The organism is Mycobacterium sp. SMC-13 (genome assembly GCF_045311035.1).
In the GTDB taxonomy this organism is placed as follows: Bacteria; Actinomycetota; Actinomycetes; order Mycobacteriales; family Mycobacteriaceae; genus Mycobacterium.
Window position 1 is genome coordinate 228,235 of sequence record NZ_JBJIAI010000003.1, and the last position, 97,631, is coordinate 325,865.

The following is a 97,631-nucleotide window of genomic DNA, read 5'->3' on the forward strand; positions in this document are numbered from 1 at the left end:
TGCTGGGCAAGGCACTGGGCGGCGGCGTCGTGCCGCTGTCCGCAGTGGTGGCCGACCGGGACGTGCTCGGCGTGCTGCACCCCGGCGAGCACGGATCGACGTTCGGCGGCAATCCGCTGGCCGCGGCCATCGGCACCACGGTGGTCGGCATGCTGCAGCGTGGCGAATTCCAAGCCCGGGCAACCGAACTCGGCCGGCACCTGCACGCCCGCCTGACGGCGATGATCGGGCACGGCGTGACGGCCGTGCGCGGACTGGGCCTGTGGGCCGGCGTCGACCTCGATCCGGCCGTCGGCACCGGCCGGGAGGTCAGCCTGCGGCTGGCCCAGCGCGGTGTGCTGACCAAGGACACCCACGGCCCGACCCTGCGGTTCGCCCCGCCCCTGGTCATCACCCGCGCCGAAATCGATTGGGCGATGGACCGATTCGCCGAGGTGCTGGCCGGACCGACGGACGTGCGGTGGTAGACCGATAGGATGCGTTTCAATCCGCCACCCAACTGGCCGCCGTTTCCACCTGACTGGCAGCCAGGCCCGGACTGGCAGCCCGATCCTTCCTTGCCGCCACCACCGCCGGGCTGGCCGATGTGGGTGGACGACCAATACCGTTACGCCCCAACAGAGCCGGCGCAGCGGTCCGGAAAACGGAAATGGTGGATCATCGGCGGTGCGGTGCTCGCCGTCGTCGCCCTGGTGGCCGGCGGCACCGTCGTCGCCACCAAACTCTCGCGCGACAACGCCGCGGCACCGAGCGCGACGCCGACGCCGTTCAACGGCCTGACCATCGTGCCGACGCACCCACCGGAGCCGACGGACTTCGACACCTGGACCCGCGTCGGCGACGTCGAGGCCACGTTCACCAACGACGGCCGGGCGGTACGCCTCGAGTCGAACGCCAACCCGACGGCCGCCTGGGCGGGTCTGCTCCAGCCCGGCGACCCGGCGTGCTCACTGCGGTTCACCGGGCGCGTCCGCACCGCGTCGGGCGGTTACACCCTCGGGCTCACCACGGAGGCCGGTCCCGCCGAAACCGATTCCGGCCCGATCCCCACACCGCCCGGCAACGACTGGCACGCAATCGATGTGACGATCACGAGGGCCGGCGAGGTCGCGGTGGATCTCGACGGCAAGTCCGCGCTGCGCCGCACGACAACGCCCGGCTGCGGCCGTCCCGCGATCAGAATCTCGGCGGGCGCAACGGAATTCGCGGACGTGCTGGTCGGTCGGGTGTCCGCGTAGGTCAGTACTTCATGACGCCGCGGTCGACAGCGATCTGGGAACCGGAGATGGTCCCCGAGCCCGGGCCGGCCAGCCAGGTCACCACGTCGGTGACCTCTTCCGGCGTCATAAACTCCTGCAGACCCGCCTTGCCGTCGTGAGAGACGGGCTTGTACGGCATCGGCGCGAAGCTGTGCAGGTAGGTCGGGTACTTGGCGAAGATCGCACCCATGGCCTCGGGCTCGATCATCGGCGTCATGATCGAGTACGGATGGATCGAGTTGACCCGGATGCCGAACTCGCCCACCTCGAGGGCCAGGGCGTTGGTCAGACCCACGAGGCCGAACTTCGAGGCCGCGTAGTGGCCGTTGCCCGGCGTCGCCTTGAGGCCTGCCGAGGAGCTGACGATGATGATCGACCCGCCGTTGCCCGCCTCGATCATCGCCGGGACGACGGCCCGGATGGTGCGCCACGTGCCCGAGAGGTTGACGTTGACGACGCTGTCCCACTGGTCTTCGTCCATCTCGAACAGCCGCCCCCAGCTCAGGACACCCGCGTTCGCAACCAGGATGTCGAGGCGGCCGAACTGCTCGACGGCGTCGGCGACGACCTGCTTCTGCGCGGCCAGGTCGCGGATGTCGACCTCGCGGGCGAGGACCTTGCGGCCTTCGGCCTCGACCAGTCGCGCGGTCTCGGCGAGATCCTCCGACGTCGGCATCGGGTAGGTGATGGTGTCCGAGACGGGACCACAGATGTCGATGGCCACGACGTCGGCGCCTTCGCGCGCGAACCGGACTGCATGCGCGCGCCCCTGGCCCCGGGCAGCCCCGGTAACAAACGCCACTTTGCCTTCGAGTGCTCCGCCTGCCGCCATCGCCAGTCCTTCCATCACAGTTCGCGCGAGTTCTTAGCCAGGCTAGCAGCAAAACTGGAACGTGTTCTAACAATGCCCGGCCACCGGGATGGCTACAACTCGGCGATGATCTGGGCGCGCTTCGCGGTGTACTCGGCCTCGCTGATGGTGCCCATGGCGCGCAGCGTCTCGATCTCCTGCAGCCGCTGCGCTGTCGACGGCGCCGGTGGCGGCGGCACGACAGGCGGCGCCGCGGCGGCCGGCGCCGCCGCCGGCTCGCGCTCAGCGGCCGTGGCCCGCCGGACCACGTCCATCACCTGTTGCCGCACCGCCGGATTCGAGCGCAGGTCGGCGATCCCGCTGAGCGCCACCCCGTTTGCCTTGAGGATCTGCAGGATCGCCATGATCGGACCCGAGCGCCCCGTCAGGTCATACGTCCGGCCGTCCTGCTCCGACGTCAGCCGGACCGGCATCATGCCCGACACCAAAGCGCTTCGCTGCCAGTCGATGTGGAACTTGTTGGTCGCCGGATCGACCAGTACGACGAGCTTGCGGGCCGTGATCATCGGCAGCCGGCTCACCGAGGCCAGCACCTTGTCCTGCGCTTGGAAGGGCGCCAGGCCCGGCCCCGAGATCTGCAGATTGAGTTTCACCAGTGGCTGGTCGTTGACCCGGGTACCGGTCTCACCGATCCCGGTCACCTCCGCCAGCCCCAGTACCCCGCCGGCCTCGAGTTGCTCGAGCTCCGCCGACCGCATCTGACCGAAGCCCGCCAGCCCCAAGGCGACCAGCACATCGATGGCCGTCACCAGCAGGCCCGCCCAGAACATCCACTTCAGCAACTCGTCCTGGCCCGAGAAGAAGTACACCGCCAGGAAGATCGGGCCCACCAACCCGCCGCACAGCAGCACCATGGCCTGAGCCTTGAGATAACGCACCAACATGTCAGCCACGCTCCTTGATCAGCTGAACCGCTGCGAGAGACTCTAGTGCGGCTCAGTCGCCGAGGACGTCCAACAGGACGAACGAGAAATTGTCGGCGGCGCCGTTGGCCCGGGCGGTCCCGATGATGATGGCCGAACCGTCGCCACGGTCGTTGCAGGCGGTGGCCGCCTGCAGATCGTGGTGCTCCATCTGGCCGTGCACACCGTCCGAGCACATCAGGTAGCTGCCCGGCTGCAACGGTGTCGCGGTCAGGTGCGGCACGATGGGCACACCCTGGCCCAGCGACTGCGTGATGATGTTGGTGGGCCGGCCCGCGGCGTCGAGGACGGCGTCGTCGACCGACACCTGGGTCAGCGTCTCCCCCGCGACCGAGTACACCCGGCTGTCCCCGACGTTGAAGACGATGACCTCGTCGGCCGTCAGGCAGACCCCGGCGATGGTCGTACCCATCCCGGCCAGTTCGGTGTCGCGGCCCATGTCGTACAGCCAGTCGCTGACGTACGACAGCGACGACGTGATGTCGTCGCCACCGGTCCAGCCCGGCGACATCGTCGCAATCATGCTCAGCGCCGTCCGGCTCGCGACGTCGCCGCCGACGTGGCCGCCCATGCCGTCGCACACCGCGCAGACGAACGGGGAGCCCGGTTGCATCCGCATCTCCACCAGGACACCGTTGTGCGTCTGGCTGACCCAGCCGCCGACCATCACGGCATCTTCGTTGCGCTTGCGCCGTAATCCGGTGTCGGTGAATGCCCGCACGTTCACCCGCACGACAGGCCACCCCTCATCGCGTTCCCCTCCATCGCGAACGATCCTGCCATCTTGCCTGCAAGTACCACGCGTCGACACCTCTTTCTCATCGCAAAACAAAGCGCCGCCCACCCGAAGGTGAGCGGCGCTCCGTTTGGTGAAGCTAGATCACTTGATGATCTTGGTAACGCGACCCGCGCCGACGGTACGACCGCCCTCACGGATGGCGAAACGCAGACCCTCGTCCATGGCGACCGGCTGGATCAGCACGACGGAGATGTCGGTGTTGTCACCGGGCATGACCATCTCGGTGCCCTCGGGCAGGGTAACCACGCCGGTCACGTCCGTGGTACGGAAGTAGAACTGCGGGCGGTAGTTGTTGAAGAACGGCGTGTGGCGGCCGCCCTCGTCCTTGGACAGGATGTAGACGCTGCCCTCGAACTCGGTGTGCGGGGTGGTGGTGCCGGGCTTCACGACGACCTGGCCACGCTCGACCTCTTCGCGCTTGATACCACGAACCAGCAGACCGACGTTGTCGCCGGCCTGGCCCTGGTCGAGCAGCTTGCGGAACATCTCGACACCGGTGACGGTGGTCTTGGTCGTGGTCGGGCGGATGCCGACGATCTCGACCTCTTCGTTGACGTTGATCACGCCACGCTCGACACGACCGGTCACCACGGTGCCACGACCGGTGATGGTGAAGACGTCCTCAACGGGCATCAGGAACGGCTTGTCGGTCTCGCGAACCGGGTCCGGGATGGACTCGTCGACGGCCTCCATGAGCTCCTCGACCGACTTCACCCAGGTGGCGTCGCCCTCGAGCGCCTTCAGCGCCGAGACGCGGACCACGGGGGCGTCCTCGTCGAAGTCCTGAGCGGCCAGCAGTTCGCGGACCTCCATCTCGACGAGCTCCAGGAGCTCCTCGTCCTCAACCATGTCGGACTTGTTCAGCGCGACGAGGATGTAGGGCACGCCGACCTGGCGGGCGAGCAGCACGTGCTCACGGGTCTGCGGCATCGGGCCGTCGGTGGCGGCGACCACGAGGATTGCGCCGTCCATCTGGGCGGCACCGGTGATCATGTTCTTGATGTAGTCAGCGTGACCGGGGGCGTCCACGTGGGCGTAGTGGCGCTTGTCGGTCTGGTACTCAACATGCGAGATGTTGATGGTGATACCGCGCTGACGCTCCTCGGGCGCGTTGTCGATCTGGTCGAATGCGCGCGATTCGTTCAAATCGGGGTACTTGTCGTGCAGAACCTTGGTGATTGCTGCAGTCAGCGTGGTCTTGCCGTGGTCAACGTGACCGATGGTCCCGATGTTGACGTGCGGCTTCGTCCGCTCGAACTTCGCCTTCGCCACTTCTGTGTCCTCCTGGACTTGTTGGTGCTTTGGTTAAGCAGTTTTGATGTGTTCAGTTATGTGGTCTGCCGCAGCAGAACGGGACAGAGACTACTGGCCCGTCGCCTTGGCGATGATCTCCTTCGACACGTTCGCCGGAACTTCGGCGTACGAGTCGAACACCATGGAGTAGTTCGCCCGGCCCTGGGTCTTCGACCGGAGGTCGCCGACGTAGCCGAACATTTCGGACAGCGGAACCTGTGCCTTGACGACACGAGCACCACTGCGCTCCTCCATGGCCTGGATCTGGCCACGGCGGGAGTTCAGGTCGCCGATCACGTCGCCCATGTAATCCTCGGGCGTGGTGACCTCGACGGCCATGATCGGTTCCAGGATGACCGGCTGCGCCGCAGACGCAGCCTTCTTCAGTGCCTGCGAACCGGCGACCTTGAAGGCCATTTCCGACGAGTCGACGTCGTGGTAGGCGCCGTCGAGCAGCGTCACCTTCAGGTTGACCAGCGGGTAGCCGGCCAGGATGCCGTACTGCATCGCGTCCTGCGCACCGGCATCCACCGACGGGATGTACTCACGCGGGATACGGCCACCGGTGACCTTGTTCTCGAATTCGTAGGTCGCACCGTCTTCGCCGATGAAGGGCTCGACGTTGATGATGACCTTCGCGAACTGGCCCGAACCACCGGTCTGCTTCTTGTGGGTGTACTCCACGTTCTGCACGGCCTTGCGGATGGTCTCGCGGTACGCGACCTGCGGCTTACCGACGTTGGCCTCGACCTTGAACTCGCGACGCATGCGGTCCACCAGGATGTCCAGGTGGAGCTCGCCCATACCGCCGATGACGGTCTGGCCGGTCTCCTGGTCCAGGTGCACCTTGAAGGTCGGGTCCTCTTCGGCCAGCTTCTGGATCGCGGTGCCCAGCTTCTCCTGGTCGCTCTTGGTCTTGGGCTCGATGGCCACCTCGATAACCGGGTCCGGGAAGGTCATGGACTCCAGGACGATCTGGTTGCTCGGGTCGCACAGGGTGTCACCGGTGGTGGTGTCCTTGAGGCCGATGACCGCGTAGATGTGACCGGCGGCAGCCGACTCGACCGGGTTCTCCTTGTTGGAGTGCATCTGGAACAGCTTGCCCAGACGCTCCTTTTTGCCCTTGGTCGAGTTGATGACCTGGGCACCGGAGTCGACCTTGCCCGAGTAGACGCGGACGTAGGTCAGCTTGCCGAAGAACGGGTGCGTGGCGACCTTGAACGCCAGGCCCGAGAACGGCTCGTCGGCCGACGGCTTGCGCGAGATGATCTCGTCTTCCTTGCCCGGGACGTGGCCTTCGGCGGCCGGCACGTCCAGCGGGGTCGGGAGGTAGTCGATGACCGCGTCGAGCATGGGCTGCACACCCTTGTTCTTGAACGCGGAACCACACAGCACCGGGTAGGCGGCGCTGGTGACGGTCAGCTTGCGCAGACCGCCCTTGATCTCATCGATGGTCAGCTCTTCGCCGCCCAGGTACTTCTCCAGCAGCGCCTCGTCGGTCTCGGCGACCGCCTCGATCATCGCGGTGCGGTACTCCTCGGCCTTCTCCTGCAGGTCGGCCGGGATGTCGATGGTCTCGTACTTCTCACCGAGCTTGGTCTCGCCGCGCCAGACCTTGGCCTTCATCTCGACCAGGTCGACGATGCCCTCGAAGTCACCCTCGGAGCCGATGGGCAGCTGAATCGGGATGACGTTCGCGCCCAGTCGGTCCTTCATGGTCTGGACCGAGAAGTAGAAGTCGGCGCCCAGCTTGTCCATCTTGTTGACGAAGCAGATACGCGGCACGTCGTACTTGTCGGCCTGGCGCCACACCTGCTCGGACTGCGGCTCCACGCCTTCCTTGCCGTCGAACACGGCGACGGCACCGTCGAGCACGCGCAGCGAACGCTCCACCTCGACGGTGAAGTCGACGTGGCCCGGGGTGTCGATGATGTTGATCTGGTTGTCGTTCCAGAAACAGGTGGTGGCAGCGGAGGTGATGGTGATACCACGCTCCTGCTCCTGCTCCATCCAGTCCATGGTGGCCGCGCCGTCATGGACCTCACCGATCTTGTACGAGATACCGGTGTAGAAGAGGATGCGCTCGGTCGTCGTCGTCTTGCCGGCGTCGATGTGCGCCATGATGCCGATGTTGCGGACCTTGTTCAGGTCGGTCAGCACGTCCTGTGCCACGGCTAGATTCCCACTCTTTCAGTTGCTTTAAGTAAATCCGCGTCGCCCGGGAGGGCGGTCAGTTGTGAATCAGATGCGCCGGCCGCCGACATTGGCGGCCGGCGATTGAGTCACCAGCGGTAGTGCGCGAAGGCCCGGTTCGCCTCGGCCATCTTGTGGGTGTCCTCGCGTCGCTTGACGGCGGCACCCAGGCCGTTGCTGGCGTCCAGGATTTCGTTGGCCAGGCGCTCGACCATGGTCTTCTCGCGGCGAGCCTTCGAGAAGCTGACCAGCCAGCGCAGCGCCAGGGTGGTCGACCGGTCCGGACGAACCTCGACCGGCACCTGGTAGGTCGCGCCACCGACACGGCGGCTGCGGACCTCGAGGGACGGCTTGACGTTGTCCATGGCACGCTTCAGCGTCACGACGGGGTCGGTGCCGGTCTTCTCACGAGCCTGCTCAAGGGCGCCGTAGACGATGCGCTCGGCCAGCGACTTCTTGCCGTCCAGCAGCACCTTGTTGACGAGCTGGGTGACCAGCTGCGAACCGTAGACCGGGTCGTTGACCAGCGGCCGCTTCGGCGCGGGGCCCTTGCGTGGCATTAGCTCTTCTCCTTCTTGGCGCCGTAACGGCTGCGTGCCTGCTTGCGGTTCTTGACACCCTGGGTGTCCAGCGAGCCGCGGATGATCTTGTAACGCACACCGGGGAGGTCCTTCACACGACCGCCGCGCACGAGCACCATCGAGTGCTCCTGCAGGTTGTGGCCTTCACCCGGGATGTAGGCCGTGACCTCAACCTGGCTCGTCAGCTTCACACGGGCGACCTTGCGCAGCGCCGAGTTCGGCTTCTTGGGGGTGGTGGTGTACACGCGGGTGCACACACCACGACGCTGCGGGCTGCCCTTGAGCGCCGCGGTCTTGACCTTGGCGGTCTTGTCGTGGCGACCCTTGCGGACCAGCTGGTTGATGGTTGGCATCTATCGGCTTTCTGTGTTGCGTTCGTACTGCGGTTTTAAGTCTCTGTACTGCGGTTTTCGTCCGATCGCATACCCCGCGTCCGGGCGTGTCGCACGAGGCTGGGCACAGAACCTTTCAGTGCACCACGGACATGCGAATTGGCCCGGCGTGCAGGCATGCCTACAAACACAATGAATGCAAGCGCCCAGTCGGCCAGGCACGAACCACCACGATACCAGTACGGACCGCCACGATCCAAACCCGCACAGAGGACTCAAACCGCAGGTCAGAGCGGTGCGGCCAGCACCGTGATCAACACCTTATCGGTGGCGTGGTCCCCATCGGGTCATCAGAACCACTCCGAGGATGACCGCGAAGACCACCACTACACCGCCGCCGAGAACCGCGATGCGAGGGACGGTCCACAACGGCGCGGGAATCTCACTGATCTGTACCGAACCCACAGATACCGGCAGCGGAAGCGGCCCGCCGGCCGCGACCGCGGCGAACGCCCGCGCCGTATCGCCGGTGAAATCGGCGTGTATCTGGGTGCGGCCCGTCGTCATCGCCTCCCGCAGCTCGGGTGCGCTGACCACCTGGGTGTCGATGGTGAAAGCGGTTCGTGCGCCGATGTTGGCCGCGGTGAAGGTCGACCAGGTACCGGCGGCCTTGTCATCGAAGGTGATGAAGACGACGAAGCCGCCCGCCTTGTCGGACCAGCGGGCAGACGCGTCCTTGACCTCGTCGCCGCCGATGATCGACTTGTCCAGTAGGTACACCGACTTGCCGTCTGCCGAGCAGGTCACCAGCGGCAGGTTCGGGTCGTCGTTGTCGGCGAGCACGTCCCCCTGGCCGCAGCGGGTGGCCTGGAATTGCAGCGCCAGCAGCTGGATCTGGGGCTGCGCGCTCTGTCGCAGTGCCTTTTCGTCGGCGATGCGCTGCGCATCGGGCGCCCGCGTGGGGGCCTGAGTGCTGGGCGTCCCTTTGAACTGCGACGCAATGGCGTGAATGACCGGCCGGATCTGGAGTTGCCCGATGACGGTGACGCTGCGCAGCTGAGCTTCGGTCACATTGGTGGCGCTGACCTTCAGCACGTTCCCGTCGAGCCCGACGGTGACCTTGTGGCCGCCGATGTGGCGGAGCCGCTCCGCCAGGGCCTTGCGTGTCCGGTCAAGGGCGTCGGGGGTCGCCGTCGTGCCCGGCGGCTGCTCGACCGACAGCGAGGCCTGGACGGCGTGGCCCGGCTTACCTTTCTGCCAGATGTCTTTGGTGGCCAGGACGATCGCGCCGTAGCTCAGGATCAGCACCGCCAGCACCAGCGCGACCAGCCACCGGGGCACGCCGGACGGCGCGGTCACGGGCGGCGGCAGCCACACGGGTGGCGTACCCGGTGGCAGTCCCGGCGGAAGGAAACCCGGCGGTGACTGGGGCAGCTGCGGGGACTGGGGCGGCTGCCAGCCGCTGTGGTCGTCAGACATCACACTCCCCCGCTCACGCCGAGTCGCGCTCGTTCATCCCTCGCGCCAGCCGTACCACCATGTCGGTGAACACCGCGTCGGTGTCGACGCCGTCCATCACGCCCGTCATCTCGAGCAACACGAAACCGTGCAGCGCCGACCAGAACTCCAGTGCCGCGTAGAAGGCGTTCTCACCGTCGAGGCCATACGACGCCAGGACCGCGATCACCGGCCCGGCCGCCGCGTGCGTCGCCGCGGTGTACTCGGGGTCGTCGCCGCCCAACGGCATCCGGGTGAACGCCGAGTACCGGCCCGGATGGTGATGGGCGTAGCTGCGATAGGCACTGGCCATGGCCATCACGGCGTCGTCGCGGCTGCGGCCTTCGCCGACGGTGTTGAGCATGCCGATGATGTCGTCGATGACGCGCATCCGGACCGTGCGACGCAGGTCATCGAGGCTCTGCACGTGGTTGTACAGCGACGGGCCCTTGGTACCGAGCTGGTTGGCCAGCGCATTGATGGTCAGCGCGTCCCAGCCCTCGCGGTCGAGGAAGGTCAGTGCGGCGCTGACGATAGAGTCCCGGCTGAGCTTGGTGGCGCGTGCCGTCGCCCGCGACCGGACCGGCGCAGCCGGTCGGGCATCCCCAACGGCTTGCGACTCTGGCCGAGGTGCCATCTGCCCGATCCTCCGGTGTTCTATCTTTGGGTTTCAACCGGCCGCGGCGCAGCCAGTTAACTAATGACTCTAACCTCTGGACGCTGCAGATACGTGGCCATTTGGGCGAATCCTGTAACCGCGTCTCATGACAAGTCCCACAGAACGGACAAACCTCCTCCGCAGCACCTATCTCGCAACGTAGGCTCCCAGATACCGCACCCCGGTGCACGTCATGCCAGACCCACAACGAAGGGGACCATCGTGATTCGCAAAGCATGGGCAACCGCATCGGTTGCCGGCCTGCTGATGGTCCCGCTCGCCGTCGGCGCACCGCAGGCCGCCGCGGTCAACGACGACACCCACATCGTCGGCACGGGCGTCACGCAGACCATCGACTGCCACGGCGGCACCCTGTTCGTCAACGGCAGCGGCAACACCGTCACCGCGTTCGGCACCTGCTGGGCCGTCACCGTGCAGGGCTCGTCCAACACCGTCATCGCCGACACGATCGTCAATGACGTCACCGCCTACGGCTTCAACCAGACCGTCATATTCCACAATGGGGATCCGGCACTCATCGACGTCGGTCACCAACTGGGATTGGGCAACCGGCTCAACAAGATCCCCTGACCGGGTCCGCAGCGGGTGCCGGTAACGCCGACAGGGAGGGACACCGTATGAACCCCAACCGAATCGCGATGGCGGCGGGCGTCGTCGCCGCTGCCGCTCTGGTGCTGACCGGCTGCGGTTCGCAGGACAGCACGTCGGGCGGCAGCTCGACTGCGGCAGGCACCACCGGGACTTCCGCGGTGCCGACGACCGCGCAGGTCGAGGTGGGCAACACCATCAACTACAGCGCCGTCGGCACCACCCGGGAAATCGATTGCGGCACCGGCAAATCGCTGACCGTCGGCGGTGCCAACAACACGCTGACCGTCAAGGGCACCTGCTCCAAGGCGAACATCGGCGGCACCGACAACAAGGTGACATTCGACAAGGTCGACCAGGAGCTCGACGTCGTCGGCATGCACGCCACCGTCACCTACAAGGACGGGTCGCCGAAGGTCAACAACACCGGCACCGGCAATACCGTCACCAAGGGTTAGCCCTCACGCCTTCGCGCCGTGCCGGCCCGCTCCCCCGGCGAACCGCTGCGCCCCCGCGAGCGACTCCTCGGCCACCTGCGCCAGGCTGGCGAACTCGAATTCCATTGCGGATTCCTCCGATTCGCCCCACTGCCGCAGCGCCGACATCCGGTCGGCGCGCAGACACAACTGCGGCAACGCCGCGAGTTCGTGGGCCAGCTCTTCGGCCTTCTCACGGGCCTGCCCGTGCGGGACGACCCGGTTGGCCAGACCGATCTGCAGCGCCTCCGCGGCGTCGACGGCGCGGCCCGTCAGGATCAGGTCCATGGCCCGGCTGTGTCCGATCAGCCGCGGCAACCGGACCGTGCCACCGTCGATGAGGGGGACGCCCCAGCGCCGGCAGAACACGCCGAGCGTCGCGTCCTCCTCGACGACACGCAGGTCGCACCACACCGCCAGCTCCAGTCCGCCCGCGACGGCGTAGCCGCTGACCGCGGCGATCACCGGCTTGGAGAGCATCATCCGGCTCGGGCCCATCGGCCCCGGTCCCGTCCGGTGCGTCTGGTTCATCTCCGGGGTGCCGAACGCCTTGAGATCCGCTCCGGCACAGAACGTTCCGTGGTCGCCCCACAACACCGCCACGGCGGCGGAGTCGTCGCGGTCGAACTCGTCGAACGCCTGGTGGAGCGCGGCTGCCGTCGGCCCGTTGACGGCGTTGCGGGCACCGGGCCGGTCGATGATGACCGTCGTCACCGGCCCGTTCTTCTCGACGCGCACAGGTTCGGTCATGGTGCCTCCATCTCGTCGCGCCGGCCGATCAATTCGGCGGCGAAGTCTGCGTAGGCCTGCCGGAGCTGCTCGCCGGGCCAGTCACCGGGGAGCAGTTCGGCAGGGAGTACGGGGTCGGACAACAGGTGCCGGACGATGGCGGCCGCCGCCACGAACCGGCCGGGCACGTCACCGGCCGAGGCGATCTCATCGAGCAGTTGCCGCGCGGTACCGCTCCAGTCAGGCAGGTCCCACAGCACGCCGGCCAGGCCCGCCGGATCGTCGTCCCGGCTGGTCAGTATCCGGGCGTTGGCCGTGACCTCCGCCGGGAGCTCGCCGGCCAGATTGGCCGGCCGCAGCCACAGGCCCTCACGGAGCTCACCGAACCTGTTCTGCAGCAGGTCGTTTCGCAGGTCCGCCCGGGTGCGGGCATCGGCGCCGACGGTGGTGATGACAACCGTCGTCCACTCGCCGTGCCAGGGCCGGGTCTTCGGGTCGATGGCGGCGTCCTGCCGTCGTTGCCGCGCCAGCAGCCGGTCGGCGAGCCGATAGCCGTCGGCCGATCGCACCAAGTCGCCGGCGCTGACCATGCGCGTCAGCGCCACCCGCAGCGTCTGCTCCTTGATGTCGAAATCCGACGTGAGCCGGACCAACTCGGCCGCGGACGCCCACGCCGGGTGGGCACCCAGCAGCACGCTGAGCACCACCGACCGGGCGGTCATCCGCTTCAGCTCAGGCATGGCCGTCAGACCCCGGAGGCCACCCGGCCCGCATCACCGAAGGGCTCGTCGCGGTGCCGCACCGCCTGCCGGAACCCGTGCTCGACGGCGTCGGCGACGAAGGCATGTCCCTCGGGCGTGTGCCGGGCGATGCCGTCGAACACCGTGCTGACCATCCGGCTGGTCGCGACGCCCTGCTGCAGCAGCGAGGTATTGCACGCCAGCTTCGCCATGATCAGCTGGTTCACCGGCATCGCCGCAATGCGCGCGACGAGCCGCTCGGTGCGCTCGTCGAGGTCCTCGGGCTCCGGGGCCTCGACCGCCAGACCCCATTCGGCGGCCTGCGCCCCGGTGATGCAATCCCCCGTGAACAGCAGACGTTTCGCGCGCTGGTCACCCAGGCGATGCGCCCACAACCCGCCCGCCGGCACGCCCCACACCCGCATCGGGGGGTAGCCGATCTTGGCGTCGGAGGCCGCGATCACCTGGTCGGCGTGCAGCGCGATGTCGGTACCGCCGGCCACGCAGTAACCGTGGATTTTCACGACGGTCGGTTTGTCGCAGTGCATCAGGCTGGAGAAGCCACGGACGAACCGGCTCATCATCTGGTAGTCGATCATCGGATCCCAGGGCTGGTTCGGCAGATGGTTGACGGCCTGCGTGTGGCCGTCGAGCACGGTGCCCTGGTGCTCGGAGCCGCCGGCGGCCCCGGTGCCGTCGGCGTAGGCGCTCAGATCGAAACCCGCACAGAAGCCTTCGCCGCGGCCGGACACCAGGATCACGTGCACGTTCGGGTCGAGATCAGCGCGTTCGACGCACGCGGCGAGTTCCAGCGGTGTGTCCGCGACGATCGAGTTGCCCTTCTCCGGACGGTTGAAGGTGATCCGCGCGACGCGATCGGTGACCTCGTAGGTCATGGTCTTCAGGTTGTCGAAATCCACCAGCTCAGCCTTCCCGCGAGCAGTCTTACGTCTGCTCGGCAGTAGAAAATCAGCCCTTGACGAGGGCGCGTTCGATGATGGGCGCAAGGTCGAGGCCCGTCGGCAGGGTGCCGAACGCGCCGCCCCACTGGCGGTCGAGACGGCTGACGAGGAACGCCTCGGCCACCGCGGGGTGCCCGTGACGCACCAGCAGCGCGCCCTGCAGCGCCAGCGAGATGTCCTCGGCCACCTTGCGGCCGCGGTATTCGAGGGTCGCCGGATCGGTGAGCTGCGCCTTGAGCGCGTTGACGTGGGTGTCCAGGCGCGGGTCCCGCGCCTGCGCCAACTCGTCGAACAGCACCTCGATGCACTCGGGCTTGGTCGCCATGGCGCGCAGCGTGTCGAGCGCGCTGACGTTGCCCGAGCCTTCCCAGATGCCCATCAGCGGGGCCTCGCGGTAGAGCCGCGGCATACCCGATTCCTCGGCGTAACCGTTGCCGCCGAAGCACTCCATGGCCTCCGCGGCGTGCGGCGTCGCCCGCTTGCACACCCAGTACTTGGCCGCGGCCAGACCGATGCGGCGGAACAGGCTTTCGCGTTCGTCACCGCGGACGGCGCGGTCGGTGGCGCCGGCCATGCGCATCGCCAGCATGGTGGCGGCCTCGGCTTCGACGGCCATGTCGGCCAGCACGTTGCGCATCAGCGGCTGGTCGATCAGGTAGGCGCCGAACGCCTTGCGGTGCTGGGCGTGGTGCACGGCCTGGGTCAGGCCGGTGCGCATGCTGGTGGCGCTGCCGAGCGTGCAGTCCAGGCGGGTCAGGTTGACCATCTCGATGATGGTCGGCACGCCGCGGCCCTCCTCGCCGACGAGCCAGACGGTCGCGCCGTCGTACTCGATCTCGCTGGAGGCGTTGGCGTGGTTTCCGAGCTTGTCCTTGAGCCGCTGGATGAACATGCGGTTGCGGGTGCCGTCGGGCAGGACGCGGGGCAGGAAGAAGCACGACAGTCCGCCCGGTGCCTGCGCGAGGACGAGGAACATGTCGCCCATCGGCGCCGAGGTGAACCACTTGTGGCCGCGCAGCGAGTAGCTGCCGTCACCGTTGGGCGTGGCCTGCGTGGTGCCGGCGCGCACGTCGGAGCCGCCCTGCTTCTCGGTCATCGACATGCCGGCGGTGATACCGGCTTTGGTGGCAGGCACTTTCAGCTCGGGGTCGTAGACCCGGCTGGTCAGCAGCGGTTCGTAGACCTTGGCCAGTTCGGGGTTGAACCGCAGTGCCGGGACGACGGCGTACGTCATCGAGATCGGGCAGACGTGGCCCGGCTCCGGGGTCCAGGCCGACATCTTCGCCGCGCGGACGACGTGCGCACCGGGACGGTCGTCGGCCCACGGGGCGCCGTGCAGGCCGTGCGTCACCGCGGCGTTCATCAGCTGGTGGTAGGCGGGGTCGTATTCGACCTCGTCGACGCGGTGCCCGTAGCGGTCGTGCGTGTGCAGGATCGGGACGTTGCGGTCCGCGAGCTCACCCCAGCGCTGCGCGACCCGGCTGCCGCCGAGCGCACCGACCTCGTGGACCTCGTCGACACCCCACTCCCCGCCTTCGCCGATGAGGGCCTCGGCGAGCGCCGGGAAGGTGGCGGGGTTGTAGTTCTCCAGCGGCGGGACCTGATTGGTCACGACATGGGTATCGGCCATGTCCCCACTATTACATTTTTACGACAGTCGCACAAGAACTGTATATATGAATGGCGGAATGCGGTCCGGCGATCAAGTGGAGAAATCTCAATACACTCGCGGCGGAGCTGAACGATGAATGTCAGCAGACACGCAACTCCCAGGAGTCCCACCATGCCTCTGGCCCGACAGGATTGCGCTGCGCTGGTCGTCGGCGGCCCGACCACCGTGCTCGATCTCGGCGGCCTACGCATCGTCAGCGACCCGACCTTCGACGCCCCCGGCCCGCAGGGGTACTTGACGAAAACCCGCGGCCCGACCGTCACCGAGGAGCAGATCGGCGCCGTCGACGTCGTCCTCGTCAGCCACGACAACCACGTTGACAACTTCGACGAGCGCGGCCGCGCCTTCGCCGAGAACGCACCGGTCCTGCTCACCACGATCGGCGCAGCCAGGCGACTGGGCACGCCGGCTGTCGGGTTGCGACCGTGGAGCACCTACACCCTCACCCGGCCCGACACCGGCGAGCTCAACGTCACCGCCGTCCCTGCCGTCCACGGTCCCGAAGACGGCGACCGCGACCCCGACGGGTACGTCAACTGCGAAGTCATCGGGTTCGTGCTTTCCGGTACCGCACTGCCCACGGTCTACATCAGCGGCGACAACGCCTCTCTCCGGACTGTCGGCGAGATCGCCCGTCGCATCGGCACCATCGACGCAGCCATCCTGCACGCCGGTGCCGCTCGCGTGCCCGGCAAGTTCCGGCATCGGGCGGTCAGTCTCGACAGCATCCGAACCGCGGCCGCCGCCGCGGTCCTGGGCGCCCCGGTCAACATCCCTGTCCACTACGACGGTTGGGCACACTTCACCGAAGGCCGCGACGACATCGCCCGTGCCTTCGACGACGCCGGCATCACCGCGGCCCTGCGCGTCGCCGACCACGGCACCTGGCTGTCGTTGCAGCCGTGAACGGTGCCGACCCGCGTCGTGGAGCCGCGATTCGCTAGTGCCGCGCCACGACCTCGGTCGCGCGGTCGCCACGGTGCACGAAGTAACCCAGCGTCACGATGACGAACCAGATGGCACCCACCAGGATCGCGGTCCGTCCGTCGTCGGTGAAGAACAGCAGCACGACGACGAGTGCCAGGAACCCGAGCGCCAGGAACGTCGTGTACGGCGCGCCCGGCAGGCGGTAGTCCGACGCCGGCAACACACCGGCGGCCACCCGCTGGCGATAGATGAAGTGCGACACCGGGATCGAGCCCCACACGAAGATGATGCCGATGGTCGACACCGAGGTGATGTAGGCGAACGCCTTGTCCGGCGACAGGTAGTTCACCAGGACACCGACGCCCATGGTCAGGGCCGAGAAGCAGATGGCGAGCATCGGCACGTGCCGGCTGCTCAGCGCCTGCAGACCGGCGGGCGCGTCACCGCGCTGCGCGAGGCTGCGCACCATGCGGCCCGTCGAATAGATGCCCGAGTTGCACGACGACAGCGCCGCGGTGAGCAGGATGAAGTTCACGATGCCCGCGGCGGCCGGGATGTTGAGGTACTGGAAAACCGCGACGAACGGGCTGTGGCCGGCGTGGTAGTTCCGCCAGCCCTGCACCGACAGGATCACGATCAACGCGCCGACGTAGAACAGGCCGATGCGGAAGGGCAGCGTGTTGATGGCCTTGCGCAGCGTCACCTTCGGGTTCTCGGCCTCGCCCGCGGTGACACCCACGAGCTCGACACCGACGTAGGCGAACACCACGATCTGCAGGCTCAGCAACGCCGAGCTGAAGCCCGTCGGGAAGAAGCCGCCGTCGTTCCAGAGGTTGGTCACGCTCGGTCCGGTGGCCGGGCCGAAACCGGCGATCGGCAGCAGCACACCGATGCCGATGATGATCATGCCGATGATCGCGGTCACCTTGATCATCGAGAACCAGAACTCGGCCTCACCGAAAATCTTCACCGAGATCAGGTTGGCCGCGAACAGCACCAGCAGCACGACCAGCGCCGTCACCCACTGCGGGATGTCGTGCCCCCACGGCCAGTACTGCACATACTTGCCGGCCACCGTGATCTCGGCCATGCACGTCGTGGCCCACACCGCCCAGTACGTCCAGCCGTTCGCGAAACCGGCGAACCGGCCCATGAACTCCTCGGCGTATTCCGAGATGCTGCCCGACACCGGGCGGTACACCAGCAGCTCACCGAGCGCCCGCATGATGACGAACACGGCCAGGCCGGCCGCCAGGTACGCCAGGATCAGCGCGGGACCGGCCTTCTCGATGGCGCCGCCGGCGCCGTAGAAGAGGCCGGTGCCGATGGCCCCGCCGATCGCGATCATCTGCACGGTTCTGGCGGACAGACCGCGCTCGTAACCGGCGTCGGGTGTCTCTGTTACCTCAGTGTTGGCGTCTTGCACCCGACGGGTTTATCACAATTGTCGGTGCCGACTAAACGTTCTCGCGCAGGAACGCGATGTCGTCCTTCCGGCCGTCCTCGGACGTCTCGCAGATGACGGGAGCGTCGGCGGCGCGCACCACCGCTGCCAGCAACTGCGGGTCGATCTGGCCCGAACCGAAATTCGCGTGCCGGTCGGCGCCGGAACCGGCGGCGTCCCGGGAGTCGTTGCAGTGCACCAGATCGATCCGGCCGGTGATGGACTTGATGCGCTCGACCGCGTCGACCAGCGCCTCCCCCGCCGCCCAGGCATGGCAGGTGTCCAGGCAGAAACCGATGCCCTTGTCGCCGATGCGGTCCCACAGCCGGGCGATGGTGTCGAAGTGCCGCGCCATGGCGTGATCGCCGCCGGCGGTGTTCTCCAGGTACACGGGCATGTCGGTCTTGAGGGCGTCGAGCGCCTTCACCCACCGCTCGAAGCCGGCCTCCATGTCGTTGTCGTCGGCATGACCGCCGTGCACGATCACGGCCGTCGCGCCGATCTCGGACGCGGCATCGCACGTGTCCTGCAGGATCTTGCGCGACGGGATGCGCACCTTGTTGTTGGCCGACGCGACGTTGATCAGGTACGGCGCGTGGACGTACAGCGGCACCGTCGACGCCCGCAGGATCTCGGCGTCCTCGCGGGGCGCGGGCTTCTTCCAGCTCTGCGGGTTGCCCAGGAAGAACTGCACCACATCGGCGCCGTCGGCAGCGGCCGCGGCCAGAGGATCGGTGTTGTCGACGTGCGAACCAATCAGCATGTGGCCCAGCCTAGTTGCGCGGCGCGCATGAACCCATGCCGCGGGCCACGTCGACGCGTTGACCGGCGAGGGGCCTCGGGTCGGCGTTCAGAATCGCTCGGTCGGAGGTCAGGACACCCGGAAATGAAAAAGGCCCCCGCGCAGAGCGGGGGCCTTTTCCTCGACTGATTAGCGGTAGTCGCTGTAGCCGTAGTCATCCAGCGGCACGGCAGCACCAGTGGCCTGACCGAAGTCCGGGCTGTAGTACTGATCCTCGTAGGACGGGATCGTGTACGCCGCAGCGCGGGCTTCCTCGGTCGGCTGGACCTGGATGTTGCGGTACCGGTTGATGCCCGTACCAGCCGGGATCAACTTACCGATGATCACGTTCTCCTTCAGACCCTGCAGCTTGTCGCTACGGCAGTTGATCGCCGCATCGGTCAGCACGCGAGTGGTCTCCTGGAACGACGCCGCCGACAGCCACGAGTCCGTGGCCAGCGATGCCTTCGTGATACCCATCAGCACCGGACGTCCGGCCGCGGGCTCGCCACCCTCGGCCACGACGCGACGGTTCTCGGTCTCGAACTCGCTGCGCTCGGTCAGCGAACCGGGCAGGAACTCCGTCGAGCCCGAGTCGATGATCGTCACGCGACGCAGCATCTGGCGAACGATGACCTCGATGTGCTTGTCGTGGATCGACACACCCTGTGCGCGGTAGACCTCCTGGACCTCCTTGACGAGGTGAATCTGCACCTCGCGGGGGCCCTGGACGCGGAGCACCTCGTGGGGGTTCGCCGAACCCTCCATGAGCTGCTGGCCGACCTCGACGTGGTCACCATCGGCCAACAGGCGCTCGGTGCCGTCGTCGTGCTTGAAGACGCGCAGGCGGCGGTTACGACGCGGCAGCTTGTCGTAGACGACTTCCTCGCCACCATCGTCGGGAACGATGGTGATCTTGTAGAACTTGTCGTCCTCTTCCAGCTGCACCCGGCCGGCCACGTCGGCGATCGGAGCGACGTTGCGGGGCACGCGGGCCTCGAACAGCTCCTGGACGCGCGGCAGACCACCGACGATGTCGGCGCCACCGGTAACACCACCCTGGTGGAAGGTACGCATCGTCAGCTGGGTACCGGGCTCACCGATGGACTGGGCGGCGACGATACCGACGGCCTCGCCGATGTCGACCAGCTTGCCGGTGGCCATCGAGCGGCCGTAGCACTTGGCACACACACCGGTGCCGGTGGCACAGGTCAGCACCGAACGCACCTTGACCGTCGAGATACCCGCAGCCAGCAGGGCCTCGATCGCCGGGTCACCGAGATCGTGGCCGCGCTCGACGATGACGTTGCCGTTCGCGTCGACCGCATCGGTGGCCAGGGTCCGCGCGTAGGCGGACGTCTCGACGTGCGCATCGCGCACCAGCGAACCGTCGGCCTGGACCTCGGCCAGCGTGACGATGACGCCGCGCTCGGTCTCACAGTCGGTCTCGCGGACGATGACGTCCTGCGACACGTCGACCAGACGACGGGTCAGGTAGCCCGAGTCGGCGGTACGCAGAGCGGTATCGGCCAGACCCTTACGAGCACCGTGGGTGTTGATGAAGTACTCCAACACCGTCAGGCCCTCGCGGAAGGACGACTTGATGGGCCGCGGGATGAACTCACCCTTCGGGTTCGTCACCAGACCCTTCATGCCGGCCAGGGTGCGGGTCTGGGTGAGGTTACCCGTGGCGCCCGACTTCACGATCGTGATGATCGGGTTGTCCGCCGGGTAGTAGTCCTCCAGAGCCTTACCGACCTCTTCCGTGGCCTGCTGCCAGATCTTGACCAGCGACTCGTTGCGCTCCTCATGGTTCAGACCACCGCGCTGGTACTTCTTCTCGATCGCGTCGGCCTGGCCCTCGTAGCGCTCCAGGATTTCCTGCTTCTGCGGCGGCACCAGAACGTCGGCCATCGAGACCGTCACGCCCGAGCGGGTCGCCCAGTGGAAACCGGCGTCCTTCAGCTTGTCGACGGTCTGCGCCACGACGATCATCGGGTAGCGCTCGGCGAGATCGTTGATGATCGCCGCCTGGACCTTCTTGTGCATCTGCTTGTCGACGAACGGGTAGCCCTTCGGCAGCAGCTCGTTGAAGAGCACGCGACCCAGGGTGGTCTCCGCGGTCCACGCGTCGCCCGGCTTCCAGCCGTTCTCGAACAGCTGCTGCTCGATCTCGGCCGGCGGACGCAGGTGCGTCAGGCGGACCTTGATCTTCGCGCGCACCGACAGCGCACCGCGGTCCATGGCCATGATGGCCTCGGCCGGGCTGCTGTAGACGCCGGTCTCCGGCTGATCGTTGGTGGCCGGCGTGAACTCGCCGAGGTCACCGTCGATCTGCGTGGTCAGGAAGAACAGACCGGTCACCATGTCCAGACGCGGCATGGCGAGCGGGCGGCCCGACGCCGGCGACAGGATGTTGTTCGACGACAGCATCAGGATGCGCGCCTCGGCCTGCGCCTCCGCCGACAGCGGGAGGTGCACGGCCATCTGGTCACCGTCGAAGTCGGCGTTGAACGCCTCACACACCAGCGGGTGCAGCTGGATGGCCTTGCCTTCCACCAGCTGCGGCTCGAAGGCCTGGATACCCAGGCGGTGCAGCGTAGGTGCACGGTTCAGCAGCACCGGGTGCTCGGCGATGACCTCTTCGAGGACATCCCACACCTGGGGACGCTGACGCTCGACCATGCGCTTGGCGCTCTTGATGTTCTGCGCGTGATTCAGGTCGACCAGACGCTTCATCACGAACGGCTTGAACAGCTCGAGGGCCATGAGCTTCGGCAGACCACACTGGTGCAGCTTGAGCTGCGGGCCGACGACGATGACCGAACGGCCCGAGTAGTCGACGCGCTTACCCAGCAGGTTCTGACGGAAGCGGCCCTGCTTGCCCTTGAGCAGGTCGGACAGCGACTTGAGCGGACGGTTGCCCGGACCGGTGACCGGCCGGCCACGACGGCCGTTGTCGAACAGCGCGTCCACAGACTCCTGCAGCATGCGCTTTTCGTTGTTGACGATGATCTCGGGCGCACCGAGGTCGATCAGTCGCTTCAACCGGTTGTTGCGGTTGATGACGCGGCGGTAGAGGTCGTTCAGGTCGGAGGTCGCGAAGCGGCCACCGTCCAGCTGAACCATCGGGCGCAGCTCCGGCGGGATCACCGGAACGGCGTCGAGCACCATGCCCATGGGCGAGTTGCCGGACTGCTGGAACGCGGCGACGACCTTCAGACGCTTGAGGGCGCGCAGCTTCTTCTGGCCCTTGCCGTTCTTGATGGTGTCGCGCAGCGACTCGGCCTCGGCGTCGATGTCGAAGGTCTCGATGAGCTTCTTGATCGACTCGGCACCCATGGCACCGGTGAAGTACTCGCCGTAGCGGTCCTGCAGCTCGCGGTACAGCACCTCGTCCACGATGAGCTGCTTCGGGGCCAGCTTGGTGAAGGTGGTCCAGATTTCGTCGAGCCGGTCCAGCTCACGCTGGGCCCGGTCGCGGAGCTGACGCATCTCGCGCTCGCCACCGTCGCGCACCTTGCGGCGGACGTCGGACTTGGCGCCTTCCTTCTCCAGCTCGGCCAGGTCCTGCTCGAGCTTCTGCGCGCGCTCGGCGAGATCGAGGTCCCGTTGATCTTCAACGGCCTTCTTCTCGACGACCATCTCGGCCTCGAGCGTCGACAGCTCGTTGTGCCGCATCTCGGTGTCGACCGAGGTGATGACGTAGGCCGCGAAGTAGATGATCTTTTCCAGATCCTTCGGGGCCAGGTCCAGCAGGTAGCCCAAGCGCGACGGAACGCCCTTGAAGTACCAGATGTGGGTGACCGGCGCGGCCAGCTCGATGTGGCCCATGCGCTCACGACGCACCTTGGCACGAGTCACCTCGACGCCACAGCGCTCGCAGACGATGCCCTTGAAGCGGACGCGCTTGTACTTACCGCAGTAGCACTCCCAGTCGCGAGTAGGTCCGAAGATCTTCTCGCAGAACAGGCCGTCCTTTTCCGGCTTGAGCGTGCGGTAGTTGATGGTCTCCGGCTTCTTGACCTCGCCGTACGACCAATTACGGATGTCTTCCGCGGTGGCCAGGCCGATGCGGAGTTCATCGAAGAAGTTGACGTCTAGCACGTAACTCCCTTTCCCCTTGCGGGTGTATGAATCAGAAAAAGCTGACTACGGGCGGACGGTTTAGGCGAGGTCCTCGACGGACGCGGACTCGTTGCGCGACAGGTTGATACCCAGGTTCGCGGCGGTGCGCTCCAGGTCCTCGTCGTCGCTGTCGCGCATCTCGATCGCGGCACCGTCCGAAGACAGCACCTCGACGTTGAGGCACAGCGACTGGAGTTCCTTGAGCAGAACCTTGAACGACTCCGGGATACCCGGCTCGGGGATGTTCTCGCCCTTGACGATCGCCTCGTAGACCTTCACGCGACCGACGGTGTCGTCGGACTTGATGGTCAGCAGCTCCTGCAGCGTGTACGCCGCACCGTAGGCCTGCATGGCCCAGCACTCCATCTCACCGAACCGCTGGCCACCGAACTGCGCCTTACCACCGAGCGGCTGCTGGGTGATCATCGAGTACGGACCGGTCGAACGCGCGTGAATCTTGTCGTCCACCAGGTGGTGCAGCTTCAGGATGTACATGTAGCCGACCGTGACCGGGTACGGGAACGGCTCGCCGGAACGACCGTCGAACAGCGTGGCCTTGCCGTCGGCGTTGACCATGACGTCGCCGTCGCGGTTCGGCAGCGTCGAGCCCAGCAGGCCCTGCAGCTCGTTCTCGCGGGCACCGTCGAACACCGGGGTGGCGACGATGCTGTCGCGCGGCGCGCTGTGCATGCCCTCGGGCAGGTTCGCCGCCCACTCGGGCTCGCCCTCGATGTTCCAGCCGGCCTTGGCGACCCACCCGAGGTGGGTTTCCAGGATCTGGCCGATGTTCATACGACGCGGCACACCGTGCGTGTTCAGGATGATGTCCACCGGGGTGCCGTCAGGCATGAACGGCATGTCCTCGATCGGCAGGATCTTGCCGATGACGCCCTTGTTGCCGTGGCGGCCGGCGAGCTTGTCACCGTCGGAGATCTTGCGCTTCTGGGCCACGTAGACGCGGACCAGCTCGTTGACACCGGCGGGCAGATCGTCGTCGTCCTCGCGCGAGAACACGCGGACGCCGATGACCTTGCCGGACTCACCGTGCGGCACCTTCAGCGAGGTGTCGCGGACCTCACGGGCCTTCTCACCGAAGATGGCACGCAGCAGGCGCTCTTCCGGCGTCAGCTCGGTCTCACCCTTCGGGGTGACCTTGCCGACCAGGATGTCGCCGTCGCGGACCTCGGCGCCGATGCGGACGATGCCGCGCTCGTCGAGGTCAGCCAGCACCTCATCGGAGACGTTCGGGATGTCCCGGGTGATCTCCTCGGCGCCCAGCTTGGTGTCGCGGGCATCGATCTCGTGCTCCTCGATGTGGATCGAGGTGAGCACGTCCTGCTCCACGAGCCGCTGGCTCAGGATGATGGCGTCCTCGTAGTTGTGGCCTTCCCACGGCATGACTGCCACGAGCAGGTTCTTACCGAGGGCCATTTCACCGTTCTCGGTGCAGGGGCCGTCGGCGATGACCTGGCCGGCCTCGACACGCTGACCCGAGTCCACGATCGGGCGCTGGTTGGCGCACGTGCCGTGGTTAGAGCGGTTGAACTTGCGCATCCGGTAGGTGTGCCGCGAGCCGTCGTCAGCCATGACGGTGACGTAGTCGGCGGACACCTCTTCGATGACACCCGACTTGTCGGCGACGACGACGTCACCGGCGTCGATGGCGGCACGCAGCTCCATGCCGGTACCGACCAGCGGGGCCTCGCTGCGCACCAGCGGAACCGCCTGACGCTGCATGTTCGCACCCATCAGGGCGCGGTTGGCGTCGTCGTGCTCCAGGAACGGGATCATCGCGGTCGCGACCGACACCATCTGGCGCGGCGAGACGTCCATGTAGTCGACGTCGTTCGCCGAGACGAACTCGACCTCGCCGCCCTTACGACGGACGAGGATCTTCTCCTCGGTGAAGTGACCGTTCGCGTCCAGCGGCGAGTTGGCCTGCGCCACGACGTGGCGGTCCTCCTCGTCGGCGGTCAGGTAGTCGATCTGATCGGTGACGATGCCGTCGACGACCTTGCGGTACGGGGTCTCGATGAAGCCGAACGGGTTCACCCGCGCGTACACCGACAGCGAGCCGATCAGACCGATGTTCGGGCCTTCAGGGGTCTCGATCGGGCACATGCGGCCGTAGTGCGACGAGTGGACGTCGCGGACCTCGAGGCCGGCGCGCTCACGGGACAGACCACCGGGGCCCAGCGCCGACAGACGACGCTTGTGGGTCAGACCCGACAGCGGGTTGTTCTGGTCCATGAACTGCGACAGCTGCGACGTGCCGAAGAACTCCTTGATCGCCGCCACGACGGGACGGATGTTGATCAGGGTCTGCGGGGTGATCGCCTCGACGTCCTGCGTGGTCATGCGCTCGCGGACGACGCGCTCCATACGCGACAGGCCGACCCGGATCTGGTTCTGGATCAGCTCGCCCACGGTGCGCAGACGACGGTTGCCGAAGTGGTCGATGTCGTCGACCTCGACGGGGACCTCGACGCCGCCGGGGGCGGTCATGGTCTTGTCACCGTCGTGCAGGCGCACCAGGTACTCGATGGTGGCGACGATGTCCTCTTCGGTCAGCGTCGTCGCGGTCACCTGGGCCGGGTTGCCGTCGTGCAGGCCCAGCTTCTTGTTGACCTTGTACCGGCCCACGCGGGCCAGGTCGTAACGCTTCTCCTTGAAGAACAGGTTCTCCAGCAGGGTCTGCGCCGACTCCTTGGTCGGCGGCTCGCCCGGGCGCAGCTTCCGGTAGATGTCCAGCAGCGCCTCGTCGGGACCGGCGGTCGGGTCCTTCTCGAGGGTGCCCATCATGATCTCGGAGAAGCCGAAGCGCTCACGGATCTGCTCGTTGGTCCAGCCGAGTGCCTTCAGCAGCACGGTGACGGGCTGGCGGCGCTTGCGGTCGATGCGGACACCGACGGTGTCGCGCTTGTCGACGTCGAACTCCAGCCAGGCGCCACGGCCCGGGATGATCTTGACGCTGTGCAGGGTCTTCTCGGTGGCCTTGTCGATGGACTCGTCGAAGTACACACCGGGCGAACGGACGAGCTGCGACACGACGACGCGCTCGGTGCCGTTGATGATGAAGGTGCCCTTTTCGGTCATCATCGGGAAGTCACCCATGAAGACCGTCTGGCTCTTGATCTCGCCGGTGGTGTTGTTGATGAACTCAGCCGTGACGAACAGCGGGGCCGCGTACGTCTGGTCCTTTTCCTTGCACTCGTCGACCGGAGCCTTGACCTCGTCGAAGCGCGGGTCGGAGAAGCTCAGCGACAGGGTGCCGGCGAAGTCCTCGATCGGCGACAGCTCGGCGAGGACCTCTTCGAGGCCACCGACCGGATTGATGTCACCGCGGTCGACTGCCTTCGAGCGCCAGCGGTCCGAGCCGATCAGCCACTCGAAGGAATCCGTCTGCACATCGAGCAGGCCCGGAACCTCAAGTGGTTCGCGCAGCTTGGCGAACGAGACTCGGTTCGGCGCTCCTGGGACGGAGTTGTTGGAATCTACTGACTTGCTCTCGCGAGAGACTGCCAAGATGCGTCCTTCCAGCACCTGATGCGACCATTCCGGTGCCGGTCGAAACCGGTCCGAATTGCCGCTCTATCTGCGTCGGTCCGGCTGGCGTTCTCACAGTCCGGGCCTTACAGGACACAGGGCACGCGTCTAGATCACTGAGCAAGACTCAGGCTAGAAGGTGTCAGGTGCGGGTGAGGTGGGCAGGATGCAGCCAGCGCAACGTCCAACATTAGCGTAGGACGGCGCATTCCTCAACCACGGCATGTTTGGAGAGAGTTCTAACGGATAACGCTGGCTGGCGTCTGAACCCATCAACACAACTCTCGAATACATGCTGCCCAACAGATTGGCCCGTTTGCGGGCGTCAGTCAAGACTTGCCACGGTGTTTGGTGTGGAGTTTTGCCGGCAGCTGGCGAACCGGGGCGCTCTCATCGTGACGCAGCGGGCGCCGAGGCGCCACCCGCACGCCGTTCCCGACGGACGCGCCGTGACCAAGATCACCGGCCGTCCGCCCTCTCGCCACGCCTCAGCGGCGCCCGCAGCGCCCGCCCGCCGACACAAATCGCGCCCGGGCTGGTTCAGCCCGGGCGCGATTTTCGGCGTTCTGCGGATCAGGCCCGCGGAATCTGGGCGGTCACCGGGTCGTCGTTGGCGCCACTCTTGTTGAGGTCCTCGAGGATGGCGGCCTGCGCGGCGGGCGGCAGGGTGTGCAGGATCGAGCGCACCCGGGCCTGACGACGGGCGACGGCCTGGCGGACCGGCATACCCGGGGTGACGGCGATCTGCGGCGGCACGCCCTCGATCTCCTCGACACCACCGTCGGAGTGACCGGCATCGATCGCGGCCTGCTCGGCGGCGGCGGTGGCGGCGTCCTTCTCCTCGGACATACCGATCGGGCCGATACGACGACCGTTGAGGAACTGCTTGACCGCGGGCTCCTCACTGGTCAGCAGCACCTCGCGGGGGCCGAACATGACCAGGTGCTTGCGGTAGAGCATGCCGATGTTGTCCGGCACCGTACGCACGATGTTGATGTTGTGGGTAACGATCAGGACCGTGGCGTCGATCTGGGCGTTGATGTCGATCAGCAGCTGCGACAGGTAGGCGGTACGGACTGGGTCCAGACCGGAGTCCGGCTCGTCGACCAGGATGATCTTGGGGTCGAGCACGAGGGCGCGGGCCAGACCGGCACGCTTGCGCATACCACCGGAGATTTCGCCCGGGAACTTGTGACCGTCGTTGGGCATACCCACGACGTCCAGCTTCTCCATGACGATTTTGCGGATCTCGGACTCGGACTTCTTGGTGTGCTCGCGCAGCGGGAAGGCCGTGTTGTCGTAGATGTTCATCGAGCCGAACAGCGCGCCGTCCTGGAACAGCACACCGAACAGGGTGCGGATCTCGTAGAGCTCCTTGGCCGAGCACTCGATGATGTTGGTGCCGTCGATGACGATCGAGCCGCGCTCGGGGCGCAGCAGGCCGATCAGGGACTTCAGGAACACCGACTTACCGGTACCGGACGGGCCCAGCATGACGCTGACCTCACCGGCGGGAATGGTCAAGGTGACGTCTTCCCAAATCTTCGACGACCCAAAGGACTTGCTCAGTCCCGTTACGTCGATTTGAACGCCCACGTGAGATCCCTTCCGCCAGCGCTCGCGCGCCATTTGCTGCCCTGCCTGTGGCTTGAGTCACTGTAGCGCATCGATCGCGGCCTGTTGCACCTTGTTCCAACTATCGGACGGCCCGCCACAAAGTCACCCCGATGGGCGCGGAGCCAACTACTCCATCGTCCCCCGAATGGTCCGAAATGCCCCGATTTATATCCCCTGAAAAGCGAAATCCCCCGGAGTCCACAAGGGACTCCGGGGGAAAACGTCAGTTCTGGCGAACTTACTTGACGGACACCGAAGCGCCGGCAGCCTCGAGCTTGGCCTTGGCGTCCTCGGCGGCCTCCTTCGAGACCTTCTCCAGCAGCGGCTTGGGGGCGCCGTCGACCAGGTCCTTGGCTTCCTTCAGGCCCAGGCCGGAAACGATCTCGCGGACGACCTTGATGACGCCGATCTTCTTGTCGCCGGCACCCTCGAGGATGACGTCGAACTCGGACTGCTCTTCGCCGGCCTCAGCGGCAGCGCCACCGGCGGCGGGGGCGGCGGCAACGGCGACCGGAGCGGCGGCGGTGACGTCGAAGGTCTCCTCGAACTGCTTCACGAACTCCGAGAGCTCCAGCAGGGTCATTTCCTTGAACGCGTCGAGCAGTTCTTCGGTGGACAGCTTGGCCATGTGAATGGTCCTTCCTTGTTTCTGTGTTTTGTTGGTCTAGTGCGCGGTTGGACAGCCGGCACTGAGGCTTCTAGGAAGCCTTCTTGTCCTGCAGAGCGGCCGCCAGGCGGGCGATCTGAGACGCGGGCGCGGCGAACAGCGCGGCGGTCTGAGACTGCTTTGCCTTCATGGCGCCGGCCAGCTTGGACAGCAGCACTTCGCGCGACTCGAGGTCGGCGATCTTCTCCACCTGGGCCACGGACAGCGCAGCGCCGTCCATGTAGCCGCCCTTGATGACGAGCTGCTTGTGATCCTTCGCGAACTTCTTGATTGCCTTCGCGGCATCGACCGGCTCGCCGGTGATGAACGCGATGGCGGTCGGACCTGCGAACAGGTCGTCGAGGCCCTCGACTCCGGCCTCCGAAGCGGCGCGCTTGACCAGGGTGTTCTTGGCGACCGTGTAGGTCGTCGCGGCACCGAGGGAACGACGCAGCTCGGCGAGATCGGCAACCGTCAGACCGCGGTACTCGGTCACGACAGTGGCCGTCGAGGCCTTGAACTGTTCGGCAATGTCAGCGACCGCAGTGGCTTTGTCAGCCTTGGCCATACATGCCTCCTTGTGGTGTATTCATCGGCCCACTGGAGACTGCCGGGGATTCGGCCCGGAAACGCAGAGCGCCCCGACACAGAAAGGTCGGGGCGCGCAGAATGAAAAACTCTGAAAACCTCGTCCTCCTGCGTGGGCCGCCAGGCGTTGCCTGGACCTTCAACCAATTACTTGGTGACCGACGGTCTTCGGTGGAACTGCACAAGAGTAGCCGATCGCCTGCCGATCAGCCAAAACGGCGGTGCCGGGGGCTACGGCTGCCCGCGGCGCACCGCATCCGGTGCCGGCAGCCGCCAGTGCCGGCCCTGCTCGAGGTCGAAGCTCATGGGTTCGTAGCGCAGCATGCCCGTGCCCGGGTACGGGGTGTACTCGCCGAACCACACGTCGCCGTCCACGGCGTAGAGGTCGACGCGGATGAAATCCCAGTCGGCGCCGAGGACGCTCGCGATCTCCAGCATCTTGTCCAGTTCGACGGGCCGTTCCTCGGGGGCGACCGGGTGAATACGCCACCGCACGGGCAGCTGACGCCAGTCGGCGTCCAGGAAGGTGGTGGTCTGCTTCTCGGCGAACCGGCCCCGGTTCACCTGGATCAGCTCGACGCGGCCGTCGAAGACGAAGAACTTGTAGTCGACGGGCGCTTCGCCGTCCGGGGTCGGGATGCGTTCCTCGAGCAGCAACAAGGGGCGCGCTTTGCTGTAGCCCCACTCGCCGAGCTCCAGGGGCGTTTCCTGGAACCAGCTCCTGGTCTGGTCCCGCAGGCGGGCCAGATCCAGCTGCGGGTCGGGGCCGAACAGCGCCTGGCCACTGCTGGCATTGGGCTTGAGCACCCAGGGCGGCAGCGACGCCAGGTCCGGTGCGTCGCGCAGGTCGGTACCGGACCAGTACGTGGCGGGAATCCGGAGATCGGCGCCGGGATACGCCGCGCGCGCCATCTCCTTCATCCACATCTTGTCGCAGGCCCTGACGATCCGGTCCCGCCGATCGTGGAAGATGCGCCAGTTCACCTTCTCGTTGAAGGTCTCGGGCTCGTCGAAGTTGCCCCGCCTGCGGATCATCAAGAGATAGAGGACGTGCCGCAGGAACCGGACCGGGATCAGCGCGAGCATCCGGCGCCGGACGGACATGAGCCACGCCGGCGTCGCGATGTATGTGAGCAGCGGCGGCACGGGTTCAGGCCTCGCTGGTGAGGTAACCGCCGCGGCGGAAGAACTCCGCTCCCCCGTGCTCCACCCCGTCGGCCGTGCGGAGCCGCGTGATGACCAGGCCGAGGTTGCCGCCGCGGTGGGCGTGCGTGCCGCACACCACCGCGCCGCCGCCCTCCTGCACGATCACGCGGCCCGGGGTGCCGCCATAGCGGATTTCGGACACATTGGACTCGAGCACCTCGATCCGCTCACCGCGGTAGAAGGTGAACGCGCGCGGGTAGGGGTCCGACAGCGCGCGGACGAGCCGCTCGAGATCCTCGGCCGGCCAGCTCCAGTCGATGAGGCTGTCGCGCTCGGAGCGCTTGTGGAAGTAGGTCCGCTCGGCCTTGTCCTGCGGACGCCACTGTGCGGTGCCGGCTTCCAGCGCGGTCAGCGCCTCGTCCAGCGCGCCGGGGATCAGGTCGATGCCACGCATCACCAGTTCGGTGCCGGTGTCGTCGGGCCCGATGGACAGCGAGCGCTGGACCAGGATGTCACCGGCGTCGAGCTCGGCGTTCATGCGGTGAATGGTCAGGCCGATGTGCGATTCACCGCTGATCAGCGACCAGATGACCGGGGAGAAACCGGTGCCCTTCGGCAGCAGGGAGTCGTGCAGGTTCAGGGTGCCGTACGGCGGCAGGTCGTAGAGCTCGTCCGTCATCCGCGTGTACCAGCTGTTGACGACGATGACGTCGGGTTCGGAGCGCTTGACCAGGTCGATGGTCTCGTGGTCGGCGCGCATGGTCAGGTGGACCGGGATGTCGTGTGCCTGGGCGAGTTCCTCGACGGAGTCCGAGAAGATCGCCTTGTACGACTCCGTGCTGGTCGGGTGCGTGACGACCATCGGCACGTCGTGTCCCAGATCGATCAGCGCCTGCAGCGTCTTGACCCCCCACGTCTGGAAACCGAAGAAGACGACGCGCATGCCAATACCTCACTAAGTCAGATTCTGCTGGCGTGTGAAGAGTTGTTCACCCACCGTTAAACAAGATCAACTTAGCTAAGTCTTGCCTAAGTTTGTTGCCTACCCCTCCAGGTAGTTCACAGTCTCGTCAGCGCGGAACCGTGACCAGGACAAACGCGGCCAGCAACAGCGCCACCCGTACCCAGTGCAGCCGATCCCAGCGGTGAGCGAGTTCCCGACTTGTCGGCGTCTCGCCAGGGCCAGCACCCGCCCACGCCGCGACGCGGTTGTTGATCGGCACCAGCGTGGTGAGCGTCAGGGCCATCACCACGCCCATCACCGCGACGGCGGCGATGGGGAGTGGCGCCGGCACGAGCACGGCATCGCCGACCAGCAGCACCGCCGCGGCGATGTACCAGAACGGCATCACCGTCCCGAGGAGCCTGCTGCCCGTCGCGCGCGCCTGACGGTAGGCGTCGTCGGGCAGCCGTTCCAGGATCGGGTTGGTGAACGCGGCGACGCCGAACTCCACGCCGACGAGCGTGCCGACGACGATCACGGTGAGAACTTGCGCGATGTGCTCCATGACATCGAGCCTGGTCACTACACTGACAAAAAACAAGGTACTGACAAATTAGTCAGTAGAGGCGACGACGGGAGTGCATCGTGGCGGTGTCGAAGAAGGAAGTCGGTGAGTGCCCGATCGACGCCGCCCTGTCGGTGGTCGACGGCCGCTGGAAGGGCACCATTCTGTGGCGGCTCACGGACGGGCCGATGCGCACCGCCGAGCTCCGCCGCAGCATTCCCGGCATCACCGAGCGCATGCTCATCCGGCACCTGCACGAGCTCGTGGCCGACGGCATCATCGACCGGCACGACGCCGGCACGGTGCCGCCGTGCGTGCACTACTCGATCTCGGAGTACGGCAAGACCCTGGGCCCGGTGTTGTGGGCGCTGTGCGACTGGGGCCGAAAGCACATGGAGCGCAACGCTTCTCAGGTCCGCCACAACGCCGCGGCGCCGACGAGCCCGGCATCGCCGCCGAGTTCGGCGGGCACCACCCGCAGGCCGCGCAGGAAGCTCAATCCGGCGTAGCGCGGCAGCGCCGCCCGCAACGGGCCGAACAGCACCTCCCCCGCATTCGCCACGCCGCCGCCGATCACCACCAGGTCCAGGTCGCAGACGGCGGCCGCCGACGCGATGGCGACGGCGATCGCCTCGGCACCGCGCGAGAATGCCTGCACCGCAATCGGATTCCCGCGCCCGGCGGCCTCGGCGAGTGCCTTCGCATCGGCGTCCGGCGGGGCGTCCCAGCCGTGCTCGTGCGCCCACCGCGCCAGGTGCGGACCCGAGGCCACCGCCTCCACGCAGCCCTGACCGCCGCAGGCGCAGCGCGGTCCGTCGGGGTCGACGACGACGTGGCCGATGTGGCCGGCATTGCCGGTGCGGCCGAGGTACGGCGCACCGCCCTGCACCAGTCCGCCGCCGATACCGGTGGACACCACCATGCCGAGCAGGAACTGCGCCCCCTGCCCGGCCCCGCGCCAGTGCTCGCCCATGGCCAGGCAGACGACGTCGCCGGCCAGCCGCACCGGCAGGCCGGTGCGCTCGGTGAGGCGCTGAATCAACGGAAACCGGCGCCAGGCAACGACATTGAGCGGGCTGACCGTGCCCGCGACCACATCGATCGGACCGGCGCAGCCGACGCCCACGGCGCGCACCGGCCGCCCGGCAGCGGCGGCGAGAGCGTTCCCGATCAACACGTCGACCGTCGCCCACACCTGCTCGCTGTCGGCGTGCGGGGTGGGGAGCTGCTCGCGGTGCACGAGCGCGCCGTCGGGGTCGACGAGGGCCGCGGCGATCTTCGTGCCACCGATGTCGAGGGCGAGGGTCAGGTCGGACATCGTGCGCTTTCAGTGCCGGTGGACGTGGTCGGGCTGACGCGGGTCGCCGGGATGTTCGTAGCCGGGCGCCAGGTGCACCGACTCGGCTCGGCGGGCGTCGAGCCAGTGCCGGAAGGCCCGCCGGCGCGCCGAAGCCAGCAGGTACGCGGTGATCTGCGGCCGCACCTCATCCAGTGCGGGGGCGACGGTCGGCGCGGTGGACCAGCCACCGGGACCGGGTACCGGCGGCGCGAACCGCAGCGGGTTGCGCGCGTGGTAGCTCTCGACCTCCGCGTCGGGGATCCGCACCGCGGCGGTCACCCGAACGAACAGCGCCCGTGCCAGCGGCTGTTCGAGCGCGGCCGCGGCGATACTGCCGAGCTCCATGCGGGCTGCCGCGTCGGGCAGCAGGTCGGTTTCGGTGGGCGCGCCCGCGTCGCTGACCCCGAGTTCGCTTGCCGCCACGCGCACCACCTCGTCGGTGACGAGCAACTGGGCCAGCCAGCGCCGCAGCTGGCGGCCCTCACTGGTCCCGGGCGCCGGCAGCGACGAGGCCAATATGCTTGCCCGCAAACGTGTTTCGCGTTCGTCGAGTGCGGTGACGGGTATCTCCCGTCCAGCGACGGTGGCGATGCGGTTCATCGGACCCGCACCGATACCGCCGGTGTGTAGAGCACCCGGCCGGCCGCGGCGATCCGGATCAGCGCCCACCACTGTCCGGGCTCGACCCACGACGGTGGCGCGACGTCGAAGTCGAATGCGACGGTGCCACCGGCCGTCACATCGGCGCCGAGTACGGCCGGCCCCAACCATTCCCAGGTGCCCCACGGACTGATCAGGTGCGCCTCCAGGCTCAGCGGCGCACCCGCGGCCGAGCCGACAACGACGCTCAGGTCGCCGTGTTGCCCGGCGACGACGTCGACCGGTTGGGGTTCCTCGACCAGCCGCAGCAGCGGGGCGTCGCCGGGTTCGCCGACGGTGACGACACAGACGTCCTCGACCATCTGACGCCAGGCGGCCGGAACCTGATGGTGCTTGTCGCCGCCGGTCACCGCCAGCTCGACCCGCACCGGATACCGGCCGGCGGGGGCGTCGGCCGGAAGGTCCAGCTGCACTTTGGTTTCCAGATAGCCGCCGGGCGGCAGCACGAAGGGCAGTTCGTCCGGGGTGGCCGACCAGCCGTCGGGGCACAGCACGCGGACCCGGCCGTGGAGCGTGGCGTCGGTGCAGTCGCTGGCGGCGGTGACGCGCAACGGCACGGGCACGCCCGGTGCGCCGGCGGCTTCGGTGGGGTGCACATGAGCGACCGCGGGCAGTCCGCCCAACGGTGCGGGGCCGCGGTTGTGCAGCCAGTACCGGGCGTAAACCGGTTGGGCGACTTCGGCATCCGGCGCCAGGGTGGCGTGGTCGCCGTTGAGCACGTGCGGCAGGTCGAGTCGGGCCCGCACGGTGGCGATCTCGAAACCGTGCAGCCGCAGGTCTTTTCTGCCGGCGATCGGCTGTTCGAGCAGGTCGAGTCGTTCGACGTCTTCGAGGTGCCGGAGCCCCGAGGTGACGTCGACCTCGGTCGGCCGTCCCGAGGTCTGGACCAGGCGCAGGGTGATGCCCGCGCTCGGGTCGACGGGCGCGCTGCTGCCGGCCGCGATCGGGTTGCCGGTGGCCTTCAGCGCGGCCAGCGTCACCTCGGATGCGGGTTCGACGCCCAACAGTGAACCGGTACAGGGCAATCCGCCGGCCACCGCGGGATGGTCGGTGCGCACCGCGAGCAGGGGCTGGGAGTATTCGGCGCTGCGGCCCGGGATGCCCGCGGCGCGCCAGTCGCCGTCGCCGGCCGCGATGGCGTAGTCGAAGGTGTGGGTCCAGTGCTGGAGCTGGAAGTTCGACCCGTCGGGTGCGGTGCGGCGCGGCGGGTCGATCCAGGTGCCCGAGGGCCAGCCGGTGCACGACCGCAGCAACGAGGTGTGCAGGACGCCGTCCGGTTCGACGGCGAAACCCGGTACGCCGCGGTTCAGCACCGCCACACTGCGGGCCTCGAAGGGCCCGATGCCCGCCGCGGCGTCCTGCTCGACGGTGATCTCGGTGGTCGCGAGGGCGGCGATCAGCTCGTCGATGGCGCCGGGTCCGGCGACGATCAGCACCGGCAGAGCCCGCACCCCTGTCAGGTCGGCGCCGGGAATCCACCGCTGCACCAGGTCAGCGTCGGCGGGCACCCAGAGCCGCGCGTTCCCGGCCGTCAGGCGGTGCCGCAGTTCGGCGCCGTAGCGGGGCTCGGCTGCCGCCAATACCGCTGCGGTGAAAGCGTTCTCGTCGGGGCCGCCGAGTGCGATGCGGGCGTCGGGCAGGTTGGAGTCGACGGCGAGGTCGCCGTAGCGCGGCTTGCCGGCACTGCTGCAGGTGGCCGTCACCCCCGCGCGCACCAGCGCGACCATCAGGTCGCGGGTGGGCGACTGTGGGTCGGCGGCGTCCGGCGCGACGACCTCGGCGACCGACACCGCCCGCACGCTCTCGCCGTGCGCGTCGCGGACCCGGACCCGCACCGCCGAGGACAGCCCGAACCACCCGTAGGCGGGGTTGTCCAAGGTGTAGGGGTGCTCGGCGGTGTCGACCGCGTCGTGCGAATCCCGTTGGTGCAGTAGCCCGAAACCGCGGCCGATCACCGCGTCGCCGACCTCGCTGACCGGCATCGCACCCGGCACCGGGCAGGGCCAGCGCAGGCGCAACAGCTTGTCGGCGCCGGTGAACTCATCGACCACGGTGCGGCAGTCCACGCGGTCCACGCCGTGCCACAGCGTGATGGTCTGGGTGTACCGCAGCACGTCACCGATGCGCCCGGTGACCACCAACCGCTCCCCCAGCGCGCTGCGGTAGGCCTGTACCGACTCGGCGGCGCGCTCGGCGGAGCCCACCACCGGCCCCTTGGGCAACAGGTGCCAGGGCCCTTCGTGTTCGGTCGGATGCGCGGAATGCTCGTCGTAGACGGCGATCTCGTTGCCGACCCGGCCCGCGCCGATCAGCTCGACGCCCGCGCGCACCAGCGACGACACCGCGCCGCCGCGGTCGGGGTCGACCGTGCAGCGGTAGCGATCGTTGCCGATGCTGGTGCCGGACACCGGTTCCCAGGACGCGGGCGCCCACTCGGACTGCGTCGCGGCGTCGCTGAGCGTGTATCCCCGCCACCCGAGCGACGGCACGTCGTGGGCCGGCCACGTGACGGTGTGGCCGTCGTCTTCGATCAGGACCGGGACCGGCGTGCCGTCCACGTCGAGTACCGGCCCGTCCAGCGGTTCGTCGAGGTGGACGGTGACGATGTCGGTTCGGCTGTGCGCCAAGGGGTTCCACACCACGATGTCGCCGTCGACGGCCCGCGACAGCAGCGCCAACGCGTTGTCGCGGGCGGTCCGGCCGAGTTCCCAGGCGTCGCGCCAGCCGGTGAGCAGGTCGAGGTACACCTGGTCGGATTCGGAGCCGGTGATGGCGTCGTGGTGTGCGCCGTAGGCCAGTTGTACCCAGGCCTTGGCCAGGGCGGCTTGCGGATACGTGGCGCCGGTCAGCAGTCCGGCGAACACCGCGAACCGTTCGGCTTCCAGCACGACGTTCTCGGCGGCCCGGTTGGCCTGCTTGGTGTCGATGTACGACACGTCCTTACCGGTGTAGATCGGGTTCATGTCCCTGGTCTGCGGCGACGGCTGGGTGCCACCGGCCTCGAGTTCGGCCCGCACGGCGGCGAAGAACTCCCGCGGCAGCGCACACACGAAGCGGGGCCACGTGTAGCGGGCCGCCCAGTCGCGGTGAATCTCGGTCACCCACTTGTTCGGCGGGGTGTAGTCGGTGCCCACCGGCAGGAGCACATTGCGGGTCAGCGCAACCTTTTTCAGCTTGGCGAACGTGGCGTAGGTGGCGTCCTCGGCCTCTTGCAGCGACGCCGACGAGTCCATCCACCAGCCGGCGGCGTAATGCGCGGGCATGTAGTGGGTCAGCAGCCCGCGGCCCGACGGTGCGATCCAGTCGAATTCGCTCGCGAACTGCATGCGCTCGGGGTCGCCGTCGCGGTGCATCGGGCCCCACTGGTGATGCGGGCCGCGCGCCCATGAACTGGAGGTCAGGCCGGCGTCGGCGGCCATGCCCGGGAACTGCGGGTCGTGGCCGAACACGTCGAGCTGCCAGGCCGTCGCCGGGACGGCGCCCATCACGTCGCGCTGGAACCCGATGCCGTGCACGAAGTTCCGGATCGCGGTCTCGGGACTGGTCAGGTTGGTGTTCGGCTCGTTGTAGGTGCCGCCCATGATCTCGACGCGGCCCTCGGCGAGCAGCGCCCGCAGCTGGGCACGCTGCTCCGGGTGGGTATCCCAGTAGGGCTTGAGGTAGTCGACCTCGGCGAGCACGAACTTGTATTCGGGTTCGCGCCTTGCCATTTCGAGGTGCGCCGTGACCAGCTCGAAGCCGTTGGTCTGCCGGCACCGGCCGGGCGGGTCCTCGGTCCAGACGCTGGTGTAGGCGGCCTGGGTGTTCCACCACACCGGGTCGTAGTGGAAGTGGCTGATCATGTGCATGGTCCAGCCGGGCTCGGCGACGACGAAGTCGAACGGCGTCTGCTCGCCGCCGATCTCGAGGCGCGCGGCCCGCATCTGACCAGGCCGGCCGCCCTGGACGACCACGGGAATCTCCACGGCGCCGGTGCCGGGCTGCGCCACCGCCTGGCCACTGAGCCCGTCGCCGCCGACCCGGACCTCGGCGGCGTCGGCACAGTCGGTGTAGTCCAGCCGGACGATCTGCAGCGGCTCGTCGGCCGGGCCGACGAACAACTCGGTGGAAACTACCGCCGTCACCTGCAGGAGTCGTCCCGTCGACACCCCTGCACCATACGGCGCAGCGTCGCTACTCGGGAGGCATTGCGGCACGCAACCGGTCGGCGACCACCGCGGCCGCGGCGATCACCTCCGGCGGTTCGAGGACCTCGAACCGGTACCCCGGCATCGCCAGGTACAACACGATGCGCTCGGGATCGTCGCCGCCGGCCGTGACGATGCAGCGGTCCGGGCCGTCCGCCTCGATCTGCGCCGACGCCGCGGAAAACATCTGCGCCAGTTGACTTTCCGACGCCTCATAGCGAACCCGCGCGACGTACCGGTACGGCGACGCCGTGATGGCCTGACGCACGAACTCGGCGGGATCAGGCGCCGGGCGCGGCGCGAACGTCGTGCCCGCGGCTTTGACATCGACCATCCGGTCCAGCCGCAGAGTGCGCCAGTCCTGCTTGTCGCGGTCGTAGGCCAGCAGGTACCAGCGGCGCCCGGTGGTGACGAGTTGATAGGGCTCCAACCGCCGCTCGGTGCTGTTGCCCCGGATGTCGGTGTAGCCGAGCCTGACGTGTTCGTGGTCGCGGCAGGCGCGGGCCAGCGTCATCAGGTCGTCGGGCGAAACCGCTTCGACCGCACCGCCACCGGTCAGGGTCACCGTCGCGTCGTGCACGGCGGACACCTGGGACCGGAGCCGCGCCGGCATCACCTGGTCGAGTTTGGACAGTGCCCGCAGCGCCGACTCACCGACGCCCGCGACGCTGCCCCCGGCCGCGAGCCGCAGACAGACCGCCATCGCGACGGCCTCCTCGGGGTCGAGCAGCAGGGGCGGCAACGCGGCACCGGCGCCCAATTGATAGCCGCCGTCGCGGCCCTTACTGGCGTGCACCGGATAGCCGAGGTCACGCAGCCGTTCGATGTCGCGGCGCACACTGCGGCCGGTGACGCCGAGCCGGTCGGCCAGCTCCTGCCCCGTCCACACCCGACGCGCCTGCAGCAGCCCCAGCAGCTGCAGCACGCGACTCGTCGTTTCGGACATGAGAACACTCTGCCGCATTCATAGGACAGAAACAGTCCTAATTGAATGTCAGGCTCTTCATGTGACCGAAGAACGGACCGAAGAACTGGCCGACCAACTCGACTGGCATTGGCAACACCAGCTGCGTCCCCGGCTCGAGGGACTGACCGACGACGAATACTTCTGGGAGCCGGTGCCTGGGTGCTGGACACTGCACCCCGACGGATCCATCGACTTCAGCTACCCGCCACCGCAACCCGAACCGTTCACGACCATCGCCTGGCGGCTGGCGCACGTCATCGTCGGCGTCCTGGCCATGCGGAACCACTCGCATTTCGGCGGCCCACCGGCCGACTACCAGTCGTGGCCGTACGCCCGCGACGCACGCACCGCACTCGAGCAGCTCGACACCGCCTACGCGACCTGGATCACCGGGGTCCGCGGACTCGACGCCGCTGCCCTGGCCCGGCCGTGCGGACCCGCCGAGGGACCCTACGCTGACTTCTCAATGGCCACCCTCGTGCTGCACATCAATCGCGAAGTCATTCACCACGGAGCTGAAATCGCCTGCCTCCGTGACCTTTACACCCACACCCCGAAGGAGAACTGAACATGGCCGGACTGCCCGCACCCGCAGGCGACGAGCGTCAGACCCTCGTCAACTTCATCGCGTTCCAGCAGGACGCGTTCGCAGCCGTCGCCCACGGCCTCACCGACGAGCAGGCCCGCTCGACCCCATCGGTCAGCGCGTTGTCGATCGGCGGACTGATCAAGCACGTCACCGGCGTGCAGGCCGGCTGGGTCGCGCGTGCGGTCGCCGCGCCCGACTTCCCGCCGCGCGACACCCGGCCGATGGCCGAGCAGATGGCCGAACACCAGGATCAACTCACGATGCGCGACGACGAGAAGCTCGGCGACCTGCTCGACGCGTTGCGTACGCAGAACGCCCAGACGCTGCAGGCCTTCGCCGAACTCGACCTCGACACGCTGGTGCCGGTCCCGCACGAGGTGCCGTGGTTCCCCGCCGACGTCGACCACTGGACGGTGCGCTGGGTCGGCATGCACATCATCGAGGAGCTGTCGCGGCATGCCGGGCACGCCGACATCATCCGCGAATCCATCGACCGCGCGACCATGTACGAGCTGCTGGCCGCCGAGGAGGAGTGGCCGGAGACGGATTTCATCAAGCGCTGGCGGCCGGCCGCCCAGTAGGGCTCGAGATGGACGAAATGGCTGCTCCCACCCACGGTGGAGCAGCCATTTCGTCATTCTCGGCGCAGCACCAGCGACAGTGCCGCGTCGACCACCACATCCAGGTCCGAACCCAACGAACCGGACAGCCACTGTTGGGCCAGCTCCGCCATGGCCCCGGTGTACATGGCCGCACCGACGCGCGCGGCGACGGGATCCGAACCGGGGTGCAGCCGGCCGCCCTCGGCGAGGACGGCATCGAGCAGCAGGTCCTGCGTGACGGCGCGGCGCGCGGCCAGCACCGGGTTGGCGCGGGCCTCGGTGAACAGCACCCGGCCGCGCCGCGGATCGGCGGACCCGAAGCCCAGCACGGCGGCGATGCCGGCCCGGGTCCGGTCCCGCACCGAGTCGCCCGCGACGGCGATGGCGGCGTCGACCACCGTGGCCAGTTCGACGCTGACCTTGTCGTAGACGGCGCCCAGCAGATCGTCGATGCCGTCGAAGCTCTCGTAGAAGTAGCGGGTGTTGAGCCCGCACGCGCGGCACACCGACCGGACTGACAACGCCGATTCGCCGCCGGAGCCGAACAACTCGAATGCCGCGTCGACCAGTAACCCGCGCCGCTCGGCGCGGCGGTCGTCGAGCGGAACCCCCGCCCACCTGGTCGGTGTCGACATCCCTACAGCCTAGGTCTGGTCACACCCGTCACCAAATACTATTCTGGTTACGACCGTGACCAGAAGGGGTTGACGTGTACCTGCCGCACCAGTTCATCGAGCATCAGCTTCAGCACCGGTTCGACCAGACCATCCGGCGGAACTACTTCCGCGGCATGGAGTTCGCCGGCCCCGCCGGAGACCCGGGCTGGTTCGGCCCCGGCAGTGCCGTCTGGCACGTGCACTCCCACACCGAGGCCCTGGTCTTCGGCCTGCAGTGCGCCGCGTTCATCGAGCGCCTCGACCCGTCCATCTACTGGATGGGCATGCACCACTCGCGACTCGTCAAGCGCGACGAGAACGGCGAGGCCATTCCGGTGGTCGACCCGAAGGGCGCGGCCGTCCGGCTGGGCCACTCCATCGCGTTCTTCATCGGCACCGCGTACGGCAGTACCGAGACCGCCGAGAACCTGGCCCGGACCGTGCGCGCCATGCACCACACCATCAAAGGTGTCCGCCCGGACGGCGCGGCCTATGACGCCGACGACCCGGACTGGCTGCGCTGGAACTACGCGACGGTGGTGTGGGGCCTGGCGACGGCGCACGAGCTCTACCACCCGAACCCGTTGCGCGGCAAGAAACTTGACCGCTACTACGGCGAGTTCATCCGCGTCGGACATGCCCTCGGTGGCACCGACCTGCCCACCACCAAGGCCGAGACCCTGGACTGCCTGAAGTCCTATCTCCCCAAACTGGCGCTGACGCACGGCGCCGCCATGGCCACCGGCCCCAACCTGCCGATGCCGCAGAGCGCCGTCGACTGGGCCGTCCGGGACACCATGCCGAAGTGGGCCAAGCAGCTGCTCGGACATACCGACCCCAACCCGATCGAGCGTGCCGCCCGCCGGGCCGTGGTGTGGTCGATCATCAACGGCCTGCACGCCGCCGCCGGACCGTTCCCGGAATTCCGCCAGGCCACGGCGCGGGTGAAAGGCGGCGTCGACCCGGAGCTGGCGCCGCACACCGTCCCGGCGTACGTGCCCGGCAGCGACCCGGTCCGCAGCCGCGCCGACATCGAGAGCGTCTTCGTCTGATCCGCGCCGGCGAAACGGCGTGACGCGAGACACACCTTTTTGGCGGTACCCGGGGTTTTGAGACACTTCACCAATGAGTTCTCCGCGGAAGACACCGCACCGTGAAGGTGCCAGGCTGGACCGGGTGCCGCTGCCCGTCGAAGCCGCCCGCATCGGGGCCACCGGCTGGCAGCTCGCCCGGACCGGCGTACGCGTCGTCGGCAGCGCCTTTTCCAAGGGCAGCCTGCAGCAGAAGGTGATCAAGCAGGTCCCGAAGACGTTCTCCGATCTCGGGCCGACGTACGTCAAGCTCGGCCAGATCATCGCGTCGAGCCCCGGCGCCTTCGGCGAGCCATTGAGCCGCGAGTTCCGCAGCCTGCTCGACCGGGTCCCGCCGGCCGACAAGAACGAGGTGCACAAGCTGCTGCGCGAAGAACTCGGCGGCGACCCGGCCGACCTCTTCGCCAGCTTCGACGACGAGCCCTTCGCCTCCGCGTCCATCGCCCAGGTGCACTACGCGACGCTGCACTCCGGTGAAGAGGTCGTCGTCAAGATCCAGCGTCCAGGCATCCGCCGGCGGGTCGCTGCCGATCTGCAGATCCTCAAGCGCGGCGCGCAGCTCGCCGAACTGGCCAAGCTGGGCCAGCGCCTGTCGGCGCAGGACGTGGTCGCCGACTTCGCCGACAACCTCGCCGAGGAACTCGACTTCCGGCTCGAGGCGCAGTCCATGGACGCCTGGGTGGCGCACATGCACGCCTCGCCGCTGGGCCAGAACATCCGGGTGGCCCAGGTCTACTGGGACCTGACCAGCGAGCGCGTGCTGACCATGGAACGCGTCGAGGGCATCCGGATCGACGACGCCGCCGCCATCCGCAAGGCCGGGTTCGACGGCGAGGAGCTGGTGAAGGCCCTGCTGTTCAGCGTGTTCGAGGGCGGCCTCAAGCACGGCCTGTTCCACGGCGACCTGCACGCCGGCAACCTCCACGTCGACAAGGACGGCAAGATCGTCTTCTTCGACTTCGGCATCATGGGCCGCATCGACCCGCGGACCCGGTGGCTGCTGCGCGAACTCGTGTACGCCCTGCTGGTCTCGAAAGACCACGCCGCCGCCGGCCGGATCGTCGTCATGATGGGCGCCGTCGGCACCGTCAAACCGGAGGGCCAGGCCGCCAAGGACCTGGAGGCCTTCGCCACGCCGCTGACCATGAAGTCGCTGGGCGACATGTCATACGCCGAGATCGGCAAGCAACTGTCCGCGCTCGCCGACGCATACGACGTCAAGCTGCCGCGCGAGCTGGTCCTGATCGGCAAGCAGTTCCTGTACGTCGAGCGCTACATGAAGCTGCTGGCGCCGCGGTGGCAGATGATGAGCGACCCCCAGCTGAAGGGCTACTTCGCCAATTTCATGGTGGACATCAGCCGCGACCACAAGAACGCCGACGGGCAATCCGAGGGGTAGGCCCTGGAGGCCGAATCCGACCATCGAACAGCACCCGCTGAGATACGAGTAGATATTGCAGCCCGAACGAGACACCACCCCCGAGGTCCGCACCGGATTCGCCCGCTCGGGCGACCTGGAGATCGCCTACGAGGACATGGGCAATCCGGACGATCCGGCGGTGCTGCTCATCATGGGCCTGGGGGCGCAGCTGCTGTTGTGGCGAAAAGGCTTCTGCGACAAGCTCATCGAGAAGGGTTACCGCGTCATCCGGTTCGACAACCGCGACGTGGGCCTGTCCACCAAGATCGAGGGCAGGCACGCCGGTTCGGCGCTGCTGCCCCGGATGTTGCGGTCGTACGCCGGCCTGCGCAGCGACGCGGTCTACACGCTGGAGGACATGGCCGACGACGCCGCGGCACTGCTGGATCACCTGGAGATCGAGCAGGCACACATCGTCGGCGGCTCGATGGGCGGCATGATCGCGCAGGTCTTCGCGGCCCGCTACCAGCACCGGACCAAGACGCTCGGCGTCATCTTCTCCAGTAACAACCAGCCGCTGTTGCCGCCGCCCGGCCCGAAGCAGCTCAAGGCCATCACGACGCGGCCGCAGGACACGTCGCGCGCCGGCGTCATCGCCAACGCGGTCAACGTCGGCCGCATCATCGGCAGCCCCGGCTACCCGACGCCGCTCGACCAGGCCGAGGCCGACGCCGCCGAAAGCTACGACCGCTCGTACTACCCCGTCGGCGTCGCGCGCCACTTCGGGGCCATCTTGGGCAGCGGCAGCCTGCGGCACTACGACGAGATGATCACCGTCCCGACGGTCGTCATCCATGGTCGGGCCGATAAACTGATGCGACCGAGCGGTGGTCGAGCAGTGGCCAAAGCAATCCGGCGCGCTCGGTTGGTGTTGTTCGACGGCATGGGTCATGACCTGCCCGAGCCCCTCTGGGACGACATCGCCGGTGAACTGGCCACCACATTTGCCGAAATCCCATAGACGTATCAGTCCGGTCACAGCCGCCGCCACGCTGGGGGAATGAACGCGGCTACCGGCCTCAAGGCGGTTACGTTTGCTGTCTCGACTGACCGTGACGGCGCGTTACACCAACGTCAAGGAATCGGCCGGAGGCCAGGTATTGTGCGGGCACGATTGTGATTTAGTGACCGGCATCACCACCCAGTGAGGAAGGTCAAGTTAGGTGTTACAGATGATTCAGGAGTCCGCAGAGGCCAAAGACATGCGGCCGCATTTCGAGGACATCCAGGCGCACTACGACCTGTCCGACGATTTCTTTGGGCTGTTCCAGGACAACTCCCGCAAGTACAGCTGCGCCTACTTCACCGGACCGTTCGTCTCGATGGAGGAGGCCCAGCTCGCCAACGTCGACCAGCACCTCGAACAGCTTGACCTCAAGCCCGGGATGACGCTGCTGGAGATCGGCTGCGGCTGGGGTCTGACGATGCAGCGCGCCATGGAGAAGTACGACGTCAATGTCATCGGCCTGACGTTGAGCAAGAACCAGCAGGCGTTCTGCACGGAGCTGCTCGGCAACACCGCGTCGGACCGCTCGCACCGCGTGCTGCTGAAGGGCTGGGAAGAGTTCCACGAGCCGGTGGACCGCATCGTGTCGATCGAGGCCTTCGAGCACTTCGGCTTCGAGCGCTACGACGACTTCTTCAAGAACTGCTACGAGATCATGCCCGCCGACGGCCGCATGACCATCCAGAGCAGCGTGAGCTACCACCCGATGGACATGGCCGCGCGCGGCAAGAAGCTGACGTTCGAGATGGCCCGGTTCATCAAGTTCATGGCGACCGACATCTTCCCCGGCGGCCGGCTGCCCAGCACCCAGATGATGGTGGATCACGGCGAGAAGGCCGGCTTCAACGTCCCCGAGCCGCTGTCGCTGCGCAACCACTACATCAAGACGCTCGGCGTGTGGGCCGCCAACCTGGAGCACGCCAAGGACAAGGCCATCGAGATCGCGGGCCAGGAGAACTACGACCGGTACATGAAGTATCTGACCGGCTGCCAGTTCTACTTCCTGGACGAGTGCCTCGACGTCAGCCTGGTCACCTACACCAAGCAAAAGGAAGCCGCGTAGGCATTTTCGACGAGTAGCGCCCCCGACCCGAGGTCGGGGGCGCTACTCGTTTTCGGGATCAGCTGCCGGATGCCGACGATTTCGCGCTCGCGTCACGGTGCCGGTGCGAACGCTTGTCGACGGGTGGGGGCGTGTCCGACGCCCCAGCGTCTGACTGGTCCGGCTTCGTGGCCTTGTCGGACGTGTTGGCCTTGTCCGACGTGGTGGCCTTGCCGCGCGTGCCCTTCGAGGGTGACGTCGATCCGTCATCCTTGCGGGGCTTGCCCGACGTCTTGCCGGCCGGGTCAGCCGCGGCGGCGTCCGATGCCTTGCCGTCCGCAGCGGTACCCGACGCCCCGGTGGCGTCTGACACCGTCGACGCGGTTGACCCGGCGTCCGCGCCGGTCCCCTTGGCGCGCTTCTTCACCTTGGTTGCCGTCGCTGTGGTTTCCGTGGATTCGGCCGTCCCGGATTCCGCGGTGGCCGGGGCGGCCGCGGCCGAAGTCGCAACGGATGCCGTGGCGGCGGTGGCCGTGGCGGTTGCCTTTGCGGCCAACGGCGTGGAGGTCGGCAGGACTCCGCTGAGGTGCGAGCTGACCGCCGTGACCCAGGCGTTGATGGCCTTGCCCAACTGCTGGAACTCGCCCTGGATCGCCAGGCTGATCGAATTCAGCAGGCTCGCCAGTGACTGGGCTATCGCCGTGACACCGGAGACGATGCCACCGACCGTCGAGCCGACACCTCCGGCCGCGCTGGTGGCGTACTCCTTGATGGCCGCCGCGATGACGGCGACGGCGAGCTTCGGGGTCCAGTCGGCGTTGTAGATGCCGTAGCCGTCGGCACCGGCGACGCCGTCCTGCGCGGTGTAGATGAACACCGGCCCGGCATAGGCGAGGGTCTGCCAGGTGTCGAGCAGGTTCTTGATCAGGTCGGCCTGGGTCTGCTCGCTGACGTCGTTGGTCGATGCACCGAACTCGCTGATCCAGATCTTGAGGTTGCCGTCGCCGTACTGCTGCAGCAGCTGATAGATCGCATTCAGTTGCGTCAGTGGGGAATTCGCGACACCGGCGCCCGACGAGAAGGGCAGCGACTCCTGATACGGATGGAACGACAACGCGTCGAAGTAGCCGGACGCGCCGGCCGCCAGCATCTCCTTGACGAACGTCACCGGATCGAGCGTGATGCTGCCGAAGCTGATGACGCTGCCGAGCGCGCCGGCGACCACGGTGGCGGTCGGGTCGACCGCCTTGATCGCCGGGTAGGCCGCCTTGAGCAGCGCCGCGTAGGCAGTGGCGTCGATGGGATCCGACGACAACACGTAATTCGGCTCGTTCCAGATCTCGTACGCCGAGATGGTCGAGCCGTAGCGCTTGGCCACCTCGGCCGCGAACGCCGCGTACGTGGCCGGGTCCGGCGTGCCGGCACCTGTGATGGACGTCGAGGAGCCCGCCCATGTCGGCGTGCTGGCGATCTCCACCATGACGCCCATGTTCCGGTCGGCCGCGGCCTGCATGACCATGTCCATGTAGGACCAGTTGTAGGTGCCCTGCGCAGGTTCGACGAAGATCCACGGCACGAAGACCCGGATGTCCTGGACCCCGATGGACTGCAGGGTGTCGAGTGTCTGGTCGATCTGCGCCTGGGTCTGTCCGTACAGCCCCGAGTCGGCGATCCCGATGGTCGACGGCGCAGACACGATTTCGGCGGTGTTCTCGATCTGGGCGGTCAGATTCGCCGGCCCACTCGACGGCGCGTACGCGCAGATCAGTGCGATCGGGAGCATCGCGACAATGCCGCGAAACACACAGGCACGGACCAATCCACGCAGCGACCAATACATGCCGTCCTCCTCACCCCGAACGACCGGCCAGCGAATTGTTACGAGGCCGTCGATGAATGGCGGAGACATTACCGCCAGTGGCGGCAACAAATCTGCAGAACCGTTGGAGAAAGAAACATACCTATGGTCAATAACCAGGTAGAACGCCGTTGTCTATTCACAGCCCACTGATAGACTCCTGACAGAATTTTCCAATAATTTGATGCATTCGCGTTGCATAGCACACTTAATTACCGTACTCAGCAAATACGAATTATCGTTGCCAAAGTCACCGGGACGAGGCAGAACATACGTCCGGTACATTTTCGGAACAGCTCGACGCGAGCCGGCACGGCCAACACGAGAAGTGCGGAGGCAAATCATCGCGATGTGGCATTCAGTTCTGACATACGCCGGTGCCATCACGCTGTGCGCAGCGGTGGCCGGCCTCGCGGTGCGGTGGGTTCCCATCGTCAACCGCACACTGTTGGCACTGGCCGCCGGCGCCCCGTATGCGCTCATCGGCGCCCCCGTGGCCGCCATCCTGTTCGGCGCCGCAGGAAACTGGCCGCTGGCAGCGGTCGCGGTCGGCACCACCGTCGTCGCGGCCGTCATACAACTGCCCCTGTTCCGCCGCGCGAAGGCGCCGTCGGGGACGGCCCTGCGGTTCCTGTCGGCCAATCTGCGCTACGGGCGGGCCGACGCCGAAGCCGTCGTCCGGTACGCCGAGGAGAGCGCGGATATCGTTGCGCTGCAAGAACTCACGCCCGCGGCGCTGGCACGGCTGGAGGCGGCCGGGCTCGACCGGCTGTTCCCGCACCGGGCGCTGCGCGAGATGGACGAACCCGGTGGCGTCGGCCTCTGGAGCCGTCACCCGATCAGTGACATCCGCATCGACGACGGCTTCTGGCTGGGAATGCTGGCCGCCGACGTCCACCTGCCCGAGGCACCCGCCCCCACCCGCGTGCTGACGGTGCACCTGTCCGCGCCCTGGCCCGACCCGCTACAGGGGTGGCGCGACGACCTGGCGCGACTGGCGGGCACGTTGCTGACGGCTGCCCGGGCAAGCACGGGCCCCGTGCTGCTGGCCGGTGACCTGAACGCGACTCCGGACATGCGGGAATTCCGCCGGCTGCTGCGGCAGGGTTATCAGGACGCCGGCGCACAGGCCGGCGCCGGGGTGGTGCGCACGCATCCGTCCGACATCGTCGCGCCACCGGTCTTCGCGGTCGACCACATCCTCACGCGCGGCTACGTGGCCACGTCGCTGCGGACGCTGCAGGTACCCGGTTCCGACCACCGGGCCCTGCTGGCGCAGTTGGTCGCCGGTTGACTCAGTTCACCGGCACGTCGAGGATCGGGCGCGGCTCGGATGCGCCAGGCCCGTTGAAGTGCCACCACTCCCCCGGGTACACAGTCAGCCCACCGGCGACCATCGCGTCGCGCAGTCGCGCGCGGTTGGCCTGCTGTGCCGGGGTGACGCCCGTCGTCGCGTAGGCCGTCGCGCGCGGCGTGAAGTCATCGAAATCGGTACCCATGTCGACGCCGGTGATGGTGACGTCCACCGACCGACCGGACTCGTGGCTGCGTGCGAACTGGCTGGGTTTGGCGACCCAGTTCGGGTCCGGCACGGCCTGGAACATCCGGACCTGCACGTCATGCGGGCGGTAGCAGTCCCAGAACGTCAGTACCTCGCCGTGCGCGCGCAGAATCCGGGCGGCGGTGGCCAGCCCCGGTGCCATGGACTCGTGGATCAGGCACCGGGCATCGGCGGGATACAGCGGGACACCGACGAAGTTGTTCGGGGTGGCGTAGCGCAGGTCGATCACCGCATCGGGGACGACGGTCCGGACGTCGATCAGTCCGGCCGCGGCGGCCTGCGGTGACACCGGCGGCGGGGCGGGCTGTGGTGCTGCCGAGGCCGCGCCGAGGTCCGGCCCGAAGTTCCCGACCGACAGCAGCGCGCCCAAGGCGACGAGTGTTCGCACGAACATGTGTCGAGGTTGCCAGATCCCGGCACCGGACAACCACGGGATCACCGGATGTCGCGGTGTGCCAACGCGGTCGGCGCGCTCAGCGGCTGGGCGACGCCGGCTTCCTGGTGTTCTTGGTGCCGGCCCGCTTGCTCTTCGTCGGCCCGGGCTTGTCGCACTGATCATCCGCGGCCTGCGGTGTGGCCAACCGATCCATCCACATCCGCAGCGTGGTGACCAGCAGCGCCGCACTCTGGTCGGCGTCGGCCATCCCGATCGCCTGAGATATCGCCAATCCGCTTCCGGTCGCCACGATGGCGTCGATCGCCTCGTCCAACCGCGGGTCGGCGGCCTCCACGCCCTCGGGTATCAGGTCCTCGACCATCACCCGGACCGACTCCCGGAACCGGTCGATGGTTTCCCTCGTCCCCGCGGTCTGCTCCGGGTCTCCCAAGGTGCTCAACAGGTACTCCGAACCGAGCACCGTGAGCGGGATGTCCGTGGACAACCGGGACCACCAGGTCGCCAGCGCCCCGAACCTGTCGTCCATCGAATCAGATTCGCCGACAAGCATTTCCAGCAGTTTGGTGGTTTCCGCGAGGTACCTCGTGCGGAGGACTTCGAGGCACAGCGCCTCTTTGCCCGCGAAGTTGCTGTAGACAGCGCCGATGGTGCGCCCGGCGTCGGCCGCGATGGCTGCGATGGAGGTGCCGTGATAGCCGTTCGCATAGAAGAGCCGCGCCGCCGAATCGAGCACATCCTGGCGCGTCTGCGCCTGACTCTCTGCGCGTGTCAACACTTTCCGAGCCGCCACAGTGTCCTCCGCAGGTCCGCCCACCGGTCGCCGACGAGAGGCCAGACTACCGCCTCGGCGCGCTCCAAATTTGATATTGCCCCCATATTCAAATAGGGCTACTATCCGAAATGTGACATCGGCTCCACGGCAAGCAGCCCGACGGCGGCGCCCTGGCGATGCCCGCGATGAGCACGGCGTAGGCCCGGCGACGCATTCCCGCCTACCGAAACTGATTACCGCTCAACTCTTTTCATGAGATCGACCCGAGGAGTCGAAATGACCGATACACACAGCTCGCCCAGCGCCACCGACGGATGTCGGCCATGACGGTGGCAGTGGTGACGGGTGCCGGCAGCGGCATCGGACGTGCGACGGCCGTGCGGTTCGCCCGCAACGGCTCCGAGGTCGTCGTGGCCGACATCAACGAGCAGACCGGCAAGGAAACGGTCGACCTCATCCAGGAGTCGGGTGGCCGCGCGGTGTTCCGGCGCCTCGACGTCGCCGACCTCACAGACTGGGAGGATTTCACCGACCGGGTGTGCGCCGAACACGGCGTGCCCGACGTCGTCGTCAACAACGCCGGCATCCTCATCGGTGGCGGGTTCCTGGAGCAGTCCAACGCGGACTGGCGGCGGATGATCCAGATCAACATGATGAGCCCCCTGGTGGGATCCCGGTTGTTCGTGCAACGCATGACCGACGCCGGGGTGCGCGGCCACATCGTCAACGTGTGTTCGGTCGGCGCCTTCATGCCGACGCCCATCGCCCCCTCGTATGTGGTCGCCAAGGCCGGTGCGTGGTTCGGCACCCAGGCGCTACGTGCGGAGTTCGGCGACAAGGGCATCGGCGTCAGCGCGATCTGCCCAGGGCTGATCCGGACCAGCCTGGCCGCCAACGGGACTCGCGGCGGAGTCGACGACAGCGACAGTTCGGACTGGGCGGCCAAGCTCGCCGCCGGCCACCGTTACATCGGCCGGTCCCCCGACCGGGTGGCCGCCGCGATCGAACGCGCGGTGCGCTGGAATCTCTCGACGGTCCCTGTCGGCGTCGAGGCCTGGGCCGGCTGGTACCTGTACCGGCTGTCGCCGAGTGCCGCTCGCGGTCTCTACGGCCTGTTCACTATGTCGATCGCCGACAAGGCAGTCGCCCTGTCGGGCAGGCTGTTCGGAGGGAAGCGATGAAGAACGTCATCGTCACCGGCGCGGGTGCCGGTATCGGGCGTGAGACGGCAAAGCTGTTCGCCGCCAAAGGCGGTCGGGTCATCGTCGCCGACATCGACATGCCGGCCGCGAAGGAGACGGCCGAACAGATCGTCGGCGCAGGCGGCCAAGCCGTCGCCTACCGGCTGGACGTGGCTGCCGAAGACGAGTGGGAGGCCTTCGGCGAGTGGATGTTTGCCCACTTCGGTGCACCCCACGTGCTGATCAACAACGCCGGCGTCATGGACCTCGGCGGGTTCGTGGAGATGAGCGCCGAGCAGTGGCAGCGTGAGATCGACATCAACCTGATGAGCGTCATCTACGGGTCACGGGTCTTCGCGCAACAGATGATCGACGACGGGATTCCCGGCCACATCGTCAATCTGTCGTCGGCGGCCGCGTACTTTCCATCGGGGCTCGAGCCCGCGTACGGCGTCGCGAAGTCGGCCGTCCTGATGGCCTCGCAGGCGCTACGAGTGGAGTTGCGCGGCAAAGGGATCGGCGTCACCGCGATCTGCCCGGGCGCCATCCGGACCAACCTGCTCGCCAACGGCCAACGGGCCGGACTCACCGCGGAGCAGCAGGCGGCGTGGCGCGAGAGCGCGGGCGGTATGCAGCGATATGCCTACACCTCACCGCTGAAGGTGGCCCGGGCGATCGAACGGGCCGTGCGGTGGAATTCGGCCGTCGTACCGGTCGCACCGGAATCTTGGCTGCTGTACGGGCTGTTCCGGTTCTCCCCCAGCCTCACGCGCGCAGTTCTCGCGCGCGCGTCCTTCGACCGCATCGAATCCGTGATCCCGGTCGCCGGCAAGGCACTCGCCCGGCTGACCGGGAAATAGGAGATATGACAATGACATCCAGCCCCGAATTCGAGGTCGTCGTCATCGGTGCGGGCTTCGGCGGCATCAACGCCGGCGTCCGGCTCCGGCAGGCCGGCATCGAGAACTTCGTCATCCTCGACAAGTGGGACAAGGTCGGCGGGACGTGGCACGCCAACCACTACCCCGGCGTCGCGGTCGACATTCCGTCGTTCATCTATCAGTTCAGCTATCACCAAAAAGGCGACTGGTCGCGGCTTTTCGCCCCGGGCCATGAAATTCAGGCGTACGCCGAGGAGGTCGTGGATGCCCACGGGCTGCGGCCGAAGCTGCGCCTGAACACCACGGTCACCGGATGCCGGTTCGACGAGGCGAACGACATCTGGCACGTCAGTACCGATTCCGGCGAGGTGACGGCCCGGTTCATCATCGCGGGCATCGGCGGCCTGGAGGTGCCGAACCTCCCGGATATCGCAGGCATCGACAGCTTCGGCGGGACGGTGCTGCACACCGCCGCCTGGGATCACAGCGTCGATCTGCGCGGTAAGCGGGTCGGCGTCATCGGCACGGGCGCCAGTGCGCTGCAACTGATTCCGGAGGTCGCCAAAGTCGCCGCCCACCTCACGGTGTTCCAGCGCACCCCGATCTGGGTCGCGCCCAAGCCGGATTGGCACACGGGCCGGGTCACCAGGGCGGTGCTGGGCACCCCGATACTGCGCGCGCCGTTGCGCGCGATCGGCATGGTGGGCGTCGAACTCGGTGTCGGCGCCGGCATGCTGCACGGGCGGCGGATGCAGCCGCTCATCCGCGGCGCCGAAGCCGCGCTGAAACTCTGGATGCGCACGCAGGTCAAGGATCCGGTGACGCGCGAGAAGCTCACCCCGAAGTACCTGCTGGGCTGCAAGCGACCGTCGATGCACAACGAGTACTTCAAGACCTACAACCTGCCGCACGTCGATCTGGTGACCGACCCCATCGAGAAGGTCACCCCCGACGCGGTGGTGACCGAGGGCGGCGCGGCGCACGACATCGATGTGTTGGTGTGCGCCACCGGATTCAAGGTCATGGCCAAGGGCAGCACGCCGCCGTTCCCGACCCTGGGCCGTGACGGCGTCGATCTCAACGAGTTCTGGGAGGCCAACCGCTACCAGGCGTACCAGGGCGTCTCGGCACCGAAGTTCCCCAACGCCTTCCTCGTCATCGGGCCGTACGCCTACGCCCCGGGCTCGTATCTGGTGTTGATCGAGTCGACCGGGGACCACGCCGTGCGCGTGATCACCGAGGCCCGGCAGCGTGGCGCCACCCGCGTCGAGGTCAAGCAGGAGCCGCACGACCGCTTCTTCGCGGACATGCAGAAGCGCGTCGCCGGAACTCCCCTGATGACCTCGGCGTGTGGCGGCTCCAACACGTATTACCTCAATCATCACGGCGACGCCGCGGCGTTCCGCCCGACCACGGTTCTGGAGATGCGTTGGGCGAACCGGCATTTCCCGCTGTCGGACTACCGTTTCACCCGCAACACCGTGCACGTGCCCGAAGGGGTGAGCGCATGAGTACGACGCCGCAATTCGAGGTCGCCGTCATCGGCGCCGGGCCCGGCGGTATCGCCGCGGGCGTGAAGCTCCGCAAGGCCGGCATCGACGACTTCGTCATCCTAGAGCGCGCCGACGATGTCGGCGGCAGCTGGCACGAGAACCACTACCCGGGTCTCGGCGTGGACATCCCGACCATCGCGTATCAGTACTCGTTTGCGCGCAACGCCAACTGGGATCGTTTCTTCGCCAAAGGCGCGGAGGTCAAGCAGTACCACGTCGATGTGGCCCGAAAGTACGGGCTGTACCCGCGTATCCGGTTCAATACCAACGTCGAACGGGAGGAGTGGGACGACACCGGCAACTTCTGGAAGCTGCATGCCGCCGACGGCTCCGTCACCACGGCGCGGTTCCTGATCAGCGCGGTGGGGGCGTTCGTCCGGCCCAAGGAGGACGTCGGGATTGCCGGCGCGAAATCCTTCAAGGGCAAGGTGCAGCGGCCGACCGATTGGGACCACGACTACGACATGACCGGCAAGGCCGTCGGCATCATCGGCACGGGAGCCAGTGCGGTGCAGATCATTCCGGCGATCGCACCGGAGGTCGGCCACCTGACGGTGTTCCAGCGCACCCCGGTCTGGTCCATTCCCAAGCCCGACTTCCGGGTACCGGCGGTGATGAAGAAGGTGCTGGCTTTCCCCGGTGTGCAGGCCACGATCCACGGCGGCGTGCTGGTCGTGGTCGACCTGATTCTCCGTGGGGCACTGCGGACCTCACATTCGACGCTGGATCGAGCCGACGCGCTCTGCATCCGCGGCTACCGCGGATTCGTGGCCAGAACGGTGCACGACCCGGAAACCAGCGCGAAGCTGACACCGAACTTCGGTCTGCTCGCCAAACGGCCGACCATGTCCAACGGATATCTGCAGGCCTACAACCGCACCAACGTGTCGCTGGTGACCGATCCCATCGAGAAGATCACGCCGACCGGCGTCCGGACCCGCGACGGAATGCTCCACAAGCTGGACGTGCTGATCCTGGCCACCGGCTACGAGGTGTTCTCCGATCCGGAAACGTATCGCCCGGGAACCGTCGTGGGCCGGGCCGGTTTCGACCTCGCCAAGTTCTACAACGAGGAAGGCCTGCAGGCGTACGAGAGCGTCTCGGTGCCGGGGCTGCCCAACCGGTGGACGCTGTGCGGCCCGTACTCGTGGACCGGGTCGGGCTGGCACGCTTTCGTCGAGATGACCGCGGACCACGCCGTCCGCGCGATCACCGAGACCCGCCGCCGCGCGGCGCACGTCTGCGAGATTCGCCCGGAGGCCGCCGGCGCCTACCATCGCACGACCTACCGACGTGCGGAACCGTTGCGCTACTACCTCGGCGACCTCAATGGGCATGTGCCCACCTACTACCGGAACTCGCAGGGCGACACCACATACATCCGTCCCTCCGGTTTCTTCGAGGCCAGCCGCGGCAACCGCAGATTCCCGCTGGACGACTACCGCTACGAAATCCCGGCCACCACCGAGGGAGTGCGCGCATGAGCGCGATCGATCCGGTGACCATCGAGTTGCCCAGCCGCGCGAGCCGGTCATTACGCGTCGCCGATGCGCTGGGCCGCAGGACGATTCGGCCCGCACTCGACGGTATCGCCCGGTTGGCCTGGCGCGGTCCGCTGCGCGGCACGCCCGCGTTCCGCATCGCCAACCTCGCCGAGTTGATCACCGTTCCGCTACGGCCGCCGCGCGGCACCCGCCGCCGCGCCCTGCGCTTCGCCACCTGCCGCGCGGAATGGCTGTGGCACAAGACGATCGCCGGCCCCGACGACGTCACCGGCGGTGCCATCCTCTACTTCCACGGCGGTGGTTTTGTGGCTGGTGGACTGCACAGCCATCGCCGGATCGCGGGCCGCATCGCCCGCGCCGCGGGAATCCCGCTGCTCAACGTCGACTACCGGCAACTGCCGGCGGCCCACATCACCGACACCGTCGCCGACGCGCTGGATGCCTACCAGCATCTGCTCGGGTTGGGCTTCGCTCCCGAAAAGATCGTGTTCGCCGGCGATTCCGCGGGCGGTGGCCTGGCCTTCGCCGCGGCGCTGGCCGCACGCGAGCGCCGGCTGCCGATGCCCGGCGGCATCGTCGCCATCGCGCCGTGGGCCGAATTCGATCCGGCCCGCAGGCTCGCGCACGCCAACGATCGGACGGACGCCGTGTTGTCGGCCTTCACCCTCTCGGTCCCCGCCCTGGTCGGTTTCGCTGCCGGCGGGGAGCTGGACCCGCGCTGGTCGCCGGTGAACCACGACTTCACCGGGCTCCCACCGGTTTTCATCCAGGTGGGCTCGACCGAAGTACTCCTGGCCGACGCCGAACAACTGGCTCAGTGCTGCCGCGCGGCCGCGGTGCCCTGCACCCTGCAGATCTGGGATCGCGCACTGCACGTCTTCCACGCCGGGGCCGACGTCCTTCCGGATGCCCGGGCCGCCATATCCGACATGGGCCGCACCATCCGCGCATTCGTCGACACCGACGCCCCGTCTCTACCGACCGGGCGCAGCACGGCGGCATGACCCGACGACAACGTCGCCTCGCAACCGAACAGAACGGAATCTCCATGCCCCAACCGCTGTTTCGCCAACGCATCACCGCCTGGATGCAACAACGCCCGGCCCCGATTCCCGCGCTCTGGCGCGGGGTGGACCGCATCCACTTCACCGCGGATGCGGTGATCCGGCTGATCGAGAAGGCCCACATGGGAATTCGGGATCAGATCGTGCTGCCGGCGGCCGCGAGAGTCGGTGTGGCGCCGGCGGCCATCGACACCTTCCGCCGACGGCACACGCAGTTCTTCGGCCGGGTGTACCGCGGACTGCGCACCATCCACTGGTACGTCTGACAACAAAGAACCCCCGCACGACCGAAGTCGTACGGGGGTCCTTTGTGAAATCGGATTCGGCTTAGGCCTCTTCGGTGAAGTTCCGGGTGACGGCCGGGTCGACCGGGATGCCCGGGCCGGTGGTCGTCGAGACGGTGACCTTCTTCAGGTAACGGCCCTTCGACGACGACGGCTTGGCGCGCAGCACCTCGTCCAGCGCAGCACCGTAGTTCTCGGCCAGCTTGACCTCGTCGAACGACGCCTTGCCGATGATCAGGTGCAGGTTGGCCTGCTTGTCGACGCGGAAGTTGATCTTGCCGCCCTTGATGTCGGACACGGCCTTGGCCACGTCCGGGGTGACGGTGCCGGTCTTCGGGTTCGGCATCAGACCACGCGGGCCGAGGACGCGGGCGATCTTACCGACCTTCGCCATCTGATCCGGCGTCGCGATCGCGGCGTCGAAGTCGGTCCACCCACCCTGGATACGCTCGATCAGGTCATCGCTACCGACGGCATCGGCGCCGGCGGCCACAGCGGCCTCGGCCTTCTCACCAACCGCGAACACCACTACGCGGGCGGTCTTACCGGTGCCGTGCGGCAGGTTGACGGTGCCACGCACCATCTGGTCTGCCTTACGAGGATCGACACCCAGCCGGATCGCAACCTCGACGGTCGCATCCTGCTTCTTCGAGGACGTCTCCTTGGCCAGCTTGACGGCCTGGAGCGGGGTGTACAGGTTGTCGCGGTCCACCTTCTCGGCAGCTTCGCGGTATGCCTTGCTGTTCTTGCTCATTTGAATCTCCAGTTCAGAGGTTGTGGTTAGCGAGCCGAAGCGGGCTCTTCCACGTATTGCTCAGTTCGAGTACCCGACGTGTACGGGACGAACTATTCGACGGTGATGCCCATCGAGCGCGCGGTGCCGGCGATGATCTTGGCAGCGGCGTCGATGTCGTTCGCGTTGAGATCTTCCTTCTTGGTCTCGGCGATCTCGCGGACCTGGTCCCAGCTGATCTTGGCGACCTTGGTCTTGTGCGGCTCGGACGAACCCTTCTGGATACCCGCAGCCTTGAGCAGCAGCCGGGCGGCCGGCGGGGTCTTCAGGACGAACGTGAACGTACGGTCCTCGTAGACGCTGATCTCGACGGGGATGACGTTTCCACGCTGGCTTTCTGTCGCGGCGTTGTACGCCTTGCAGAACTCCATGATGTTGACGCCGTGCTGGCCGAGCGCCGGACCCACGGGCGGGGCGGGGTTGGCCGCGCCGGCCTGGATCTGAAGCTTGATCAGCCCGACGACCTTCTTCTTCTTCGGGGCCATTGGTGTGGTGTTCCTTTCTAGGTAGTCGCGGCGCGACTACGTTCCTGCTAACCGGGAGCCGAGGCTCGCGATTAAATCTTGCTGACCTGTGTGAAGGTCAATTCGACGGGTGTCTCGCGTCCGAAGATGGACACCAGCACCTTGAGCTTCTGCTGTTCGGCGTTGACCTCGCTGATCGACGCGGGCAGCGTGGCGAACGGGCCGTCCATGACGGTGACCGACTCGCCGACCTCGAAGTCGACCAGGATCTCCGGACGCGCGAGGGTGGCTTCGCTGTCGGCACCCGACGTAGCGGCGGCCGCGGTCGCCTTGGCGGGCTTCTTCGCGGCGCCCTGCGGCAGCAGGAACTTCACGACGTCGTCGAGCGACAGCGCCGACGGCTTCGAGGTCGCGCCGACGAACCCGGTCACACCCGGGGTGTTGCGCACGGCGCCCCACGACTCGTCGTTCAGGTCCATGCGCACCAGGATGTAGCCCGGCAGCACCTTGCGGTTGACCTGCTTGCGCTGGCCGTTCTTGATCTCGGTGACCTCTTCGGTCGGCACCTCGACCTGGAAGATGTAGTCGCCGACGTCCAGGTTCTGCACGCGGGTCTCGAGGTTGGCCTTCACCTTGTTCTCGTAACCGGCGTACGAGTGGATGACGTACCACTCGCCTGCCTGACGACGCAGCTGCTTCTTCAGCGCGACCGCGGGATCCTCGTCCTCGGGCTCCTCGGCGACGGCTTCCGCCGTCTCGTCGACGACCACGTCGGTCGCCTCGGGCGCTTCCTCGGCGTCGGCCGAGTCGGTGTCCAGGGTGTCGTCAGCGTCCACGGTGTCGTCCGAGGTCTCCACCGACTCGACTGCCTCGGCGGTCACGTCGGACTCGTCCGAAGGTGTCTCGCCATCGAAAGTCACGGTAGTCAGTCCTCTCTTACGTTCTTGAGCTCGTCCCGGCGGGCGCTCGGCGTCAGCCGAACACCCACATGACGAGCTTGGCGAGACCGAAATCGACCCCACCGATCAGCGCCACCATGAAGACCAGGAACACCAGCACGACGGTCGTGTAACCGATCATCTGCTTGCGGTTCGGCCAGATGACCTTGCGCAGCTCGGCGACGACCTGCTTGAGGTAGTTCCAGACGAACACGAACGGGTTCCGAGTGGGGCCCGTCTTCTTGGACTTGTCAGCCTTCTTCGGCTTGGACTTCTTGCCGGCCTCGGCCGCGCTGTCCTCGGCGTCGGAGTCCGTGTCGCCGGTCTCGACGTCCGATTCGGACTCGTCGACCTCGACGGCCCGCCGGGCCCGCTTTCCGGTCGGACGCGCCGGACGCGTCACAACTGCGGTCTGGCCCTGCGACTCGCTTTCGCTCGCGTCGGTGCCCGCATCAGTACCGGCGCCTGCGGAGCCGGCACTATCGCGCTCGTCGCTCACCGCATGCCTTTCGTCTGTTCCAGGTGGTCACATTTCCAGTGTCCACATCGGTATTCAGTTGAGCAGGGGCGACAGGACTTGAACCTGCAACCTGCGGTTTTGGAGACCGCTGCTCTGCCAATTGAGCTACGCCCCTTCAGCACCGGCCAGGCCGGCGCTTCCGGTTGGGTCCTCACACAATTCGCGCGCTCCCCGATCGGTCGATGTGTAACCGACGGACAGCGCGCTGAAAAGGGTGGATCCCCGAGGACCGAGTGTACATCGGCCCCAGTCTGAGTTACTAATCCGCTCCGACGGCCGAACGCAAAACCTGGCCCGTTTCGCGGTCGTAGCGCACCGACACCGAGTTGTCGCCCTCGTGGCCCATCAACGTCGTGAAGGCCTCCATGATGACGCTGCCGTCGTCGTCGGTGAGGGTGTTGCGGGTCATCACGATGTCGGCGCCGAACCGGTGCTCGACGGAGATGATCTCGACGGTCGCGTGCAAGCGGTCACCGACCAGGATCGGGCGGTGGTACACGAACTTCTGGTCGACCTGGATGATCTGCATGGTCTCCATGCCGACATCGACGACGCGGAAGAAGTCCTGCTGGACCAGCAGTGCGACGATCGCCACGAACGTCGGGCCGGCGACGATGGCCTTGTGACCCAACTCGGCCGCGGCGGCTTCGTCCATCGAAACGGGGTGGTCGGACTTGACGGCCTTGGCGTACTGCCGGACCTGCTCCCGGCCCACGACGAAGACCTGCGGGTACTTGTGGACCATCCCCAGGATGTTGGGATTCAGCGGCATGACTACGCCAACTTCGCGGTGGCGACGGCGCGGCCGAAGATCTTCTTGCCGCCGGTGGTGGCAGAGAGCGCGATGGTGACCGACTTGGATTCCTCGTCGACCGACTTCACGCGGCCGCTGAAGATGAGCTCAGCGCCGACGCCGTCGTTCGGGACCGGGACCACAGAGGTGAAGCGGACGTTGTACTCGGTCACGGCAGCCGGGTCGCCGACCCAGTTGGTGATGTAGCCGCCGCCGAGGCCCATGGTCAGCATGCCGTGGGCGATCGCGGTGTCCAGACCGACCTGCTTGGCGATCTCGTCGTCCCAGTGGATGGGGTTCAGGTCGCCGGAGACGCCGGCGTAGTTGACCAGGTCCTGCCGGGTCAGCTGGTAGGTCTTCTCAGGCAGCGCGTCGCCGACCTTGACCGAATTGAACTCACGAAGTGCCATCTGAGAATCCTCCCTGTCCGTCCTCGTCACCCGAGCGACCCGCCAAGGTCGTGTAGGCCTCCTGCACGACCTCATCACGGTCATTCGTGATGATGTTCTTGGTCACGATGATGTCGGTGCCGTGTGCCTGACGGAACGAGTCGACGTACACATCGCAGTACAGCTTGTCCCCGGCCTTGATCGGCTGCAGGAACTTCAGCGACTGGTCGACCTGGACGATCTGGGCATCAGAAATGGCGATGCCGGCATCGCCGAACATCGCGAATTGGGCTTGGTAGCCGAAGATGCAGATGAAGGTCAGCGGCGCGAGCAGCGCGTCGTGGCCGAGCTCGGCGGCCGCCGACTCCTGGTGGAAACACGCGTCGTCGTTCTGAACGGCAGTCGCGTGCTCACGGATCTTCTCGCGACCGACCTCGTAGCACTCGGGATGCCGGTAGTGATAGCCGACAATGTCCGCCAGACCCACGACGAGTGACTAACGCGACTCTTTGTGCGGCTGGTGCGTACCGCAGTTCGGGCAGAACTTCTTCAGCTCGAGCCGATCCGGGTCGTTGCGGCGGTTCTTCTTGGTGATGTAGTTACGGTGCTTGCACACCTCGCAGGCCAAGGTGATCTTCGGCCGTACGTCGGTACTCGACGCCACGTCTCTGCCTCTTTCGCTTCGAATCTCTGTTGTGCTGGTAGCGGTGGGGAGGCTCGATCTCCCGACCTCACGATTATGAGTCGTGCGCTCTAACCAGCTGAGCTACACCGCCCCGACAGACACAGGCGGCGCAGCGGCGGATTTTTACTTCCGTCGCTCCGCTCGCCATATGTCCACCGAGCCCCCTAACGGAATCGAACCGTTGACCTTTTCCTTACCATGGAAACGCTCTGCCGACTGAGCTAAGGGGGCCTGACCCTCGGTTTCGAACTGTCGGTTACGACCGTCTGCCCCGTGGGCCTTAAAGAGGTTACCGTCTCGCGGTTTCACCTGCCAAAACGGCAGCTCAACCATACTATTTCGGCCTGTTCGGGCGGTCCCGCCGCGGGTTTGCTCCGGGTTTGTCCCTGGCCTCGTCCAATGCCGCCTTGGTTATTCATCGGTTGAAGTCAGGTACTTCTGCGGCGCCGAAACGATCCCTGAGCTCAATCGCCCGTCTCACTGAACTCAGATACGTCTACGCCGCCCGCCACCCCCGGCGGTACAACGCTGCCGCGACCCGGGCCAGGACGTCATCGTCGGTGTCCTCCTTGATCACCCTGATGACGATCCAGTTCCGCGCCTCGAGCCTCGGCAGCGCCTTCAGATCGCGGACACACTGCTCGCGATCGGTCTGGTGGTGGCCTCCGTCGTATTGCACTCCGACCAGCAGGTGCTTCCAGCCCATGTCGAACTTGGTGATCAACCGATTGCCGTCATAAACCGGGATCTGGGTGTCGGTAGGGCGCATACCCGCGTCGGTGAGCAGCAACCGCACCCGTGTCTCCTGCGGCGACTCGGTCCCGTCGTCGCTCAGCTCGAGCGCCAGGCCGAGCTGAGCGAGACGGCGCGCCCGCGGATACCGTGCGATGAGCGGCTGAACTTCGTCGGCGCCGACCCGGCCCACCCACAGCAGTGCGTCGATCCGGGCGACCGCCGCATCCCGGTCGAGGTGGCGGCCCAGGTCGAAGATCGTCCGCCCCGGCGTGGTGACCGGAATCCCGTCATACGTGGTGACCTCGTCCGCGGCGTACGCCTCATTCCGTACGATCAGCCCGCTCGGCGGGTTGCCGTTGCGCCAGAGCATCTCGATCGGCACGTCGTCGTCGACGTATTTCGCCCAATGCAGCGCCGATGCCGCCACGCCTGTGATGACACCCCGCCGGCCGGACCACAACCACGCACCGCGAGCGCGATCTCGGACGGTGGGCTCGAACGGTCCGTAGACGTCCGGGAACATGCGCCTGTAGTGCCGACGCAGGTCATTACGCGTGACCTTTCCCGCGGCCAATGCCTCGCTGCCGATGAATACCCCCATGACGCGATGTTGTCGGCGGCCTCCGACGCTGCGGCGCCCACACGCCGTCGTTGGGTTCGATCTGTGGATGAACGTCGCACTGTGGATTGCTCGGCCCCCGCGAAGTCCCTGGCTTCAATGAGCGAGCGCGCCAACCCCTCGTGATTGACGTCAGGGACGCCGCGCACCCGAAATCCGTACCCGGCTTCAATTGGCACGAGATATGCGCTCGGAGATTGAAGCCACGCACTTCAACGCGAGCCGACCACCCTCCTAGGCTGTCGGCATGCCTGATGACCGCCTGTATTTCCGCCAGTTGCTCGCCGGTCGCGACTTCGCGGCGACGGACCCGATCGCCCAGCAGATGCGCAACTTCGCCTACCTCATCGGCGACCGGGAGACCGGCGACTGCGTGGTGGTCGACCCGGCCTACGCCGCGGGCGATCTGGTCGACGTCCTCGAAGGCGACGGCATGCACCTGTCGGGCGTGCTCGTCACCCACCACCACCCCGACCACGTCGGCGGCTCGATGATGGGCTTCGAGCTCAAGGGCCTGGCCGAGCTGCTGGAGCGGGTCAGCGTGCCGGTGCACGTCAACGCCCACGAGTCGGACTGGGTGTCCCGCGTCACCGGCATCGCGCCGTCGGAGCTGACGCCGCACCAGCACGGCGACGTCGTGCAGGTGGGAGCGGTGCCGATCGAGCTGCTGCACACCCCAGGGCACACCCCCGGCAGCCAGTGCTTCCTGCTCGACGGCCGGTTGGTGGCCGGCGACACGCTGTTCCTGGAGGGCTGTGGCCGCACCGATTTCCCGGGCGGGAACGTCGACGACATGTTCCGCAGCCTGCAGGCGCTGGCCGCCCTGCCCGGCGATCCGACGGTCTTCCCCGGGCACTGGTATTCCGCCGAACCCAGCGCGCCGCTCGACGACGTCCGTCGCACCAATTACGTCTATCGGGCGCGCGACCTGGACCAGTGGCGCATGCTCATGGGTGGCTAGCGGCGCAGCTACCTTTCGCTCTCCGTTGTACAAGTCAACCAGCGAATATTAGTCTCAGTGTCGGATAAAACCGATCGGGACTTGACGACTGGATGGCGCGGTGGACTGGATATCTCAACGCTGGGACGACCTGACAGGCCTGGGATCAGGCAGCTGGCTGGCCATCGCGGCGTGGGCCGCACTGGTGTTCGGCGTCGTCGTACTGATCGTGGTGAACCGCCAGCTGTCCAAGAATCGCCAGCTCAAGCAGGATCAGGTGCGCCCGCAGGTGACCATGTTCATGGAGCCGCACGCCTCGGACTGGCATCTGATCGAGCTCGTGGTCCGCAACTTCGGGCAGACCGCGGCGCACAACATCTCGTTCGATTTCACGCATCACCCGACGGTCGCCATCTACGAGGATTCCGACCACGACGGCGAGCTCGATGTAACCGAGCTGCGACTGCCCAGCGAACTCTCGGTCCTGGCTCCGGGGCAGGAGTGGCGAACCATCTGGGACTCGGCGATCAGCCGAGAGGAGCTGGGTGGCTCCATCCGGTCGCGATTCGAGGGGACGCTGACCTACTACGACGCGCCGGCGCCTGTGCAGGGCAAGAAGTCCCGCTTCGGGCGCCAGCCCCGCGAGTTCGAGTCGAAGGCGGTGCTCGACTGGGCCGCACTGCAGCCGGTGCAGCGCCTGGAGCTGATGACGACGCACGACCTCGCCAAGCGCGAGAAGCAGAAGCTCGAACTGCTGCGCAGCGTGCTGACGTACTTCCACTACGCCTCCAAGGAGACGCAGCCCGACGTCTTCCGCGCCGAGATCGACCGGATGAACCGGGCGGTCCGCGAGACGCAGGACCGCTGGCGCAGCCGCGCTTCCGACGAGACCACGGAACTGGAAATCCAGTGGTTCGACGACGGCCCCAAGGGCCGGCACCGCAACGCCGTCCACTGACAGGACGCCACCGAAGGCACGTCTAGCATCGGCTCACACCTGTTCCCGGCCCGGGAACCGACCGAGGGAGAACCGATGAGCACCGTCACCTACTCCGTGACCGATGCGGTTGCCACGATCACGCTGGACGACGGCAAGGTCAACGTCCTGAGCCCGACGATGCAGGAGAACATCAACGCCGCGCTGGATCAGGCCGAGCAGTCGGACGATGTCAAGGCCGTCGTCATCGCCGGCAACAACCGGGTCCTGAGTGCCGGGTTCGACCTCGCGATCTTCGGCTCGGGTGACGCGGCGGCCGGGTTCGCCATGCTGCGCGGCGGCATCGAACTCGACGCCCGGCTGCTGCGCTTCCCCGTCCCCGTGGTGATCGCCGCGACCGGACACGCGATCGCCGGCGGCTCGTTCCTGCTGTGCTCGGGTGACCATCGGGTCGGCTCGGCCACGATGCGGTGCCAGGCCAACGAGGTGGCCATCGGCATGACGGTGCCGCAGTCCTGCATCGAAATCCTCCGGCTGCGACTGACCAATTCGGCCTTCCAGCGGGCGGTCGGCCTGGCCGCCACGTTCACCGGCGAGGAAGCCCGGGCGGCCGGCTGGGTGGACGAGATCGTCGACCAGGAGCACGTGCTGAGCCGCGCCCAGGAGGTGGCCGCGGGATTCGCCGCGACGCTGCACCCCAAGCATCACCTGGCCAGCAAGCTCAAGGCCCGCGCCGGCGGACTGGCCGCGATCCAGGCCGGCATCGACGGTCTGGCCGCCGAGTTCGCCGGGTAACGCCACACATCGACAAAGCTGTCGGTACGCCGACCTAGGGTGGTCCGATGGCGCTACACCTGCACCGAGCCGAAGACACCGGCGCGCTGGCCGCCGGGCTGGGTGCACTGCTCGCCGAACCGCCGGCGGATCCGTTCGCCTCCGAGCTGGTGCTGGTGTCCGCCCGCGGTATGGAGCGCTGGCTCAGCCAGCAGCTGTCCCATGCGCTCGGCCGCGGCACGGCGAACGACGGTGTGTGTGCGGGTATCGAATTCCGCTCCCCCGCATCGCTTCTCGCGGAGATCACGGGGACGGCCGACGACAACCCGTGGGAGCCCGACGCCCTGGTGTGGCCGCTGCTGGAGGTGCTCGACGAGCTGGGCGCAAACCACCCCTGGGCGGGCACCCTGGCCGCGCACCTCGGCTACACCGCGCTGGGCAATCCCGAGGAGACCCAGTTGCGGCAGGGCCGTCGGTACGCGGTGGCCCGGCGGCTGGCGGGCCTGTTCGACACCTACGCCAAAGCCCGGCCGGCGATGCTCGCCGACTGGCTGACGGGCGGCGAGTCCGACGGCGCGGGCGGCCGGCTGGACGACGACCTGCGGTGGCAACCGCACCTGTGGCGCGCGACCGCCGAACGTGTCGCTGCCGACCCGCCCCCGGTGCGGCAGGCGAAAACCATTGCCCGGCTGGTCGATTCGCCGTCCGAGCTACCCCCGCGGCTGTCTTTGTTCGGGCACACCCGGTTGCCCGCGGCAGATCTCGAACTGCTCGGGGCCTTGGCGACCCACCACGATCTGCACCTGTGGCTGCCGCACCCCAGCGACCCGTTGTGGCAGGCGCTGTCCGATCTGCGCGGGCAGGAGCTCCGGCGCCAGGACAGCAGCCGGTTGCGGGTAGGCCACCCCCTGCTGCAGACCCTGGGCCGCGATCTGCGGGAGCTGCAACGCGGCCTGCCAGCCGCGCAGTCCGATCGGTTCCACCCCCGCAGCGGATTCCCGGACACGCTGCTGGGCCGGCTGCAGTCCGACATCTCGGCCGACGAGGTGCGGCCCGGCGGGCGCCGGCTGGCCAAGGGCGACCGGTCCGTGCAGATCCATCGCTGCCACGGCGCGGCCCGGCAGATCGATGTCCTGCGTGATGTGCTGCTGGGCCTGCTCGACGACGACGAGACCCTGCAGCCGCGCGACATCCTGGTCATGTGCCCCGACATCGAAACCTATGCGCCGCTGATCACCGCGGCGTTCGGGGCGGGCGAGCATGCCGACCTCGGCCACCCGGCCCAGAGCCTGCGGGTCCGGTTGGCCGACCGCGCGCTGACCCAGACCAATCCCCTGCTCGGGGTGCTGGCCGAGCTGCTCGACATCGCCGACGGCCGGGCCACCGCCAGTGCGGTGCTGAGCCTGGCGCACAGCGAGCCGGTGCGCCGGCGCTTCGCGTGGGGCGACGACGACCTCGTGGACCTCACCGAATGGGTTGGCGCGGCGGGCATTCGGTGGGGTTTCGACGCGGCGCACCGCACCCCGTACGCGCTGCAGCGATACCCGCAGAACACCTGGCAGTTCGGGGTCGACCGACTGCTCGTCGGCGCCGCGATGTCCGACGATTCGCAGGGCTGGCTCGGTACCGCGTTGCCGCTCGACGACGTCGACTCGAACCGCGTGGAACTGGCCGGCCGGTTGGCCGAATACGTCCAGCGGTTGTGCGGTGTCGTCGACCGGCTCACCGGCGCGCAGCCCCTGGACAGCTGGGTGGAGATCCTGCGCGACGGCGTCGCGCAGCTCACCCGCGTCGGCCCCGACGAGCAGTGGCAGCAGGCGCAACTCGACCGTGAACTCGCGAAAGTGTTGACCCACGCGGGTTCTCGGTCCGGCACGACGCTGCGGCTGCCCGATATCCGGTCCCTGCTGCGCCGGCAGCTGGCCGGCCGCCCGACCCGCGCCAACTTCCGCACCGGCACACTGACGGTGTGCACCATGGTCCCGATGCGCTCGGTGCCGCATCGCGTGGTGTGCCTCGTCGGGCTCGACGACGGCGTCTTTCCGCGCACCAACATCGCCGACGGTGACGACGTCCTGGCCCGTCGCCCGCTCACCGGTGAACGCGACATCCGTTCGGAAGACCGGCAGTTGCTGCTCGATGCGATCTGCGCGGCCACCGACACCCTGGTCGTCACCTACACCGGCACCGACGAACACTCCGGCGAGCACCGGCCGCCCGCGGTCCCGGTACAGGAGCTGCTCGACGCGCTGGACCGGACCACGACCGAACCCGTCCGGGACCGCATCGTGGCCGACCACCCGTTGCAGCCCTTCGACATCCGCACCGTCGCCTGTGACGAGCTGGTACCCGACCGGCCGTTCACCTACGACCCGGCGGCGTTGCGCGGGGCCAGGGCCGTCCTGGGCGAGCGCCGGCCGAAGCCGCGGCTCATCGACGGCCCGCTGGACGAATCGCCCTGCGGTGACGTCGAACTCGCCGAACTGTTGCGGTTCTTCGCGAACCCGGTGAAGGGGTTCTTCCGGGCACTGGACTACACGCTGCCGTGGGACGCCGACGAATTGTCCGATGCCATCCCGGTCGCCATCGACGGCCTCGGCAAGTGGGCGGTCGGGGAACGCATGCTCGACGACCTGAAGATCGGCCGCGACCCGGACTTCGTCATCGGCGCCGAGTGGCGGCGCGGCACGCTGCCCCCGGGCCGGCTCGGCTGGCGGCAGGCCAACGAAATCCGCGGTGAGGCCCTCGAACTGGCAACCGCCGCCCGGACGCTGCAACGCGGCGAGGCGAGTGCGCTGGACATCGACGTCGACCTGGGCCAGGGCCGCAGGCTCACCGGCACCGTCGCGCCGGTGTGGCAGGACCGCACCGTGACGGTCACCTATTCGAAGCTGGGCGCCAAGCACCGGCTGCAGGCCTGGGTCACCCTGGTGGCGCTGGCGGCAGGTGCGCCGGAACGCGAATGGGAGGCGTACTGCATCGGCCGCGGCCCACGGGGCGGCGTGCACGCCATGGGGTATCGGCCTCCGGAGCAACCGCTTTCGGTGCTGCGGGACCTGGTCGCGATCTACGACGCGGGCCGCCGCGAACCGCTACCCCTGCCGTTGAAGACGTCGCTGGAGTGGGCGCGGGCGCGGCTGTTCGACGACCCGGTACCGGAGCGGGGCGCCGAGTCGGAATGGCGGTTCGAGAAGGACGGTGCCGAATACGTGGAGGTCTGGGGGCCGGCCGCGCCGTTGCACGTGTTGCTCGACCCGCCGCGACCCGACGAGCTCGCCGTCCGCGGCGAGACCACGCGCCTGGGCGCCTACGCGGCCCGGCTGTGGCAGCCGCTGCTCGACGCGGAACGGCGGGTCTGATGGACGCGTTCGATCTGCTCGGCCCGCTGCCGGAACCGGCGACGACGACGGTGCTGGAGGCCAGCGCCGGCACCGGAAAGACCTATGCCCTCGCCGGTCTGGTGACGCGGTATGTCGCCGAGGGTGCCGCGACGCTGGACCAGATGCTGCTGATCACCTTCAGCCGGGCGGCCACCCGCGAACTGCGCGAACGGGTGCGGGCGCAGTTGGTGAGGACCGTTGCCGCCCTGGGTGATCCGTCCGGGGACGACGACGACCTGATCCGTCACCTGGCGGACGTCGCGCCCGACGAACTGGTGCTGCGCCGGGCCCGGCTGCGCGACGCGCTGTCGGATTTCGACGCCGCGACCATCGCCACCACGCACGAGTTCTGTGGGCTGGTGCTGCGTTCCCTCGGCATCGCCGGCGACACCGATTCGGGCGCGCAGTTGGTGGAGAGCCTCGACGATCTGGTCGGCGAGATCGTCTCCGACCTGTACCTCACGACCTACGGAGACCAGCGCGACGAGCCCGCGCTGAGCTTCGCCGATGCGCTCGATCTGGCCAAGCGCGTCGTCGGCGATCCCGGCGCGCAGTTGCGGCCCGAGACCGCCGATCCCGACAGCGTTGCGGCGCAACGCCTGTCGTTCGCGCGGGCGGTGCTCGAGGAACTCGAACGCCGCAAGCGCCGGCTGGGGGTGCTGAGCTTCGACGACCTGCTCAGCCGGCTCGCCACCGCGTTGGAGGAGCCCGACGCGCCGGCCCGCGACCGGATGCGGCGGCGCTGGCCGATCGTCATGGTCGACGAGTTCCAGGACACCGATCCCGTGCAGTGGCAGGTGATCTCGCGGGCCTTCGTCGGGCACAGCGCCGTCGTGCTGATCGGCGACCCCAAACAGGCCATCTACGCGTTCCGCGGCGGCGACATCGTCACCTACCTGGATGCCGCGCGCAGTGCCGACCAACGGCTGACCCTGGCCGAGAACTGGCGCAGCGACAAGGTTCTGGTGAACCGGCTGCAGACCGTGCTCAAGGGCGCGGCCCTCGGCGACGACGACATCGTCGTGCACCCCGTCGAGGCGCGTACCGACCGCCACCGGCTCACAGGAGCGCCACGCAACGACCCGTTCCGGCTGCGGGTCGTCGCGCGTACGGAGTTCGGGACGCCCCAGCGCCGCATGGTCCCGATCGGGACGTTGCGGCCCTACATCGCCAAGGATCTCGCCGCCGACATCTCCGTGCTGCTGGCCAGTGGCGCGCAGTTCGACGGCCGGCCGCTCACCGCCGGTGACATCGCGGTGATCGTCGACAGCGGCCTGGACGCCGTCCCGTGCCGGGATGCGTTGCTGGACTTGGGCATTCCGGTGGTGTACTCGGGCGACACCGACGTGTTCGCCTCGACCGCAGCGGCGGAGTGGCTGCGCCTGCTCGATGCCTTCGACACCCCCAACCGCAGTGGCGTGGTGCGGGCCGCCGCGACCACCATGTTCTTCGGTCACCGCGCGGCCGATCTGGCCGCCGGCGGCGACGAGCTGACCGACCAGATCACCACCACCATCCGGCAGTGGGCCGGCCTGGCCCGGGACCGTGGCATCGCGGCGGTGTTCGAGGCGGCGGTGTCGCTGGGCCTGCCCGAGCGGGTACTCGGACACCGCGGCGGCGAACGGCACATGACCGACCTCGCGCACGTCAGCCAACTCCTGCACGAAACCGCCCATCGCGAGCGTCATCACCTGCCAGCCCTGCGTGATTGGCTGCGCCGCCAGATCAAGGACCGCGCCGGCCCGGCCGAGCGCAACCGCCGGCTGGACAGCGACGCCGCGGCGGTGCAGATCATGACGGTGTGGCGCAGCAAGGGGCTGCAGTTCCCCGTCGTTTATCTGCCGTTCGGGTTCAACCGGTTCGTCAAGGCCGACACGGTATTGCGGTTCCACGACGCCGACGGTGCGCGGTGCCTTCACGTCGGTGGTGCCGGGGCCACCGACCGGGCCGCGGCGGAGCAGGCGGGCCTGGCCGAGACGGCCGGCGACAACGTCCGGCTGACCTATGTCGCGCTCACCCGGGCACAGTCACAGGTGGTGGCGTGGTGGGCGCCGTCGCGGGACGAGCAGAACGGTGGCCTGTCACGGCTGCTGCGGGGCCGCCGGCCCGGTGCCACCGCGGTACCGGACTGCGTTGTCCCGCAGACACTTTCCGACGACGACGCGATGGCGTGCTTCACCGCGTGGGAGCACGCGGGCGGTCCGGTGGTCGAGGCGGCCGAGCCCGTCGCACCGATGTCGCCGCCGGCGCCGGAGGCCCCCGCGGACCTGGACGTGCGGCATTTCCATCGCAGCATCGACACGCATTGGCGACGGACGTCGTACTCGGCGCTGGTGCGCGTCGTGCACGACGACGGGCAGGCGGTGAGCAGCGAACCGGACACCGCGCTGCGGGATGACGAATCCGCCGACGTCGTCCCCGAGGCGCCGCCTCCGCTGCCCGGCGACCTGCCGTCGCCCATGGCGCAGCTGCCCGCCGGCGCCGCGTTCGGCTCGCTGGTGCACGCCGTGCTCGAACGCGCCGACCCGCTGTCCCCGGATCTGACGGCCGAACTGGCGGCCCGGATCGACGAGCAGGCGGGGTTGTGGAACGTCGAGGTGCCGATCGGTGAGCTGGCGCCGGCCCTGGTGCCGATGCACGACACTCCGCTCGGCCCGTTGGCGCCGGGCCTGACGCTGCGACAGATCGGCTTGCGGGATCGGTTGCGGGAACTGGATTTCGAGATGCCGCTGGGCGGCGGCCAGGACCGGGCCGACGTCGCGCGGGACATCCGGCTCGGCGACGTCGGCGCGCTGGTGAGCGAGCTGCTGCCGGCGTCAGATCCGTTGTCGGTCTACGGCGCGCGGCTGCAGGCCGAACCGCTCGGGCACCAGCGGTTGCACGGCTATCTGTCGGGTTCCATCGACGCTGTGCTGCGGGTGCCGGACGAGGGCGGCCACAAGTATCTGGTGGTCGACTACAAGACGAACCGGCTGGGCGACTTCGGCACCGAGAACACCGCGGCGGACTATACGGCGCCCCGGCTCGCCGAAGCCATGATGCATTCCGACTACCCGCTGCAGGCGTTGCTGTATTCGGTTGTGCTGCACCGGTTCCTGCGGTGGCGGCTACCCGGCTACGCGCCCGCCCGGCATCTGGGCGGCGTGGCCTACCTGTTCGTGCGGGGCATGTGCGGCGCGGCGACTCCCCTGGTCGAGGGGCACCCGTGCGGCGTGTTCAGCTGGCAGCCCCCGGTCGAGCTGGTGGGCCGGCTGTCGGATCTCCTGGACGGGGCGACATCATGACGACACCGCCGGAGGCAGCGCCGGACCGGCTGCCCGACCCCATGGACTGGCGGCAGGTGCCTGCGGCGACCGGGCTGCTGGCGACGTTCAACGCCGCCGGCGTGCTGAATGCCGCAGATGTCCATGTGGCGCAGCGGTGTTGCGCGCTGGAAAGCGAGTCCGACGAGCTCGTCGCTCTCGCGGTCGCGCTGGCCGTTCGGGCGCTGCGGGAAGGCTCGGTGTGCGTCGACCTCACCACCGTCGCCGACGACATCGGCGGTGACCTGCCCTGGCCGGCACCCGCCGAGCTGGTCGCCGCGGTCGCGGCCAGTCCGTTGGCGGGCAAGGCCATTCGGCTGGAGCACGAGCGGTTGCTGTACCTGGACCGCTACTGGCGCGAGGAGCAGCAGGTGTGCACCGACCTGCTGGCGCGGTCGGCGCAGGCAGCGCAGTCGGTCGGCGACGGCGAACTGGAACGGCTTTTCCCGCCACCGGGTTTCGCCGAGCAGCGGGCCGCCGCGCAACTCGCGCTGACGCAGCCGGTAACCGTGTTGACCGGTGGTCCCGGCACCGGCAAGACGACGACCGTGGCCCGGCTGCTCGCGCTCCTCGCGCAGGCCGCGCACCCGGGCCGGCTGCGGATCGCGCTGGCGGCGCCAACCGGGAAAGCCGCAGCCCGACTGCAGGAGGCCGTCTCGGCCGAGGTGGCCAAACTCGAGACCGCCGACCGGGACCGGCTCAGCGGGCTGCGGGCCGTCACGCTGCACCGGTTGCTCGGTGGACGTCCCGACAGCGCCTCGCGGTTCAAGCACCACCGCGGCAACCGGTTGCCGCACGACGTCGTCGTCGTCGACGAGACCTCGATGGTGTCGCTGACACTCATGGCCCGGCTGCTCGAAGCCGTTCGGCCCGACACCCGGCTGCTGCTGGTCGGCGACCCCGACCAGTTGACCTCGGTGCAGGCGGGTGCCGTGCTGGCCGATCTGGTCGACGGCCTCGCCGACCACCCGTCCATCAAGATCGCCGCGCTCCGCACCACGCACCGCTTCGGGGCGGCGATCGGCGGGCTGGCCGAAGCGATCCGGTCCGGTGACGCCGATCAGGTGCTCGCTCTCCTGCGGGCCGGCGATGCGGCCATCGAGTTCATCGAGGATGCCGAGCCGGCCGCGGCGCTGCGCCCGGTGCTGGTGGGTCACGCGCTGAGGGTGCGGGCATGCGCAGTACTGGGCGCCGGCCCCGAGGGGCTCGCGGCCATGGACGAACACCGCCTGCTGTGCGCGCACCGCGACGGGCCGTACGGGGTGCGGCACTGGAATCGTCAGGTGGAGCGCTGGATCACCGACGAGACCGGGCAGGCCACGTGGTCGCCGTGGTACCCGGGCCGCCCGCTGCTGGTCACCGCCAACGACTACGCGCTGGGTATCTACAACGGCGACACCGGCCTGGTCGCCAGCGGGCCGGACGGCGTGCAGGTCTACATCGCGGGTGCGACTGCGACGCAACGGTTCTCACCGAGCCGGATCGCCGACGTCGAGACGATGTACGCGCTGACCATCCACAAGAGCCAGGGCTCGCAGGCCGACGAGGTGACGGTGATCCTGCCGCCCGCCGACTCCCGGCTCCTGACCCGCGAGCTGTTCTACACCGCCGTCACACGCGCGAAGAACAAGGTGCGCATCGTCGGGTCGGCCGACGAGGTGCGGGCCGCGGTACAGCGGCAGGCGCTACGCGCGTCGGGCCTGCGGGACCGGTTGCGGGCCAGTACCTAGGACAGCCCGTGCTCAGGGCCGCACCGGGTGCCGGCTCAGGATCGACACCCGGTTGAAGGCGTTGATCGCGGTGGCCACCCAGATCACCGCCGAAATCTCGTCGTCGTTCAGTACCGCTCGCGCCCTTGCGTATTCGCGTTCGGCGGTGTCGTGGTCGGGCAACGTCGTGGTGATCTCGGCGAGCCGCAGCGCGGCCCGTTCCGGCTCCGAGAACAGCTCGGTGTCCCGCCAGGCGCGCAACGTTGCCAGCTGTTTGTCGGTCACGCCGGCCTTCACCGCGCGGCGGTGATGGATCTCCAGGCACGACGGGCAGCCGTTGATCAGTGAGACACGGGTGTTGATCAGCTCCACCAGCGCCGGCGACAACCCGGCCTCGGCGGCGGTCTTGCTGACCGCGGTCGCGACCGCCACCAGTGTCCGGTAGGCGTGGGGTGACTGCTTGTCGATGTGTACGTGCGCGGGGCCCGGTTCGGTGGTGTCCATTGCCTACTTTCAGGTTGTGGCCAGACCGGCGCGGGTATGGTCTGAGCGAACGCGACGATGGTACGCAGCCGGGAAGGCGAATCGTGAGCAATCTTGAGGCAGACCCCGTCGAATACGACTGTGCCGCCGGGCCTCCCAACCGCATCGAGATTCTGGAGCCGCGTGAGGTGCCGCTGGGCGGGCCGCGGGCCATGATGGTCCGTCGCACCTTGCCGCAGCGCGACCGCTCGCTGGTCGGCGCGTGGTGTTTCGCCGACCACTACGGCCCGGAAGACGTGCGCGTCAAGGCCGGGATGGATGTTCCGCCGCACCCGCACACGGGTCTGCAGACGGTCAGCTGGTTGTTCAGCGGCGAGATCGAGCACCGCGATTCGCATGGCATCCACGAGATGGTGCGGCCCGGTGAGCTGAACCTGATGACGGCCGGCGCCGGCATCTGTCACTCCGAGGTCTCCACGCCGGCGACGACGATCCTGCACGGCGTCCAGCTGTGGGTCGCACTGCCCGACGCCGCCCGCCACGGTCCCCGAAACTTCGACCACTATGCGCCACAGCCGGTTTCCTTCGGCGGCGCCACGGTGTCGGTGTTCCTGGGGACGCTGGCCGGACAGCGGTCACCGGTGCACACGCATACGCCGCTGCTCGGTGCGCAGGTCGATCTGCCCGCCGGCACCACCGTCGAGTTCGACGTCGACCCCACCTTCGAGCACGCCGTGCTGCTCGACCAGGGCGCGCTGACCGTCGCCGATACGCCGGTCCAGCCGTACGAAATGGCCTATCAGGGCGTCGGATCCACGCGTCTGACCCTCGCCAACACCGGAACCGAACCGGCTCGGGCCGTCATTCTCGGCGGCACGCCGTTCACCGAAGAACTGCTGATGTGGTGGAACTTCGTCGGACGCACGCACGACGAGATCGTCGAATACCGCAATCAATGGCAGGCCGAGTCGGAACAGTTCGGTGAAGTCCTCGGTTATCAGGGTGAGCCGGCGCGGCTGCCCGCTCCCCCGCTACCGACCACCCGTCTGGTCCCGCGGAAACCACCCACCGGAGGAAAGGCCCGAGTGATGCTCACCGACAAGAACGGCGAACCTGTCGAGGTGACCCAGGAAGCCGACCGATTCAGCATCGCGGTCGACGGAAAGCCCGTGGGGCTGACGGCTTTCATCGAGCACGGCGAGCAGCGGGTTTTCTACCACACCGAGATCGATCCGGCGTTCGGCGGGCGCGGGCTGGCCAGCGTCCTGATCGCTCAGGCGCTGGCGACCACGCGGCAGCAGGGCAAGCGCATCGTGGCGATCTGCCCGATGGTCAAGGCGTACGTCGAGAAGCACCACGACTTCGACGACATCCTCGATCCGCGGACGCCGGAGATTCTGCGGCTGCTGCCGCGCTAGGCCTCAGCCGATCAGCCCGCGTGCAGACGCCGTTCGGGATGTTCGGCCAGCCACCGTTCTTCGACTCGCTTGACCCGCAGATGCTCGAACGTGATGACGAGCGCTCCCGCGGTGACCAGCGCGCCGGCGATGAGGCCGAGCGGTAGCTCGAGCCCCGTGTGACCGAACGCGGTTGCGAAGACGAAGCCGGCGATGGTGACGATGCCCAGTGCGATCAGGCCCAGGCCAGGCAGCCACAACGTGTCGATGAAGGATTCACCGGCATGCGGCTGGGTGGTTCGGGAATGATCCACCGGATCATGGTGTGCGCCCTTCATTCGCATCTCCCTCCTTGCCGAAGATGCCCTCAGGCTACGCCCGAATCCGGGTCATTGTGAGATAGTTCACACTTGGCCGCGACTGTCTTCGCGCGGTAGCTAGCGCGGCGGCAGCGGGGCCGCGACGGGCGCCGCGGTCACAGGCGGCGGCGGCAGGGCGGAGCCGCGGACCCATTGATCCCACGGCATGCTCCAGTCGCCGTTCTGGCTCAGCATCTGCGGCGGGCCACCGGTGTACTTGATCTCGACGACGTCGCCGGGCACGGAGAAGTCGTAGAACCACTTGGCATTCTCGCTGTTCAGGTTGAGGCAGCCGTGCGAGGTGTTCTGTTTGCCCTGCGCCCAGATGGTGGAGTTCAGCTGGTGCAGGTAGATGCCGTCATGGCTGATCCGGGTGGCCCACGGGATGGTCTCCTTGTAGCCGAGGCGGCTACTGGTCGGCAATCCGAACGTCGACGAGTCCATGATCACCGGGTTGGCCTTGTCCATCACGGTGTAGACACCGGGCGGGGTCCAGAACGAGATGACGGTGTTGCCGATCGTCTCGGTGCCGCCCATGCCCATCGAGGTCGGCATGGTGCGCACCAGTTGGCCGTTGTCGAAGACGCTGACCTGGTGGGTGTGGTCGTCGGCGACGGAGACGTGGGCGTTGCCGATCCGGAACGAGACATGCTCGTCCTGCTGGCCGTAGGTGTCCTCGCCCAGCCGGACGCCGTAAATCTTGGCCGCGACGCTGACCGTGGTGTTCGGCGCGTAGTACTTCTCCGGCCGCCAATGGGCGTTGGCGTCGTCGACCCAGTGCCACGAGCCGGTAACCGGCGGGTTGGTGGTGACGACGAGGTTGCGCTCCGCGGCGGCCTTGTCCTCGATCTTCTCGTCGAAGTGCGCGGTGACCACGACGCCGACGCCGTAGGTCCCGCCCTCCTGCAGCTGCGCACCGGAAACGGTGTTGAGGTACACCGCCGTCTGGTAGGTGGGGTCCAGCGTGGTGAAGCTCGACGTCTGCCGCGACGGCATGCCGGAGGGGCCGCGCGCCTCGATGGTCATCGTGTACTTGCGGCCGTAGCCCAGTTGCTCGGCGGGCGTCCAGGTCTTGGCGTCGGGCGAGAGCGTCCCGGGAATCTCTTTTCCGGCGCCGTTGACCATCGACACGGCGGTGATCGTGCCGCTCGCCGCGGTGACGTTGACGGGCGCCGCGGGGCTGACGTTCTTCGCCCCGCCGGCCGGCGAGACGCGCACGACGGCGGGCTCGGGAGCGGCGGGCTGCGACACGGACAGGTCGCGCGACGCGGCGACCACCTTGCAACCTTCCTGGCAGCGCGACGTCGACGACACCACGGTCCCACCGAGCACGGCAAGGACGGCCAACGCAGCGGCCAGCCAGGCGCCACGAACACGGCGGGATGAGGTCAACACAGCTCCAAAGTTCGGCTTCGGCCAGGGATTGTCGGATGGATGTACTCGAGGTACTGCATCAGAGTAAGCGGTCGGCCGGGCTCTTTGCACGTCGGATGGAGCTCGTCTCGATTTCACCAGAGCGACACTTCGGCGTGTCGGCTGGCAAACGCCCGCCGATGTGTGATAGGCCCAGATTCCCGGTGATTTCAGCACCGCCGGGCGGCGCCGTGCTGACCAGGCAATTCAGCCAAAGATGGTGCCCGCCAAGATGTTTGGGCAACACCACCGCGCCCGCGGCCGAATACCCTCCGCGACAAAGCAATTCACGACGCAGAGCGGGCTCTGCGCCGTGAACGGTGGACGGGCCGCGGGGCTACTGCGCCGCGAATCGATTGAGGGTGCCGCCGTGCATCGCGCGACCTGCGCGGGCCTGCCGGAAGCCGATCAGCCCACCGGCGCCGGTCAGCACCAACAGGCCGGTGAAACCCGGAACTGCGACAGCGGCGACCTCACTCAGGCCGGCCGCGCGGAGGTCGTCGGAATAGCCGGCCCGGTACGGCGCCGCCGCGACGATCGCGTTGTCGGCCGCGAACACCCGGTCAGCCGGTGCCGGGGCGCGCCCCGGCAGTTCCCCGGTGCCGCCGGAGTGGCCGGCGAAACGCGAATCCGTCTGCGCCCCACCGGATGCCACGGGCTCGACGCGGGTCCCGAAGTCGCGGCCGGTGGACACGGCGCGCGGCACTCCGGTCACCGGCGTGCCGACCGGCGACGACAGCTCGGCCACGGCGGAGGCCCACCCGTCGACCACGGGCAGCGCTTGCGCGACAGCAAACCCCGGCAACGCGGCCACGGTTCGGATCGGTTCACCCAATGCTGCCGGCAGCGGCCCCGTCAGCGCCGTCACCGGCGCCAGTGGCGCATCCGCCACGACGAGTGCGGTCTGACCGGCCGCGGCACTCGCCGCGGCCAACGGTACGGAGACCGACTGGACCGACGGCGCGGTGGTGGGAGTTTCGGCAATGCTCGCGGGTTCGCTGGCCGGTGCGCTCTGCGTCGTGTTCACGACGCCCGAAGGCAGGGCGGCCGACGTGCTCGAGGACGACGTCGCCGACGAGATGTTGGAGCCGTTGCGGCCGTCGCCGAATTTGGGCGTCAGTTGCTGGCCCGGAGAGGGCGTGACTCCGAAGCCGGTGAGCGCACCGGTTCCGACAGTGGTGGCGGTGGTGGTCAGCCCGCCGAACGCCTTGCGGAGGTCCCCAAGGGAAGACAGGCCCGGGCGCGACGTTCCCGAGCTGTCCCCACCTGCATCACCAGAAACACTGGGAGAGAGCGGCATATCGATCGGTGCAGCGCTCGCCACGCCGACACTGATAACCGGTGCGGCGACCAGCCAGGTCACCGCTGCCATGCGCAGGTGCGTCGCCACGCTGCATCCATCCTCTCGAAGCCGACTGCCAGCGGCCTCTGTCTAGTTTGCCACGAGAATTTGCTGTTGCGAAAATTTTCGTGACATCAACAACCATATTAGGGCAGTCGGCGCGAGAAATCAGAACGGCACAGTGGGCAGGTACTTGCCATCCAGGGTGATGACGGCTCGTTCGCCACCGTTGGGATCAGCAACCTTCTGCACATCGAGCCGGAAGTTGATGGCGGAGATGATGCCGTCACCGAACTGCTCGTGGACCAGCGCCTTGAGTGTGGTGCCGTAGACCTGCAGCATTTCGTAGAACCGGTAGATGGTCGGGTCGGTGGGCACGCCACCGGGGATGGACCCGCGCGTCGGGATGGTCTGTAGCAACCGCACTGCGGCATCGTCCAGGCCCAGCAGTTCACCGACGGCCTTGGCCGACTCTTCCGGAAGCGCGTGCTGGCCGAGGACGGCGGCCGTCGTGAAGGCCACCGACAGGCCGGCCGCGTCGGCGATCTGCTGCCAGGACAGGTCCTTGCGGGTCTTGGCTTCGACGGCCGTGGCGGCGAGGAGCTGACGGGCGGTCGGGTCGAATTGTGCGTGGATCATGACGGGACTTCCTTCCGGAGGGCGGGTGGTGTTTCGAGCGGGTGTCAGTGCTGCGCCCAGGTGCCGTACGGCACCATCGGGTTGGTGCCGAACGGCACGTAGGGGTTGGCACCGCCGATGAAGGTGTCCTGTGCGTACACGGGAACCGGGCCGGGAAGTGCCACCGTCCCGCCGTTGTCGGCCGATGCCGGGGCGGCCAGGCCGATCGTGAGCGCGGCGAATGCGCCGACGGCCAACCCGGTTGTCATGGCGCCGAGGCTGTTCTTCTTCATGATGGTGTTTCCTTTCTTGCTGCATTCACCATGTACGAACAGCACCTATAACGTCCAATAGCCACTTTTCACGCTTGCCATAGACAGCATCTATAGTTGGCGCCATGGCTGGACTCGAGCTCCGTCACCTGCGGTATCTCCTCGCCGTTGCCGAACACGGCAATTTTTCCCGCGCCGCCGAGGAGCTATATGTGTCGCAACCCACGCTCTCGCAGCAGATCAAACAGCTGGAAACGACGCTCGGCGTGCAACTCGTCGACCGCGGCGGCCGCACGGTCCGGCTGACGGATGCCGGCGCCGCTTTCGCCGAGCGCGCCCGGAGCGCACTCCGCGAACTGGCCGCCGCCGAGCGGGCCATCGAGGACGTCCAAGACCTCTCCCGCGGGCACCTGCGCCTGGGCATCACCCCGACGTTCATCACTTATCTGATCGGCCCGCTGACGGCCGAGCTGTACGCCCGCCATCCCGGGATCACCCTGACCGTGGTCGAGATGTCCCAGGACAGCATCGAAGCGGGCCTGCTCGCCGACGATCTCGACGTGGGCATCGCGTTCGTCGGCGCTCCCGTTCCCGGCATCGAGTTCGCCGCGCTGTTCACCGAGCACCTCGGCCTCGTGGCCGGTGGGCCGCGGGCCACCGGTCTGGCGGTCCCCCTGCCGGTCCGCGCGCTGGACGATGTCCAGCTGGCGCTGCTCAGCAGTGACTTCCTCACCCGGACCCACATCGACACCTATTTCGCGGCACACCATGTGGCCCCGCGGATCATCATCGAGGCCAACTCCGTCCAGGCCCTCACCGAGATCGTGCAGCGCACGCCGCTGGCGACGGTGCTGCCGGACGCCGTCACCCACGACCATCCGCACCTCACGCCGGTGCCACTGGACCCGCCCATTCCGACCCGGACCGTCGCGATCCTGCGCCGCGACGGCGGCTACCACAGCGCGGCCGCATCCGCGTTCGTGCGGCTCACGCACGAACTCGTCGCAGATCGCGGCTATGCACCGCCCGGGTGATCGTCAGAAGAAAGCCGTGTCGCGCAAAGCAATTCACGTGCCGGCCGCACGGGGGAACTCAGACGTGAACGTTCCTCCCACTCTCAATTTATGGCACACCCCGGGGCTTGCGGCAAGGCCCCGGTGGTGCCGCACAATCGTCCGGCCAGTCGGTACGACGAATGGGGGATGTCATGACGAACACGCCGAAGCCTTTTGAAGTGCATGAGTCGGGCGCGCTGCTGCACGGCACCAAGGCCGACCTCGCGGTGGGTGATCTGCTGCAGCCCGGGTGGGAATCGAACTACGAGACCGGCCGCGTCTCGAACCACGTCTACGTCACGCGGACACTGGACGCCGCGGCCTGGGGAGCCGAACTCGCGGCCGGCGACGGTCGCTGCCGCATCTACATCGTCGAGCCGCTGGGCGAGCTGGAGGACGACCCCAACGTGACGGACAAGAAACTGCCGGGCAACCCGACGCACTCCTACCGCACCCGCGAGCCGGTTCGCATCGTCGGTGAACTCACCGATTGGGTCGGGCATTCACCGGAGCAGATTCAGGCGATGCGCGACGGGCTGGCCGGCCTGCAACGCCGGGGGCTCGCCGTCATCTATGACTGACGGGTGCCGCGTCTCGAGCGGTGTTTGTCTCGTACATGCGCCCAGCGACGATCAGCGCGGACACCGCGGTGATTCCGGCGGCCACCCAGATCGCGGTGCGCAGCCCCCACAGGTCGGCCGCGATTCCGCCGACGACCGCTCCGGCCGCATATCCGCTGTCGCGCCACAGGCGATAGATGCCGACGGCACGCGCCCGCCACAGCGGGTGCGCCACGTCGCCGATGGCGGCCAGCAGAGTCGGGTAGACCATGGCTGTGCCCGCGCCGAGCAGCGCCGCGGCCGCAGCCCACCACCCGAACTTGTCGACGGTGGCGATCAAAGCGAGCGCGACCGCCTGGGCGAACATGCCCGCGGTGATCAGATGCTTGCGACCCCACCGGTCCGACAGGGCGCCCGTGAGCATCTGACCGACGCCCCACACCGCCGGATAGACAGCGACCAGCACCCCGATGCGGTCGACGGGCAGACCGTGCCGCGCAAACAGAATCGGGAACAGTCCCCAGGACAGCCCGAAGTTGAGATTGTTGACCAGGCCGGCCTGGCTGGCCGACGACAGTGCGGGCTCGGTGAAGCTGGTGCGGACGAAGATCTCCCGGTTCGACGGTCCGACATGGTCGTCGTGGTGAGCACCGGCTTCGAGGTGGGCGTGCCCGCGGGTCTCCCTGACAAACGCGACGCTCAGACCCAGTCCGATCACCGCGTAGCACAGGCCGAGGAGGAACGGCGCCGGGCGCAGTCCGTGGTCGGCGGCCAGGTGACCGGCAAGGACCGCGGTGAGCGCGACGGCGCTGTACCCGGCGGCTTCGTTGAACCCCATCGCCAGCCCGCGCTGGTAGGGGCCGACCAGGTCGATCTTCATCACGACGGTCGTCGACCACGTGAGTCCCTGGTTGATGCCGAGCAGCACGTTCGCGACGATCACCCAGCCCCACGCCGGCGCCCACATCAGTAGCAGTGGAACCGGAACCGCGAAGAGCCAGCCGAGGATCAGCACCGGCTTGCGGCCGAACCGGTCTGACCACGTCCCGGCGAAATAGTTGGTTGCCGCCTTGGTGATGCCGAAGGCCAGGACGTAGGTGAACAGAAAGGTGTAACCGGTCAGGTGGAACTGCTGCTCGGCGAGCAGCGGCAGCACCGTCTGTTCTTGGCCCACCATGCCGCCGACGAGGGCATTGACCATGACCAACAGGGAGAACTGGGCGAGGTTGGCGCGCAGGCCGAGTCGGGGACCGGTGGGCCTCATGCGCCGGTCACGAGCTTGCCGCCGGTGGCGTGCACCCAGTCATGCGGCCCGCCGTCGAGCACCGTGAGGTCACCGAGCCCGGCCGCCGCGAGCAGGCTGGCAGCACCCATGGCGCGTTCGCCGTGGCCGCACATCACGACGGTCGGCTTGTCGGGCAATTCGCCGGCCCGCGCGGCGACGTCGCCGAGCTCGATGTGAACGGCCCCAGGCAGGTGCCCGGCCAGGTACTCCGCGCGCTGGCGAATGTCGAGCACCTGACGCCCCAGGACGTCGCCCGCCGACACGAGCGGGATGCCGGTAACGTCATGGCCCGCCGACACCCAGGCATCGATTCCGCCGTCGAGTTCGCCGACGACGGTGTCGAAGCCGATCTTCGCCGCCTGCCACGCGATGTCGGCGGCGTCCTGGTCGGCATCCCGCACCACGATCACGGCGCGGTCGGCAGGGATCAGCCAGCCGAGCCAGCTCGCGAACACCGGACGCAGCGGGATCGAGACGGCACCGCGGATGTGTGCGTCGGCGAAGCGGTCGAGCGGCCGGGCGTCAACGAGCACGGCCCCGTCGGCCAGGTGCGCGCGCACGGTATCGACCGTCAGCTTGCGCAGCGCCGGGTCCGCGTCGAGCACGGGTGGACCGAGCCGGTTGATCTCTCCCAGACGCTGGAAGTAGGGCGGGTAGCTGCCGAGAGAGCCGAGAAGCTGTGAGACGAACGTGTCTTCGTCAGGCAGCTGGAGCAGCGGGTTGGTCGCCAACTCGGTGGCGATGGTGCTGGTGCGCTCGGTACCCGGCGGCGCGGAACAGAACGAGCCCGCGCCGTGCGTCGGCCAGACCCGGACGTCGCCCGGCAAGGTGGCGAGTCGGTGCAGCGAGGCGAACTGGGCGCGGGCCAGTTCTTCGGTCCGGTCCTCGGCCACCAGGTCGGTGCGGGCAGCCGACCCGACGATCAGCGATCCGCCGGTGAAGACGCCGACTTCCGCTGCGCCGTCGAGTAACAGGAAAACCATGTGTTCGTGGGTATGGCCGGGTGTCAGCATGGCGCGCAGCCGCAGCCCGCCGAGGTCGACCTCGTCGCCGTCATGCAGACCGGTATGCGCGAATTCGCGGTGCCCGGCAGCCGATGCGAGGACGCGCGCCCGCCCTTTGGTCGCGAGTTGGTGTGCGCCCGAAAGGAAGTCGGCGTGCAGGTGGGTGTCGGCGGCGAAGGCGACCGTCAGCCCGCGTTTGGCTGCGGCCTCGTGCACGGCACGCAGATCGCGGCTCACGTCGACGACGAGTGCGCGCCCATCGCCGAGGTCGACAAGATAGGCGGAGTTTCCAAGGCCCTCGTCGACGAGGGGAACCAGGTCGACGGACATGTCAGGCTTCCTTCGGGACAACGCTGTCGCTGATCACGTGCGCACTTCGGCGGTGCAGGCCCGGGATCAACATCGCGACCCGGCCTTGGTAGTCGAGGTACTGGCGGCCGAGGGCAGCCCGGAGATCGTGCTCCTCGAATTGGATCGCGATCAGGATGTAGCCCGTCGTGGCGATCGCGAAGAGCAGATGACCGGCGGTCATCGTGGGAATGGCCCAGAAGGCGACGATGAAGCCGAACATGATCGGATGCCGTACGACGCGGTACAGCAGCGTGGTGCGAAACTCCAAGTCGCGGTACGGAGTTCCGCGCCATGCGAGGTACACCTGCCGCAGCCCGAACAGGTCGAAGTGATTGATCATGAAGGTCGACAGCAGCACGATCAGCCACCCCGCCGCGAACACCGCCCACAGCACCGCGCGGCCCGGCATCCAGGTCACGTCCCACACGATGGCCGGCATGGTGCGCCACTGCCAGAACATGAGGATGAGCGCCAAGCTCGACAGCAGGACGTAGGTGCTCCGCTCAATTGCCTTGGGCACCAATCGGGTCCACCAGCGTTTGAACGCCGGTCGCGCCATCAGGCTGTGCTGTACCGCGAACACGCCGAGCAGCACCACGTTGACGACCACCGCCTCACCGGCCGAGGCGGCAATGCCGTTGTCGACGGTGCGCGGCACGACGAGGTTGCCGACGAAGCCGATCGAATAGAGGAATGCCGCGAGGAACACGACGTAACAGACGGCTCCGTACGCGATCGCAAGGTTGCGGACCATGTCTCCTCCTCAGTTGGTTGCCCGGTGCACCGAGCGCACCGCCCGACCCGCCAGCCACCATTCGGGGTAGCCATCGGAGAGTCGTTGCGCCCGAAGGCCTTTCGCCCGCAGCATCGTCACGGCCTCGTCGGCGTACACGCAGTAAGGTCCCCGGCAATATGCGACATACTCCTTGTCACGCGGGAGTTCTCCGAGCCGGCAGGACAGGTCGGCGACCGGCATGGACAGCGCGCCGTCGATGTGCCCGGCCGCATACTCGCGCTCGGGCCGCACATCGAGAACCACGACTTCGTCACCGGCCATGCGACGCGCCAATTCCTCCGGCGTGACCGGCTCGAAGCCGTCGCGGTCACCGAAGAAGTCGCCCACTACCCGGTCGACTTCAGCGAGGTGTTGCTCGGCGGTGTGCCGCAGCGCCAGGACGAGGCCGACGACTTCGGCTCCACTGATCCGGTAGTGCACGAACAACCCATCCCGGCGGGCGATGACGAGTTGCGCCTGACGCAGCTGCTGCAGGTGCCGGGACGTGTTCGCGACCGACAGCCCGGTTTCGGAGGCGATCGATTCCACGGTGCGCTCACCCTGCGCCAGCAGGTCGAGGATCTCGAGCCGGTGCGGGTTGGCGATCGCCTTGCCGATCCGGGCGAACTCGCCGTAGAGCCGGTCCTTGAACTTCCGCTTCGCGCCAGCATCACTAATCACCTATTCAAGGTAATCCTTGAATAGGTGATTAGGAAGGGTTTTCCAGACCCCTTCTCAAACCACCATGCGTAAGCCTAAACTTACCGTTAGTGACTACTTACGAAACAGCCGATCCCTGGGGCGCTCTCGCCGACCGCACCCGGCGGACAATCTTCAAACGATTGGCCGCCGGGCCGCTCGCGGTCGGCGAGCTCGCCGAAGGACTGCCGGTCAGCCGGCCGGCGGTGTCCCAGCACCTCAAGGTGCTGCGCTGCGCCGGCCTGGTGACCGATCGGCAGGTCGGCACCCGGCGCATCTACCAAGTCGACCCCCGTGGCGTCGCGGCCCTGCGGGCCGAACTCGACGTGTTCTGGGACAAGACCTTGACGGCGTTCAAACAGCTGGCCGACGACGAAGGGAAACAGTCATGACCGAGGTGGCACCGATCCGCAAGAGCGTCGTCGTCGAGGCGCCGGTCGACAGGGCGTTCGCGTTGTTCGTCGGCCGCTTCGACGCCATCAAACCCCGCAACCACAACCTGCTGGCAGTCCCGATCGCGGAGACGGTCTTCGAGACCCATGTGGGCGGCCACATCTACGACGTGGGCACCGACGGCAGCACGTGCCGGTGGGCGCGCGTGCTGGCCTACGAACCGCCGAAGCTCGTGGTCTTCTCGTGGGACATCGGGCCGACATGGCAGGTCGAATCAGACCCTGACAAGACCAGCGAGGTCGAAGTGCGGTTCACCGCCGAATCCAACAGCCGGACCCGCGTCGACCTGGAGCACCGCCATCTGGAACGCCACGGCGCCGGCTGGCGGTCGGTGGCGGACGGTGTCGACGGCGAGGCGGGCTGGCCGCTGTACCTGAACCGGTACCACGACATCGTCGCCGCGGAGGCGTGACCATGTCGTCGCAGCGTTCCATGATGGACCTCGCGTACGAGGAGCGTCGCGACCTCGCCGCCTACCTGCGGACACTGTCCGACGCCGATTGGCAGGCTCCCACGTTGTGCACCGAATGGTCGGTGAAAGACGTTGTCGCACATGTCGTGAGCTACGAAGAGCTCAGCGTCTTCGGCCTGTTGCAGCGCTTCGTTCGGGGACGGATCGTGCGCGCCAACGAGGTCGGCGTGCGGGACTTCGCGAGCTACACCCCCGCGCAGTTGATGGACTTCCTCGAGGCCCATCTGCGTCCGCAGGGGCTCACGTCCGGGTTCGGCGGGATGATCGGACTGGTCGACGGGACTGTCCACCACCAGGACATCCGCCGGGCGCTCGGCCATCCGCGCACCATCCCGACCGAACGCCTCGAACGCATCCTCCCGGCAGTCCCGGGCAACCCGCGACTCGGCGCAGGAAAGCGAATCCGGGGGCTGCGGCTGCGGGCCACCGACGTCGACTGGCAGCACGGCGCGGGGCCCGAGGTGCTGGGCACGGGCGAGGCATTGCTGATGGCGATGACCGGACGCCCGGCGGCCGTCGATGAACTGGGCGGCCCGGGGCAGCCGGTTCTCGCGGCGAGATTGCGGTAATCGCACAACCTCGAGAAATCAGCCGTTCGTACTGCAGACATCCGGCCTCACATGCGGTATTCCCATTAGAGGGACATATGTCCCTCATTCGGGCCGCTCGAGAGGACCGACCATGAGCAACGCCACGTACGTCGGACGGGTCGGGGGGTTGGCAGTGGCACTCGGGGTCGGTTTCGCGATCGCGAGCACACCGGGCACGGCGTGGGCCGACGATGCCGCGAATCCAGGAGCCACCTCAGCGCCGGCACAGAACGCCGCGCCGGAGACGGCCGGCGCCACGAAACCCGGCGCGAAGGCCGGCAAGAACAAGCGCCCGCCGGGCAAGGCGAGCAGCGAGAAGCAGCGCGCCACGAAACCCGCACCGACGGCGGCGGACAGTCCCGCGAAGACGCAGACGACCGCGAAGACCGTCACCGGGTCGACGAAGAAGCCCGCACCGCACGCTCTCAAGGCCGACGTGGAAACGACGTCAGGTCCGGCACCGCGAGCGGTGGCCGCAACGGCCGTCGCGACATCGGCCATGACGGCGTCGGTCACGGCCACCCCGACGGGGACGAGCGGCGCGGTCAGTGTGACGTCGGCGGCGACGCTCGACTCGTCGGCGACCGGCGGTCCCGTCGCCCCGGGCTTCGCGCCGGTGGCTGCCGTGCTGGCGGCCTGGGGTACCCGCACCCGGATCGAAGCCCAGACGAAACCCGCCGCGGTCACCTCGACGAGTCAGCCCGTGGCCGCCACCGCGGCGCAACCGGTGGTCGCGACCGCCGCGCAGCCGGTCCCCACCGCCGCGACGACGAACGTCCCGTCACCCTGGCTGAACTATTCGAAGTCGATTTCGGTGGGCACCAATCCCGGCGCGGAGGTGATGGGTGCCGACGGCCGGCTGTACGTCGCCAACACCGGCAGCAACACGGTCTCGGTCATCAACACCACCACCGGAAAGCGGATCGACGCCAACCCGAGCTGGTTCTCGCAGGACATCTCGGTCGGTACCGCGCCGAGCGCACTGGCGCTGAGCCCCGACGGCACCCGGTTGTACGTCGCCAACAGCGGCAGCGGCACGGTGTCGGTCATCAACACCGTCGGCTACAAGCGCATCGACGCCAACCCGAGCACGTCGTCGAAGGACATCACGGTGGGCACCACGCCGAGCGCCTTGACGGTCGGCGCGGACGGCCGAATCTATGTGGCCAACAAGGGCAGCGGCACGGTGTCGGTCGTCGACCCCACCACCTACACCGTCACCGACACCATCGGCGTCGGTAGCCAACCGACCGCTCTCGCGCTCGGCACCGGGAAGGTGTACGTCGCCGATCAGGGCAGTAATACCGTCTCGGTGATCGACACCAGCACCCTCGGCGTCACCAGCATCACGCTCGGCACCTCACCCACCGCGCTGGCCTTGGGCACCGGCGGCAAGCTCTATGTGGCGGGCCAGAACAGCACGCTGTCCACCATCGACACCGCCACCGGCACCGTGCTGCCCGGCGCGGTCGCGGTGGGTCCCGCCCCCAGCTCGGTGGCGGTCAGCGCCGACGGCAGCATCGCCTACGTCGCCAACGTCAACGACACCGTCTCGGTGGTCAACACCGCCACCTCGGCCGTCGTCAGCACCGTCCGGTTCGACACCGACGCCGCCGGTGGCCACGCCGTCGCCGTCGCCCCGGGCGGCGCCGTCTACGTCACCGACGCGACCGACCGCACCGTGCGCGTACTCGTGCCGCCCTCACTCATCGCCACGTCGGTGACGAAGATCGGGAGCGTCGGCGTCTCGGGCGTCGGCTCGACCCTGTTGAGCACCGACGGCACGCGCGCACTGGTGATCACCGGCCCCTCGCCCATCTCGACGACCAGCACCACCCGCGTCGCGGTGATCGACACCGCGACCGGCAAGCAGGTCGGCAGCACGGTGTCCATCGCCGGCAAGCCCGTCGTCCCGGCATTCAGCGCCGACGGCACGCGGGCCGTGATCACCGCCGCGGGCACCACGACGACGCAGCTGGCGGTGATCGACCTCGCGACCGGCAAGCAGACCGGAACGACCCTCACCCTGCCGGGCGCGGTCGGCGTGCAGCTGCTGTCGGCCGACGGCAGCCGCGCTCTGACCACCACCTACGGCTCGGGCACCACCCAGGTCGCGGTGATCAACACGCTCACCGGCGCCCAAACCGGCACCACCGTCTCCGTCACCGGCAACAGTCTGGAGGCGCCCGTCCTGACCGCCGATCGCACCCGCGCCCTGATCACCACCAGCCGCCCGATCTGGGAGGCCCCGGACACCACGCGGGTGGCGGTGCTCGACACCACCACGGGCACCCAACTCGGCACCACCGTCGAGATCGCCGGCAACGAGCTGGCCCCGCCGGTCCTCAACGCCGACGGCAGCCGGGCCGCGATCACCAATCAGATCGGGGATTTCGCCTCGGGCTACACCACGCAGGCGACGGTGATCAACGTCGCGACCGGCGCGCAGGTCGGCGCCACCGCGGACCTCGACGGTGCGGGCATCTCGTACGGCGCACCGGTATTCAACGCCGCCGGCAACCGCGTCGTCTTCATGGCCCGCACCGAGGGCCCGGTCAACACGTTCACCACCCGGCTGGCGGTCCTGGACGCCGCCACCGGAGCCCCAGTCGGCACCGGACTGGTCGTCGCCGGCGACGGGGCCCGCGAGCTCAGCGCCGACCGGACCCGCATGGTGATCACCGCGACGTCGACCGACCCGGTCACTCAGGTGACGACCACCAAACTCGCGACCGTCGACCTCGCCACCGGCAACCAGATCGGCAATGTCACTCTGCCCGGCACCTGGCGCACGCTGCTGATGACGCCCAACGGCAGCCGCGCCGTCACCATCGCCGGCGACAACACCGGGACGCACGTCGCCGTGATCGACACCCTCACCGGGGCCCAGACCGGCACCACCCTCAACCTCGCGGGCGAGGAATTCGGCTCCCGCTTGATCAGCGCCGACGGCAGCCGGGCGCTGATCACCACGTCCGTCTACAACGGGGCCACGAGCGTCAACAGCGAACGGTTGACGGTGCTCGACACGACGACCGGGTCCCAGATCGGCAACACCGTGACGCTCATCGGTTTCCTCAACGGCGTGCAGTACAGCCCTGACACCAAGCGGGTCGTGGCCATGACGATCAGCAGCAATTTCAACACCACCGGCGTTCCGACGTCGCAGGTGGCGGTGCTCGACACGCTCACCGGCCTCCAGGTGGGCAGCACCCTCACCCTCAAGCCCGACAACGGCTACCTCGTCCTCAGTGGCGGTGGCACCCGTGCCGTCGTCAGCACCGGGAGCCAGCTCGTGGTCATCAACACCGCCAACGGCGCACAGGTGGGCAGTGCCCTCACCGGGGTGGGCAGCAATCCGCTGTTGACGGCCGACGGCAGCCGCGCGCTGACCACCGGGATCTCCTACAACGCCTGGACCCGCACGTACACGACCACGGCACGGGTGCTGAAGATCGTCTAGTGGTGGTCGTGCCCGGCGTGGTGCTCGTGGCTGCCCTCATGTCCCGCGTCGGGTGAGCCGCCCATCATGCGCAGCATCGGGATGCCGCCGGTGCGGACGAAGCGCAGCACCAGACCCGCGGCCAGCAGCAGGAAGACGATGTTGAGCCACGTGGTGTAGTTCCAGGAGATGCCGCTCTCCATCACCATGGCGTTGCGCTGCGTGGGTATGAGACCCGTTGCGCCGAACAGCAATTCGACGAGGTAGCCCGCCGCGACCATCGAGACGTAGAAGGTGGCCAGCAGCGTCAGCATCATCCGGGTGCCGTAGTACTTCCGGTAGATGTTGAGGATCGGCAGGATCAGCAGGTCCGCGAAGATGAATGCGACCACGCCGCCGAAGCTGATGCCGCCGTTCCACAGCACCGCCGCCAGGGGCACGTTCCCGATGGAGCAGACGAACGACACGATCGCCACGACCGGTCCGACAATCGGGCCCCAGATCGCCGACCACGTCGGATCGTCGGCGAGAAAGAAGTTCTCCCAGAACGTATTCGGCACCCACGCGGCGATGGCACCGGCGATGAGCAGGCCGATGATCAGGTCGCGCAGGATCGCCGCCCACTCCATGACGAAGACGTGCGAGACGGACGTGAAGCCGGGCCCCGAGAACAGGCGCTTGGCGAACGAACCCTCGCCCTGCACCGACATGTCCATGGCGGCATGCCCTTCCATCGAGCCGGCAATGCCCTGGTCCGCCTGCACGCGGGCCGCGTCGATGAGGCGGCTGCGCACGAACAAGCGGAACAGCACCGCCAGAACGACGATCATGATCGGGCCACCGATGAACTCCGCGGCGGTGAACTGCCAGCCCATCAGCAGGGCCAGGATGATGCCGAGTTCGACGACGAGGTTGGTCGAGCCGATCTCGAAGGCCATCGCCGCGGTGAAGTTGGCGCCTTTGCGAAACAGCGAGCGCGCCAACGCCACTGCCGCGTACGAGCACGACGACGATGCGGCGCCGAGTCCGGCGGCCACGGCGAGGGTCTTGGGCTTGTCGTCGCCGAGGAGGCGGACGATCGTCGATTTCCGGACGACGGCCTGCACGACGGCCGACAGCGCGAACCCGAGGATCAGCGCCCAGAGAATTTCCCACGTCATCGAACCGGCCAGGGCCAGTGCATGACCGATCCCAGCGATCGCGGCGTCCATCAGGTGACGTTAACCCGTCAGCGGCATTCCGAATCGTCGAGCGTGGGGGTTCACGCGGAAAATCGGCCGGATCTCCACGTCATCCCCCACGCTCGACGGTGATCAGGCCGGGCTGCCGATGAACTCGATGCCGGCGTTGATCGCCGGGCGGTGCCGCAGCATGCGATAGTGCGCGAGCTTGCCGAGACCCTTCGTGGTGAGCAACTCGGAGCCGGGCCACAAAGCGGCGAGCTTCACGCTCGACGAGTAGGGGCTGTCGGGGTCGTCGGGGTCGTGAATGAGCAGCAGCGGCGGGTGGCCCGCGCGGGCCGCGAGGTTGACCATGTTGGTCTCTTCCAGCGACATGCCGATCCTGCGGACCAGGCGCTTCTGCAGGCCCGCACGGATCCGGGGGCCGAAGTTGTGGCGCGCGGCGAACAGGTCCAGGTACATCGGGTAGTCGCCCATCGGTGCGAGCAGCACCAACCGGCCGACCTTGGCGCCGTTCACCGCGGCGGCCATGGTGGTCGCGTTGGCCCCGAGCGAGTGCGCGACGACGGCGTGCGCCGGCCCGTGTTCGCGGATGACGGCCGCGACGGCGTCGGCGCATTCGATGGCGGTGGTGCGTCCGGGCGCGAGCGCGCCCGGGTCGGACTCGTTGTGGCTGGGCAGGTCGAACGCGATGACGCGATAGCCGGCGGTCACCAGCGGTTTGATGAACATGCCCAGGTGCGGCCGGCGGCCGCCCCAGCCGTGCACGAGGTACACCGGCGGCCCGTCGCCCCAGGATTCCCCGGCGATGCGGTGGCCGTCCCAATGCGCTTCCAGCGGTGCGCCCGGCTGGACACCGGGCGGCATGCGCAGGCTCTGCTCGATGATCGGCGGGGTGCACCACAACTCGGTGGCCCAGCGGGATCCGATGGGCGGCGCGAATCGCTCGAGTAAGGCGAACTGTTTGCGAATCTTGGGATCGACCGGCGGTTGCACACCGGAGCCCTCGACGTCGAGCACGACGTCACGGTCCGAAGACGACTCGACCATGTGTCGAATCCTAACGACCGCCCGGAATCCGGCCGCGGACGCTGTGCGGGCAACGGCCGCAGAAACACGTCAGGCCCCCTCGAAAGGGGGCCTGATCAGTGTGGCAGGTACAGGATTCGAACCTGTGTAGGCTTCCGCCGACGGATTTACAGTCCGCTCCCATTGGCCGCTCGGGCAACCTGCCGGGTTCGTCGCCTCCCGGTGACCCCGGGTTTGGCGCGAGTAGCAGAGTACAACGAAGATGTACCGAACACGAAAACGGGACCCCGACCAGGGGCGCAGATACGGAGGGCAATCCAATGGCGGATTCATCGTTCGACATCGTCAGCAAGGTCGACCGGCAGGAAGTCGACAATGCGCTGAACCAAGCCGCCAAGGAGCTGTCCACCCGCTTCGACTTCCGCGGCACGGACACCACCATCGCCTGGAAGGGTGACGAGGTCATCGAACTGGTCTCCTCGACCGAGGAACGTGTGAAGGCCGCCGTCGACGTGTTCAAGGAGAAGCTGGTCCGCCGCGACATCTCGATGAAGGCGTTCGACGCCGGCGATCCGCAGCCCAGCGGCAAGACCTACCGGGTGTCGGGGACGCTCCAGCAGGGCATCAGCAGCGAACAGGCCAAGAAGATCACCAAGATCATCCGCGACGAGGGCCCCAAGGGCGTCAAGGCGCAGATCCAGGGCGACGAGATCCGGGTGTCCAGCAAGAAGCGCGACGACCTGCAGGCCGTCATCGCCCTGCTCAAGGGCGCCGACCTGGACGTGGCGCTGCAGTTCGTCAACTACCGCTGACGCTCAGCCGTCGCTGTTCAGCTCCTTGTCCAGGTGGGTGCCGACGTTCTTGCTGTCCCCGTGATGGTTGGTCATGTTGCGGCACTCGCCGTAGAGCTTGAACGCGAGCCGGCTTTCGCCCTGGTAGTACTCGATGTTGATCGCGACGCCGTTCCGGTTGATGGTGCCGCCGTAGTTGTGCTGGGTGGGTAGCTTGTCCGACCAGCCCGCGGCCAGCATGGCCTTCCTGACCTGTTCGGCGTAGTCGTGGCCGCTGACACCGGGAGGCAGTTGCGCACTCATCTCGATGTACCCCCGGTTCGGCGGAGCGCCGTCGTCATTGCAGGAGGCGAGGTAGCCGCCGCCGGTAACGTCTTGCAGCCCAGCCACTTTCCGCAACTGCCGACCGGCGTCGAGGACTTGCGCCATGGACTCTTCATCGGTCATCGGGTGCGCTGGACGATCACTGTGCGGAAACAAGCCACATCCTCCTAACAACAGGGCACAGGCGACAGCCGCTGTACCGACGCGATATCGACTACTTGTACTCATGGTCGTTCTTCACCGTCTCACCTGGCCGATTGGATTCGGGATCCGAATATGCCGGGGTCCCGGGGATGGGGATGTCGACGTGCGGTACTGGGACGTCGATGCCGAACGGCAGGTCGATGTGGTCGGGTGTCGAGATGGTCGGCCGGTGCCGGTCCTCCGCCAGGAGTCCGTCGGTCGCGAGGCGTTCGCTGTGCCCGCTGGCGATGTCGGTCATCGCCCGCAACGACTCACTGCCCATGTCGTAGTACTTCGAGTGATCGTGAATGCTCCAGCCGGTTTCCCCGGCCACCTCGGCCCGGAACCGCGTGGCGCCGAACCCGTCTGCCGATGGATCGGTCCCCAGACCGGCGACCGGCCCCAGCGGATTACCGAGTTGCGCGTTCAGCCATTGCGCCGCGCCCGGACCGCCCATCCCAAGTCGGGCGACGGGATCGGTCGATGCCGCCCCGACATACACCTGGCCACCGTTGACGTGGAAGTCCGCGGCACTATGCGCCAAATCTGTTCCAGGACAACCGATCAACACGACATCATTGACTTTCATACCGCTGCCCGCGCACGCATCGGCAACCGTGGTGGACCCGTACGAGTGACCCATCACCGTGACGTGGGACGCACCCTGATGCGTCGCAGCCAGCCCGTTGACGTCGGCGGCCAGTAAGTCGCCACCCTGCCTGGCCAGGGTCGGGTTCGCGATGCGCGGATCGGTGAAGCTGTCGGGCGCGTCGTAGCCCATCCACATCATCACCGCGGTGGAGCGGTTCGGGTCGGCCAGCCTCGCCTGGTCGTACACGTGAATCGCATCGTCGTGGCCGTCGGCCAGCCAGCCGTCGTGGACGCTGCTGCCGGTGCCGGGCACGATCACCGTCGTATTGTCCGCGGTGTCGGGGTTCCCGAGGCAGATGGCCGCCCGCCCCTGCCCGCCGTCTGCCTCCGGTTGATAAGCCCACAGCATGACGGGACGTTCCCGCTTCGAGTCGGTGCCGGACCCGCGCTGGTGCGCGAGACCTTCACTGGTGCGCCGGGCGTTGTAGAACCGCGTGGCGTCGGTTTGCGTCAGCCCGTACCGGGCGGGGTCCTTGAGGACGTCGTCCTCTGACACGTGATTGCGGCCCGCGACGTCGCGGACCCGGTTCAGGTCGTCGTTCATCACCTGCTGATTGACGGCGTCCCGGGCACTGGCCGGGACACCGTTGAGGTTGCCCAATTCCGGCGGATGCCGGGCGATCAGCTGCTGTTGCTGCTCCGGCGTCAGTGCGTTCCACCACTTGTTGACGTCCTCGGGGTTGGTCCCCGGCGGCGGAATCTGGATGTCCTGCCCGCCGATGTTGACCGGCGCCGAGGGCTTCTGGCCCTGTACTGCCTGGTCGATCGCCGTGGCGGTGAGCGTGTCGGTGGTCTCGAAGGCCTTCAGTTGCTCCTGAATGGATTCGGTGAAGAACTCGGCCGCTTTCTTGAGGGGTCCCAAGTCGCCGACCAGCCACTGCTGTGGGGTGACCACGCCGTCGTCGCGGACCGAGAACCCCAGCATGAGGGCCGTGTCGACGAATTCGAGCAGGGTGCTGCGCAGCGAGGTGAGCTGATTACCGCCGTCGGTGAGCGCCTTGGCCAGCTTGTCCAGCCGGGCCCGGTAAGCCTCCTGCTCATCGATCAGCTGCTGTGCCTTGGCGATTGCGGCGTCGCTCGCCTGCCCCTGCCAGTTCGCTTTCAAATTGGCCAGCTGGCCGCGCTCGACGCCGATCACGATCTCCAGCGCGGCCGACGTGGTCCGTACGTCATCGGCGGCGTCGAGCATCGTCCCAGGCTTCGCCGCGCGCACGCGCGACACCGTCACCGTCACCCCTGCCGCACCCCCTCGGCGATCGCTCCTTCGATCGTCGCACAGCGTGGCGGTACCAACCGACACAAACCTAGACACTCCGCGAATCCCGCCGCTCCGCTCGTCCCGGCGACATAACCTGTCGCCATGGCATCAGCGCAGCGCGTACCGACCGTCGTCGTTCTCGGTGGCGGGTCCTGGGGCACCACGGTGGCCTCGATCTGTGCGCGCCGGGGCCCGACGCTGCAGTGGGTACGGTCCGCGGAAACCGCGGCCGACATCAATGAAAAGCATTGCAACAGCCGCTATCTGGGTGACGGCGTGGCACTGCCCGAATCGCTGCGGGCGACCACCGACTTCTCCGAAGCAGCCAACAGCGCCGACGTCATCGTGATGGGTGTGCCGTCGCACGGCTTCCGCAACGTGCTGGGCGAGCTGGCCAAGGAACTGCGGCCGTGGGTCCCGGTGGTGTCGTTGGTCAAGGGCCTCGAGCAGGGCACCAACATGCGCATGAGCCAGATCGTCGACGAGGTGCTGCCCGGGCACCCGGCCGGAATCCTGGCCGGGCCCAACATCGCCCGCGAGGTCGCCGAGGGATACGCCGCCGCAGCGGTGCTCGCGATGCCGGACCAGCACCTCGCCGCCAATCTCGCAGGCCTGTTCCGCACGAGGCGTTTTCGCACCTACACCACCGACGACGTGATCGGTGTCGAGATGGCGGGGGCGCTCAAGAACGTGTACGCGATCTCCGTCGGCATGGGCTACTCACTGGGCATCGGCGAGAACACCCGCGCGATGGTGATGGCGCGCGCGGTGGCCGAGATGTCCAAGCTCGGCGTGGCGATGGGCGGCAACCGTGACACTTTCGCGGGCCTGGCAGGCATGGGCGACCTGATCGTCACCTGTACCAGCCAGCGCAGCCGCAACCGGCACGTCGGCGAGCAGTTGGGCCAGGGCAAGCCCATCGACGAGATCATCGCCTCGATGAACCAGGTCGCCGAGGGCGTCAAGGCGGCCAGCGTGATCATGGAGTTCGCCGAGACGCACGGGCTGAGCATGCCGATCGCGCGTGAGGTGGACCGGGTGATCAACCACGGCTGCACTGTCGAGGACGCCTACGCCGGCCTCATGCTCGAGAAGCCCGGGCACGAGGTCCACGGCGCGGGGTTCTGACCTCGGGATCAGTTGAAGTAGGGGTTGCGGTCTTTCGGCCTGTCCAGCAACGGATTCGACTCGTTGACGATGAAGCTGCCGGCCGGGCTGACCACGAAACCGGACTGGTCGAAGCTGTTGACGCAAGCCGTCATGGTGCCGTCGGTGCCGCACGTGATGTTGCGGTAGGTGATCCGCGAGCCGGCCGGCAGGGTCTGGACCGCCCCGGGCATCTCGCCGACGTACTTCGGCCCGTTCAGGGTGTTGAACGCCGGCGCGCCCACCTGCTGACCGACGACGACGTTGGTGCCTTCGGGAGCGCCCGGCATCGGGCCGCTACAGCCGTACTCGCCTTCGTTGCGGCGCATGATGCACGTCAGACCGCCGGGGGCCTGGAACATGTAGAACGTCCCGTCCTTGCTGGCGTAGGTCGACGGGGTGACGGGCTTGAATCCGTTGAGGTTCGGCGCGGCGGGTCCCGGCGGCGGGGGCACCGGCTCCGGTGGCGGAGCCGCCGCGGCAACACCCGGCACCAACGAGATCGCCCCAGCGGCCACCGCCGCACCGATCAGGATTCTGCTGAACACCTGCTCAGAGTAGAACCCAATGACCACGCCTCGCAGCGTCAGCCGCAAATCACTTGCAGCCGAGGTCGACGTAGACCGTGGTGCTCTGCCCGCGCAGCTTGCCCTCCTGGCTCGACAGCTCACGCCCGTGCCGGACGGCGGTGACGGTGCAATCCTCGATGGATCCGCTGCCGACCCGCGACTCGATCACCCGGAAGCCCTCGGTCTGCAGCCGATGGATCGTCTGCGTCGCGGATTCCCCGGGCGCCGGCGGCACCACGGGCCGCGCCGTGGCCGGTGCGGCCGCCGCGACCAGCAGGGCCAGGACGATTCCGGTCCCGGCCGAGATCTTGGTGGAACTCTTCATGGTTTTCCCGGCTCTTCATGATTGAGGGTGTAGAACGGTCAGCTGCTGTCGGCCTGTGATTGGGGTGTCTGGTTGGCTGGGTGTGT

90 protein-coding genes, 4 tRNA genes and 1 pseudogene (1 of these 95 running past the window's edge) are annotated in these 97,631 nt (G+C 67.7%); 35 read left to right on the forward strand and 60 right to left on the reverse strand.

What is annotated here, in order from left to right; translation table 11 throughout:
- Positions 1-467 carry the 3' end of an ornithine--oxo-acid transaminase gene (rocD, locus tag ACJH6I_RS07270; protein ID WP_226519507.1) on the forward strand. The gene continues 772 nt to the left of window position 1, outside the view, so only the last 467 of its 1,239 coding nucleotides appear in the window; the start codon falls outside the window, past its left edge; it ends in the stop codon at positions 465-467.
- Positions 468-476: 9 nt separating this feature from the next.
- Positions 477-1,238 carry a hypothetical protein gene (locus tag ACJH6I_RS07275; RefSeq protein WP_226519508.1) on the forward strand — a complete coding sequence of 254 codons (762 nt, stop codon included), beginning with the start codon at positions 477-479 and terminating at the stop codon, positions 1,236-1,238.
- A 1-nt stretch (position 1,239) separates the two neighbouring features.
- Here the strand turns inward: ACJH6I_RS07275 and ACJH6I_RS07280 are convergent, their stop codons facing one another.
- From ACJH6I_RS07280 to ACJH6I_RS07320, 9 genes are all read right to left on the reverse strand, one after another.
- Positions 1,240-2,091 carry a mycofactocin-coupled SDR family oxidoreductase gene (locus ACJH6I_RS07280; RefSeq protein ID WP_406783888.1) on the reverse strand — a complete coding sequence of 284 codons (852 nt, stop codon included), beginning with the start codon at positions 2,089-2,091 and terminating at the stop codon, positions 1,240-1,242.
- A gap of 92 nt (positions 2,092-2,183) precedes the next feature.
- Positions 2,184-3,014: an SHOCT domain-containing protein gene (locus tag ACJH6I_RS07285; protein ID WP_406783889.1), complete on the reverse strand. Its 831-nt coding sequence runs from the start codon at positions 3,012-3,014 to the stop codon at positions 2,184-2,186.
- Positions 3,015-3,066: 52 nt separating this feature from the next.
- Positions 3,067-3,786 carry a PP2C family serine/threonine-protein phosphatase gene (locus ACJH6I_RS07290; protein WP_293017634.1) on the reverse strand — a complete coding sequence of 240 codons (720 nt, stop codon included), beginning with the start codon at positions 3,784-3,786 and terminating at the stop codon, positions 3,067-3,069.
- Positions 3,787-3,933: 147 nt separating this feature from the next.
- Positions 3,934-5,124 carry an elongation factor Tu gene (gene tuf / locus ACJH6I_RS07295; protein WP_020101374.1) on the reverse strand — a complete coding sequence of 397 codons (1,191 nt, stop codon included), beginning with the start codon at positions 5,122-5,124 and terminating at the stop codon, positions 3,934-3,936.
- A gap of 90 nt (positions 5,125-5,214) precedes the next feature.
- Positions 5,215-7,317 carry an elongation factor G gene (gene fusA / locus ACJH6I_RS07300; RefSeq protein WP_226519511.1) on the reverse strand — a complete coding sequence of 701 codons (2,103 nt, stop codon included), beginning with the start codon at positions 7,315-7,317 and terminating at the stop codon, positions 5,215-5,217.
- 110 nt (positions 7,318-7,427) lie between these two features.
- Positions 7,428-7,898 (reverse strand): 30S ribosomal protein S7, encoded by a 471-nt coding sequence (gene rpsG / locus ACJH6I_RS07305; RefSeq protein ID WP_020101372.1) that lies wholly within the window; start codon positions 7,896-7,898, stop codon positions 7,428-7,430.
- Positions 7,898-8,272 (reverse strand): 30S ribosomal protein S12, encoded by a 375-nt coding sequence (gene rpsL / locus ACJH6I_RS07310; protein ID WP_020101371.1) that lies wholly within the window; start codon positions 8,270-8,272, stop codon positions 7,898-7,900. Before rpsL ends, rpsG begins: the two co-directional genes overlap by 1 nt.
- Before the next feature lie 300 nt (positions 8,273-8,572).
- Positions 8,573-9,730, reverse strand: a complete 1,158-nt coding sequence (locus ACJH6I_RS07315; RefSeq protein ID WP_406783890.1) for a SecDF P1 head subdomain-containing protein — start codon at positions 9,728-9,730, stop codon at positions 8,573-8,575.
- Between the two features lie 13 nt (positions 9,731-9,743).
- Positions 9,744-10,385 (reverse strand): TetR/AcrR family transcriptional regulator, encoded by a 642-nt coding sequence (locus tag ACJH6I_RS07320; RefSeq protein ID WP_061001892.1) that lies wholly within the window; start codon positions 10,383-10,385, stop codon positions 9,744-9,746.
- 288 nt (positions 10,386-10,673) lie between these two features.
- On the opposite strand from ACJH6I_RS07320, the gene ACJH6I_RS07325 reads away from it, so the two are divergent.
- Positions 10,674-10,997, forward strand: coding sequence for a DUF3060 domain-containing protein (locus ACJH6I_RS07325; protein WP_293017703.1), 324 nt, complete (start codon positions 10,674-10,676; stop codon positions 10,995-10,997).
- Between the two features lie 47 nt (positions 10,998-11,044).
- Positions 11,045-11,473, forward strand: coding sequence for a DUF3060 domain-containing protein (locus tag ACJH6I_RS07330; RefSeq protein ID WP_318985756.1), 429 nt, complete (start codon positions 11,045-11,047; stop codon positions 11,471-11,473).
- 3 nt (positions 11,474-11,476) lie between these two features.
- Here the strand turns inward: ACJH6I_RS07330 and ACJH6I_RS07335 are convergent, their stop codons facing one another.
- The 4 genes from ACJH6I_RS07335 to ACJH6I_RS07350 are packed head-to-tail and all read right to left on the reverse strand — an operon-like array spanning position 11,477 to position 15,552.
- The gene (locus ACJH6I_RS07335) at positions 11,477-12,241 is read right to left on the reverse strand and encodes a crotonase/enoyl-CoA hydratase family protein (protein WP_138250481.1); all 765 of its coding nucleotides are present in this window, start codon (positions 12,239-12,241) and stop codon (positions 11,477-11,479) included.
- Positions 12,238-12,960, reverse strand: coding sequence for a PaaX family transcriptional regulator C-terminal domain-containing protein (locus ACJH6I_RS07340; RefSeq protein WP_138250482.1), 723 nt, complete (start codon positions 12,958-12,960; stop codon positions 12,238-12,240). The genes ACJH6I_RS07335 and ACJH6I_RS07340 overlap by 4 nt, the downstream gene beginning before the upstream one ends.
- 5 nt (positions 12,961-12,965) lie before the next feature.
- Positions 12,966-13,880, reverse strand: coding sequence for a crotonase/enoyl-CoA hydratase family protein (locus tag ACJH6I_RS07345; RefSeq protein ID WP_406783891.1), 915 nt, complete (start codon positions 13,878-13,880; stop codon positions 12,966-12,968).
- 49 nt (positions 13,881-13,929) lie between these two features.
- Positions 13,930-15,552 (reverse strand): acyl-CoA dehydrogenase family protein, encoded by a 1,623-nt coding sequence (locus tag ACJH6I_RS07350; protein ID WP_318985755.1) that lies wholly within the window; start codon positions 15,550-15,552, stop codon positions 13,930-13,932.
- A gap of 153 nt (positions 15,553-15,705) precedes the next feature.
- Here ACJH6I_RS07350 and ACJH6I_RS07355 point away from each other — a divergent pair, with 153 nt between their 5' ends.
- Positions 15,706-16,500 (forward strand): MBL fold metallo-hydrolase, encoded by a 795-nt coding sequence (locus tag ACJH6I_RS07355; RefSeq protein ID WP_318985754.1) that lies wholly within the window; start codon positions 15,706-15,708, stop codon positions 16,498-16,500.
- A gap of 34 nt (positions 16,501-16,534) precedes the next feature.
- On the opposite strand, the gene ACJH6I_RS07360 is transcribed toward ACJH6I_RS07355, so the two are convergent.
- From ACJH6I_RS07360 to ACJH6I_RS07405, 10 genes are all read right to left on the reverse strand, one after another.
- Positions 16,535-17,947: an amino acid permease gene (locus ACJH6I_RS07360; RefSeq protein WP_406783892.1), complete on the reverse strand. Its 1,413-nt coding sequence runs from the start codon at positions 17,945-17,947 to the stop codon at positions 16,535-16,537.
- A 31-nt stretch (positions 17,948-17,978) separates the two neighbouring features.
- Positions 17,979-18,728: a deoxyribonuclease IV gene (locus tag ACJH6I_RS07365; protein ID WP_212806939.1), complete on the reverse strand. Its 750-nt coding sequence runs from the start codon at positions 18,726-18,728 to the stop codon at positions 17,979-17,981.
- Between the two features lie 168 nt (positions 18,729-18,896).
- Positions 18,897-22,853 carry a DNA-directed RNA polymerase subunit beta' gene (locus tag ACJH6I_RS07370; protein ID WP_064979228.1) on the reverse strand — a complete coding sequence of 1,319 codons (3,957 nt, stop codon included), beginning with the start codon at positions 22,851-22,853 and terminating at the stop codon, positions 18,897-18,899.
- A 60-nt stretch (positions 22,854-22,913) separates the two neighbouring features.
- Entirely contained in the window at positions 22,914-26,399 is a 3,486-nt protein-coding gene (locus ACJH6I_RS07375) for a DNA-directed RNA polymerase subunit beta (RefSeq protein ID WP_406783893.1), read from the reverse strand.
- Positions 26,400-26,993: 594 nt separating this feature from the next.
- Positions 26,994-28,016, reverse strand: a complete 1,023-nt coding sequence (locus ACJH6I_RS07380; protein WP_212806940.1) for an ABC transporter ATP-binding protein — start codon at positions 28,014-28,016, stop codon at positions 26,994-26,996.
- A 259-nt stretch (positions 28,017-28,275) separates the two neighbouring features.
- Positions 28,276-28,665, reverse strand: a complete 390-nt coding sequence (gene rplL, locus ACJH6I_RS07385; protein ID WP_212806941.1) for a 50S ribosomal protein L7/L12 — start codon at positions 28,663-28,665, stop codon at positions 28,276-28,278.
- A gap of 70 nt (positions 28,666-28,735) precedes the next feature.
- Positions 28,736-29,251: a 50S ribosomal protein L10 gene (gene rplJ, locus ACJH6I_RS07390; protein WP_212806942.1), complete on the reverse strand. Its 516-nt coding sequence runs from the start codon at positions 29,249-29,251 to the stop codon at positions 28,736-28,738.
- Positions 29,252-29,502: 251 nt separating this feature from the next.
- On the reverse strand, positions 29,503-30,417 hold the full coding sequence (locus ACJH6I_RS07395) for an ATP-grasp fold amidoligase family protein (protein ID WP_318985751.1): 915 nt from the start codon (positions 30,415-30,417) through the stop codon (positions 29,503-29,505).
- A 4-nt stretch (positions 30,418-30,421) separates the two neighbouring features.
- Positions 30,422-31,360 (reverse strand): methionyl-tRNA formyltransferase, encoded by a 939-nt coding sequence (locus ACJH6I_RS07400; RefSeq protein WP_318985750.1) that lies wholly within the window; start codon positions 31,358-31,360, stop codon positions 30,422-30,424.
- Between the two features lie 127 nt (positions 31,361-31,487).
- Positions 31,488-31,925 (reverse strand): DUF1772 domain-containing protein, encoded by a 438-nt coding sequence (locus ACJH6I_RS07405; protein ID WP_318985775.1) that lies wholly within the window; start codon positions 31,923-31,925, stop codon positions 31,488-31,490.
- 80 nt (positions 31,926-32,005) lie between these two features.
- Between ACJH6I_RS07405 and ACJH6I_RS07410 the strand changes: the two genes are divergently transcribed.
- Positions 32,006-32,434 carry a helix-turn-helix domain-containing protein gene (locus ACJH6I_RS07410; protein WP_318985749.1) on the forward strand — a complete coding sequence of 143 codons (429 nt, stop codon included), beginning with the start codon at positions 32,006-32,008 and terminating at the stop codon, positions 32,432-32,434.
- On the opposite strand, the gene ACJH6I_RS07415 is transcribed toward ACJH6I_RS07410, so the two are convergent.
- Genes ACJH6I_RS07415 through ACJH6I_RS07430 form a run of 4 tightly spaced genes read right to left on the reverse strand, consistent with a single transcriptional unit; the run spans position 32,335 to position 39,057 of the window.
- Complete coding sequence (locus ACJH6I_RS07415; RefSeq protein ID WP_318985748.1) at positions 32,335-33,243, reverse strand: ROK family protein; 909 nt, start codon at positions 33,241-33,243, stop codon at positions 32,335-32,337. The two genes, ACJH6I_RS07410 and ACJH6I_RS07415, sit on opposite strands and share 100 nt — an antisense overlap.
- Positions 33,244-33,252: 9 nt before the next feature.
- Entirely contained in the window at positions 33,253-33,864 is a 612-nt protein-coding gene (locus ACJH6I_RS07420) for a malonyl CoA-ACP transacylase (RefSeq protein ID WP_318985747.1), read from the reverse strand.
- Entirely contained in the window at positions 33,861-38,054 is a 4,194-nt protein-coding gene (locus ACJH6I_RS07425; RefSeq protein ID WP_318985774.1) for an NEW3 domain-containing protein, read from the reverse strand. The genes ACJH6I_RS07420 and ACJH6I_RS07425 overlap by 4 nt, the downstream gene beginning before the upstream one ends.
- 43 nt (positions 38,055-38,097) lie before the next feature.
- Complete coding sequence (locus ACJH6I_RS07430) at positions 38,098-39,057, reverse strand: YafY family protein (protein ID WP_212806946.1); 960 nt, start codon at positions 39,055-39,057, stop codon at positions 38,098-38,100.
- Between the two features lie 61 nt (positions 39,058-39,118).
- Between ACJH6I_RS07430 and ACJH6I_RS07435 the strand changes: the two genes are divergently transcribed.
- Together ACJH6I_RS07435 and ACJH6I_RS07440 are read left to right on the forward strand one after the other, a co-directional pair.
- Complete coding sequence (locus tag ACJH6I_RS07435) at positions 39,119-39,646, forward strand: DinB family protein (RefSeq protein WP_318985746.1); 528 nt, start codon at positions 39,119-39,121, stop codon at positions 39,644-39,646.
- Between the two features lie 2 nt (positions 39,647-39,648).
- The gene (locus ACJH6I_RS07440; RefSeq protein ID WP_318985745.1) at positions 39,649-40,248 is read left to right on the forward strand and encodes a DinB family protein; all 600 of its coding nucleotides are present in this window, start codon (positions 39,649-39,651) and stop codon (positions 40,246-40,248) included.
- 53 nt (positions 40,249-40,301) lie between these two features.
- On the opposite strand, the gene ACJH6I_RS07445 is transcribed toward ACJH6I_RS07440, so the two are convergent.
- Positions 40,302-40,904 (reverse strand): TetR/AcrR family transcriptional regulator, encoded by a 603-nt coding sequence (locus ACJH6I_RS07445; RefSeq protein WP_318985744.1) that lies wholly within the window; start codon positions 40,902-40,904, stop codon positions 40,302-40,304.
- Between the two features lie 74 nt (positions 40,905-40,978).
- Between ACJH6I_RS07445 and ACJH6I_RS07450 the strand changes: the two genes are divergently transcribed.
- From ACJH6I_RS07450 to ACJH6I_RS07465, 4 genes are all read left to right on the forward strand, one after another.
- Positions 40,979-41,977, forward strand: a complete 999-nt coding sequence (locus tag ACJH6I_RS07450) for an oxygenase MpaB family protein (protein WP_318985743.1) — start codon at positions 40,979-40,981, stop codon at positions 41,975-41,977.
- A 73-nt stretch (positions 41,978-42,050) separates the two neighbouring features.
- Complete coding sequence (locus tag ACJH6I_RS07455; RefSeq protein WP_318985742.1) at positions 42,051-43,415, forward strand: AarF/ABC1/UbiB kinase family protein; 1,365 nt, start codon at positions 42,051-42,053, stop codon at positions 43,413-43,415.
- Positions 43,416-43,551: 136 nt separating this feature from the next.
- Positions 43,552-44,397, forward strand: coding sequence for an alpha/beta hydrolase (locus ACJH6I_RS07460; RefSeq protein ID WP_318985773.1), 846 nt, complete (start codon positions 43,552-43,554; stop codon positions 44,395-44,397).
- A 211-nt stretch (positions 44,398-44,608) separates the two neighbouring features.
- On the forward strand, positions 44,609-45,505 hold the full coding sequence (locus ACJH6I_RS07465; RefSeq protein WP_318985741.1) for a cyclopropane mycolic acid synthase family methyltransferase: 897 nt from the start codon (positions 44,609-44,611) through the stop codon (positions 45,503-45,505).
- 58 nt (positions 45,506-45,563) lie between these two features.
- On the opposite strand, the gene ACJH6I_RS07470 is transcribed toward ACJH6I_RS07465, so the two are convergent.
- Positions 45,564-47,267, reverse strand: coding sequence for a cellulase family glycosylhydrolase (locus tag ACJH6I_RS07470; protein WP_406783894.1), 1,704 nt, complete (start codon positions 47,265-47,267; stop codon positions 45,564-45,566).
- 424 nt (positions 47,268-47,691) lie between these two features.
- Between ACJH6I_RS07470 and ACJH6I_RS07475 the strand changes: the two genes are divergently transcribed.
- Positions 47,692-48,636, forward strand: a complete 945-nt coding sequence (locus ACJH6I_RS07475) for an endonuclease/exonuclease/phosphatase family protein (protein ID WP_318985739.1) — start codon at positions 47,692-47,694, stop codon at positions 48,634-48,636.
- Position 48,637: 1 nt separating this feature from the next.
- Here the strand turns inward: ACJH6I_RS07475 and ACJH6I_RS07480 are convergent, their stop codons facing one another.
- A complete protein-coding gene (locus tag ACJH6I_RS07480; protein WP_318985738.1) occupies positions 48,638-49,297 on the reverse strand; it encodes a M15 family metallopeptidase in 660 nt (219 codons plus the stop codon).
- A gap of 79 nt (positions 49,298-49,376) precedes the next feature.
- Positions 49,377-50,075 (reverse strand): TetR/AcrR family transcriptional regulator, encoded by a 699-nt coding sequence (locus tag ACJH6I_RS07485; protein ID WP_318985737.1) that lies wholly within the window; start codon positions 50,073-50,075, stop codon positions 49,377-49,379.
- 320 nt (positions 50,076-50,395) lie between these two features.
- Here ACJH6I_RS07485 and ACJH6I_RS07490 point away from each other — a divergent pair, with 320 nt between their 5' ends.
- Genes ACJH6I_RS07490 through ACJH6I_RS07515 form a run of 6 tightly spaced genes read left to right on the forward strand, consistent with a single transcriptional unit; the run spans position 50,396 to position 56,522 of the window.
- Positions 50,396-51,253, forward strand: a complete 858-nt coding sequence (locus ACJH6I_RS07490) for an SDR family NAD(P)-dependent oxidoreductase (protein WP_318985736.1) — start codon at positions 50,396-50,398, stop codon at positions 51,251-51,253.
- The gene (locus ACJH6I_RS07495) at positions 51,250-52,113 is read left to right on the forward strand and encodes an SDR family NAD(P)-dependent oxidoreductase (RefSeq protein WP_318985735.1); all 864 of its coding nucleotides are present in this window, start codon (positions 51,250-51,252) and stop codon (positions 52,111-52,113) included. Before ACJH6I_RS07490 ends, ACJH6I_RS07495 begins: the two co-directional genes overlap by 4 nt.
- A gap of 5 nt (positions 52,114-52,118) precedes the next feature.
- A complete protein-coding gene (locus ACJH6I_RS07500; protein WP_318985734.1) occupies positions 52,119-53,645 on the forward strand; it encodes an NAD(P)/FAD-dependent oxidoreductase in 1,527 nt (508 codons plus the stop codon).
- Positions 53,642-55,171 (forward strand): NAD(P)/FAD-dependent oxidoreductase, encoded by a 1,530-nt coding sequence (locus tag ACJH6I_RS07505; RefSeq protein WP_318985733.1) that lies wholly within the window; start codon positions 53,642-53,644, stop codon positions 55,169-55,171. Before ACJH6I_RS07500 ends, ACJH6I_RS07505 begins: the two co-directional genes overlap by 4 nt.
- The gene (locus tag ACJH6I_RS07510) at positions 55,168-56,196 is read left to right on the forward strand and encodes an alpha/beta hydrolase (protein WP_318985732.1); all 1,029 of its coding nucleotides are present in this window, start codon (positions 55,168-55,170) and stop codon (positions 56,194-56,196) included. The genes ACJH6I_RS07505 and ACJH6I_RS07510 overlap by 4 nt, the downstream gene beginning before the upstream one ends.
- A gap of 44 nt (positions 56,197-56,240) precedes the next feature.
- On the forward strand, positions 56,241-56,522 hold the full coding sequence (locus tag ACJH6I_RS07515; protein ID WP_318985731.1) for a hypothetical protein: 282 nt from the start codon (positions 56,241-56,243) through the stop codon (positions 56,520-56,522).
- 61 nt (positions 56,523-56,583) lie between these two features.
- Here the strand turns inward: ACJH6I_RS07515 and rplA are convergent, their stop codons facing one another.
- The 12 genes from rplA to ACJH6I_RS07575 all read right to left on the reverse strand — a co-directional run bounded on the left by rplA (position 56,584) and on the right by ACJH6I_RS07575 (position 62,458).
- On the reverse strand, positions 56,584-57,294 hold the full coding sequence (gene rplA, locus ACJH6I_RS07520) for a 50S ribosomal protein L1 (protein ID WP_061001845.1): 711 nt from the start codon (positions 57,292-57,294) through the stop codon (positions 56,584-56,586).
- A gap of 92 nt (positions 57,295-57,386) precedes the next feature.
- Entirely contained in the window at positions 57,387-57,818 is a 432-nt protein-coding gene (gene rplK, locus ACJH6I_RS07525) for a 50S ribosomal protein L11 (protein WP_020101322.1), read from the reverse strand.
- A 71-nt stretch (positions 57,819-57,889) separates the two neighbouring features.
- Entirely contained in the window at positions 57,890-58,633 is a 744-nt protein-coding gene (gene nusG / locus ACJH6I_RS07530; protein ID WP_406783900.1) for a transcription termination/antitermination protein NusG, read from the reverse strand.
- 136 nt (positions 58,634-58,769) lie between these two features.
- Complete coding sequence (gene secE, locus ACJH6I_RS07535; protein WP_212806964.1) at positions 58,770-59,234, reverse strand: preprotein translocase subunit SecE; 465 nt, start codon at positions 59,232-59,234, stop codon at positions 58,770-58,772.
- A 63-nt stretch (positions 59,235-59,297) separates the two neighbouring features.
- Positions 59,298-59,370 (reverse strand) — tRNA-Trp (locus ACJH6I_RS07540).
- A gap of 144 nt (positions 59,371-59,514) precedes the next feature.
- Positions 59,515-60,027, reverse strand: a complete 513-nt coding sequence (gene hadC / locus ACJH6I_RS07545) for a (3R)-hydroxyacyl-ACP dehydratase subunit HadC (RefSeq protein ID WP_212806965.1) — start codon at positions 60,025-60,027, stop codon at positions 59,515-59,517.
- Positions 60,028-60,029: 2 nt separating this feature from the next.
- Positions 60,030-60,458: a (3R)-hydroxyacyl-ACP dehydratase subunit HadB gene (hadB, locus tag ACJH6I_RS07550; protein ID WP_212806966.1), complete on the reverse strand. Its 429-nt coding sequence runs from the start codon at positions 60,456-60,458 to the stop codon at positions 60,030-60,032.
- Positions 60,445-60,924: a (3R)-hydroxyacyl-ACP dehydratase subunit HadA gene (gene hadA, locus ACJH6I_RS07555; protein WP_212806967.1), complete on the reverse strand. Its 480-nt coding sequence runs from the start codon at positions 60,922-60,924 to the stop codon at positions 60,445-60,447. The genes hadB and hadA overlap by 14 nt, the downstream gene beginning before the upstream one ends.
- Before the next feature lie 9 nt (positions 60,925-60,933).
- Entirely contained in the window at positions 60,934-61,101 is a 168-nt protein-coding gene (gene rpmG, locus ACJH6I_RS07560) for a 50S ribosomal protein L33 (RefSeq protein WP_059015841.1), read from the reverse strand.
- Between the two features lie 35 nt (positions 61,102-61,136).
- A tRNA-Met gene (locus ACJH6I_RS07565) sits at positions 61,137-61,213 on the reverse strand.
- Positions 61,214-61,280: 67 nt separating this feature from the next.
- Positions 61,281-61,353 (reverse strand) — tRNA-Thr (locus ACJH6I_RS07570).
- Between the two features lie 265 nt (positions 61,354-61,618).
- Complete coding sequence (locus tag ACJH6I_RS07575) at positions 61,619-62,458, reverse strand: hypothetical protein (RefSeq protein WP_318985730.1); 840 nt, start codon at positions 62,456-62,458, stop codon at positions 61,619-61,621.
- Between the two features lie 265 nt (positions 62,459-62,723).
- On the opposite strand from ACJH6I_RS07575, the gene ACJH6I_RS07580 reads away from it, so the two are divergent.
- The 6 genes from ACJH6I_RS07580 (at position 62,724) to recD (ending at position 73,539) form a co-directional block, all read left to right on the forward strand.
- Complete coding sequence (locus tag ACJH6I_RS07580) at positions 62,724-63,437, forward strand: MBL fold metallo-hydrolase (RefSeq protein WP_318985729.1); 714 nt, start codon at positions 62,724-62,726, stop codon at positions 63,435-63,437.
- A gap of 100 nt (positions 63,438-63,537) precedes the next feature.
- On the forward strand, positions 63,538-64,374 hold the full coding sequence (locus ACJH6I_RS07585) for a hypothetical protein (protein ID WP_318985728.1): 837 nt from the start codon (positions 63,538-63,540) through the stop codon (positions 64,372-64,374).
- A 75-nt stretch (positions 64,375-64,449) separates the two neighbouring features.
- The gene (locus tag ACJH6I_RS07590; protein ID WP_212806970.1) at positions 64,450-65,148 is read left to right on the forward strand and encodes a crotonase/enoyl-CoA hydratase family protein; all 699 of its coding nucleotides are present in this window, start codon (positions 64,450-64,452) and stop codon (positions 65,146-65,148) included.
- 47 nt (positions 65,149-65,195) lie between these two features.
- Positions 65,196-68,486: an exodeoxyribonuclease V subunit gamma gene (gene recC, locus ACJH6I_RS07595; RefSeq protein ID WP_212806971.1), complete on the forward strand. Its 3,291-nt coding sequence runs from the start codon at positions 65,196-65,198 to the stop codon at positions 68,484-68,486.
- Entirely contained in the window at positions 68,486-71,791 is a 3,306-nt protein-coding gene (locus ACJH6I_RS07600) for a UvrD-helicase domain-containing protein (protein ID WP_406783895.1), read from the forward strand. Before recC ends, ACJH6I_RS07600 begins: the two co-directional genes overlap by 1 nt.
- Before the next feature lie 41 nt (positions 71,792-71,832).
- Positions 71,833-73,539 (forward strand): exodeoxyribonuclease V subunit alpha, encoded by a 1,707-nt coding sequence (gene recD / locus ACJH6I_RS07605; RefSeq protein WP_406783901.1) that lies wholly within the window; start codon positions 71,833-71,835, stop codon positions 73,537-73,539.
- Between the two features lie 12 nt (positions 73,540-73,551).
- On the opposite strand, the gene ACJH6I_RS07610 is transcribed toward recD, so the two are convergent.
- A complete protein-coding gene (locus tag ACJH6I_RS07610) occupies positions 73,552-74,022 on the reverse strand; it encodes a carboxymuconolactone decarboxylase family protein (RefSeq protein WP_133425366.1) in 471 nt (156 codons plus the stop codon).
- An 83-nt stretch (positions 74,023-74,105) separates the two neighbouring features.
- On the opposite strand from ACJH6I_RS07610, the pseudogene ACJH6I_RS07615 reads away from it, so the two are divergent.
- Both ACJH6I_RS07615 and ACJH6I_RS07620 read left to right on the forward strand, forming a co-directional pair.
- Positions 74,106-75,071: pseudogene (locus ACJH6I_RS07615) on the forward strand (pirin family protein); the annotation flags it as partial.
- 18 nt (positions 75,072-75,089) lie between these two features.
- The gene (locus tag ACJH6I_RS07620) at positions 75,090-75,419 is read left to right on the forward strand and encodes a GNAT family N-acetyltransferase (RefSeq protein WP_225433725.1); all 330 of its coding nucleotides are present in this window, start codon (positions 75,090-75,092) and stop codon (positions 75,417-75,419) included.
- Between the two features lie 11 nt (positions 75,420-75,430).
- On the opposite strand, the gene usfY is transcribed toward ACJH6I_RS07620, so the two are convergent.
- The 5 genes from usfY to ACJH6I_RS07645 form a co-directional block, all read right to left on the reverse strand.
- Entirely contained in the window at positions 75,431-75,736 is a 306-nt protein-coding gene (gene usfY / locus ACJH6I_RS07625) for a protein UsfY (RefSeq protein ID WP_212806976.1), read from the reverse strand.
- 99 nt (positions 75,737-75,835) lie between these two features.
- Positions 75,836-77,152, reverse strand: coding sequence for an Ig-like domain-containing protein (locus ACJH6I_RS07630; protein WP_212806977.1), 1,317 nt, complete (start codon positions 77,150-77,152; stop codon positions 75,836-75,838).
- Positions 77,153-77,507: 355 nt separating this feature from the next.
- Positions 77,508-78,560, reverse strand: coding sequence for a hypothetical protein (locus ACJH6I_RS07635; RefSeq protein ID WP_212806978.1), 1,053 nt, complete (start codon positions 78,558-78,560; stop codon positions 77,508-77,510).
- 120 nt (positions 78,561-78,680) lie between these two features.
- Positions 78,681-79,151 carry a cyanase gene (gene cynS, locus ACJH6I_RS07640; RefSeq protein WP_212806979.1) on the reverse strand — a complete coding sequence of 157 codons (471 nt, stop codon included), beginning with the start codon at positions 79,149-79,151 and terminating at the stop codon, positions 78,681-78,683.
- Positions 79,152-79,195: 44 nt separating this feature from the next.
- Positions 79,196-79,423 carry a hypothetical protein gene (locus ACJH6I_RS07645; RefSeq protein WP_244872772.1) on the reverse strand — a complete coding sequence of 76 codons (228 nt, stop codon included), beginning with the start codon at positions 79,421-79,423 and terminating at the stop codon, positions 79,196-79,198.
- 104 nt (positions 79,424-79,527) lie between these two features.
- On the opposite strand from ACJH6I_RS07645, the gene cynR reads away from it, so the two are divergent.
- Together cynR and arr are read left to right on the forward strand one after the other, a co-directional pair.
- Positions 79,528-80,436 (forward strand): transcriptional regulator CynR, encoded by a 909-nt coding sequence (gene cynR, locus ACJH6I_RS07650; protein WP_212806980.1) that lies wholly within the window; start codon positions 79,528-79,530, stop codon positions 80,434-80,436.
- A 161-nt stretch (positions 80,437-80,597) separates the two neighbouring features.
- Complete coding sequence (gene arr, locus ACJH6I_RS07655) at positions 80,598-81,038, forward strand: NAD(+)--rifampin ADP-ribosyltransferase (RefSeq protein ID WP_406783896.1); 441 nt, start codon at positions 80,598-80,600, stop codon at positions 81,036-81,038.
- Here arr and ACJH6I_RS07660 read toward each other — a convergent pair.
- Genes ACJH6I_RS07660 through ACJH6I_RS07675 form a run of 4 tightly spaced genes read right to left on the reverse strand, consistent with a single transcriptional unit; the run spans position 81,025 to position 85,113 of the window.
- Positions 81,025-82,281 (reverse strand): MFS transporter, encoded by a 1,257-nt coding sequence (locus ACJH6I_RS07660; RefSeq protein WP_318985725.1) that lies wholly within the window; start codon positions 82,279-82,281, stop codon positions 81,025-81,027. The genes arr and ACJH6I_RS07660 overlap by 14 nt on opposite strands.
- Positions 82,278-83,636, reverse strand: a complete 1,359-nt coding sequence (locus ACJH6I_RS07665) for an MBL fold metallo-hydrolase (RefSeq protein WP_318985724.1) — start codon at positions 83,634-83,636, stop codon at positions 82,278-82,280. Before ACJH6I_RS07665 ends, ACJH6I_RS07660 begins: the two co-directional genes overlap by 4 nt.
- Before the next feature lies 1 nt (position 83,637).
- Entirely contained in the window at positions 83,638-84,411 is a 774-nt protein-coding gene (gene mddA / locus ACJH6I_RS07670; protein ID WP_318985723.1) for a methanethiol S-methyltransferase, read from the reverse strand.
- A 9-nt stretch (positions 84,412-84,420) separates the two neighbouring features.
- Entirely contained in the window at positions 84,421-85,113 is a 693-nt protein-coding gene (locus ACJH6I_RS07675) for a metalloregulator ArsR/SmtB family transcription factor (RefSeq protein WP_318985722.1), read from the reverse strand.
- An 89-nt stretch (positions 85,114-85,202) separates the two neighbouring features.
- Here ACJH6I_RS07675 and ACJH6I_RS07680 point away from each other — a divergent pair, with 89 nt between their 5' ends.
- The 4 genes from ACJH6I_RS07680 to ACJH6I_RS07695 all read left to right on the forward strand — a co-directional run bounded on the left by ACJH6I_RS07680 (position 85,203) and on the right by ACJH6I_RS07695 (position 90,109).
- Entirely contained in the window at positions 85,203-85,523 is a 321-nt protein-coding gene (locus ACJH6I_RS07680; protein ID WP_318985721.1) for a metalloregulator ArsR/SmtB family transcription factor, read from the forward strand.
- Positions 85,520-85,996, forward strand: coding sequence for an SRPBCC family protein (locus ACJH6I_RS07685; protein ID WP_318985720.1), 477 nt, complete (start codon positions 85,520-85,522; stop codon positions 85,994-85,996). Before ACJH6I_RS07680 ends, ACJH6I_RS07685 begins: the two co-directional genes overlap by 4 nt.
- A 2-nt stretch (positions 85,997-85,998) precedes the next feature.
- Positions 85,999-86,625, forward strand: coding sequence for a maleylpyruvate isomerase family mycothiol-dependent enzyme (locus tag ACJH6I_RS07690; protein ID WP_318985719.1), 627 nt, complete (start codon positions 85,999-86,001; stop codon positions 86,623-86,625).
- 112 nt (positions 86,626-86,737) lie between these two features.
- On the forward strand, positions 86,738-90,109 hold the full coding sequence (locus ACJH6I_RS07695; RefSeq protein ID WP_318985718.1) for an SMP-30/gluconolactonase/LRE family protein: 3,372 nt from the start codon (positions 86,738-86,740) through the stop codon (positions 90,107-90,109).
- On the opposite strand, the gene ACJH6I_RS07700 is transcribed toward ACJH6I_RS07695, so the two are convergent.
- From ACJH6I_RS07700 to ACJH6I_RS07710, 3 genes are all read right to left on the reverse strand, one after another.
- Positions 90,106-91,299: a permease gene (locus ACJH6I_RS07700; protein WP_318985717.1), complete on the reverse strand. Its 1,194-nt coding sequence runs from the start codon at positions 91,297-91,299 to the stop codon at positions 90,106-90,108. The genes ACJH6I_RS07695 and ACJH6I_RS07700 overlap by 4 nt on opposite strands.
- 102 nt (positions 91,300-91,401) lie before the next feature.
- Complete coding sequence (locus tag ACJH6I_RS07705; RefSeq protein WP_318985716.1) at positions 91,402-92,319, reverse strand: alpha/beta fold hydrolase; 918 nt, start codon at positions 92,317-92,319, stop codon at positions 91,402-91,404.
- A 101-nt stretch (positions 92,320-92,420) separates the two neighbouring features.
- Positions 92,421-92,503, reverse strand: a tRNA-Tyr gene (locus ACJH6I_RS07710).
- Between the two features lie 115 nt (positions 92,504-92,618).
- Between ACJH6I_RS07710 and ACJH6I_RS07715 the strand changes: the two genes are divergently transcribed.
- Positions 92,619-93,110, forward strand: a complete 492-nt coding sequence (locus tag ACJH6I_RS07715) for a YajQ family cyclic di-GMP-binding protein (protein ID WP_020101292.1) — start codon at positions 92,619-92,621, stop codon at positions 93,108-93,110.
- 3 nt (positions 93,111-93,113) lie between these two features.
- Here the strand turns inward: ACJH6I_RS07715 and ACJH6I_RS07720 are convergent, their stop codons facing one another.
- Together ACJH6I_RS07720 and ACJH6I_RS07725 are read right to left on the reverse strand one after the other, a co-directional pair.
- Positions 93,114-93,518, reverse strand: coding sequence for a hypothetical protein (locus ACJH6I_RS07720; RefSeq protein ID WP_318985715.1), 405 nt, complete (start codon positions 93,516-93,518; stop codon positions 93,114-93,116).
- 109 nt (positions 93,519-93,627) lie between these two features.
- Positions 93,628-95,481: an alpha/beta hydrolase gene (locus ACJH6I_RS07725; RefSeq protein ID WP_406774358.1), complete on the reverse strand. Its 1,854-nt coding sequence runs from the start codon at positions 95,479-95,481 to the stop codon at positions 93,628-93,630.
- A 126-nt stretch (positions 95,482-95,607) separates the two neighbouring features.
- Between ACJH6I_RS07725 and ACJH6I_RS07730 the strand changes: the two genes are divergently transcribed.
- Positions 95,608-96,633 (forward strand): NAD(P)H-dependent glycerol-3-phosphate dehydrogenase, encoded by a 1,026-nt coding sequence (locus tag ACJH6I_RS07730; RefSeq protein ID WP_212806989.1) that lies wholly within the window; start codon positions 95,608-95,610, stop codon positions 96,631-96,633.
- 8 nt (positions 96,634-96,641) lie between these two features.
- Here the strand turns inward: ACJH6I_RS07730 and ACJH6I_RS07735 are convergent, their stop codons facing one another.
- On the reverse strand, positions 96,642-97,199 hold the full coding sequence (locus ACJH6I_RS07735) for a hypothetical protein (protein ID WP_318985713.1): 558 nt from the start codon (positions 97,197-97,199) through the stop codon (positions 96,642-96,644).
- 49 nt (positions 97,200-97,248) lie between these two features.
- On the reverse strand, positions 97,249-97,545 hold the full coding sequence (locus ACJH6I_RS07740) for a hypothetical protein (RefSeq protein WP_212806991.1): 297 nt from the start codon (positions 97,543-97,545) through the stop codon (positions 97,249-97,251).
- Positions 97,546-97,631: the final 86 nt, after the last annotated feature.

What these genes read in the sequence shown, in the direction of transcription:
- recC (WP_212806971.1), top strand. Translation starts at nt 65,196, where the DNA reads ATGGCGCTACACCTGCACCGAGCCGAAGACACCGGCGCGCTGGCCGCC.
- ACJH6I_RS07685 (WP_318985720.1), top strand. Translation starts at nt 85,520, where the DNA reads ATGACCGAGGTGGCACCGATCCGCAAGAGCGTCGTCGTCGAGGCGCCG.
- ACJH6I_RS07705 (WP_318985716.1), bottom strand. Translation starts at nt 92,319, where the DNA reads ATGGTCGAGTCGTCTTCGGACCGTGACGTCGTGCTCGACGTCGAGGGC.
- ACJH6I_RS07590 (WP_212806970.1), top strand. Translation starts at nt 64,450, where the DNA reads ATGAGCACCGTCACCTACTCCGTGACCGATGCGGTTGCCACGATCACG.
- ACJH6I_RS07730 (WP_212806989.1), top strand. Translation starts at nt 95,608, where the DNA reads ATGGCATCAGCGCAGCGCGTACCGACCGTCGTCGTTCTCGGTGGCGGG.
- ACJH6I_RS07690 (WP_318985719.1), top strand. Translation starts at nt 85,999, where the DNA reads ATGTCGTCGCAGCGTTCCATGATGGACCTCGCGTACGAGGAGCGTCGC.
- ACJH6I_RS07720 (WP_318985715.1), bottom strand. Translation starts at nt 93,518, where the DNA reads ATGGCGCAAGTCCTCGACGCCGGTCGGCAGTTGCGGAAAGTGGCTGGG.
- cynR (WP_212806980.1), top strand. Translation starts at nt 79,528, where the DNA reads ATGGCTGGACTCGAGCTCCGTCACCTGCGGTATCTCCTCGCCGTTGCC.
- ACJH6I_RS07505 (WP_318985733.1), top strand. Translation starts at nt 53,642, where the DNA reads ATGAGTACGACGCCGCAATTCGAGGTCGCCGTCATCGGCGCCGGGCCC.
- ACJH6I_RS07285 (WP_406783889.1), bottom strand. Translation starts at nt 3,014, where the DNA reads ATGTTGGTGCGTTATCTCAAGGCTCAGGCCATGGTGCTGCTGTGCGGC.
- rpsL (WP_020101371.1), bottom strand. Translation starts at nt 8,272, where the DNA reads ATGCCAACCATCAACCAGCTGGTCCGCAAGGGTCGCCACGACAAGACC.
- ACJH6I_RS07475 (WP_318985739.1), top strand. Translation starts at nt 47,692, where the DNA reads ATGTGGCATTCAGTTCTGACATACGCCGGTGCCATCACGCTGTGCGCA.
- ACJH6I_RS07400 (WP_318985750.1), bottom strand. Translation starts at nt 31,360, where the DNA reads ATGCGCGTCGTCTTCTTCGGTTTCCAGACGTGGGGGGTCAAGACGCTG.
- ACJH6I_RS07355 (WP_318985754.1), top strand. Translation starts at nt 15,706, where the DNA reads ATGCCTCTGGCCCGACAGGATTGCGCTGCGCTGGTCGTCGGCGGCCCG.
- ACJH6I_RS07325 (WP_293017703.1), top strand. Translation starts at nt 10,674, where the DNA reads ATGGTCCCGCTCGCCGTCGGCGCACCGCAGGCCGCCGCGGTCAACGAC.
- ACJH6I_RS07460 (WP_318985773.1), top strand. Translation starts at nt 43,552, where the DNA reads ATGGGCAATCCGGACGATCCGGCGGTGCTGCTCATCATGGGCCTGGGG.
- ACJH6I_RS07315 (WP_406783890.1), bottom strand. Translation starts at nt 9,730, where the DNA reads ATGTCTGACGACCACAGCGGCTGGCAGCCGCCCCAGTCCCCGCAGCTG.
- ACJH6I_RS07280 (WP_406783888.1), bottom strand. Translation starts at nt 2,091, where the DNA reads ATGGCGGCAGGCGGAGCACTCGAAGGCAAAGTGGCGTTTGTTACCGGG.
- ACJH6I_RS07445 (WP_318985744.1), bottom strand. Translation starts at nt 40,904, where the DNA reads ATGTCGACACCGACCAGGTGGGCGGGGGTTCCGCTCGACGACCGCCGC.
- ACJH6I_RS07645 (WP_244872772.1), bottom strand. Translation starts at nt 79,423, where the DNA reads ATGAAGAAGAACAGCCTCGGCGCCATGACAACCGGGTTGGCCGTCGGC.
- mddA (WP_318985723.1), bottom strand. Translation starts at nt 84,411, where the DNA reads ATGGTCCGCAACCTTGCGATCGCGTACGGAGCCGTCTGTTACGTCGTG.
- ACJH6I_RS07490 (WP_318985736.1), top strand. Translation starts at nt 50,396, where the DNA reads ATGACGGTGGCAGTGGTGACGGGTGCCGGCAGCGGCATCGGACGTGCG.
- ACJH6I_RS07515 (WP_318985731.1), top strand. Translation starts at nt 56,241, where the DNA reads ATGCCCCAACCGCTGTTTCGCCAACGCATCACCGCCTGGATGCAACAA.
- rplK (WP_020101322.1), bottom strand. Translation starts at nt 57,818, where the DNA reads ATGGCCCCGAAGAAGAAGAAGGTCGTCGGGCTGATCAAGCTTCAGATC.
- ACJH6I_RS07660 (WP_318985725.1), bottom strand. Translation starts at nt 82,281, where the DNA reads ATGAGGCCCACCGGTCCCCGACTCGGCCTGCGCGCCAACCTCGCCCAG.
- usfY (WP_212806976.1), bottom strand. Translation starts at nt 75,736, where the DNA reads ATGAAGGGCGCACACCATGATCCGGTGGATCATTCCCGAACCACCCAG.
- ACJH6I_RS07600 (WP_406783895.1), top strand. Translation starts at nt 68,486, where the DNA reads ATGGACGCGTTCGATCTGCTCGGCCCGCTGCCGGAACCGGCGACGACG.
- ACJH6I_RS07350 (WP_318985755.1), bottom strand. Translation starts at nt 15,552, where the DNA reads ATGGCCGATACCCATGTCGTGACCAATCAGGTCCCGCCGCTGGAGAAC.
- ACJH6I_RS07455 (WP_318985742.1), top strand. Translation starts at nt 42,051, where the DNA reads ATGAGTTCTCCGCGGAAGACACCGCACCGTGAAGGTGCCAGGCTGGAC.
- ACJH6I_RS07665 (WP_318985724.1), bottom strand. Translation starts at nt 83,636, where the DNA reads ATGTCCGTCGACCTGGTTCCCCTCGTCGACGAGGGCCTTGGAAACTCC.
- ACJH6I_RS07695 (WP_318985718.1), top strand. Translation starts at nt 86,738, where the DNA reads ATGAGCAACGCCACGTACGTCGGACGGGTCGGGGGGTTGGCAGTGGCA.
- ACJH6I_RS07430 (WP_212806946.1), bottom strand. Translation starts at nt 39,057, where the DNA reads ATGTCCGAAACGACGAGTCGCGTGCTGCAGCTGCTGGGGCTGCTGCAG.
- ACJH6I_RS07330 (WP_318985756.1), top strand. Translation starts at nt 11,045, where the DNA reads ATGAACCCCAACCGAATCGCGATGGCGGCGGGCGTCGTCGCCGCTGCC.
- rplJ (WP_212806942.1), bottom strand. Translation starts at nt 29,251, where the DNA reads ATGGCCAAGGCTGACAAAGCCACTGCGGTCGCTGACATTGCCGAACAG.
- ACJH6I_RS07480 (WP_318985738.1), bottom strand. Translation starts at nt 49,297, where the DNA reads ATGTTCGTGCGAACACTCGTCGCCTTGGGCGCGCTGCTGTCGGTCGGG.
- ACJH6I_RS07420 (WP_318985747.1), bottom strand. Translation starts at nt 33,864, where the DNA reads ATGAACCGCATCGCCACCGTCGCTGGACGGGAGATACCCGTCACCGCA.
- ACJH6I_RS07715 (WP_020101292.1), top strand. Translation starts at nt 92,619, where the DNA reads ATGGCGGATTCATCGTTCGACATCGTCAGCAAGGTCGACCGGCAGGAA.
- rplA (WP_061001845.1), bottom strand. Translation starts at nt 57,294, where the DNA reads ATGAGCAAGAACAGCAAGGCATACCGCGAAGCTGCCGAGAAGGTGGAC.
- hadB (WP_212806966.1), bottom strand. Translation starts at nt 60,458, where the DNA reads ATGGCACTTCGTGAGTTCAATTCGGTCAAGGTCGGCGACGCGCTGCCT.
- ACJH6I_RS07440 (WP_318985745.1), top strand. Translation starts at nt 39,649, where the DNA reads ATGGCCGGACTGCCCGCACCCGCAGGCGACGAGCGTCAGACCCTCGTC.
- recD (WP_406783901.1), top strand. Translation starts at nt 71,833, where the DNA reads ATGGACTGGCGGCAGGTGCCTGCGGCGACCGGGCTGCTGGCGACGTTC.
- ACJH6I_RS07405 (WP_318985775.1), bottom strand. Translation starts at nt 31,925, where the DNA reads ATGGAGCACATCGCGCAAGTTCTCACCGTGATCGTCGTCGGCACGCTC.
- ACJH6I_RS07320 (WP_061001892.1), bottom strand. Translation starts at nt 10,385, where the DNA reads ATGGCACCTCGGCCAGAGTCGCAAGCCGTTGGGGATGCCCGACCGGCT.
- ACJH6I_RS07415 (WP_318985748.1), bottom strand. Translation starts at nt 33,243, where the DNA reads ATGTCCGACCTGACCCTCGCCCTCGACATCGGTGGCACGAAGATCGCC.
- ACJH6I_RS07510 (WP_318985732.1), top strand. Translation starts at nt 55,168, where the DNA reads ATGAGCGCGATCGATCCGGTGACCATCGAGTTGCCCAGCCGCGCGAGC.
- arr (WP_406783896.1), top strand. Translation starts at nt 80,598, where the DNA reads ATGGGGGATGTCATGACGAACACGCCGAAGCCTTTTGAAGTGCATGAG.
- ACJH6I_RS07365 (WP_212806939.1), bottom strand. Translation starts at nt 18,728, where the DNA reads ATGCTGATTGGTTCGCACGTCGACAACACCGATCCTCTGGCCGCGGCC.
- ACJH6I_RS07275 (WP_226519508.1), top strand. Translation starts at nt 477, where the DNA reads ATGCGTTTCAATCCGCCACCCAACTGGCCGCCGTTTCCACCTGACTGG.
- ACJH6I_RS07465 (WP_318985741.1), top strand. Translation starts at nt 44,609, where the DNA reads ATGATTCAGGAGTCCGCAGAGGCCAAAGACATGCGGCCGCATTTCGAG.
- ACJH6I_RS07495 (WP_318985735.1), top strand. Translation starts at nt 51,250, where the DNA reads ATGAAGAACGTCATCGTCACCGGCGCGGGTGCCGGTATCGGGCGTGAG.
- rplL (WP_212806941.1), bottom strand. Translation starts at nt 28,665, where the DNA reads ATGGCCAAGCTGTCCACCGAAGAACTGCTCGACGCGTTCAAGGAAATG.
- ACJH6I_RS07740 (WP_212806991.1), bottom strand. Translation starts at nt 97,545, where the DNA reads ATGAAGAGTTCCACCAAGATCTCGGCCGGGACCGGAATCGTCCTGGCC.
- ACJH6I_RS07575 (WP_318985730.1), bottom strand. Translation starts at nt 62,458, where the DNA reads ATGGGGGTATTCATCGGCAGCGAGGCATTGGCCGCGGGAAAGGTCACG.
- ACJH6I_RS07335 (WP_138250481.1), bottom strand. Translation starts at nt 12,241, where the DNA reads ATGACCGAACCTGTGCGCGTCGAGAAGAACGGGCCGGTGACGACGGTC.
- ACJH6I_RS07700 (WP_318985717.1), bottom strand. Translation starts at nt 91,299, where the DNA reads ATGGACGCCGCGATCGCTGGGATCGGTCATGCACTGGCCCTGGCCGGT.
- ACJH6I_RS07470 (WP_406783894.1), bottom strand. Translation starts at nt 47,267, where the DNA reads ATGCTCCCGATCGCACTGATCTGCGCGTACGCGCCGTCGAGTGGGCCG.
- hadC (WP_212806965.1), bottom strand. Translation starts at nt 60,027, where the DNA reads ATGCCGCTGAATCCCAACATCCTGGGGATGGTCCACAAGTACCCGCAG.
- ACJH6I_RS07620 (WP_225433725.1), top strand. Translation starts at nt 75,090, where the DNA reads ATGCTCACCGACAAGAACGGCGAACCTGTCGAGGTGACCCAGGAAGCC.
- cynS (WP_212806979.1), bottom strand. Translation starts at nt 79,151, where the DNA reads ATGATCCACGCACAATTCGACCCGACCGCCCGTCAGCTCCTCGCCGCC.
- ACJH6I_RS07580 (WP_318985729.1), top strand. Translation starts at nt 62,724, where the DNA reads ATGCCTGATGACCGCCTGTATTTCCGCCAGTTGCTCGCCGGTCGCGAC.
- ACJH6I_RS07500 (WP_318985734.1), top strand. Translation starts at nt 52,119, where the DNA reads ATGACAATGACATCCAGCCCCGAATTCGAGGTCGTCGTCATCGGTGCG.
- ACJH6I_RS07340 (WP_138250482.1), bottom strand. Translation starts at nt 12,960, where the DNA reads ATGCCTGAGCTGAAGCGGATGACCGCCCGGTCGGTGGTGCTCAGCGTG.
- ACJH6I_RS07610 (WP_133425366.1), bottom strand. Translation starts at nt 74,022, where the DNA reads ATGGACACCACCGAACCGGGCCCCGCGCACGTACACATCGACAAGCAG.
- rpsG (WP_020101372.1), bottom strand. Translation starts at nt 7,898, where the DNA reads ATGCCACGCAAGGGCCCCGCGCCGAAGCGGCCGCTGGTCAACGACCCG.